105 protein-coding genes, 1 pseudogene and 1 riboswitch (1 of these 107 running past the window's edge) are annotated in these 113,095 nt (G+C 70.9%); of the genes and pseudogenes, 23 read left to right on the top strand and 83 right to left on the bottom strand.

The genetic code is table 11. The features are described 5' to 3' along the window. Positions 1-943: the 3' portion of a P-loop NTPase family protein gene (locus ACZ39I_RS28755; protein ID WP_467247549.1), read on the top strand. The gene continues 680 nt to the left of window position 1, outside the view; the window shows 943 of its 1,623 coding nt (coding positions 681-1,623); its start codon lies off the left edge, out of view; its stop codon occupies positions 941-943. A 55-nt stretch (positions 944-998) separates the two neighbouring features. Here the strand turns inward: ACZ39I_RS28755 and ACZ39I_RS28750 are convergent, their stop codons facing one another. Beyond that, on the bottom strand, positions 999-2,498 hold the full coding sequence (locus ACZ39I_RS28750) for an SCO1417 family PLP biosynthesis transcription factor (RefSeq protein WP_467247548.1): 1,500 nt from the start codon (positions 2,496-2,498) through the stop codon (positions 999-1,001). A gap of 99 nt (positions 2,499-2,597) precedes the next feature. Between ACZ39I_RS28750 and yczE the strand changes: the two genes are divergently transcribed. The 4 genes from yczE (at position 2,598) to ACZ39I_RS28730 (ending at position 6,069) form a co-directional block, all read left to right on the top strand. Further along, positions 2,598-3,251 carry a membrane protein YczE gene (yczE, locus tag ACZ39I_RS28745; protein ID WP_467247546.1) on the top strand — a complete coding sequence of 218 codons (654 nt, stop codon included), beginning with the start codon at positions 2,598-2,600 and terminating at the stop codon, positions 3,249-3,251. Then, on the top strand, positions 3,248-4,015 hold the full coding sequence (locus ACZ39I_RS28740) for a glycerophosphodiester phosphodiesterase (protein ID WP_467247544.1): 768 nt from the start codon (positions 3,248-3,250) through the stop codon (positions 4,013-4,015). The genes yczE and ACZ39I_RS28740 overlap by 4 nt, the downstream gene beginning before the upstream one ends. A gap of 66 nt (positions 4,016-4,081) precedes the next feature. After that, positions 4,082-5,428 carry an MFS transporter gene (locus tag ACZ39I_RS28735; protein WP_467247543.1) on the top strand — a complete coding sequence of 449 codons (1,347 nt, stop codon included), beginning with the start codon at positions 4,082-4,084 and terminating at the stop codon, positions 5,426-5,428. A 266-nt stretch (positions 5,429-5,694) separates the two neighbouring features. Further along, positions 5,695-6,069: an RNA polymerase-binding protein RbpA gene (locus ACZ39I_RS28730; RefSeq protein ID WP_009187548.1), complete on the top strand. Its 375-nt coding sequence runs from the start codon at positions 5,695-5,697 to the stop codon at positions 6,067-6,069. 86 nt (positions 6,070-6,155) lie between these two features. On the opposite strand, the gene fxsA is transcribed toward ACZ39I_RS28730, so the two are convergent. From fxsA to ACZ39I_RS28710, 4 genes are all read right to left on the bottom strand, one after another. Beyond that, entirely contained in the window at positions 6,156-6,722 is a 567-nt protein-coding gene (gene fxsA, locus ACZ39I_RS28725) for an FxsA family membrane protein (RefSeq protein ID WP_467247541.1), read from the bottom strand. Positions 6,723-6,794: 72 nt separating this feature from the next. After that, the gene (locus ACZ39I_RS28720; RefSeq protein ID WP_467247539.1) at positions 6,795-7,589 is read right to left on the bottom strand and encodes a polyprenol monophosphomannose synthase; all 795 of its coding nucleotides are present in this window, start codon (positions 7,587-7,589) and stop codon (positions 6,795-6,797) included. A 567-nt stretch (positions 7,590-8,156) separates the two neighbouring features. Further along, the gene (locus tag ACZ39I_RS28715; RefSeq protein ID WP_467247537.1) at positions 8,157-9,743 is read right to left on the bottom strand and encodes an amidohydrolase; all 1,587 of its coding nucleotides are present in this window, start codon (positions 9,741-9,743) and stop codon (positions 8,157-8,159) included. Positions 9,744-9,861: 118 nt separating this feature from the next. Then, a complete protein-coding gene (locus ACZ39I_RS28710) occupies positions 9,862-10,302 on the bottom strand; it encodes an Lrp/AsnC family transcriptional regulator (protein ID WP_451477928.1) in 441 nt (146 codons plus the stop codon). A 268-nt stretch (positions 10,303-10,570) separates the two neighbouring features. On the opposite strand from ACZ39I_RS28710, the gene ACZ39I_RS28705 reads away from it, so the two are divergent. Further along, positions 10,571-11,005, top strand: coding sequence for a hypothetical protein (locus ACZ39I_RS28705; protein WP_467247535.1), 435 nt, complete (start codon positions 10,571-10,573; stop codon positions 11,003-11,005). 410 nt (positions 11,006-11,415) lie between these two features. On the opposite strand, the gene ACZ39I_RS28700 is transcribed toward ACZ39I_RS28705, so the two are convergent. After that, positions 11,416-12,588 (bottom strand): acyl-CoA dehydrogenase, encoded by a 1,173-nt coding sequence (locus tag ACZ39I_RS28700; protein WP_467247534.1) that lies wholly within the window; start codon positions 12,586-12,588, stop codon positions 11,416-11,418. 343 nt (positions 12,589-12,931) lie between these two features. Here ACZ39I_RS28700 and ACZ39I_RS28695 point away from each other — a divergent pair, with 343 nt between their 5' ends. Then, on the top strand, positions 12,932-14,164 hold the full coding sequence (locus ACZ39I_RS28695; protein WP_467247533.1) for a glycoside hydrolase family 18 protein: 1,233 nt from the start codon (positions 12,932-12,934) through the stop codon (positions 14,162-14,164). A gap of 75 nt (positions 14,165-14,239) precedes the next feature. Here ACZ39I_RS28695 and ACZ39I_RS28690 read toward each other — a convergent pair whose 3' ends face one another. From ACZ39I_RS28690 to ACZ39I_RS28680, 3 genes are all read right to left on the bottom strand, one after another. Beyond that, a complete protein-coding gene (locus ACZ39I_RS28690) occupies positions 14,240-14,902 on the bottom strand; it encodes a TetR/AcrR family transcriptional regulator (protein ID WP_352389920.1) in 663 nt (220 codons plus the stop codon). A 65-nt stretch (positions 14,903-14,967) separates the two neighbouring features. Continuing rightward, positions 14,968-15,108 carry an SCO1431 family membrane protein gene (locus tag ACZ39I_RS28685; RefSeq protein WP_467247532.1) on the bottom strand — a complete coding sequence of 47 codons (141 nt, stop codon included), beginning with the start codon at positions 15,106-15,108 and terminating at the stop codon, positions 14,968-14,970. Between the two features lie 127 nt (positions 15,109-15,235). After that, the gene (locus tag ACZ39I_RS28680; protein WP_467247530.1) at positions 15,236-16,597 is read right to left on the bottom strand and encodes a peptidase C39 family protein; all 1,362 of its coding nucleotides are present in this window, start codon (positions 16,595-16,597) and stop codon (positions 15,236-15,238) included. A gap of 234 nt (positions 16,598-16,831) precedes the next feature. Here ACZ39I_RS28680 and ACZ39I_RS28675 point away from each other — a divergent pair, with 234 nt between their 5' ends. Further along, the gene (locus ACZ39I_RS28675) at positions 16,832-17,452 is read left to right on the top strand and encodes a uridine kinase family protein (RefSeq protein WP_467247608.1); all 621 of its coding nucleotides are present in this window, start codon (positions 16,832-16,834) and stop codon (positions 17,450-17,452) included. Positions 17,453-17,883: 431 nt separating this feature from the next. After that, positions 17,884-19,749 carry an AAA family ATPase gene (locus ACZ39I_RS28670; RefSeq protein ID WP_467247529.1) on the top strand — a complete coding sequence of 622 codons (1,866 nt, stop codon included), beginning with the start codon at positions 17,884-17,886 and terminating at the stop codon, positions 19,747-19,749. 70 nt (positions 19,750-19,819) lie between these two features. On the opposite strand, the gene ACZ39I_RS28665 is transcribed toward ACZ39I_RS28670, so the two are convergent. The 10 genes from ACZ39I_RS28665 to ACZ39I_RS28620 all read right to left on the bottom strand — a co-directional run bounded on the left by ACZ39I_RS28665 (position 19,820) and on the right by ACZ39I_RS28620 (position 28,845). Next, a complete protein-coding gene (locus tag ACZ39I_RS28665; RefSeq protein ID WP_467247527.1) occupies positions 19,820-20,896 on the bottom strand; it encodes a hemolysin family protein in 1,077 nt (358 codons plus the stop codon). Continuing rightward, positions 20,893-22,227, bottom strand: coding sequence for a hemolysin family protein (locus ACZ39I_RS28660; protein ID WP_467247525.1), 1,335 nt, complete (start codon positions 22,225-22,227; stop codon positions 20,893-20,895). The genes ACZ39I_RS28665 and ACZ39I_RS28660 overlap by 4 nt, the downstream gene beginning before the upstream one ends. Positions 22,228-22,418: 191 nt before the next feature. After that, complete coding sequence (locus tag ACZ39I_RS28655; RefSeq protein WP_467247523.1) at positions 22,419-22,877, bottom strand: PH domain-containing protein; 459 nt, start codon at positions 22,875-22,877, stop codon at positions 22,419-22,421. A gap of 14 nt (positions 22,878-22,891) precedes the next feature. Continuing rightward, positions 22,892-23,749, bottom strand: a complete 858-nt coding sequence (gene hisG, locus ACZ39I_RS28650; RefSeq protein ID WP_352389927.1) for an ATP phosphoribosyltransferase — start codon at positions 23,747-23,749, stop codon at positions 22,892-22,894. 44 nt (positions 23,750-23,793) lie between these two features. Then, positions 23,794-24,066: a phosphoribosyl-ATP diphosphatase gene (locus tag ACZ39I_RS28645; protein ID WP_020117406.1), complete on the bottom strand. Its 273-nt coding sequence runs from the start codon at positions 24,064-24,066 to the stop codon at positions 23,794-23,796. Between the two features lie 34 nt (positions 24,067-24,100). After that, positions 24,101-24,586 carry a 6,7-dimethyl-8-ribityllumazine synthase gene (gene ribH, locus ACZ39I_RS28640; RefSeq protein WP_389819867.1) on the bottom strand — a complete coding sequence of 162 codons (486 nt, stop codon included), beginning with the start codon at positions 24,584-24,586 and terminating at the stop codon, positions 24,101-24,103. A 23-nt stretch (positions 24,587-24,609) separates the two neighbouring features. Further along, the gene (locus ACZ39I_RS28635) at positions 24,610-25,899 is read right to left on the bottom strand and encodes a bifunctional 3,4-dihydroxy-2-butanone-4-phosphate synthase/GTP cyclohydrolase II (RefSeq protein ID WP_467247522.1); all 1,290 of its coding nucleotides are present in this window, start codon (positions 25,897-25,899) and stop codon (positions 24,610-24,612) included. Beyond that, positions 25,896-26,537 (bottom strand): nicotinamide mononucleotide transporter family protein, encoded by a 642-nt coding sequence (locus ACZ39I_RS28630; protein WP_352389930.1) that lies wholly within the window; start codon positions 26,535-26,537, stop codon positions 25,896-25,898. The genes ACZ39I_RS28635 and ACZ39I_RS28630 overlap by 4 nt, the downstream gene beginning before the upstream one ends. Next, positions 26,534-27,139, bottom strand: coding sequence for a riboflavin synthase (locus ACZ39I_RS28625; protein ID WP_467247521.1), 606 nt, complete (start codon positions 27,137-27,139; stop codon positions 26,534-26,536). The genes ACZ39I_RS28630 and ACZ39I_RS28625 overlap by 4 nt, the downstream gene beginning before the upstream one ends. Before the next feature lie 146 nt (positions 27,140-27,285). After that, positions 27,286-27,416, bottom strand: a riboswitch (FMN riboswitch). Positions 27,417-27,651: 235 nt separating this feature from the next. Beyond that, positions 27,652-28,845 carry an ROK family transcriptional regulator gene (locus ACZ39I_RS28620; protein ID WP_467247520.1) on the bottom strand — a complete coding sequence of 398 codons (1,194 nt, stop codon included), beginning with the start codon at positions 28,843-28,845 and terminating at the stop codon, positions 27,652-27,654. A gap of 112 nt (positions 28,846-28,957) precedes the next feature. On the opposite strand from ACZ39I_RS28620, the gene ACZ39I_RS28615 reads away from it, so the two are divergent. Next, positions 28,958-30,169, top strand: a complete 1,212-nt coding sequence (locus ACZ39I_RS28615; RefSeq protein WP_467247519.1) for an MFS transporter — start codon at positions 28,958-28,960, stop codon at positions 30,167-30,169. Here the strand turns inward: ACZ39I_RS28615 and ACZ39I_RS28610 are convergent. Together ACZ39I_RS28610 and ACZ39I_RS28605 are read right to left on the bottom strand one after the other, a co-directional pair. Beyond that, complete coding sequence (locus ACZ39I_RS28610) at positions 30,129-30,587, bottom strand: acyl-CoA thioesterase (protein WP_467247518.1); 459 nt, start codon at positions 30,585-30,587, stop codon at positions 30,129-30,131. The genes ACZ39I_RS28615 and ACZ39I_RS28610 overlap by 41 nt on opposite strands. Before the next feature lie 81 nt (positions 30,588-30,668). Next, positions 30,669-31,793: a glycoside hydrolase family 6 protein gene (locus tag ACZ39I_RS28605; RefSeq protein ID WP_467247607.1), complete on the bottom strand. Its 1,125-nt coding sequence runs from the start codon at positions 31,791-31,793 to the stop codon at positions 30,669-30,671. A gap of 176 nt (positions 31,794-31,969) precedes the next feature. Here ACZ39I_RS28605 and ACZ39I_RS28600 point away from each other — a divergent pair, with 176 nt between their 5' ends. Further along, the gene (locus ACZ39I_RS28600; RefSeq protein WP_467247517.1) at positions 31,970-32,656 is read left to right on the top strand and encodes a DUF5995 family protein; all 687 of its coding nucleotides are present in this window, start codon (positions 31,970-31,972) and stop codon (positions 32,654-32,656) included. A gap of 148 nt (positions 32,657-32,804) precedes the next feature. On the opposite strand, the gene ACZ39I_RS28595 is transcribed toward ACZ39I_RS28600, so the two are convergent. From ACZ39I_RS28595 to ACZ39I_RS28560, 8 genes are all read right to left on the bottom strand, one after another. Then, positions 32,805-34,517 (bottom strand): flavin monoamine oxidase family protein, encoded by a 1,713-nt coding sequence (locus ACZ39I_RS28595; protein WP_467247516.1) that lies wholly within the window; start codon positions 34,515-34,517, stop codon positions 32,805-32,807. A gap of 32 nt (positions 34,518-34,549) precedes the next feature. Next, positions 34,550-35,338, bottom strand: a complete 789-nt coding sequence (locus ACZ39I_RS28590) for a carbon-nitrogen hydrolase family protein (RefSeq protein WP_467247515.1) — start codon at positions 35,336-35,338, stop codon at positions 34,550-34,552. A 116-nt stretch (positions 35,339-35,454) separates the two neighbouring features. Continuing rightward, on the bottom strand, positions 35,455-36,678 hold the full coding sequence (locus ACZ39I_RS28585; RefSeq protein WP_467247514.1) for an MFS transporter: 1,224 nt from the start codon (positions 36,676-36,678) through the stop codon (positions 35,455-35,457). Positions 36,679-36,783: 105 nt separating this feature from the next. After that, the gene (locus ACZ39I_RS28580; protein ID WP_467247512.1) at positions 36,784-38,196 is read right to left on the bottom strand and encodes an HAD-IA family hydrolase; all 1,413 of its coding nucleotides are present in this window, start codon (positions 38,194-38,196) and stop codon (positions 36,784-36,786) included. A 20-nt stretch (positions 38,197-38,216) separates the two neighbouring features. Beyond that, positions 38,217-39,266 carry an ABC transporter ATP-binding protein gene (locus tag ACZ39I_RS28575; RefSeq protein ID WP_467247510.1) on the bottom strand — a complete coding sequence of 350 codons (1,050 nt, stop codon included), beginning with the start codon at positions 39,264-39,266 and terminating at the stop codon, positions 38,217-38,219. 3 nt (positions 39,267-39,269) lie between these two features. After that, positions 39,270-40,082, bottom strand: coding sequence for an ABC transporter permease (locus tag ACZ39I_RS28570; protein WP_451477156.1), 813 nt, complete (start codon positions 40,080-40,082; stop codon positions 39,270-39,272). Continuing rightward, entirely contained in the window at positions 40,070-40,966 is an 897-nt protein-coding gene (locus ACZ39I_RS28565) for an ABC transporter permease (RefSeq protein ID WP_467247508.1), read from the bottom strand. Before ACZ39I_RS28565 ends, ACZ39I_RS28570 begins: the two co-directional genes overlap by 13 nt. Continuing rightward, positions 40,963-42,117, bottom strand: a complete 1,155-nt coding sequence (locus ACZ39I_RS28560) for an ABC transporter substrate-binding protein (protein ID WP_467247507.1) — start codon at positions 42,115-42,117, stop codon at positions 40,963-40,965. The genes ACZ39I_RS28565 and ACZ39I_RS28560 overlap by 4 nt, the downstream gene beginning before the upstream one ends. Positions 42,118-42,328: 211 nt before the next feature. Here ACZ39I_RS28560 and ACZ39I_RS28555 point away from each other — a divergent pair, with 211 nt between their 5' ends. After that, the gene (locus tag ACZ39I_RS28555) at positions 42,329-43,069 is read left to right on the top strand and encodes a GntR family transcriptional regulator (RefSeq protein ID WP_467247505.1); all 741 of its coding nucleotides are present in this window, start codon (positions 42,329-42,331) and stop codon (positions 43,067-43,069) included. 11 nt (positions 43,070-43,080) lie between these two features. After that, positions 43,081-43,539, top strand: coding sequence for a hypothetical protein (locus tag ACZ39I_RS28550; protein ID WP_467247504.1), 459 nt, complete (start codon positions 43,081-43,083; stop codon positions 43,537-43,539). On the opposite strand, the gene ACZ39I_RS28545 is transcribed toward ACZ39I_RS28550, so the two are convergent. The 9 genes from ACZ39I_RS28545 to rpe form a co-directional block, all read right to left on the bottom strand. Continuing rightward, the gene (locus ACZ39I_RS28545) at positions 43,532-43,984 is read right to left on the bottom strand and encodes an Lrp/AsnC family transcriptional regulator (RefSeq protein ID WP_007380661.1); all 453 of its coding nucleotides are present in this window, start codon (positions 43,982-43,984) and stop codon (positions 43,532-43,534) included. The genes ACZ39I_RS28550 and ACZ39I_RS28545 overlap by 8 nt on opposite strands. Positions 43,985-43,994: 10 nt before the next feature. Further along, positions 43,995-45,452 carry an amino acid permease gene (locus ACZ39I_RS28540; protein ID WP_467247503.1) on the bottom strand — a complete coding sequence of 486 codons (1,458 nt, stop codon included), beginning with the start codon at positions 45,450-45,452 and terminating at the stop codon, positions 43,995-43,997. Positions 45,453-45,609: 157 nt separating this feature from the next. Further along, complete coding sequence (locus tag ACZ39I_RS28535) at positions 45,610-45,996, bottom strand: hypothetical protein (protein WP_467247502.1); 387 nt, start codon at positions 45,994-45,996, stop codon at positions 45,610-45,612. A 15-nt stretch (positions 45,997-46,011) separates the two neighbouring features. Continuing rightward, the gene (locus tag ACZ39I_RS28530) at positions 46,012-46,527 is read right to left on the bottom strand and encodes a GNAT family N-acetyltransferase (protein WP_467247501.1); all 516 of its coding nucleotides are present in this window, start codon (positions 46,525-46,527) and stop codon (positions 46,012-46,014) included. Between the two features lie 71 nt (positions 46,528-46,598). Then, positions 46,599-48,041, bottom strand: a complete 1,443-nt coding sequence (locus ACZ39I_RS28525) for a GuaB1 family IMP dehydrogenase-related protein (RefSeq protein WP_467247606.1) — start codon at positions 48,039-48,041, stop codon at positions 46,599-46,601. 132 nt (positions 48,042-48,173) lie between these two features. After that, positions 48,174-48,476, bottom strand: a complete 303-nt coding sequence (locus ACZ39I_RS28520; RefSeq protein WP_467247499.1) for a barstar family protein — start codon at positions 48,474-48,476, stop codon at positions 48,174-48,176. Further along, positions 48,473-48,841 (bottom strand): guanyl-specific ribonuclease, encoded by a 369-nt coding sequence (locus ACZ39I_RS28515; RefSeq protein ID WP_467247497.1) that lies wholly within the window; start codon positions 48,839-48,841, stop codon positions 48,473-48,475. The genes ACZ39I_RS28520 and ACZ39I_RS28515 overlap by 4 nt, the downstream gene beginning before the upstream one ends. A gap of 39 nt (positions 48,842-48,880) precedes the next feature. Beyond that, positions 48,881-49,924: a sugar-binding transcriptional regulator gene (locus ACZ39I_RS28510; protein WP_352389952.1), complete on the bottom strand. Its 1,044-nt coding sequence runs from the start codon at positions 49,922-49,924 to the stop codon at positions 48,881-48,883. Positions 49,925-50,002: 78 nt separating this feature from the next. After that, complete coding sequence (gene rpe, locus ACZ39I_RS28505; RefSeq protein WP_467247496.1) at positions 50,003-50,689, bottom strand: ribulose-phosphate 3-epimerase; 687 nt, start codon at positions 50,687-50,689, stop codon at positions 50,003-50,005. A gap of 134 nt (positions 50,690-50,823) precedes the next feature. Between rpe and ACZ39I_RS28500 the strand changes: the two genes are divergently transcribed. Next, entirely contained in the window at positions 50,824-52,980 is a 2,157-nt protein-coding gene (locus ACZ39I_RS28500; protein ID WP_467247494.1) for an MMPL family transporter, read from the top strand. Positions 52,981-53,000: 20 nt separating this feature from the next. Here the strand turns inward: ACZ39I_RS28500 and ACZ39I_RS28495 are convergent, their stop codons facing one another. Together ACZ39I_RS28495 and fmt are read right to left on the bottom strand one after the other, a co-directional pair. Beyond that, positions 53,001-54,419 carry an RsmB/NOP family class I SAM-dependent RNA methyltransferase gene (locus ACZ39I_RS28495; protein WP_467247492.1) on the bottom strand — a complete coding sequence of 473 codons (1,419 nt, stop codon included), beginning with the start codon at positions 54,417-54,419 and terminating at the stop codon, positions 53,001-53,003. 441 nt (positions 54,420-54,860) lie between these two features. Beyond that, positions 54,861-55,793, bottom strand: coding sequence for a methionyl-tRNA formyltransferase (fmt, locus tag ACZ39I_RS28490; protein WP_467247490.1), 933 nt, complete (start codon positions 55,791-55,793; stop codon positions 54,861-54,863). 268 nt (positions 55,794-56,061) lie between these two features. Between fmt and ACZ39I_RS28485 the strand changes: the two genes are divergently transcribed. Then, positions 56,062-56,613 (top strand): hypothetical protein, encoded by a 552-nt coding sequence (locus ACZ39I_RS28485; RefSeq protein WP_352389957.1) that lies wholly within the window; start codon positions 56,062-56,064, stop codon positions 56,611-56,613. 184 nt (positions 56,614-56,797) lie between these two features. Here ACZ39I_RS28485 and ACZ39I_RS28480 read toward each other — a convergent pair whose 3' ends face one another. The 14 genes from ACZ39I_RS28480 to pyrR form a co-directional block, all read right to left on the bottom strand. Continuing rightward, on the bottom strand, positions 56,798-58,960 hold the full coding sequence (locus ACZ39I_RS28480; RefSeq protein ID WP_467247488.1) for a primosomal protein N': 2,163 nt from the start codon (positions 58,958-58,960) through the stop codon (positions 56,798-56,800). Between the two features lie 141 nt (positions 58,961-59,101). Then, positions 59,102-60,310 (bottom strand): methionine adenosyltransferase, encoded by a 1,209-nt coding sequence (gene metK, locus ACZ39I_RS28475; RefSeq protein ID WP_352389959.1) that lies wholly within the window; start codon positions 60,308-60,310, stop codon positions 59,102-59,104. A gap of 240 nt (positions 60,311-60,550) precedes the next feature. Beyond that, complete coding sequence (coaBC, locus tag ACZ39I_RS28470; RefSeq protein WP_467247486.1) at positions 60,551-61,753, bottom strand: bifunctional phosphopantothenoylcysteine decarboxylase/phosphopantothenate--cysteine ligase CoaBC; 1,203 nt, start codon at positions 61,751-61,753, stop codon at positions 60,551-60,553. 126 nt (positions 61,754-61,879) lie between these two features. Then, complete coding sequence (rpoZ, locus tag ACZ39I_RS28465; protein WP_003988945.1) at positions 61,880-62,152, bottom strand: DNA-directed RNA polymerase subunit omega; 273 nt, start codon at positions 62,150-62,152, stop codon at positions 61,880-61,882. 65 nt (positions 62,153-62,217) lie between these two features. Continuing rightward, positions 62,218-62,811 (bottom strand): guanylate kinase, encoded by a 594-nt coding sequence (gmk, locus tag ACZ39I_RS28460; protein WP_467247484.1) that lies wholly within the window; start codon positions 62,809-62,811, stop codon positions 62,218-62,220. Positions 62,812-62,870: 59 nt separating this feature from the next. After that, positions 62,871-63,194 carry an integration host factor gene (locus ACZ39I_RS28455; RefSeq protein WP_003977346.1) on the bottom strand — a complete coding sequence of 108 codons (324 nt, stop codon included), beginning with the start codon at positions 63,192-63,194 and terminating at the stop codon, positions 62,871-62,873. A gap of 278 nt (positions 63,195-63,472) precedes the next feature. Beyond that, positions 63,473-64,312 (bottom strand): orotidine-5'-phosphate decarboxylase, encoded by an 840-nt coding sequence (gene pyrF, locus ACZ39I_RS28450; protein WP_451477789.1) that lies wholly within the window; start codon positions 64,310-64,312, stop codon positions 63,473-63,475. Beyond that, positions 64,309-65,418: a quinone-dependent dihydroorotate dehydrogenase gene (locus ACZ39I_RS28445; protein ID WP_467247481.1), complete on the bottom strand. Its 1,110-nt coding sequence runs from the start codon at positions 65,416-65,418 to the stop codon at positions 64,309-64,311. The genes pyrF and ACZ39I_RS28445 overlap by 4 nt, the downstream gene beginning before the upstream one ends. Before the next feature lie 51 nt (positions 65,419-65,469). After that, the gene (carB, locus tag ACZ39I_RS28440) at positions 65,470-68,778 is read right to left on the bottom strand and encodes a carbamoyl-phosphate synthase large subunit (RefSeq protein WP_467247479.1); all 3,309 of its coding nucleotides are present in this window, start codon (positions 68,776-68,778) and stop codon (positions 65,470-65,472) included. Then, entirely contained in the window at positions 68,771-69,913 is a 1,143-nt protein-coding gene (carA, locus tag ACZ39I_RS28435; protein ID WP_467247477.1) for a glutamine-hydrolyzing carbamoyl-phosphate synthase small subunit, read from the bottom strand. The genes carB and carA overlap by 8 nt, the downstream gene beginning before the upstream one ends. Then, positions 69,910-70,488 carry a PH-like domain-containing protein gene (locus ACZ39I_RS28430; RefSeq protein ID WP_467247476.1) on the bottom strand — a complete coding sequence of 193 codons (579 nt, stop codon included), beginning with the start codon at positions 70,486-70,488 and terminating at the stop codon, positions 69,910-69,912. Before ACZ39I_RS28430 ends, carA begins: the two co-directional genes overlap by 4 nt. After that, positions 70,485-71,771 (bottom strand): dihydroorotase, encoded by a 1,287-nt coding sequence (locus ACZ39I_RS28425; protein WP_451477785.1) that lies wholly within the window; start codon positions 71,769-71,771, stop codon positions 70,485-70,487. Before ACZ39I_RS28425 ends, ACZ39I_RS28430 begins: the two co-directional genes overlap by 4 nt. Positions 71,772-71,776: 5 nt before the next feature. Further along, complete coding sequence (locus tag ACZ39I_RS28420) at positions 71,777-72,754, bottom strand: aspartate carbamoyltransferase catalytic subunit (RefSeq protein ID WP_467247475.1); 978 nt, start codon at positions 72,752-72,754, stop codon at positions 71,777-71,779. Positions 72,755-72,839: 85 nt separating this feature from the next. Beyond that, a complete protein-coding gene (gene pyrR, locus ACZ39I_RS28415; protein ID WP_467247474.1) occupies positions 72,840-73,412 on the bottom strand; it encodes a bifunctional pyr operon transcriptional regulator/uracil phosphoribosyltransferase PyrR in 573 nt (190 codons plus the stop codon). A gap of 253 nt (positions 73,413-73,665) precedes the next feature. On the opposite strand from pyrR, the gene bldD reads away from it, so the two are divergent. Next, on the top strand, positions 73,666-74,166 hold the full coding sequence (bldD, locus tag ACZ39I_RS28410) for a transcriptional regulator BldD (RefSeq protein ID WP_003956405.1): 501 nt from the start codon (positions 73,666-73,668) through the stop codon (positions 74,164-74,166). 184 nt (positions 74,167-74,350) lie between these two features. Here bldD and nusB read toward each other — a convergent pair whose 3' ends face one another. The 13 genes from nusB to ACZ39I_RS28345 all read right to left on the bottom strand — a co-directional run bounded on the left by nusB (position 74,351) and on the right by ACZ39I_RS28345 (position 87,301). Next, positions 74,351-74,779: a transcription antitermination factor NusB gene (nusB, locus tag ACZ39I_RS28405; RefSeq protein ID WP_352389970.1), complete on the bottom strand. Its 429-nt coding sequence runs from the start codon at positions 74,777-74,779 to the stop codon at positions 74,351-74,353. 2 nt (positions 74,780-74,781) lie between these two features. Next, entirely contained in the window at positions 74,782-75,348 is a 567-nt protein-coding gene (efp, locus tag ACZ39I_RS28400; protein ID WP_352389971.1) for an elongation factor P, read from the bottom strand. Positions 75,349-75,400: 52 nt separating this feature from the next. Further along, the gene (locus ACZ39I_RS28395; RefSeq protein ID WP_467247472.1) at positions 75,401-76,504 is read right to left on the bottom strand and encodes an aminopeptidase P family protein; all 1,104 of its coding nucleotides are present in this window, start codon (positions 76,502-76,504) and stop codon (positions 75,401-75,403) included. A gap of 70 nt (positions 76,505-76,574) precedes the next feature. After that, complete coding sequence (locus ACZ39I_RS28390) at positions 76,575-77,483, bottom strand: Pro-rich N-terminal domain-containing protein (protein WP_467247471.1); 909 nt, start codon at positions 77,481-77,483, stop codon at positions 76,575-76,577. A 292-nt stretch (positions 77,484-77,775) separates the two neighbouring features. Continuing rightward, positions 77,776-78,867 carry a 3-dehydroquinate synthase gene (gene aroB / locus ACZ39I_RS28385; protein ID WP_467247470.1) on the bottom strand — a complete coding sequence of 364 codons (1,092 nt, stop codon included), beginning with the start codon at positions 78,865-78,867 and terminating at the stop codon, positions 77,776-77,778. Beyond that, entirely contained in the window at positions 78,864-79,346 is a 483-nt protein-coding gene (locus ACZ39I_RS28380) for a shikimate kinase (protein ID WP_467247604.1), read from the bottom strand. The genes aroB and ACZ39I_RS28380 overlap by 4 nt, the downstream gene beginning before the upstream one ends. Positions 79,347-79,372: 26 nt before the next feature. After that, positions 79,373-80,557, bottom strand: coding sequence for a chorismate synthase (gene aroC / locus ACZ39I_RS28375; protein ID WP_467247469.1), 1,185 nt, complete (start codon positions 80,555-80,557; stop codon positions 79,373-79,375). 163 nt (positions 80,558-80,720) lie between these two features. Beyond that, positions 80,721-81,560, bottom strand: coding sequence for a shikimate dehydrogenase (locus ACZ39I_RS28370; RefSeq protein WP_467247468.1), 840 nt, complete (start codon positions 81,558-81,560; stop codon positions 80,721-80,723). Next, entirely contained in the window at positions 81,541-83,268 is a 1,728-nt protein-coding gene (gene mltG / locus ACZ39I_RS28365) for an endolytic transglycosylase MltG (RefSeq protein WP_467247466.1), read from the bottom strand. Before mltG ends, ACZ39I_RS28370 begins: the two co-directional genes overlap by 20 nt. A 122-nt stretch (positions 83,269-83,390) precedes the next feature. Next, positions 83,391-83,855, bottom strand: a complete 465-nt coding sequence (ruvX, locus tag ACZ39I_RS28360) for a Holliday junction resolvase RuvX (protein ID WP_007380695.1) — start codon at positions 83,853-83,855, stop codon at positions 83,391-83,393. Continuing rightward, the gene (alaS, locus tag ACZ39I_RS28355; RefSeq protein WP_467247463.1) at positions 83,855-86,527 is read right to left on the bottom strand and encodes an alanine--tRNA ligase; all 2,673 of its coding nucleotides are present in this window, start codon (positions 86,525-86,527) and stop codon (positions 83,855-83,857) included. Before alaS ends, ruvX begins: the two co-directional genes overlap by 1 nt. Further along, positions 86,527-86,853 carry a hypothetical protein gene (locus tag ACZ39I_RS28350; RefSeq protein WP_352389980.1) on the bottom strand — a complete coding sequence of 109 codons (327 nt, stop codon included), beginning with the start codon at positions 86,851-86,853 and terminating at the stop codon, positions 86,527-86,529. The genes alaS and ACZ39I_RS28350 overlap by 1 nt, the downstream gene beginning before the upstream one ends. A 10-nt stretch (positions 86,854-86,863) precedes the next feature. Then, complete coding sequence (locus ACZ39I_RS28345) at positions 86,864-87,301, bottom strand: DUF948 domain-containing protein (protein WP_467247461.1); 438 nt, start codon at positions 87,299-87,301, stop codon at positions 86,864-86,866. 151 nt (positions 87,302-87,452) lie between these two features. On the opposite strand from ACZ39I_RS28345, the pseudogene ACZ39I_RS28340 reads away from it, so the two are divergent. Beyond that, positions 87,453-89,614 (top strand): annotated as a pseudogene (locus tag ACZ39I_RS28340) (ATP-binding protein). Between the two features lie 30 nt (positions 89,615-89,644). Here the strand turns inward: ACZ39I_RS28340 and rpsD are convergent. The 3 genes from rpsD to ACZ39I_RS28325 all read right to left on the bottom strand — a co-directional run bounded on the left by rpsD (position 89,645) and on the right by ACZ39I_RS28325 (position 92,603). Beyond that, positions 89,645-90,259 (bottom strand): 30S ribosomal protein S4, encoded by a 615-nt coding sequence (gene rpsD / locus ACZ39I_RS28335; RefSeq protein ID WP_037714931.1) that lies wholly within the window; start codon positions 90,257-90,259, stop codon positions 89,645-89,647. 280 nt (positions 90,260-90,539) lie between these two features. Next, positions 90,540-91,895 (bottom strand): replication-associated recombination protein A, encoded by a 1,356-nt coding sequence (locus tag ACZ39I_RS28330; protein ID WP_352389982.1) that lies wholly within the window; start codon positions 91,893-91,895, stop codon positions 90,540-90,542. 45 nt (positions 91,896-91,940) lie between these two features. Beyond that, positions 91,941-92,603, bottom strand: coding sequence for a vitamin K epoxide reductase family protein (locus ACZ39I_RS28325; RefSeq protein WP_467247459.1), 663 nt, complete (start codon positions 92,601-92,603; stop codon positions 91,941-91,943). A gap of 145 nt (positions 92,604-92,748) precedes the next feature. Here ACZ39I_RS28325 and ACZ39I_RS28320 point away from each other — a divergent pair, with 145 nt between their 5' ends. The 4 genes from ACZ39I_RS28320 to ACZ39I_RS28305 are packed head-to-tail and all read left to right on the top strand — an operon-like array spanning position 92,749 to position 96,276. Further along, positions 92,749-93,615 (top strand): ABC transporter ATP-binding protein, encoded by an 867-nt coding sequence (locus ACZ39I_RS28320; RefSeq protein ID WP_467247457.1) that lies wholly within the window; start codon positions 92,749-92,751, stop codon positions 93,613-93,615. Then, positions 93,612-94,457 (top strand): ABC transporter permease, encoded by an 846-nt coding sequence (locus ACZ39I_RS28315; protein ID WP_467247455.1) that lies wholly within the window; start codon positions 93,612-93,614, stop codon positions 94,455-94,457. Before ACZ39I_RS28320 ends, ACZ39I_RS28315 begins: the two co-directional genes overlap by 4 nt. Further along, positions 94,454-95,653: a sensor histidine kinase gene (locus ACZ39I_RS28310; RefSeq protein WP_467247453.1), complete on the top strand. Its 1,200-nt coding sequence runs from the start codon at positions 94,454-94,456 to the stop codon at positions 95,651-95,653. Before ACZ39I_RS28315 ends, ACZ39I_RS28310 begins: the two co-directional genes overlap by 4 nt. Beyond that, positions 95,650-96,276, top strand: coding sequence for a response regulator transcription factor (locus tag ACZ39I_RS28305; RefSeq protein WP_352389987.1), 627 nt, complete (start codon positions 95,650-95,652; stop codon positions 96,274-96,276). Before ACZ39I_RS28310 ends, ACZ39I_RS28305 begins: the two co-directional genes overlap by 4 nt. Before the next feature lie 233 nt (positions 96,277-96,509). On the opposite strand, the gene hisS is transcribed toward ACZ39I_RS28305, so the two are convergent. Both hisS and ACZ39I_RS28295 read right to left on the bottom strand, forming a co-directional pair. Beyond that, positions 96,510-97,772 (bottom strand): histidine--tRNA ligase, encoded by a 1,263-nt coding sequence (hisS, locus tag ACZ39I_RS28300; protein WP_467247451.1) that lies wholly within the window; start codon positions 97,770-97,772, stop codon positions 96,510-96,512. An 11-nt stretch (positions 97,773-97,783) separates the two neighbouring features. Then, positions 97,784-98,491, bottom strand: a complete 708-nt coding sequence (locus tag ACZ39I_RS28295; protein ID WP_351992377.1) for an MBL fold metallo-hydrolase — start codon at positions 98,489-98,491, stop codon at positions 97,784-97,786. 180 nt (positions 98,492-98,671) lie between these two features. Here ACZ39I_RS28295 and ACZ39I_RS28290 point away from each other — a divergent pair, with 180 nt between their 5' ends. After that, positions 98,672-99,490 (top strand): peptidylprolyl isomerase, encoded by an 819-nt coding sequence (locus ACZ39I_RS28290; protein ID WP_467247449.1) that lies wholly within the window; start codon positions 98,672-98,674, stop codon positions 99,488-99,490. A 135-nt stretch (positions 99,491-99,625) separates the two neighbouring features. Beyond that, positions 99,626-100,855, top strand: a complete 1,230-nt coding sequence (locus tag ACZ39I_RS28285; RefSeq protein WP_467247447.1) for a DUF349 domain-containing protein — start codon at positions 99,626-99,628, stop codon at positions 100,853-100,855. A 63-nt stretch (positions 100,856-100,918) separates the two neighbouring features. Here ACZ39I_RS28285 and ACZ39I_RS28280 read toward each other — a convergent pair whose 3' ends face one another. From ACZ39I_RS28280 to pdxS, 11 genes are all read right to left on the bottom strand, one after another. Then, positions 100,919-103,486, bottom strand: coding sequence for a RelA/SpoT family protein (locus tag ACZ39I_RS28280; RefSeq protein ID WP_467247445.1), 2,568 nt, complete (start codon positions 103,484-103,486; stop codon positions 100,919-100,921). A 238-nt stretch (positions 103,487-103,724) separates the two neighbouring features. Continuing rightward, complete coding sequence (locus tag ACZ39I_RS28275; RefSeq protein ID WP_467247443.1) at positions 103,725-104,264, bottom strand: adenine phosphoribosyltransferase; 540 nt, start codon at positions 104,262-104,264, stop codon at positions 103,725-103,727. Beyond that, positions 104,261-105,376 carry a protein translocase subunit SecF gene (gene secF / locus ACZ39I_RS28270; RefSeq protein ID WP_451475724.1) on the bottom strand — a complete coding sequence of 372 codons (1,116 nt, stop codon included), beginning with the start codon at positions 105,374-105,376 and terminating at the stop codon, positions 104,261-104,263. Before secF ends, ACZ39I_RS28275 begins: the two co-directional genes overlap by 4 nt. Positions 105,377-105,378: 2 nt before the next feature. After that, positions 105,379-107,142, bottom strand: coding sequence for a protein translocase subunit SecD (gene secD, locus ACZ39I_RS28265; RefSeq protein ID WP_467247441.1), 1,764 nt, complete (start codon positions 107,140-107,142; stop codon positions 105,379-105,381). Positions 107,143-107,273: 131 nt separating this feature from the next. Next, positions 107,274-107,807, bottom strand: coding sequence for a preprotein translocase subunit YajC (gene yajC / locus ACZ39I_RS28260; RefSeq protein ID WP_467247439.1), 534 nt, complete (start codon positions 107,805-107,807; stop codon positions 107,274-107,276). A 174-nt stretch (positions 107,808-107,981) separates the two neighbouring features. Further along, positions 107,982-109,052 (bottom strand): Holliday junction branch migration DNA helicase RuvB, encoded by a 1,071-nt coding sequence (gene ruvB, locus ACZ39I_RS28255; RefSeq protein WP_352389995.1) that lies wholly within the window; start codon positions 109,050-109,052, stop codon positions 107,982-107,984. A gap of 10 nt (positions 109,053-109,062) precedes the next feature. Continuing rightward, positions 109,063-109,668: a Holliday junction branch migration protein RuvA gene (gene ruvA, locus ACZ39I_RS28250; protein ID WP_467247437.1), complete on the bottom strand. Its 606-nt coding sequence runs from the start codon at positions 109,666-109,668 to the stop codon at positions 109,063-109,065. After that, a complete protein-coding gene (ruvC, locus tag ACZ39I_RS28245) occupies positions 109,665-110,204 on the bottom strand; it encodes a crossover junction endodeoxyribonuclease RuvC (protein WP_467247435.1) in 540 nt (179 codons plus the stop codon). The genes ruvA and ruvC overlap by 4 nt, the downstream gene beginning before the upstream one ends. Before the next feature lie 109 nt (positions 110,205-110,313). Then, the gene (locus ACZ39I_RS28240; protein WP_020117485.1) at positions 110,314-111,066 is read right to left on the bottom strand and encodes a YebC/PmpR family DNA-binding transcriptional regulator; all 753 of its coding nucleotides are present in this window, start codon (positions 111,064-111,066) and stop codon (positions 110,314-110,316) included. Positions 111,067-111,115: 49 nt separating this feature from the next. Continuing rightward, positions 111,116-111,721, bottom strand: coding sequence for a pyridoxal 5'-phosphate synthase glutaminase subunit PdxT (gene pdxT, locus ACZ39I_RS28235; protein ID WP_467247433.1), 606 nt, complete (start codon positions 111,719-111,721; stop codon positions 111,116-111,118). A gap of 6 nt (positions 111,722-111,727) precedes the next feature. Continuing rightward, positions 111,728-112,633: a pyridoxal 5'-phosphate synthase lyase subunit PdxS gene (gene pdxS, locus ACZ39I_RS28230; protein ID WP_057614185.1), complete on the bottom strand. Its 906-nt coding sequence runs from the start codon at positions 112,631-112,633 to the stop codon at positions 111,728-111,730. Positions 112,634-113,095: the final 462 nt, after the last annotated feature.

The following is a 113,095-nucleotide window of genomic DNA, read 5'->3' as shown; positions in this document are numbered from 1 at the left end:
CACCCCGGGCGAGACGGTCCTCGGCTTCACCGACCCCACCCAGGTCCAGCGCACGCTTCCGCTCGGCTACGGCGACGGGCAGCGCGACGTCCCGCCGGTGGTCTGGCGCACCGGGATCCGCTCCACCGAGCCGCACCTGCTGGTCATGGGCCAGCCGGGCAGCGGCACCTCCACCCTGCTGCGTTCCGTCGCGCTCCAGGCCCTCCAGTACGGCGATGTCGTCATCATCGAGGGTGGCGGCACCGGCGAGTACGCGTGCCTGACCGGGCGGGACGGCGTCCTCGCGGTCGAGTGCGGGCTCGCGGGGGCGCTGGCGAGCCTGGAGTGGGCGGCGACCGAGACGGAGCGCCGTCTGATCGCGGCCAACCGTGCCCGGCAGGCGGGCCACCCGCCGCCCGAGGACGCCAAGCGTCCCCTGTGGATCCTCCTCGACCGTCCGAGCGCCTTCACCCACCTGGCCGCCGCGGACGGCCGCAAGGATCCGCAGTCCCTGCTCCAGGTCCCCCTGCGGCACGGGCGCGCGGCGAACGTCACGGTGGTGGTGGCCGACCAGTTCGACAGCGCGGAGGCGCTGAGCGAGCCGGTACGGCAGCACACGCGCGCGCGTGTCGTGCTGGGCCCTGCGACGCCGGACCAGTTGGAGGCCTTCCTCGGAGCGCCTCCGCACACGACCCCGGTGACCGACGTTCCGCCCGGCCGCGGTTACGCCCGCCTCGGGTCGGGCCCGGTCCATCGCCTCCAGGTGCCGGCGACTCCGGATCCCTACGACGACGCGACGAGCGAGGCGGACCGGCAGGCGGTGCTGGCGTTGCTGCCGGCACGGACGACTCCGGCGGACGCGGAGACGGTTCCCTCGGAAACGGAAGCGGAGGCGGTCCCCTCGGGAACGGAGGCAGTCCCTTCGGGAGCGGAGCCGGAAGCGGTGGCCGCGGAAGCGCCGTAGCCCTCAGCGATGCTCGTGCGGCTGCGGGTGCGTGGCGGCTGGTCGCACAGCGCTGTCAGGCCACGAACGTACGCGGCGCCTCCCCGCCCCCGGACCCTCCGCTCTCCACCACCCGGGCCGCCGCGGCCAGCCGCGCCGCGGCCTCGTCGGCCACCGCTCCTCCGACGGTGAACGGCAGTCGCACATAGCCCTCGAAGGCCCCGTCGACCCCGAACCGCGGCCCGGACGGCACCCGTACGCCCACCCGCTCGCCGACCTCCGCCAGCCGGGAGCCGGACAACCCCCCGGCCTTCACCCACAGCGTCAGGCCGCCCTGCGGCACCTCGAACTCCCAGGACGGCAGTTCCCTGCGCATCGCGGCCACCAGCGCGTCCCGGTTCTCCCGGGCCTGACCTCGCCGCAGCTCGACCGCCTGCTCCCATCCCCCGGTGCTGAACAGCCAGTTCACGGCCAGCTGTTCGAGGACCGGCGTCCCGAGGTCGGCGTAGGCCCGCGCGGCGACCAGGCTGCGGATCACGTCCGGTGCCCCCCGGACCCACCCGATCCGCATTCCCGCCCAGAACGCCTTGCTGGCGGAGCCGACGGTGACCACGGTGGAGCCGGCCGGGTCGAAGGCGCACACCTGCCGTGGCATCGAGACGTCGTCGTCCAGCCAGAGCTCGGTCATCGTCTCGTCCGCCACCAGCACGGTCCCCGCGGACCGCGCCGCGTCCACCAGCTGCCGCCGCTGGTCCTCGTCGGCCAGCGCACCGGTCGGGTTGTGGAAGTCGGCGACGACATAGGCGATCCGGGGCGCCGCGTCCCGCAGGACCTGTCGCCAGCGGTCGATGTCCCAGCCGGTCAGCCCCTCCGCCATCGCGACGGGCACGAGCCGGGCGCCCGCCTCCCGCATCAGCTGAAGGATGTTCGCGTACGACGGCGACTCGACCGCGATCCGCTCCCCCCGGCCCCCGAACAGATGACAGATCGCGTCGATCGCGCCCATCGCGCCGGTCGTGACCATGATCTGCTCGGGCATCGTGGGGATCCCGCGCGCCGTGTACCGCTCGGCGATCATCGCGCGCAGAGCGGGCAGACCCGCCGGGTAGTCCCCGTGCGTGTGGGCGTACGGCGGCAGCTCCTCCAGGGCGCCCTGCACCGCACGGGTCAGCCACGGCTCGGGCGCCGGCAGTGCCGCGCAGCCCAGGTCGATCATCGAACCGAGGGCTTCGGGCGGGAGGGGTTCGAGCCCGCGGGCGGGGAGCGGGTTCCCGGCCGGTACGGCCGTCCAGCTGCCCGCGCCGCGCCGGGACTCCAGGAATCCCTCGGCCCGCAGCGCCTCGTAGGCCGCCGCCACGGTCGTACGGCTGACGGACAGGGAGAGGGCCAGCTCACGTTCCGCGGGCAGGCGTGCGGCCACCGGGACCCGGCCTTCCAGGACCAGCAGGCGGATGCCGTCGGCGAGTGCGCGGTAGGCCGGCGGGCGGCGCGTGCCGGGGCCCGCGGGACGGTCCTGCTGGGAGTTGAGCAGCCGGGCGAGCTGCGCCGCGCCCACCGCCGAGGTCCACTGCGCCACTGAAATCAGTCCACCTTCCCCGAATTGGCCATGGATGGCGTGTCATCCCAAGCCACAGGGTGTCATGCATCAGGCCACTACCACCACAGGGGGACCACCTTGTCCACGCAGAGCCGTCCGGTACGACGGTTGATCCAGCTGTACGTCGGACTCGCCCTCTACGGGGCCAGCTCCGCGCTGCTCGTCGAGGCGAGCCTGGGCCTGGAGCCCTGGGGCGTGCTGCACCAGGGCCTCGCCGAACTCACCGGGGTGTCGATCGGTGTCGTGTCGATCGTCGTGGGCGCGGCGGTGCTGCTCCTGTGGATCCCGCTGCGCCAGCGGCCGGGTCTCGGCACGGTCTCCAACGTCTTCGTGGTCGGCATCGCCATGGACGCGACCCTCACCGCGGTCCCCGACGTGCACGGTCTCGCCGTACGGATCCCGCTCATGCTGGCCGCGATCGTGCTCAACGGTGTGGCCACCGGTCTCTATATCGCCGCCAGCTTCGGCCCGGGCCCGAGGGACGGCCTGATGACCGGGCTGCACCGGCGGACCGGTCGCTCCATCCGGCTGATGCGGACCGCCGTCGAAGTGGCCGTCGTGGTCACGGGATTCGTGCTCGGCGGCACCATCGGCGTCGGGACCCTCCTCTACGCGGTGTCCATCGGCCCGCTCGCCCAGGTCTTCCTGCGCATGTTCGCCGTTCCCCGGGCATCCGACGGCAGCACGGTCGTTGCCACCGGGCAACCGCGGGGAGCGATACTGCGTCCGTGACCCCGCGGATACGCCACCCCTATCTGGACCATCCCGGCCCCATCCCCTTCGCCCACCGGGGCGGGGCGGCGGACGGCCTGGAGAACACCGCGTTCCAGTTCCGGCGGGCGGTCGAGGCGGGCTACCGGTACCTGGAGACCGACGTCCACGCGACCGCGGACGGCAAGCTGGTCGCCTTCCACGACGCGACGCTGGACCGGGTGACCGACGGGGCGGGCCGGATAGCGGACCTGCGCTGGGCCGAGGTGCGGCACGCGCGGGTGGCGGGCAAGGAACCGGTGCCGCTCCTCGAGGAGCTCCTGGAGACCTTCCCCGAGGCGCGCTGGAACGTCGACCTCAAGGACGAGCCGGCCCTGCGGCCCCTCCTGGACCTCATCGAGCGCACCGGCACCTGGGACCGGATCTGCGTCGGCTCCTTCTCCGAGGCGCGGGTGATGCGCGCCCAACGGCTCGCCGGACCCCGCCTGGCGACGTCCTACGGCACCCGGGGTGTGCTCAACCTGCGGCTGCGCTCGTGGGGCGTCCCGGCGGCCCTGCGCCGCTCCGCGGTCGCCGCCCAGGTGCCCGAGGCCCAGTCCGGCATCCAGGTGGTCGACCACCGCTTCGTGCGCGCCGCCCACGCGCGTGGGCTCCACGTGCACGTGTGGACCATCAACGAGCCCGAGCGCATGCACCGGCTCCTGGACCTGGGAGTCGATGGCATCATGACCGATCACATCGAAACACTGCGCAAGGTCATGGAGGACCGCGGCGTGTGGGTCTGACCCCTGTCCGACCCGCCCGTTCCCCGGCCCGCGCACGGCACCTTTCACGGGGAAGCGAGGGCACGGGTGGGCACCGACACCGTGCGGGCGGGCGCGGCGGACGAGGCCGCCGACCGGCGGCGTGAACAACGCGGCTGGTACTTCTACGACTGGGCGTGCTCCGTCTACTCGACGAGCGTGCTCACCGTGTTCCTGGGCCCCTATCTGACCTCGGTCGCCAAGCACGCGGCGGACGCGGACGGGTACGTCCACCCGCTGGGCATCCCGGTGCGTGCCGGTTCCTTCTTCGCGTACTCGGTGTCCCTGTCGGTGATCGTGGCCGTGCTGGTGATGCCCTTGGTGGGTGCCGCCGCCGACCGCGGCGGTCGTAAGAAGCCCTTCCTGGCGGCCGCCGCCTACACCGGTGCCGCCGCCACGACCGGCATGTTCTTCCTCGGCGGCGACCGCTATCTGCTCGGCGGTGTCCTGCTGGTCGTCGCGAACGCGGCGCAGGCCGTGGGGACGATGCTCTACAACTCCTACCTCCCGCAGATCGCCCCGCCCGAGGAGCGCGACGCCGTCTCCTCCAAGGGCTGGGCCTTCGGTTACGCGGCGGGCGCCCTGGTGCTGGTGGCGAACCTGGTTCTCTACACGGGCCACGACTCCTTCGGCCTCTCCGAGAGCGCCGCGGTCCGCATCTGTCTGGCCTCGGCCGGGCTGTGGTGGGGCGCCTTCGCGCTGATTCCGCTACGACGGCTGCGCGACCGGAGTTCCCCGGCGAAGGAGTCGACGGCCCCGGGCCTGCGGCAGCTGACCGCCACCGTCCGCGACATGCGCCGCCATCCGCTCACGCTCGCCTTCCTGCTGGCGTACCTGATCTACAACGACGGCATCCAGACCGTGATCTCCCAGGCGTCGGTCTACGGCTCCGAGGAACTGGGGCTCGGGCAGTCGACACTCATCACGGCCGTGCTCCTGGTCCAGGTACTCGCGGTGGCGGGGGCGCTGGCGCTCGGCCGGCTCGCCCGGGCCTACGGGGCCAAGCGCACGATCCTCGGCTCGCTGGTGGCCTGGGCGGTGGTCCTGGGGGCCGGCTTCTTCCTGCCCGCCGGCGCGCCCGGATGGTTCTTCGTCCTGGCCGCCTGCATCGGGCTCGTCCTCGGCGGCAGCCAGGCCCTGTCCCGCTCCCTGTTCTCCCACCTCGTCCCGCCCGGCAAGGAGGCCGAATACTTCTCGGCGTACGAGATGAGCGACCGCGGGATGAGCTGGCTGGGCCCGCTGCTGTTCGGGATCACCTACCAGCTGACGGGAAGTTATCGGGACGCGATCATCTCGCTGGTGGCCTTCTTCGTCATCGGATTCGCCCTGCTCGCACGGGTCCCGGTGCGGCAGGCGATCAGCGACGCGGGCAATCCCGTGCCCGAAAGGATTTAGCGTTCAACACGAAAGCGCTGTAGTGTACGCGTTTGGCCTGCCAGGCGTACCGTTACTGCGCGTCAAAGATGCCAAACGGTGTGTGACATCTGCCAGCAGATGTGACAAACCGGGCGCTGGTGGGTACAACAAGGGGCGGCTACGACGGCGACGCAATGCCCGGGACGGGACCCGGAACGGGAATCTTTACCGCCGACCGGACGTTGACCGGATGACGACGACAGCGACACCTGTCCTGTGGGCGACAAGCCCGGGAGGCACGATTCATGAGTGAGCGAGCTCTTCGCGGCACGCGCCTCGTGGTGACCAGCTACGAGACGGACCGCGGCATCGACCTGGCCCCGCGCCAGGCCGTGGAGTACGCATGCGAGAAGGGGCATCGCTTCGAGATGCCCTTCTCGGTCGAGGCGGAGATCCCGCCGGAGTGGGAGTGCAAGGTCTGCGGGGCCCCAGCACTCCTCGTGGACGGCGACGGCCCTGAAGAGAAGAAGGCCAAGCCCGCGCGTACACATTGGGACATGCTGATGGAGCGACGCACCCGAGAGGAACTCGAAGAGGTCCTCGAGGAGCGTCTGGCGGTTCTGCGTTCCGGCGCGATGAACATCGCTGTTCATCCCCGGGACAGCCGCAAGTCGGCCTGAGCGGGAACAAGAGCGCATACAAGTAACCGCGGGCGCGGTACGTGACTCACGTACCGCGCCCGCGGTTTGTGCTGTTCCGCTTCGGCTCAGCGAGTGAGCGGCGGGCGCGGTTCCTGCGGGGTGTCGCCGCCCGGCTCGTCCCGGACGATCACCTCGCCCTGGACCACCTTGCCGTCCGGGCGCTGCATACGGGCCTGCTGGAACGCGTCCCCGAGGGTGCCGGGGGCGGCGGCGCGGATCTTGCGGTCGAAGGTGCGCTCGGCGTACCGCCCGACGGCCTTCTGGACCGGTGGGATCAGCAGGAGCAGCCCCACCACGTCGGAGAGCAGGCCGGGGATCATCAGCAGCAGGCCGCCCAGCATCATCAGGCCGTTGCCACCGCTGCCGGAGCTCGACGGGGCACCGCCCCGCTGGATCGCCTCGTTCAGGTTCTGGAAGGCGCGGCGGCCGGCCCGCTTGATGACCACCGACCCCAGCACGAAGCCGGCGACCAGCAGCAGGAACACCGCGAACCCGCTCGCCGCGCCCGCGACCACGGTCAGCAGCCAGATCTCCAGCACCAGCCACGCCGCGACGCCCAGCGGCAGAACGGTGCGCATACGGGAGCGGCGGGGGCGGGCGGGGTACGCGGGGGTCGGAGCGCCTGTCGTCATACGTCCAGTGTGCCTGGGCGCGGCTCAGCACGGCATAAGGGGACGATCAGCCGAGCCTGTGGGGCCGTAGGGCTACGGCTGTGCGCGCTTTGCCCGGGCTGCGATCCTGCCGACCCGCTCCCCCACGCCCCAGGTGGTGACCCGCCACAGGGCCTCCACGAGGATGTCGCGGCTCATCTTGGAGTCGCCGAGTTCACGCTCGACGAAGGTGATCGGCACCTCCACGACGTGGTAACCGGCCTTGACGGCGCGGCGGGCGAGGTCGACCTGGAAGCAGTAGCCCTGGGAGGCGACGTCGTCGAGGCCGAGGCCTTCGAGGGTCTCGCGTCGGAAGGCGCGGTAGCCGCCCGTGATGTCACGCAGGGGAAGGTCGAGGGCGACGCGCGAGTAGAGGCTGCCGCCGCGGGAGATGATCTCGCGGGACCTGGGCCAGTTCACGACCCGGCCGCCGGGCACCCAGCGGGAGCCGAGGACCAGGTCGGCGCTCTTGAGGGCGGTGAGCAGGCGGGGCAGTTCCTCGGGCTGGTGGGAACCGTCGGCGTCCATCTCGACCAGGACGCCGTAGTCGTGCTCCAGGCCCCAGTGGAAGCCCGCGAGGTAGGCGGCGCCGAGGCCCTCCTTGCCCTTGCGGTGCAGGACGTGGACCTGGTCGTCCTCGACGGCCAGTTCGTCGGCGAGCTTGCCGGTGCCGTCGGGGCTGTTGTCGTCGGCCACGAGGACGTGCGCCTCCGGGACGGCCTTGCGCACCCGGCGGACAATGGCCTTGATGTTCTCCGCCTCGTTGTAGGTCGGAATGATCACCAACGCCGTGCCGAGCGGGCCGAATCGCCTCTCCTGGCCCGTGTGGGTCCCGTCACCGTCGTTCACCGCTGCCCCTTCGAGTCAATACGCAGGCGTCCACCATAGTGCGCACGGCCTGCGATGACGCGACAAGGCGTTCGTATGCTGGTGTCGTTTCCACAAGATCGGGGTAAGAATACAGTTTTCGGCCGACCCGGCCGAATGTCCCCCCTAGCCGAATGTCCGCCCTCGCTGCGGATGGGGGCCCGGCGCCCTTCGGGCCGACCTGGGGCCCGCTGGCTGCGGGTCGACCGAAAGCCGTTGTCTACTGAACGCCCGGGCCCCACCCGGGTCACACCTCCCCGGCCGGACGGAACGTTCCCTCGACGTGGCGCGAGCGCTGAGCCTGGCTCCCAGTGGCGGTGTTCCGGTGCGGCACACCGTCCCTGACCCAGCGGCGCTGCGACGACTGGGCGGAGGTTCCCCGGTCGGGCGTCCGGTGGTGGACCCGGCCGAACCTACCGGCCTCCTGCCGTCGGCTGTCAACAGCCGTGCGACCTGCGCATCTTCAGGCAACGCCCTGGTCAGGGCCGAGGATGCGCAGGTCGCACGACAGCGGGGCGGCGGGCGATCGGTACCGCGCCACCCCGGAGATCACTCGCCCGGCCGTACGAAGACCGTCCGTCCGCCGACCACGGTGCGCAGGCAGACGGGCAGGTCACGGCCCGGCGTCAGATCGGGCAGGCCGGGGGTGCCGGAGCGGGGGTCGGTGGACCAGCGGGCGACTCGGTCGTCGGGGGCCTGGACCACCAGTTCGCCGGTGCGCCACACGGCGTAGTCGGCGGGGGCGCCGGGCACCAGGACGCCCGCGTCGTCCCGGCCGACCGCCCGCCAGCCGCCGCGGGTGTGCGCGGTGAAGGCGGCGCGCACGGAGACGCGGTGCTCGGGTGTGCGGTGGAAGGCTGCCGCGCGGACCGTGCCCCACGGGTCGAGGGGGGTGACGGGGCTGTCGGAGCCGAAGGCGAGCGGGACGCCGGCGCGCAGGAGGGCCGCGAAGGGGTTCAGGCGGCCCGCCCGCTCCCGGCCCAGGCGCCGGGCGTACATCCCGTCCTCGCCGCCCCACAGGGCGTCGAAGGCGGGCTGGACGGACGCGGTGAGGCCGAGTTCGGCGAAGGCGGCGACTGCCTCGGGGGTGAGCATCTCGGCGTGCTCGACGCGGTGCCGGGCGGCGCGGACGCGGGCGAGGCCGAGTTTCTCCGCCACGGCGCGGACGCCTTCGACCACCGCGGTCACCGCCGCGTCGCCGATCGCGTGGAAGCCGGCCTGGAGGCCCGCCTCGGTGCAGGCCACGACATGGGCGGCCACGTCGGCGGCGTCCAGGTAGGTGAGACCGGTGTGGTCGGCGTCGGCGTACGGCTCGTGCAGGCACGCGGTGTGGGAGCCGAGGGCGCCGTCGACGAAGAGGTCTCCGGCGGCGCCGAGCGCGCCGAGTTCGCGTGCCTTGTCGACATCCTGCTCAGCCCAGTAGCCGACCACACTCGGGCCCGGCTCCTCGCTCGCGAGCCGCAGCAACCCGGTGAAGTCGTCCTCGGAGGAGATCTCGGGGCCTGCGCATTCGTGAAGGGTGCCGATGCCGAGCGAGGCGGCGTGGGCGAGGGCGGCGCGCTGCGCTTCCGTGCGCTGGGCCGAAGAGACGGAGCCGAGCGCCGTCGAGCGGACGGTGTGGTGGGCGTCGGCCGTGAGGGGGCCGTCCACCGCTCCCAGGGACGTCATGTCGAGGAGGGCGGTCGTCACCACCGCCGAATGGACGTCGATACGGCTCAGGTAGAGAGGGCGGCCACCTGCGGCCTCGTCGAGTTCCGCGCGGGTGGGAGGGCGGCCGTCGGGCCAGCGGGAGGCGTCCCAGCCGTGGCCGAGGAGGACGTGGTCGTCCGGGCGGGCGGCCGTGAACTCCCGTACGCGACGCAGGGCCGCGTCCAGGGAGGGGGCGTCGGAGAGGTCGAGGCCGGTGAGGGCCAGGCCGGTGGCCGTGGTGTGCACATGTGCGTCGGTGAACGCGGGGGTGACCAGAGCGCCGTCCAGGTCCACGACTTCGTCGACACCGTCCGCGAAGGCGTCGGCGGCGCCTTCGGAACCGACCCAGGCCACCTGTCCACGTTCGACGACCATCGCGGTGGCGAAAGGGTCGGCGGGGCTGTGGACCTCGCCGCGGCGGAGGAGGACGGTCTTCGGTTCACTCATGGGGAACAGTTTTGCAGGGGGTTCGGGCCGTAGGCGGTGCGGGTCGCCTTTCGGGGGTCGGTGCGTTGTGGCTGGTCGCGCAGTTCCCCGCACCCCCGAAAAGGGCGGCCCAGCCCCGTCAGATCCTCGGCGGCCTTGCCTCGTACGGGGTCGAAAGGACCACCGTGGTACGCGTGGAGACCCCTGCCAGTGACCTCACCCTCGCCAGCAGCTCCTCCAGCTCGTGCGGCGTCGCCACCCGCACCTTGAGGATGTAGTTCTCGTCGCCCGCCACGCTGTGGCACGCCTCGATCTCGGGGACGCCGGCCAGCCGGTCCGCGATGTCGTCGGGGGCGCTGGGGTCGAACGGTTTCACCGAGATGAACGCGGTCATGGGCAGGCCCACCGCCTCGGAGTCGACCACCGCGGCGTACCCGCGGATGACACCTCGCTGCTCCAGCCGCCGCACCCGCTGGTGCACGGCCGAGGTGGACAGGCCCGTGGCCTTGCCCAGGTCCGTGTAACTCATCCGCCCGTCCTTGACGAGCAGCTGCACGATTTGTCGGTCCAGCTCCTCCATGGCGCAAGAACCTACAGTGCGGCTGATCTCCTCGGATACCTGAGCGCCCCAGGTCATGCCCGGTTCGTGATGTGACCGAGGGGCGCCTGTGAGTCGCCTGAGGGACAAAGCGACCGCCTCGGGCATCTGCGAGCGGCATGTGACGAAGGCCACACCGCTGCGAGAGCCTCCGTGATGTCCGCGTGATTACCGCCATGGCGGGACGGGAAGTGCTTGCTGTGGTCGAGGCCGCAGCGCCTTCACGGCCCAGTCCGAGGGGGAGAACCCAATGCAGAGTCTTCAGCGTCCTGGTCGCACCGCGCCCAAGCGCCTCCAGGCGGTTGTCGAGTTCGAGCCGGAGGGCGTCGAACCGGACGCCCTCGACGAGGAGTTCGACGCGTACGACACCTTCGAGATGTACCGGGTGATCTGCCCGGACTGCGCGCAGCCCATCGCCCTGCTGGCGGACGAGGAGGTCCTGCCGGAGCACGCGCTGTGCGCCTCGCCGTGGAACCCGTTCGGCCTCACGGTCTGTGCCGGTACGGGCCGCAAGGCCGCCGAGGCCCGGTCCGCGGACGAGTCGGCGGAGCCCCAGGAACAGGACACCGCCCTGCTGTTGACGCTCCCTCAGGGGCTCGACTGGCGGACCCAGCCGTTCTCACACATCGCCGGCCCGGGTTCGCGCCCCATGCGCGTGCCGGTGCTGCGCCGCCAGGCCGCCTGAGCCGCCTCTTCCGATCCCCGTAGCTGCCCTGCACCACGGCCCGCAGGCTGCCGTGGTGCGGGTTCAGCGTGTCCCGAATCTCTCTGGATCGGCGGTTGCCTGACGGTACGTCAGGCCACTGTGACTGCCCTCGCGTTCGGCCGGACGTCCGTGAACTCACGCTCGATTGCGGACACCGTGACCCGACCGCCGACTTCCGCGTTGCCCCGGTATGACCCGTACGTATGCACCGGTCGCAGAATCGGCTCCGTCGGCACCGTCCGCCTTTCGCCCGGCCCCGCCGCCGCTCCAGGACCCGCCCATCTACCGTGACCTGCTGCGCACCTGGGCGAGCGGCGGCCGCACGCTGCCCGGGCGCCACGATCCGGAGTGGGTACGGCTCGCGGCGCCGCAGGTCAGGCCGGGGCAGTTCAGCGCGTCTCCGGACCCGCTAGGTGACGGGCGATGACCATCCGCTGGATCTGGTTGGTGCCCTCGACGATCTGCAGGACCTTGGCCTCGCGCATGTACCGCTCGGCCGGGAAGTCCGCGGTGTACCCATAGCCGCCGAGGACCTGGACGGCATCGGTGGTGACCTTCATCGCGGTGTCGGTGCAGTGCAGTTTCGCCATGGCCGCCTGCTTGGCGAAGGGCCGCCCGGCGTCACGCAGCCGCGCCGCCGCGAGGTAGAGGGCGCGGCCCGCCTCGATCTGGGTCGCCATGTCGGCGAGCATGAAGCGCAACCCCTGGAAGTCGGCGATCGGCCGCCCGAACTGCTGTCGCCCGGTCGCATAGCCGACCGCCTCGTCGAGGCCCGCCTGGGCCACTCCGATCGCGCAGGCCGCGATGCCGAGCCGTCCCGAGTCGAGCGCGGACAGTGCGATCGCGAAGCCCTGCCCCTCGTCGCCGATGCGCCGTCCGTCCGGGACGCGCACCCCGTCGAAGTGCACCTGGGCGGTGGGCGAGCCCTTCATGCCCATCTTCTTCTCCGGCACCGCGGCGCTCACGCCCTCCGCGTCGGCGGGCACCAGGAAGGCGGTGATCCCGCGCGGCCCTTCCTCGCCGGTGCGCGCCATGACGGTGTAGAAGTCGGCGACCCCGCCGTGGGTGATCCATGCCTTGGTGCCGGTGATCACCCACTCGTCGCCGTCCCGGACCGCTCGGGTGCGCAGCGAGGCCGCGTCCGAGCCGGACGAGGGCTCGGAGAGGCAGTAGGCGCCGAGCAGTCCGCCGCCGAGCATCGCGGGCAGGTGCTCGACCTGCTGCTCCTTGGTGCCGTAGGTGGCGAGCGCGTAGGAGGCGAGGGTGTGCACGCTGACACCGAGGCCGACGGTGAGGCGAGCGGCGGCGAGCTCTTCGAGGACCTGGAGGTAGACCTCGTACGGCTGGTCGGCGCCGCCGTGTTCCGAGGCGTAGGGCAGACCGAGCAGGCCGGTGCGGGAGAGCAGGGTGAAGACCTCGCGAGGGAAATGCCCGGCGTCCTCCTCCTCGGCCGCCTTGGGGGCGATCTCGTGCTGCGCGATGTCGCGGACGAGCGAGATCAGATCCCGGGCCTCGTCCGTGGGCAGTTGCCGGTCCACCGGCTGCGGGGCGCGGTCGGGCATGGCGACGCTCTCCTCCCTGTAGGGCGCTGGCGGGCGCACGCCGTGGGGTGGGGCGGCTCCGCCGGTCTCACTGGACGCCTGGTCGCTGCTCGCGTCTCCCGGGTCACGGAAGCTGCTGACCAGCGGCTGCGCCCTGTGAGTATGCCCGAAAGGAGACACCCGGTCACTGGTTAACGACCGCTTACTTCAAGATAGCCCAGCCCGCCGACAACCGACCTCGAATCGACCCGGGATTGGTCCGAACCATTGACGAGGTGGTCTAGTCCTCCTACTGTTCCGGCAGCGCTTCACCGCGTTCATGCCAATCGGCTGGCGTTCCCCTCTCCCCCACGAGGAGACACCGATGCACCTTCCCCACCGCGTCCGCTTCCGGGCGCTGATCTCCGCCGCGTGCTGCGCGGTCCTCGGCGCGGGCCTGCTCGCCGGCGCGAGCAGCGCGACAGCGACCCCCGAGGCTCCCCACACGAAGGCCGCCGGCTCCAAGGTCGTCGGCTACTTCACCGAATGGGGCACCTACGACCGCAAGTACTACGTCAAGAACATCGAGACCTCCGGCTCGGCGGCGAGGCTGACCCACATCAACTACGCCTTCGGCAACGTCACCGGCGGCAAGTGCGCGATGGGCGACGCCTACGCCGCGACCGACCGGACCTACACGGCGGCCGAGTCCGTGGACGGGGTCGCGGACACCTGGGACCAGCCGCTGCGGGGCAACTTCAACCAGCTGCGCGAGCTGAAGAAGAAGCACCCGGGCCTGAAGGTCATCTGGTCGTTCGGCGGCTGGACCTGGTCGAGCGGCTTCGGCGAGGCCGCCCGCAACCCCGCCGCGTTCGCGCAGTCCTGCTACGACCTGGTCGAGAACTCCAAGTGGGCCGATGTCTTCGACGGCATCGACATCGACTGGGAGTACCCGAACGCCTGCGGCAACACCTGTGACACCAGCGGCAGGGAGGCGTTCAAGAACCTGATGGCGGCGCTGCGTTCGAAGTTCGGCAGCGGCTCGCTGGTCACCGCCGCGATCACCGCGGACGCCACGGCCGGCGGCAAGATCGACGCGGCGAACTACGCGGGCGCCGCCCAGTACGTCGACTGGTACAACCCGATGACGTACGACTACTTCGGCGCCTGGGACGCCTCAGGACCGACGGCCCCGCACTCGCCGCTGAACTCCTACTCCGGCATCCCAAAGGCGGGGTACTACACCTCGGCGACCATCGCCAAGCTCAAGGGCCTTGGCATGCCGGCCTCCAAACTGCTGCTCGGCATCGGCTTCTACGGCCGCGGCTGGACCGGCGTGACCCAGTCGGCGCCTGGCGGCACCGCGACCGGCCCGGCGGCGGGCACCTACGAGCAGGGCATCGACGACTACAAGGTGCTCAAGGCCAAGTGCCCGGCGACGGGGACGGTCGGTGGCACCGCGTACGCCAAGTGCGGGAACAACTGGTGGAGTTACGACACCCCCGCGACCATCGGCACGAAGATGACGTACAAGAACCAGCAGGGCCTGGGCGGCACCTTCTTCTGGGAGCTGAGCGGGGACACCTCGGGCGGCGAACTGATCAAGGCGATCAGCTAGCCGGGACCAGGTCGTGAACCGACCGGTCCCACGGGGGACTTGGGGCAGGGGACCACGAGCCTCCGCCCCTTGCCGTCAGCCGTCCCGGCGAGCGGGCTCGGGCGCCGGGTGGGCGGGGTCCAGCTCCTCGATGGCGCGCATCGAGGCGCCGAGCGTCTTCACGAGGAGGGAGCACAGGGTGTCGCGGGAGAGCTGGGGCGGGCGGTCGATCCAGTCGAGTGTGGCGCCCTCCACACTGCACACCCAGGCGAGCAGACCCATGCGGGCCAGCGGGGAGATGTCGGTACGGCCGTATGCCCCTTCGGCGATGGTCGCGACGATCGCCTCGCGCACCCCGTCCCGGATGGCGTGCACCTCGGCGTCGAAACCGACACCGCCGCTGACGACGGTGCGGTAGGCCGCCTGGTTGTGTTCGGCGTAGCGCAGATAGCTGTCCAGGGTGCGCTGGACGCGGTCCACCTGCTCCATCTCCAGACCGCTCGCCGCGTAGGTGACCAGGTCGGCGACGGAGTCCTGGATGATCGCCAGGTAGTAGCCCCGCTTGGACTGGAAGTAGTAGTAGATCAGGCCCTTGGCGACATGCGCCTGCTTGGCGATGTCGTCCATGGAGAGCGCGTCGTAGGACGTGTCCGCGAACAACTTCCGCCCGATGGCGATGAGTTCGGCGCGGCGCGCGACCGAGCGCTCGGTGCCGCGAGCCCGCGGCCGGGCGGCTTCACGCTGCTCACTGATATTCACGTTTCGACCCTGGTCTCGGGCGGCGGCGGGACATCCGCAGTATGTCAGGTCACCTATGTGTCAGGTCACAGGAGACCGAGCTGCGTGACAAGCATCGCGATCACCGCGACCAGGGCCCAGCCCGCGATGTGTTCGACGATCTTCGGGCCGTCGTCCTGGGGGCCGCCGGTACGGGTGCGGGCGGCGGCGGCTGACTGTGCGGTCATGGAATCTCGCTGATCTCGGGCGACTGGGTGGATCCCCCCACCGATCCGTCCACTTTGCCACCGGCAGCGGCTTTTGCGGCAGAGACCTTGGTCACAGGGCCCCGGTCGCCCGGGGCCCTGATCGTTCTCAGCGGACGCCCACCGCCGCGAGGACCTTGCGCTGGCGCGGGGTCGGACAGGCGGGGAAGTACAGGTAGCAGACGCCTCCGGTGCCGGAGACGACCTTGCCACTGGCGTTGTACCGCTTGGTACGCAGCCAGATGTTCTCCCACTCGCGCCGCTTGTAGACGCGCCGCACCGCCTCGTCGCTCGGCGAGGCCGGGTCGTTGGCGATCACATCACCCTCGGCGGTGAAGCCGATGACGGTCATGAGGTGGCCGGAGGTGCCGTAGCCGGCCCCGGTGAGCTCCTCCTTCAGGAACGACTGGGACGTTATGGCCGGGATGCCGGCCGCGATCAGGGTCTCCAGGTCGGTGAGCGAGCCCAGCCGGGTCACCACCCCCTGGAGATCCTTGAAGGTGGCCGCGTAGGCGGCGTTGAACGGCCAGTTGCCGCAGCCCGCGTACTGGTAGTCGTAGGTGTACCGGGCCGCGTGGCAGACCTGCGGGTCGGCGTACGACGGGTCGACCCAGGCCAGCTGCTCCCTGGTGAGCCGGCCGCCCCAGTACTCGATGATCATCTGTGAGGAGGTGGGGCTGCACCAGGCCTCGCCGCCGTTGTCGTACTCCGGGTACTGGCCCTTGTGGATCTCCTGCGAGTAGCGCGGGACGATCAGTTCCTTGGCGAGACCGGGCGCGGAGGCCGGGACGGTGAAGCGGTCCGGGACGTCCGAGCCCATCGCGCCGAGCCGCCAGACGGTCGGCGTGTTCTTCGCGCCGGGCTTGCGGTACAGGGTCAGCCGCAGCCGGTACGAGGACAGCCGCAGCCCGGTCGACGGGTCGTCGATCGCGAAGGTGTCCGTCCAGATCGTGCTCCTGCCGTCGGTCTGGTCGTCGACCGAGGTGCGCTTGATGTCCCCGTCGCCGGCCGCCCAGCGGCCCATCACGTACCAGGGGGTGGCCGTGCCGTCGGAGTACGTCCCCTGGAGCTCGATCTGGATCCAGGTGCCGGCCGGGGTGTGGGCGTTCCAGGAGGCGATCACCTCGGTCGAGGGCACGGTGAGCCGGTGGACCGGGGCGGTCCAGGTCGCGTACTCCCAGGTGGCGGTGGTCCCGGTGTGCGGGTCGGTGTATTCGGTGGTGCCCGTGGGGGCGCCGATCACGAGGCCGGGGCGTTTGCCGGCGACGGCACGGGTGCCTTCGGCGGTGCCGCTGCGCCAGTCGCTGTAGGTGGTCCAGGCGTGGTTGTCGACCGGGCGGGCGGCGGTGTCGCCGGGCTCCACGACGGCCTCGGTCTCGGCGGCGGTCGCGGGGCCCGCGCCGCCTGCCACCGCGGCGGCGACCGCGACGGCCAGAACGGTTCTGCGGGACGGCTGTTCGGCTCTGCTCATGGGTGGGAAGACCCCCAGGTGTCCGCGTCGGGGCGGGTCCAATGCACGGTTGTGCGCCCACTATGGATGAGGCGGCATGCTCCTGCCAGCACTTCCGCCCATGCCACGCCCACAAATATTGGTCTCGTCCACTGGCATGACCTGGGAAGCTGCGGTTCCGGCGGCGATCACAGGCCCCTCACTAGACTGGACGGGCCCGACCGCCCATCCGTATGAGCACCTCAGGAACTTCTCATCCGCTTCCTCGCCTCCCGGCTCCGCCGGCTGCCCCCGTCCTGCGGCCCGGTCCGTCTGATCGGCGTCGACGGACACGCCGGTTCCGGAAAGTCCACGTTCGCCGGGCAGTTGGCCGAGGCGCTCGACGGCGCTCCGGTGCTGCACCTCGACGACATCGCGAGCCACGACGAACTGTTCGACTGGACCGGGCGGCTGCTGCGCGAGGTGATCGCTCCGCTCGGCCGAGGCGAGACCGCGCACTACGCGCCCTACGACTGGCACGCCCGCCGCTTCGGACCGTCCCGCGCCCTGCCGCCCGCGCCGGTGATCCTGGTGGAGGGGGTCGGCGCGGGACGGCGCGCGCTGCGGCCGCACCTGGCGCGACTGCTGTGGATGGAGCTGCCGAGCGAGGAGTCCTGGGCGCGCGGCCGCTCCCGGGACGGGACGGAGCTGCGGGAGTTCTGGGACCAGTGGGTCCTGGCGGAACAACGGCATTTCGCCGAAGACCCATCCCGCCCCTTCGCCGACCTCTTGGTACAGCAGTGCCAGAAGGGATACGAGATCACCGAAGGGCCCGGTGGGACCGTTGGACCGGACCGCAATGTCACGCAGAGTGACGGTCCAGCGGCGATGTGTTGAACCTGTGAAGACCCGCCGGTAGGAACTTGCCTGAGTCGCCCAACTCCGCTTGACCGAGGGGCCGTACAGGTCTTACGTTCTCAATGTGCGGCCGTTAAAACGCCGCCCGCAGACGCGAAGCCCCCGGTTGTTCCCCCGTGATCGGGGGCTTCGTTCTGCCCTCACACGGATTTCCGGACGCCGTGAGGCGCGAATCGCTCACCCTCGGTCACCACTCGTGGTGCGCCTCATCTGCTCCCACCTCGCCAAACGGCCTGTGCGGCACCCTACGGCGGGCGGCACCACCGCAGGTACGATGCCCTCGGTGCGACCTACGGACGACTGCTCTGCGCACCGTTGAACTCCGGTCCGCGGCACAGCGGTTGACGAAGGCGGCCACCGGGCGTCGGCCCGGTGGTGAAACCACGGGGGCACGGTTTGTGGGGGACGTGATGGATTTCGGCACGCAGGGCCCCGAGGCCCCGGCCGAGCTGGCCTGGCTGCGAGGTGTGGACGCCTACACGATGGGCGCCTATCCACAGGCGGAGGAGGAGTTCCGGACCGCGGTGCGGATCGATCCCGGGATGGCCGACGGCTGGCTCGGACTGCACGCGCTGCGCGTCGACACGACGACCGCGCTGCTCCGGATGTTCCGGCACCGCGAGCGTTTCGGCGAACAGCGCGCCCGGCACCGACGCACCCTCAACTCCTGGTACTGGCTGGGCTGGTGGGTGCAACCGGTCCTGGAGAGCCCGCGTGACCTGCTCCTGGCGCACGCCTCGCACTGGCTGGACGGCCGCCATGTTCCCGAGCTCGACCGGGCCCTCGCGGGCCTGCCCCCGGTGGACACCGACCACCAGGTCCGCTTCCTGCACGCCTGCCGTGCCTATCTCGTCAAGGACTGGGAGCAACTGGTCCGGCACACCGACCCGCTGATCGACGACGCCATGCTCGGCATCGAGGCGGGGTTGTTCGGCGGCATGGCCCGGGTCCGCCTGGAGATGTACGGCCAGGCCGAACCCCTGCTCTCGGCGGCCCTGATGCGCTGTCGCAGCGAACAGCCCCAGCGCAAGGAGCTGCGGTACTGGCTGGCCCGGGCGCACGAGGGGACGGGCCGGTCCGCCGCCGCGGTTCCCCTCTACCGGGCCGTGCACCGCGTCGACCCCGCCTTCATGGACACCTCGGCCCGGCTCGCCGCGATCGCCGAGGGCGACGGGTACGACGACTCCGCCGACCTCGCGGCGATCACGCTCACCGGGTTCGGCCAGGACGTGCTGGAGGGGCCCGACGGGATCGACCCACTGTTCGGCGGCGAGGGACGGGAGTTGAAGCTCTCCGGTCCGGAGCCGCCGCCCACGGGTCCGCTGCCCTCGATGTCCGACCCGGCCGGACGCGAGAGGTCCGGCGTGCCGTCGGGGCCGCTGCCCGCGGGGCCCACCGATCCGGTCTTACTGGAGGAGGCGCTCACCGAGCTGGAGCGCATGGTGGGACTGGAGCCCGTGAAGCGCCAGGTCAAGGCCCTGTCCGCGCAGTTGAACATGGCCCGCCTGCGCGCCGGGCAGGGCCTGCCGGTCCAGCCGCCCAAACGTCACTTCGTCTTCTCGGGCCCCTCCGGCACCGGCAAGACCACGGTGGCCCGCATCCTGGGCCGCGTCTTCTACGCCCTCGGCCTGCTCGGCGGCGACCACCTCGTGGAGGCGCAGCGGGCCGATCTGGTCGGGGAGTACCTCGGCCAGACGGCCGTCAAGGCGAACGAACTGATCGACTCGGCCCTCGGCGGGGTGCTCTTCGTCGACGAGGCGTACTCGCTCTCCAACTCCGGTTACGGCAAGGGGGACGCGTACGGCGACGAGGCGCTCCAGGTCCTGCTGAAGCGGGCCGAGGACAACCGGGACCACCTGGTCGTGATCCTGGCGGGTTACCCGGAGGGCATGGACCGTCTGCTGGCCGCGAACCCGGGCTTGTCGTCCCGTTTCACGACCCGGGTGGACTTCCCGTCGTACCGCCCCCTCGAACTCACCTCCATCGGCGAGGTGCTGGCGGCGGACAACGGCGACATCTGGGACGAGGAGGCGCTGGACGAGCTGCGCTCCATCGCCGGGCATGTGGTGGACCAGGGGTGGATCGACGAGCTGGGCAACGGGCGGTTCCTGCGGACGCTCTACGAAAAGAGCTGCGCGTATCGGGATCTGCGGTTGTCCGTGTACCCGGGGACGTTGACCCGGGACGACTTGTCGACCTTGCGGCTGCCGGACCTGATGCAGGCGTACGGAGAGGTCCTGTCGGGGCGGGGGCCGCAGGATCCGTCGCCGATGTAGTGCGTCGGCTGCAGGCCGGTGGGGGCTTGTCGCGCAGTTCCCGCGCCCCTGAAAGGCCGCAGCCGACGAATTACGACGCCAGCGCCTCCTCGCTGCTCCGAGGCTCGGTCACCCGGACCTCCGGCAGCTCCCGGTGCGCAGGATCCCGTACCTCGCCGACCAGCAGTTCCAGTACGTCCTCCAGCGCGACCAGCCCCAGCACCTTCCCGGAACCGTCCGCCACCTGGGCGAGGTGAGTCGCCGCCCTGCGCATCACCGTGAGGGCGTCGTCCAGCGGCAGGTCGGACCTGAGCTTCGTCATCGGCCGCCAGATCTGCTGGGGCACCGCCCGCTGCGAGTCCTCCAGGTCCAGTACGTCCTTCACGTGCAGGTACCCCATGAAGGCGCCGTTGTCCGCGGCGACCGGGAAGCGTGAGTACCCGGTGCGGCCGGTGAGCTCGATGATCTGGCCCGGAGTCACCGAGGGGCGCACTATCACCAGGGACTCCCGCTTCAGCAGGACGTCCGTCACCGGGCGCGAGCCCAGTTCCAGCGCGTCCTCCAGGCGTTCCTGTTCCTCGGGGTCCAGCAGGCCCGCCTGGCCGGAGTCCTCCACCAGCCGGTTCAGCTGTTCGCTGGTGAAGACGGCCTCGACCTCGTCCTTGGGCTCGACGTGGAAGAGCCGCAGGATGGCCCGGGCGCAGGCGCCGAGGGCGATGGTGATCGGCTGGCAGAAGCGGGCGAAGTAAACCAGCCCGGGGCTGAGCCACAGCGCGACCTTCTCCGGGGCCGCCATCGCGAGGTTCTTCGGGACCATCTCGCCGATGACGAGGTGGAAGAAGACGACCGCGGCCAGGGCGATCACATAGCCCAGCGGGTGGATCATGCCGTGCGGCATGTGGACCCACTCGAAGACCGGCTCGAGTAGCTGCGCGACCGTCGGTTCGGCGACCGCGCCGAGCGTCAGCGAGCACACCGTGATGCCGAACTGGGCCGCCGCCATCATCTGGGGCAGCCGCTCCAGGCCGTACAGGACCTGGCGGGCGCGTGCCGTGCCGAGCGGTTCGACCTGGCTGCGGCGCACGGAGACCAGCGCGAACTCTGCGCCGACGAAGAAGCCGTTGGCGAGCACGAGCAGGGCGGCGAAGAGGAGTTGGAGCACGCTCATCGGGCGGCCTCCATGACGTTGACCGCGGGGACCGTGCGGACCAGGCGGACCCGCTCGGCACGGTAGTGCCCGACCTGGCGGACGGTGAGCCGCCAGCCGGGCAGTTCGGCCCGGTCGCCGACGGCGGGGATACGGCCGAGCAGGTCGGCGACCAGCCCGGCGACGGTCTCGTACGGCCCCTCGGGCACGTCGAGGCCGATGCGTAGGAGGATGTCGACGCGGCAGCTGCCGTCGGCCTCCCAGGCGAGGCGGCCGTCCTCGGGCGGGGCCGCGGCGAGTTCGGGGACGTCCTGACCGTCGTGCTCGTCGCGGACCTCGCCGACGATCTCCTCGACGATGTCCTCCAGGGTGACCACGCCGGCCGTGCCGCCGTACTCGTCGACGACGACGGCGATGGGCTGCTCGTTGCGCAGCTGGGCGAGGAGGGGCTGGACGGGGAGGGTCTCGGGCACCAGCAGCGCCGGGCGGGCGATGCGGCCGACGGGGGTGCGCAGCCGGTCCTGCACCGGGACCGCCAGGGCGTCCTTGAGGTGGACCATGCCGACGATCTCGTCGATCTTCTCCCGGTAGACCGGGAAGCGGGACAGGCCGGTGGCGCGGGTGAGGTTGACGACGTCCTCGGCGGTGGCCGAGGCCTGGAGGGAGCTGACCTTCACGCGCGGGGTCATGACGTGCTGCGCGGTGAGCTCGGCGAGCGACAGGGTGCGGACGAAGAGGTCCGCGGTGTCCTGTTCCAGGGTGCCGGCCTGGGCCGAGTGGCGGGCCAGGGAGACCAGCTCGCCGGGGGTGCGGGCGGAGGCCAGTTCGTCGGCGGGCTCGATGCCGAGCGCGCGGACGAGACGGTTGGCGACCGCGTTGAGTGCGGCGATCACCGGCCGGAACAGGCGGGCGAAGGCGTGCTGCGGGCCGGCGACGAAGCGGGCGACCTGCATCGGCTTGGACACCGCCCAGTTCTTGGGCACGAGTTCGCCGATCACCATCTGCACGGCGGAGGCCAGCAGCATGCCGACGACGACGGCCACACCGGAGACCGCGCCCCCGGGGATGCCGATGGCCCTGAACGGGCCGTGCAGCAGTTCCGCGAGCGCCGGTTCGGCGAGCATGCCGACGACGAGGGAGGTGATGGTGATGCCGAGCTGGGTGCCGGAGAGCTGGAACGACAGCTCCTTGAGCGACTCGGCGACCCTGCGGGCACGACGGTCGCCTTCCGCGGCGGCCTTCTCGGCGTCCGTGGCCTCGACGGTGACGAGGCCGAACTCGGCCGCCACGAAGAAGCCGTTGGCGAGAATCAGCAGGAACGCCGCTCCGAGGAGCAGCAGGGGGATGGTCATGCCGCCGCCTCGATATCGCGCTCGATATCTCGGGAGGGGGCGGCGCAGGTACTACAGGACGATCCGTCCATCGCTGGAGGGAGTCACTCCTCGGGTAGCAGGAACAACGTGAGGCGGAGACGCAAGGAAAACGCCTCCGCCAACAGATTAATCAAGACAAGGCCCATTGCGGCAGGGTGGAATCCCCCGAGTCAGCCCTGATCTTCGTCGGAGCGGGCTGTGGAGCGGGCCTCGGCGAGCGCCCGCAGGGCCTTCGCGTCGGCGATGGCCTGCTGTTTCGCGATGCCCGGCTGGATGCCGAGCGCGGGCAGGCTGGTGCCGTCGCTGAGATTGAGGAACACCCACGGGTCGCCCGGGCGGAGGTTCACCTGGATGATCTCGGCCCATGCCAGATGCCGCCGGCCGGCGATGTTCTGGACGGTGACACCGGACTCGTCGGCGACGACCTTCACCCTCGCCAGCAGGAACAGCACACCGGCGAGCAGGGCCGCGGTGACGATGAAGCTCAGGCGCTCGCCCGGGCCGAGCTGTTCCAGCAGGAGCGCGATCACCGTGATGGTCACGAAGATCGCGACACCGGCGGTGATCAGCACGGCACGGGTGCGGCCCGGCCGGAAGGTGACGGGAAGTTCGGGAAGTTCGGAGGACATCTGTGATGCGCTCCTCAGAGACGGCAGGCGTGGATCGCCGTCGTCAGGATGGCCCGCGCACCGATGTCGTACAGGTCGTCCATGATCCGCTGCGCCTCCTTGGCGGGGACCATCGCGCGGACGGCGACCCAGCCCTCGTTGTGCAGCGGGGACACGGTCGGGGACTCCAGGCCCGGCGTGAGCGCGACGGCCTTCTCGAGCTGCTCGACACGGCAGTCGTAGTCCATCATCACGTACGTCCGGGCCACGAGGACGCCCTGGAGGCGGCGCAGGAACTGCTGCACCTTCGACTCGGCGGCGTCGTCGGCGTCTGCGCCGGTGCGGCGGATGACGACGGCCTCGGACTTCATGATCGGCTCGCCGAAGACCTCCAGGCCCGCGTTGCGCAGGCTGGTGCCGGTCTCGACGACGTCCGCGATGACCTCGGCGACCCCGAGCTCGATGGCGGTCTCGACGGCGCCGTCGAGGTGGACGACGGAGGCCTCGATGCCGTTGTCGGCGAGGTGCCCCGCGACGATCCCCTCGTACGAGGTGGCAACCGTCTTGCCCTTGAGGTCCTCGACGCCGCTCGCGGTGCCGGGCTTGGACGCGAAGCGGAAGGTGGAGCGGGCGAAGCCGAGCGGGAGGATCTCCTCGGCGTCGGCGCCGGAGTCGACGAGCAGGTCGCGGCCGGTGATGCCGATGTCGAGCTGGCCGGAGGACACGTAGATCGCGATGTCCCGGGGGCGGAGGTAGAAGAACTCCACGTCGTTGACCGGGTCGACGATCCGCAGCTCCTTGGACTCGCGGCGCTGCTGGTAGCCGGCCTCATGCAGCATCTCCCCCGCGGGGCCTGACAGGGAACCCTTGTTGGGGACGGCGATGCGCAGCATGAGGTCGGCTTCCTTTGCTCTGAGGGGTGGTTTCGGCGACTGGCTTACAGGTGGGCGTAGACGTCGTCGAGGGAGATCCCGCGCGCGACCATCATCACCTGGACGTGGTAGAGCAGCTGCGAGATCTCCTCGGCGGCCGCCTCCTTGCCCTCGTACTCGGCGGCCATCCAGACCTCGGCGGCCTCTTCGACGACCTTCTTGCCGATGGCATGGACGCCCTTGCCGACCAGCTCTGCGGTGCGGGACGTGGCGGGATCGCCGTTGGCGGCCTTGTGCTGGAGCTCGGTGAAGAGCTCCTCGAACGTCTTATTGGACATGGTGGCGCCCACTTTACGCGTAAGCCCGCACCACCTAACGCCACGGTTCAGATACTGAGCGGAGGGTGGCCGCCGTGGCCACCGCGGCGGTCACCGCCTCGTGCCCCTTGTCCTCGTGGGAGCCCTCGATGCCCGCGCGGTCCAGGGCCTGCTCCTCGGTGTCGCAGGTGAGGAGGCCGAAGCCGACGGGGACGCCGGTCTCGACCGAGACCTGGGTGAGGCCCTGGGTGACGCCCTGGCACACGTACTCGAAGTGCGGGGTGCCGCCGCGGATGACGACACCGAGGGCGACGATCGCGTCGTAGCCGCGGCCCGCGAGGACCTTGGCGACGACCGGGAGCTCCCAGCTGCCGGGGACCCGGAGCAGGGTCGGCTCGTCGATGCCCAGGTCGTGCAGGGCGCGCAGGGCGCCGTCGACCAGTCCGTCCATCACCTTCTCGTGCCACTGCGCCGCGATGACGGCGACCCGAAGGTCACCCACGTTGCGTACGGACAGCTCCGGTGCACCCTTGCCGCTCACGTTCTCAGGTCTCCTCGAAGTACTTACTGGTTGCTGCAGGTGGACACGGGGGTGGTGTCCAGCCAGGGCAGGTCGTGGCCCATCCGGTCCCGCTTGGTGCGCAGGTAGCGGAGGTTGTGCTCGCCCGCCTGTACGGGCATCGGCTCCCGGCCGGTGACCTTGAGGCCGTGGTGCAGGAGGGCGTCGGACTTGTCGGGGTTGTTGGTCATCAGACGCAGGCTGTGGACCCCGAGATCCTCGAGGATCTGCGCGCCGGCGCCGTAGTCCCGGGCGTCGGCGGGCAGGCCGAGTTCCAGGTTGGCGTCGAGCGTGTCGTGGCCCTGTTCCTGGAGTTCGTAGGCCCGCAGCTTGGACAGCAGGCCGATGCCTCGGCCCTCGTGGCCGCGCAGGTAGACCACCACTCCCCTGCCCTCGTCCTGGATGCGCTCCAGGGAGGCGTCGAGCTGGGGGCCGCAGTCGCAGCGCAGGGAGCCGAAGATGTCGCCGGTGAGGCACTCGGAGTGGACGCGGACCAGGACGTCCTCGCCGTCGCCGATCTCACCGTGGACGAGGGCGACGTGCTCGACGCCGTCGACGGTGGAGCGGTAGCCGTACGCCGTGAAGGTGCCGTGGGCGGTGGGCAGCCGGGTCTCGGCCTCGCGGCGGACCGTGGGCTCGCTGCTCCGGCGGTAGGCGATCAGGTCCTCGATGGAGATGATCGTCAGGCCGTGCTTGCGGGCGAAGGGGATCAGCTCGGGCAGCCGCAGCATCCGGCCGTCCTCACCGGCGATCTCGACGATCGCGCCGGCCGGGCGCAGTCCCGCGAGGCGGGCGAGGTCGACGGCGGCCTCGGTGTGGCCGTTGCGGGTCAGGACGCCTCCGTCCTTGGCGCGCAGCGGGAAGATGTGGCCGGGCCGGACGAAGTCGGTGGGCTCGGCGGCGCCGCTCGCCAGGAGCTGGAGCGTGGTCGCGCGGTCGGCTGCCGAGATCCCGGTGGTCACACCGTGCGCGCCGGACGCGTCCACGGAGACGGTGAACGCGGTCTTCATCGACTCGGTGTTGTCGTCGACCATCTGCGGCAGCTTGAGCCGGTCCAGTTCGTCGCCCTCCATGGGGGCGCAGATCAGGCCGCGGCACTCGCTCATCATGAAGGCGACGATCTCGGGGGTGATCTTCTCGGCGGCCACGACCAGGTCGCCCTCGTTCTCGCGGTCCTCGTCGTCGACGACCACGATCGGGCGGCCGGCCGCGATGTCCGCGATGGCCTGCTCGACCGGGTCCAGCGCGAAGTCCTCGAAACCGTCGGTGCTGTACAGAATGGGTGCGGCGGTCATGCCGGCGCTCCTTCCAGGGCGGGCTGCTCGGACTCGCGGGAGCGCAGCCACCAGTCGCGCATGCCCCACAGGACGAGCGCGCCGTAGATGACGTAGACGAAGCCGGAGAAGGCGTAGCCGTTGGCGAAGTTCAGTGGGACGCCGACGAGGTCGACGAGGAGCCAGGCGAACCAGAACTCGACCATGCCGCGGGCCTGGGCGTACATGGCGACGACGGTGCCGACGAAGATGTAGGCGTCCGGCCAGGGGTCCCAGGACAGGGTCGGGTAGGCCTTGAAGAGCAGGGCGACGGCGACGGTGCCGACGGCGGCGGCGCCGACGAGGGCGCCGCGTTCACGCCAGGTGGCGAACCGGGGGGCGATGTGTCCGTCGCCGGACTCGCCCTTGTTGCGGTTCCACTGCCACCAGCCGTACACGGCGACGACCATGACGACGGCCTGCTTGCCGGCGCTGCCGGTGAGGTGCCCGTAGAAGGCGCCGAAGAGGATGAGGCCGGAGGCGAACTGCACCGGCCAGCTCCACAGGTTGCGCCGCCAGCCGAGGGCGAGGGCGATCAGGCCGAGGACGTTGCCGATCATGTCAGACCAGAGGATGTGCTGGCCGAACAGGGTGAAGGCCTCGGTGTTGAGGGAGTTCACCGTCCCGCCCCCTGAGCGCTCGCGAGCAGGCGCTCGACGTACTTGGCGACGACGTCGACCTCGAGGTTGACCGGGGCGCCGGGCTGCTTGAGGCCGAGCGTGGTCAGGGCGAGGGTGGTGGGGATGAGGCTGACGGTGAAGTAGTCGGGGCCCGCGTCCACGACGGTGAGGCTGATGCCGTCGACCGTGATGGAGCCCTTCTCCACGACATAGCGCGAGAGGTCCGCGGGCAGCGAGATCTTGATGATCTCCCAGTTCTCGGAGGGCTTGCGCTCCAGGACCTCGCCGGTGCCGTCCACGTGGCCCTGCACGATGTGCCCGCCGAGGCGCGCGCCGACGGCGGTGGGGCGCTCCAGGTTGACGCGGGAGCCGACGCCCAGGGCGCCGAGGCTGGAGCGGTCGAGGGTCTCGGCCATGACGTCGGCGGTGAACTCGTCGCCCTCGTGGTCGACGACGGTGAGGCAGACGCCGTTGACGGCGATGGAGTCCCCGTGTTTGGCGCCCTCGGTGACGACGGGGCCGCGCAGTCGGAAGCGACAGGCGTCGCCGAGGTTCTCGACGGCGGTGATCTCGCCCAGCTCTTCGACGATTCCGGTGAACACTTCCCGGGTCCTCCCTGCCTCTTCGGGCACGGACTCCGGGGCTGTCGATGACGACAGAATGAACGAGCGGGGACATCGGGGGCGACGCCGGACACACTCGTCCCTCAGGACGAACGGATACGACGGCGCGCACGAATGCCCGCCCGCCGCGCACTGCCTCCCATCCGGACTTTAACCGTCGGTCCAGGAATTTCACCTGGTCAACCGGCCGCTGGAAGCGGACGGGTCGCGGACTGTAACCGCCGGTTCGGACTTTCACCGACCCCGGAGTGCGCTGCTTCTGGTACAGAGCCAGTCTGCCACGCCTGATCGACGTCCACACAAGCGAATGGTGTGGGGTGGCTCACAGACCGTATCGATGGACTTGTGCGGCCGGATTTATTCCCAACGGGCTGATGGCTCAGATCCATTGACGAAATGGTCTAGTCCTTTTTAGGGTCGCCCTGCGTGGACACCCGTAGAGACGGGCCCGGCGGCGGTGACGACGGCCCTTGCCCGCCGCCGGGTCTCCTTCACGGCAGGGCTCCGCGTACCGGAAAGGGTGCGAACAACTCGTCCTGGGCCTTTTCCCTCGCCGTGAGAAGGGCTCCTCGCAGGACCGCCCCTCCGCCCAGCGCGCTCGCCCGCACCTCGGTGGGCAGCGGTGACATACGGCGGACCCGTTGCTCCACTCTCGCCGCGAGGTCCGCCCCGCCCGCCCGGCCCACCTCGCCGGCCAGGACCAGACAGCCCGGGTCGAGGATGGCGACGACCGCGGCGACTCCCACGGCGAGGCGGTCGGCGAGGGCGTCGAGGAAGTCCGTCGCACCGCCCGCCACCGCCTCCCGGACCACGTGCGCGGCCAGGGGCTCGTGCCCTTGCGCCGCGACCGTCAGCCCGTGCCGCCTCGCCAGTTCCACGATCGCCGCCGACCCTGCCAGGGAGTGGAAGCCTCCTTCACAGTCCCTCGCCGACGGCAGCACCGCCGTACCCGGCACCGGCAGGAACCCGATCTCTCCCGTGCCGCCGGACGCGCCCCTGCGCAGGGTGCCGTCCAGGACGACGGCCGCGCCCGTGCCGTGGCCGAGCCACAGCAGGACGAAGGTGTCCCGGTCCTGGGCCACGCCGTCGCGCTGTTCGGCCAGCGCCGCGAGGTTGGTCTCGTTCTCGACGTGGACGCGGGTGTGCGGGAGCCGTTCCTGCAGCGCCAGCGCCAGTCGACGGTGCCAGGCGGGCAGGCCGCCGGTGTCACGCAGTTCGCCCGTGGCCGGGTCGATCAGACCGGGGGCGCCGATGCCGACGGTGTGCAGCTCGGGCACCCCCGCCTCCTTCGCCGTCCGCTCGACCAGCGCGACGGCCTGCTCGACCGCGGGCCCGGTCCCGGTGTCCCCGCCGATGGGTACCGAAGCCTCGGTCAGCACCCGTCCCAGCAGGTCGGAGACGACGACGGAGACGCCCTCGGTACGCACGTCGAGGGCCGCGAGATGGGCCTGATCGGCGACGATGCCGTACAGCTTCGCGTTCGGGCCGCGGCGCTGCTCCCCCGACTCCCCGACCACGTCGATCAGTCCGGCGACGGCGAGGCGCTCGACGAGGTCGGCGACGGTCGGCCGGGACAGTCCGGTGAGCTGCTTCAACTGCCCTGCCGTCAGCGGGCCTTCCTGCTGGAGCAGTCGCAGGGCGAGCCGGTCGTTGATGGCCCGGGCAGTGCTCGGGGATGCGGGCATGCCGGGAATCCTCTCAGATCCGCACTGCCGAATACGCGCTATCTATCAGGCAAGGTCCCTGATAGTTTACGGCGGCACCAGCGTGGTGACGAGGATCTGGAGGGGCCCGATCATGAGCGATGTGGGGTACGCGCCGGCAGAGGTGCGGCGGGCCCGGTACGCCGTGGCCGCCGTGTTTGCCGTGCACGGAGCCGTGACCGGCTCGTTCGCGACGCGCGTGCCGTGGATCCAGGACCACGCCTCGGTGAGCGCGGGTCAACTGGGCTTCGCCCTGGCCTTCACGGCGTTCGGCGCGTCCTGCGCGATGCCGCTCGCCGCCCGGATCAGCCACCGCTTCGGCAGCCGGGCGGCACTGCGCGGACTGCTCGTGCTGTGGACGCTGTCCCTGGTCCTGCCGGCGCTGGCGCCCAACCTCTACACCTTGTGCCCGGCGATGTTCGTGTACGGAGCGAGCGCCGGCATGGCCGACGTGGTCATGAACGCGCTCGGCGTGGAGGTCGAGAACCTGCTGGGCAGGTCGATCATGTCCGGGCTGCACGGCATGTGGAGCGCGGGCGCGCTCGTCGGGTCGGCGGGCGGCACGCTCGCAGCCCATCTGGGCGCGGACGCGCGGGCGCACTTCGCGCTGGCGGCGGCCTGCCTCACCGTCCTCGGCGTGGTGGCGTGCCAGTGGGTCCTCGACGTGCAGGCCGGTGCGGACGAGGAGGCTCCGCCCCGGTTCACGCTGCCCCCGAAGTCGGCCCTGCTGATCGGCACGGTCGGTTTCTGCGCGGTGTTCGCGGAGGGGGCGAGCCTGGACTGGTCGGCGGTGTACCTCAAGGACCGGCTGGACTCCTCGGCGGGACTCGCCGCCGCCTGCACGACCGGCTTCATGCTCACCATGGCGGTGGCCCGGATCGCGGGCGACGCCGTGGTCAACCGCTTCGGGTCGGTCCGCACGGTCCGCCTGGGCGGTGTCCTGGGCGCCGGCGGCGGGCTGCTCATCGTCCTGGCGAACCATCCGGCGGTGGCGATGACCGGCTTCGCCCTGATGGGTCTCGGCATCGCCGTGGTCGTGCCGCTGTGCTTCGCGGCGGCGGGGCGCAGCGGGCCCAACCCGAGCCAGGCGATCGCGGGCGTCGCGACCATCACCTACACCTCGGGGCTCATCGCGCCGAGCCTGCTGGGCGGGGTCGCCCAGGCCACCAACCTGACGGTCTCGTTCGTCCTGGTGACCGTCCTGGCCGGTGGCCTCGTCGCCTTCGCGGGCGTGCTGCGCGCGGGAGACCGGGACCGCCCGAAGCTCAGTCCCGCGCCCGCAGCAGTTCCCGACCGGCGGCCCTGAAGCCCTCACTCCAGGGCGCGGGGCGCAGGGTCCCGGGGTCCAGCCGGACCAGCACCCGGGTGCCGCGCGCGTACGTCGTGACCCCATCCGCGGAACAGAACCGGAAGCCGTAGGTCAGGCCGGTGGTGCCGAGTCGCTCCAGCCACAGGTGGACGGCGTAGGGGCCGCTCCGGGTGACGGGGACGTCGTAGCCGATCAGCAGCTCCTTGACGACGTTGCAGGCGTCCCCGGCACGCGCCCAGTCCCCCTCGAAGCGGATACCCCGCTCCTGCCAGAACTCTGTCCAGGCCCGCTCGACGAGCAGGGGGTAGCGGGCGTTGTGGAGCATGCCCAGGGCGTCCAGGTCGTCGAAGTGGACCGTGACCGGGATCAGCCGGCCGTAGGACAGGGCGGGGGCGAGGGTGGCGTCGGCGGTCACGGGCGGAACTCCTGGGTGTATAGGGCAACGACCCCATCCTAAGCGTTCGCTCATCCCAGGTCGGAGCGGCCGTCGGCCGTCCTACGGCGAGGCCAGGTCATAGGCGTACGACGGGCTGAACGTGCCCGGTGTGCCCTTGCAGCCGTCCGACTCCCCCGGCAGCTTCACCCACAGGTAGGCGTCGATCTCCGGCTCGCCGGTGTCCAGGGTCGGGGGCCGGCCGATCTTCCGGCCCGCCGGGTCGCACCACTCGCCGTCGGGCGGGGCGCCGTTGCCGTTGCGGCTGGTGTCGATGACGGCGCCGAGGCTCGGCGGTCCGGCGAGGGCGGCGAGGACCTGGCGGTCGTAGGCGATCTCGGCGGGTGTGGAGTGGAAGTTGGAGACGTTGCTGAAGATCCCGTCGGAGGAGGCGGCCGAGGCGGCGCCCGCCTGCTTCAGCAGGGCCGCCTGCCTGGCCGCCGGGTGCCAGCCGGAGTGACCGGCGTCGTAGTAGACGCGGACCCTGGGATCGGCGGCCTTCAGGACGCGGCCCGCGCGGGCCAGCGAGGCGAAGCGGTCGGCCCGTCCGGCGGCCGGGAGGCAGTCGGACTGGGCGATCGCGTCGGGCTCCAGGACGACGACGACCTCGCCGGAGCCGAGCCCCGCGGCGAACCGGTCGATCCAGGCGTCGTACGCGCCGAGATCCGGTGCCCCGCCCTGGGAGGCGCCGCCGCAGTCGCGGGCCGGGATCGCGTACGCCACGAGCACCGGGACCCGGCCCTGCGCGGCACCGCCCGAGGTGACCGCGCGGACCCGGGAGGTGATGGTGGCCGGGGTGTAGTCGGCGAACCAGACCGCGGCGGGCCGGTCGGCGATGCGGGCCGCTATGACGTCGGCGCGCCGGTCGCGCGGGTTGTCCCGCACCCAGTCGAGCACTTGGGAGGAGGGGTGGCGGTAGAGGAGCGCCTTCGGTGGACCGGGGCTCGCCTTCTTGGGGGACGGGGACGCGCTCGCCTTCGCGGCAGGCGAGGCGGTGGCGGAGGCGGGGGGAGAGGGAGAGGCCGGCTCGGAGGCCGACGGCACGGCGGACGGCGCATCCGGCTCCGGGCTCGGGGAGCCGCTGACGAGCCCTGGCCGCGCCTGGTCGGAGCCTGGGCGGCCGTCGAGCGCGGAGAGCATCCCGGTCGCGGTGCCGACGGCGACCACCAGGGTGCCCGCCGCGACCATCGCGGTGCGGCCCGCGGCACGCCTGCGTGCGGCGCGGCGCGCGGCCAGTCGCTGGGCGCGTAGGCCTGACACCCGGTCGCTCCCCCCCCCCTCGCGCGACGGGCGCGTTCCCCCGTTCTGGGGAAGCGTCGGGCCCGCCGGTACCCGGGTCAGCCTAGGACTGGGACCCTGCCGGTATGGCGCAATTGGAACAGTTCACCACTCCCCTCGACGCGGTCGTCTCCCGTATGCGCGCCCTGGACGAGGACCTGCCGGAGCGGGACGGTGTGGCGGTCTTCAACCGCGTCTACCTCGCCGTCACCGAGGCGTTCGACCGGTGCGTCGACAGGGGCAGGTTCGCGGACGCGCGGGCCGCGATCACGCTGGACGTGCGGTTCGCCGAGCGCTATCTCGCGGCGGTGGAGGCGGTCGCGGGCGAACACCGTCCGCCGGCCTGTTGGCGGCCCCTGTTCCAGTTTCGCCGTCATCCCGGCGTACGGCCACTGCAGTTCGCGCTCGCGGGCATCAACGCGCACATCGGGCACGACCTGGCGCTGGCCGTGGTGGACACCTGTCGTAGCCTCGGCTGCGAACCCGCCGACGTGGAGGACGAGTTCGACCGCGTGGGCGACCTCCTCGTCTCACTGGAGGAGCGCATCCGCGAAGATCTGATGCCGGGCCCCGACCTCCTCCAGATCGCCGACCCGCTCACCCATCTACTGGGCTCCTGGAGCCTGGACCGCGCCCGCGACGCCACCTGGACCGCGGCCCGGGCCCTGTGGGCGCTGCGCGGACTGCCCGACGTGGCCGGTGATTTCACCGAGCGCCTGGACACGGCGGTGGGCTTCGCGGGCCGCATGCTGCTCACGCCGTTGCCGGACTGAGCGGCTGGACGTGCCCGACATGGCACGTCCTGTTGCCGGATCCCCCGACCCAGGTACCGAGCTGTCCTGGAACCCCCGTCACCCGTGGTGTGCCCGAACCGGCCCGTCCGGCACCCTCCGGCAAGTGGCACCAGTTGAGTTCCGCGGTCTAGTCCTCCGGCAGCTCCACCGGTGCGATGTCCTCGTACACGTCCCCCGGCCCCGGGTTGCTCGCGTCCGTCTCGCCGCCGAAGTGGTGCATGACGCCCCAGACCGCGTTCAGGGCCGTCTGGATCGCGCCCTCGGCCCAGCCCGCCGTCCAGGAGATGTCGTCGCCGGCGAGGAAGATGCCCCGCTTGTCCTCGGGCAGCGCGTCCTGCATGAAGTGGGTGAACAGGCGCCGCTGGTAGCGGTAATGGCCGGGCAGGTTGGCCTTGAACGCGCCCATGAAGTAGGGCTCGTTCTCCCAGGAGACCGTCACCGGGCTGCCGATGATGTGCTTGCGGATGTCGACCTTGGGATAGATCTCGCCGAGCGACTTCAGCATGACCTCCATCCGCTCGTTCGCGGACAGCGGCAGCCACTTCAGACTGTCGTCGCACCAGGTGTAGGAGAGGCAGATGACGGCGGGCTTGTCCGGGCCGTCGTCGAGGAGGTAAGTGCCGCGCGTCATACGGTCGGTGAGGGTCATCGACATGACGTCCCGGCCGGTCGGATTTCCCCTGTCGTCGACGGCCTTGTCCAGCCAGAACGGCCGGTCGACCGGGACGAAGAGCTTCGACGACTCCATGTAGTGGGTGCGCTCGATCGCCGTCCAGTGGTCGATCGGGAAGAGCGAGTCGTCGCAGGCGATCTTGGACAGCAGCATCCAGGACTGCGCGGTGAAGATCGCCGCCGGATAGGTGCGGATGTCTCCCCGGGCGTCCGTCACGGTGATCCGGTTGCCGGCCGTGCGGTGCAGGCGGGTCACGGCCGGGCGGGGCTCACCATCGACGTGCAACGACTTCAGCGACGTCCCGTACGGCCAGTGCACGATCTTCTCCGGCTCGCGCTCCCACAGCCTGAGCGGCAGCTGCTGGGAACCACCGACGATCCCGCGGTGGTGGTCGTCGGCCTCGGTGTAGACGACGCGCAGGATCTCCAGGATGGAGTTGGGGAAGTCGGTGTCCCAGCCGCCGGTGCCGAAGCCGACCTGGCCGAAGATCTCGCGGTGCCGGAAGGACTTGAAGGCCTCGGAGTCGCAGAGGAAGCCGTAGAAGGTCTGGTTGTCGAGCTTCTCGACGAGCCGCGCCCAGATCTCGCGGATGCGCGGCACGTCCCGCTCACGCAGGGCGCGGTTCATGTCGGTGAAGTCGGCGCCCTCCTCGAGGCACCTGTTCCAGGCCTCGGCGACATCGCGGTAGACCTGCGGGAGGTCGGCGATGGTCTCGGCGTAGTGCGACTCGCCCTTGAGGTCGACGACCGTCGAAGGGGTGGTCTCCGCAAGGGGGTTGGGGAAAGGGCGGGTCTCCAGGCCGACGAGGTCGATGTAGTGCTGGAGGGCGGTGGAGGAGGGCGGGAAGCGCATCGCGCCCATCTCCGCGGTCAGCGAGGGGTCACAGCCCTCGAAGCCCACGGTCCGCAGCCGTCCGCCGATCCGGTCGGCCTCGTACACGACCGGCTTGAGGCCCATCTTCATCAGCTCGTACGCGGCCACGATCCCGGAGAGACCGCCGCCGATCACCGCGATCTCGGTGCCGTGCTCGGTCGCCGGTATCTGGCCGAGGCCCGCCGGGTGGGCGAGGAAGTCGTCGTAGGCGTACGGGAAGTCCGGTCCGAACATGGTGATCGGCGGCTGCTGCTCGTCTGCGTGCTCGACGGCGTTGGGCACGGTGGACGTCATGGGGTACGGACTCCTTGAAGCAGGGGGGTGGTTCAGACGAGGGACCCGTAGAGGCCGGGCCTGCGGTCCGCCAGGTACGGGTTCGCCTCGCGGGAGGCGGCGAGGAACTCGGGGTCGGCGTCGGCGAACACCAGCTCCTCGGCGCGGCCGGCGCGGGCGCGGGCCACCCCGTCGGGGCCGGCCAGCACGGAGAGCCCGACGAACTCGAACTCCCCTTCCGGGCCGACCCGGTTGACGTAGGCGACGTACAGCTGGTTCTCCCAGGCGCGCACCGGCACGAGGGACTCGGCGACGAACTGGAAGGGGTGCATCTGGGCCGTCGGCACGATGAGGAGGTCGGTGCCGGCGAGGGCGTGGGCGCGGACGTTCTCCGGGAACTCGACGTCGTAGCAGATCATGAGGCCGACGGTGAGACCGGCCAGCTCCGCTTGGACGACCGGCTGTTCGCCAGGCTCGAAGTGGTCGCGCTCGAAGCAGCCGAAGAGGTGGGTCTTGCGGTAGTTGGCGAGCCGGGTGCCGTCGGCGGAGATCAGCTGGGCGGAGTTGAAGACGGAGCCGCCGGCCAGTTCGGGGTAGCCGTAGGCGATCGCGACGCCGTGCTGGGAGGCGATCTCCGCGACCGCGTCCGCCGACTCCCCGTCGGCCGCCTCGGCGAGGCGGGCGACGTCATCGCCGATCGCGTACCCGGTGAGGAACATCTCGGGTGCGGCCAGCAGCGCGGCGCCCGCGGCGGCGGCCCGGCCCGCGGCCTCGTCGAGGACCTTGAGGTTCCCCTCGACGGAGCCGGGGCGGCCGGAGCTCTGGAGCAGGGCGGTGCGCATGCGTGATCCTCACCGGGCGGAAGGTGGATGTGGGGGCCACATGGAGGGGCCATGTAGACGGTACGGGCGGCTCACCAGGAGGGACAAGGAGAAGCCGTTGCGCGCCGGTAAGCGTTTCATTGCGTACGAGCGCGCTCCTGCGGCGATTCGTTGCGCGGACGCCTGCTGGCCCGGCCCAGTACCAGTGCCGTCACCAGATACGGCACCGACAGGACCACGAACACCGTGCTGTGCGCCATGGACGCCCCGAGCAGGGTGTACACGCCGAACACGGCGACCGTGACCAGTTCCGTGCCCAGGCTCGCCACCGAGGTGAGGGTGGCCCGGCGGGCGTCGTCGATGCGGTGCTGGAGGCGGACGTCGGCGAGCACCTCGGCCAGCTGGAAGCCGGCGAAGGCGAGGCCGACGAGGGCGATGCCGGCCGGGGTGCGGACCCCGGCGCCCACGGCCAGGGCGAGCGCGGCGCCCGCGATCAGGGCGGCGGGGCCCCGGGTGCCGAGGCGCTCGGCGGGCCCGGCGAACAGGCTGCCGGCGGTCACGGCCGCCCAGACCAGCAGGACCAGGTAGGGCACGGTCGCGTCGGCCACGCCGAGGTCGCGGATCAGCAGCGAGACGTACTCGTCGAGCGCACCCCAGACCGCGGCGACGGCCGGCACGAGCAGCAGGGCCCACTGGACGGACCGGTCTCCGCGGGCCTCGGCGAGTCCGGCCCGCAGGGTCGCCGACCAGCGGGTGCTCCCCTTCCCGGCCGGTACCCGGTGTTCCGGGAGCCGGGTCGCCGTCGCCGCGGCCAGCAGACAGGCCAGGACGCTCGCGGCGCCCACGGCCGGGTAGCCGCCCAGCGCGAGGACCGGTCCGGCGAGGCCCATCGCCACGACCGTGGCCAGCAGCCGTGCCGCCCGGGTCCGCCCCATCACGCGCGCGTACCGCTCGGCGGCCCCGAGCCGCTCCAGCTCGTCGTAGACCAGGGCCTCCAGCGAGCCGGAGCCGAGCGCGCCTCCGGCTCCCCACAGGACGAAGCCCAGCGCGAAGGCGCCGTACGACGGCACGGTCACCCACAGCGCGAAGCCGGCGGCCGTGAGCAGCGGTCCGATCCACAGCAGCCGGCGCCGCGAGACGGTGTCGGCCCAGGCGCCGGAGGGCACCTCGAGGACGACGGCCGTGAGGGACCACAGGGCGAACAGTGAGGAGATCTGCCAGAGGGGCAGACCGGTGTCGGCGAACAGCAGCGCGTACACCGGGTAGAGCAGCACGAGGTCGTCGAGGAACGCGTAGCCGTACAGCGTGGTCGTCAGCCGGCGGACGCCGGTCGCGGGCACACGTGCGCGTGAGAGTGTCATGGGGCCTTCCCTGAAGGGCGGTTCGGACGTCGTGGGTACGGCGTCCGAGGCGGCCCTCGGGAGGCACGGCTGGTGGATCAATGTCGCCAGGTCATGGCACCGATGCTAGACAGTCGCGGGCCCGCTGCCCAGCGAAAATGTGGTGATCACCGCGGCGTGGTCGGACGGCCAGTCGTTGTCCGCGACATCCGGCCAGGTCCGCGGGGTGCCGCTGACGTAGGTGCGCGAGTCGAGAACCCGCAGACCGCGGTGGAGGACGAAGTCGATCCGGTCCTGTGGCTCCGGCCCGGCGTGGACCGGGGACCAGGTGTGACCGGACTCCCGTACGGGATCGGGGTGCGCCTGCCGGTAGGAATCGGCGAAGCCCGCCTCCTCGGCCGCCTTCGTGACCGGCCAGTCGGCGTCCGGGCGGTCCAGGTGGGAGGGGCAGTTGAAGTCCCCGACGAGGACGGCGGGCGCGGCGTCGCCGACGCGGCGCAGGGTCTCCCGCAGCTGCGTGAGCCGCACCTCCTCGTGAGCGGCCGGATCCCCGGCGGTGGCGTAGGGCCCGTACGCCTCGGAGTCCAGGTGGACCGTCCACACGTCGATCTCCCGCTCCCCTACGGCGATCCGCGCGCCGGCCGCCCCGTAGAAACCGACGTCCGGGTCGCCCAGCTCGGCCGTGACCGGGAAGCGGCTGATGATGCCGAGGTTGGTCCCGGCACGGTGGTGGTGCCAGCCGAGCGCCTCGGCGAGTTCCTCAGCGGCGGTGCCGTACGTCTCCTGGAGTCCGACCACGTCCACGTCGGTCTCGGCGATGACCTTGAGCTGCTTGGCCCGGTGGTCGTGGACCTCGGTGCCGCCGTACCAGAGGTTCCAGGTCATCACGCGGAGCCGGAGCGGCAGCAGAGCGCGGAGTCTGTCGACGGTGGCGCCCGCCAGGCTGGCCAGTACGGTCCGGCCGGGCGCCGCCTCTATGGGGGCGAGCGAGGGAACCGCCAGCACCGCGCAGCCCGCCGCTTCCGCCGAGGCGACGCCGGTCTCCGTGTCCTCGACGGCCACGCAGACCGCCGGATCGACGCCGAGCGCCCGGCAGGCGGCGAGGTAGGGGTCGGGGGCCGGCTTGGTGTGCGGCGTGTCGTCGGCGGTGACGGAGACCGCGAAGCGATCGGCGCCGAGCGCGTCGAGCACGGTGTCGGCGACGGCCCGGGGGGACGCGGTCACCAGGGCCGTGGGGACGCCCTCGCGGGCCAGGGCGTCGAGCAGGTCGAGGGCGCCGGGGCGGGGCACGATGCCGGTGCGGACGCGGTCCGCGAACTCCCGGTGGAGGGTGTCGGCGAGGTCCGCGGCCGGGGCGCCCGTGGCCGCGGCCAGCCAGGCGGCCGTGTGCTCGACCGGGCGGCCGAGCACATCGGGCCGGTCTTCCTCGGTCAGGGCCCGTCCGGCGACCTGCTCCACCGCCTCCCACCACAGCCGCTCGGTGTCGACGAGCGTGCCGTCCATGTCGAACAGGACGGCTTGGAGGGGGAGTTGCTTCACGGGTGCCTCTTTCTGGAAGTTCAGGACGCGCGTTCGGCCACGAGCACCGGCCGCTCGGGCAGCGACACGCTCACCGCGGCGCCGGCGGTGAGCGCGGCGGCCTCGTGCGCGGGCAGGTCGGCCTTGACCTCGGTGCCGTCGGCGAGCCGGACGGTGACGCGGACGGCCGCGCCCAGGAAGGACGTGGCGATCACCCGGGACTTCCCGTCCGCCTCGGCCCTTACCCGCACGGCCTCGGGACGCACCAGCACATCCACCTCGGTCGCGGACGGCACCGGGCCGTCGACCGGCAGCCGCTGCCCGAGCACGTCGACCGTGTCCTGGACGAGCCGGCCCGGGATCCGGCTCATCGTGCCCACGAACTCGGCGACGAATGCGGTGGCGGGACGGCCGTACAACTCACTCGGTGGCGCGCACTGTTCGAGCCGGCCGGCGTGCATCACGGCGACCCGGTCCGCCATGGACAGGGCCTCCTCCTGGTCGTGGGTGACGAACAGGGTGGTGATGCCGAGCTCCTGCTGAAGCCGCCGGATCTCCTCGCGGAGGCTGAGCCGCACCTTGGCGTCCAGCGCAGACAGCGGCTCGTCGAGAAGCAGCACGCGCGGGCGCAGGGCGAGCGCGCGGGCCAGCGCGACCCGCTGCTGCTGGCCGCCGGAGAGCTGGTGGGGGAACCGCGCGCCCTTGTCGGCGAGCCCGACGAGGTCCAGCAACTCGGCGGCACGGGAGCGCCGTTCGGCGGTGCGGACCCCGCGCATCCGCAGCCCGAAGGCCACGTTGTCGAGGGCGTCGAGATGCGGGAAGAGGCTGTACGACTGGAAGACCATCCCGGCGTCGCGGCGGTGCGCCGGCACCCGGGTCACGTCCTCGCCGTCCACCAGCACCTCGCCGGAGTCGGGGTGTTCGAAGCCGGCGAGCATCCGCAGAGCGGTGGTCTTGCCGCAGCCGGACGGGCCGAGCAGGGCGAGCAGTTCACCCGGCCGGGCGGTCAGGTCGAGTCCGTCGAGGGCGACGGTCGGACCGAACTCCCGCCTGAGTCCCCGGAATTCGACAGTGGCAGCTGATTCAGGCATGGGTCATCCCCGGGAGGTAGGACGGGTACGGCCGCCGAAGCCGGCCAGGACGAGGAGCAGCACCCACGTCACGAGCAGGCTGAGCACGGACACGGCGACGGACAACTGGGCCTGCGAGCCGCTGACGTTGACGATCCACACGGCGAAGGGCTGGAAGCCCAGCAGCTGGGCCACGGTGAACTCGCCGAGCACCAGGGCCAGGGTGAGGAAGGAGGCGTTGAGCAGGGCGCCGCGCAGGTTGGGCAGGACGGCCCGGACCAGGGCCTGCGGCCAGCCGGCACCGCAGCTGCGGGCGGCCTCGACGAGAGTGCGGACGTCGATCGCGCGCAGCCCCGCGTCCAGGGCCCGGTAGACGAAGGGCAGCGCCATGACGACGTAGGCCAGGACCAGGACGAACGGGAAGTCGGGGTTCTGGATGGCCACGAAGGTCTCGAACAGTGGGGTGCGGGAGAGGTGGTCGGGGCCCCACTTGAGGACCGTGCCGATGCCGGCGACGAACGCGATCGGCGGGACGACCAGCGGCAGCGAGCACACCACCTCGACGAGGGGCCGCAGCCGGGGTGCGCCGAGCCGCAGCGCGACCATGGCGGGCACCATGAGCAGCAGGACGACGGCGATGGTGGCGAGGGCCAGCTCCAGCGAGAGCAGCAGGCTGGAGACGAAGCCGTCGGTGGAGAAGATCTGGGTGTAGGCGTCGAAGGTGATGCCCTGGCCGGGCACGTCGACGGTGAAGACGACGGAGGCGGCCAGCGGCACCAGGAAGTACAGGCCGGCGAGGCCGAGGACGCCCCACCGCCACAGGTTCAGGCGAGCCATCGCGCGCTCCTCCGCTGCAGGGGCAGGTACACGGCCATGACCAGGCCCGCGACCAGGACCATGTCGAGGCTGAGGGCCAGGGCCACGTTCTCCTGGCCGACCAGCACGTTGCCGGAGATGGCGTCGGCGATCTGGAGGGTGACGAGCGGGATGGAGCTGCCCACCATCGCGGCGGCGGTGGCGTAGGCGGCGAAGGCGCTGCCGAAGAGCAGTACGAACCCGCCGAGCAGCGTGGGCAGCAGGACGGGCAGGGCGACGAACCGCCAGTACTGCACGCCCGTCGCCCCGTTGTTCTGCGCGGCCTCGCGCCACTGGACGCGCAGCCCGTCGAGGGCGGGCGTGATGGTGAGGACCATGAGGGGGATCAGGAAGTACAGGTAGACGATGACCAGACCCCAGAAGCTGTAGAGGTCCCAGCCCTTGTCGGCGAGGCCGAACTGCCGGGTCAGGACACCGGCGTTGCCGAGCGTGGCGACGAAGGCGAAGGCCAGCGGCACACCGCCGAAGTTGGCGAGGACCCCGGACGCGGTGAGCACGGCCTCGCGCAGGGCGCGGAAGCGGGAGGTCACCACGGCCTGGGCGAGTGGCAGTCCGACCAGGGTGGCTAGGGCGGCGGACACGGCCGACAGCTTCACGCTGCCGAGCAGCGCGGTGAGGTACGCGCCCTTGAGGGAGGCCGTCAGGTTGTCGAGGGTGTACGAAGTCGCCCCGGTGGCCGGGTTCTTGGCGGTGAAGGCGCCGTCGAGCATGGCGACGGCGGGCAGCCCGAAGGCGACCGCGACGAACGCGAGCAGCGGGACGACCGCGACCCAGCCGAGGGACCGGCGCCGCCGCTTCGCGCGAGCGGCGGGCGCCGTGTCCACCCGTACGGCGGTGGCCGTCATCCGGAGACGGCCTTCGCCCAGCCCTGTCCGAGGACCGTCTTGGCCTTGTCCTGCTGGGCCTCGGTCGGGAACTTGGGCGTTCCGGAGACCGCGGGCAGCTTGGCCGCGGCGGCCTTGTCGAGAGTGCCGGCCTTCTCCATGGCGGTCATCAGGGCCGGGCGGGCGTACCCCTTGAGCCAGAGGTTCTGGCCCTCGGCGCTGTACAGGTACTCCTGCCACAGGCGGGCGGCCGCGGGGTGGGGGGCGTCCTTGTTGACGGCTTGGGAGTAGTACTGCGAGAACTGGCCGTCGCTCGGGACCGTGACCTTCCAGTCGACGCCCTTGGACTTGAACTCGTCGGCGTACCCGGCGTTCAGGTAGTCCCAGTCGATGCTGATCGGCGTCTCGCCCTTCTCGACGGTGGCCGGGGTCGACTCGACGGGCGTGTAGTTGCCGTTCTTCTTCAGCTTGGCGAAGAAGTCCAGGCCGGGCTGGATGTCGTCGAAGGAGCCGCCGTTCGCCAGCGCGGCCGCGTAGACGCCGCCGAAGGCCGAACCGGACTTGGTGGGGTTGCCGTTGAGGGCGACCTGGCCCTTGTACTGGGGCTTGAGCAGGTCGGCGAAGGTGGTGGGGCAGGTCTTGACCCGCTTGGCGTCGCAGCCGATGGAGATGTAGCCGCCGTAGTCGTTGTACCAGCGGGCCTGCGGGTCCTTCTGCCCGGTCGGGATGTCGCCGTACGACGCCACCTTGTAGGGCGCGAGCAGGCCCTGCTGGGCGGCGCTGATCGCGAAGGAGCTGCCGAGGTCGAGCACGTCGGGCGCCCGGGTCTGGCCCTTGCGCGAGGTCACGGCGTTGATCTCGTCCTGGCTGGAGCCGTCGGGGTTCTCGACGGCGACCTTGATGCCGTACTTCTTCCGGAAGCCGTCGATGAGGGCGCCGTAGTTGGCCCAGTCGCGGGGCAGCGCGATGGCGTTGAGCGTGCCCTCCTTCTTGGCCGCCTTCTCGAGTGCGGAGAGGCCCCCGAAGTCGGCGGCGGAGGTGGCGGTGGCGGCGTTCTTGCCGTCGGCGGTGGTCGACGCGGTGTCGGGGGCGGCGCCACAGGCGCTCAGGGCGAGGGCGGCGAGGGTGGCGAGAACGCCGACGGCGGCTGTTCTCGGCAGGGACACGGTCACGGCTTCTCCAGGGGACGCGCGAGGGTGGAGCCAAACGGAGAGAACTTGTCTGAACAAGTTGGCCTCAGTAAGGCCGCCGCTGGTGTCCTGTCGGTAAACACTGGCGAAACGATGGCCCCTGAATTCCCGCACAATCAGGACTTCTCCGAGCCGCCCGGGATGTCGACTACGCTGGTCACGCTGTGCACAGCGACCGACTCAGAGGGGAAGCATGGGGGCGCGACACGAGGAGATCGCCGACGAACTGCGCCGGGCGATCGACCGCGAGGAGTACACCGTCGGCAGTCTGCTGCCCGCCGAGACGGAGCTCGCGGCGCACTACGGCGTCTCGCGCGGCACGGTCCGCCAGGCGGTGGCGGCGCTCACGGCCGAGGGCCTCATCGGATCCCGCCAGGGTGCCCGCCGGGTGGTGCTGACCAGCCGCCGCAGCCAGAGCTTCGCCGAACTGCGGAGCTTCGCGGAGTGGGCGCGGGCGATGGGGCGCCGGGCGACGGGCCGTGTGGTGGCGCAGGAGTCCCGGCCGGCCTCCAAGGAGGATGCGGTACGCCTCCAACTGGCCGTCGGGACCCCGGTGTTGCACGTCCTCAGGGTGCGCGGCCTGGACGGCGAACCGGTGTTGCTGGAGCGGACGGTGTACGCCGACTGGATCTCCCCCACCGTCGAGGCCATCGAGCCCGAGTGCCCCTCGGTCACCCAACGTCTTTACGATGACACGGGGTTGGTGTTCGCCTACGGGGAGCACGTCATCGACGCGGTGGCGGCGGGGGCGCGGGACGCGGAGCTGCTGGGAGTCCGCCGTACGAGTCCGCTCCTGCGGGTCCGCCGGGTGACCACCACCCGGGAGGGCCGCCCGGTCGAGTGGTCGGACGACCGCTACCGTTCGGACGCGGTGAGTTTCAGCGTGCACAACTCGATAGGCAACAACGCGCTGGCCAGGAAGACGGCCGACTGAAGGAGACCCTCATGGAGATCACCGGCCTCCCGCACGTGGACGAGCACACGCAGATCGTGGCTGCGAACGCCCACGCCGTGTGGCAGAGCATCGGCGAGGTTCTGGACCGCTCCTTCTCCGAGGGACGCTTCGCCGGGTACGCCCGCCTGGTGGGCTGCCCGGACCGCACGGCGGCCGGACCGCGTCCCATGGCGGAGGGCTCGGTCTACCCCGGTTTCCATGTGCTGTCCGCCGCCCCGGACCGGGAGCTCGTCCTGGTCGGCCGCCACTACTTCTCGACGTACGCCCTGGTCTTCCGGCTCGACGAGACCGGTCCCGGTCTCACCCGGCTGCGGGCCGAGACCCGGGCACGGTTCCCCGGGCCGGTCGGCACCCTCTACCGGCTGCTCGTGATCGGTACGGGCGGGCACGCGCTCTCCGTACGGCGGCTCCTCGCGGCGGTCCGTCGCCGAGCCGAACACGTCAGGTAGGCGAGCCCGAGGAGAAGCGGCGCAGCAGCGGGGAGAGGACCAGGACCGACTTGGTGCGCTCCACGAACGGCTCGCCCGCGATCCGTTCCAGGACCCGTTCGAAGTGCCGCATGTCGGAGGCGAAGACCTGCACGACCGCGTCCGCCTCGCCGGTGACGGTGGAGGCGGCCACGACCTCCTGGTAGCGCTCCAGGCCCCGCTGGATGGTCTCGGGGGACGTGTTGCGCCGGCAGTAGATCTCGACGAACCCCTCGGTCTCCCAGCCGAGGGCCGCCGGGTCCACCCGTACGGTGAATCCGGTGATGGCCCCGGTGGCACGCAGCCGGTCCACGCGCCGTTTCACGGCGGGCGCGGACAGGCCGACGATCTGCCCGATGTCCGCGTAGGAACGGCGGGCGTCCTCGGCGAGGGCGTGCACGATGCGTTCGTCGAGATCGTTCAGCACGGTGGGTGGATCAGCCTTCGGGTGTTGCGAGTCGGGAACGGCGATGGCCGTATACGAAGTAGAACACGAGCCCGACGGCCATCCAGACCCCGAAGACCACCCAGGTGACGGTGGACAGGCTGCCCATCATCCACACGCAGAAGCCGAAGCCCAGCGCCGGGAACACCGGCGAGAGCGGGACGCGGAAGGTCCGGGGCATGTCCGGGCGGGTCCGGCGCAGCACCACGACGGCGATGTTGACCAGCGCGAAGGCGAAGAGCGTGCCGATGCTGGTGGCGTCGGCCAGCTGGCCGAGCGGGATGGCCGCCGCCAGCACCCCGCAGAACAGGGACACGATCACCGTGTTGGTGCGGGGCGCGCCGGTCTTCGGGTGGACCCGGGAGAACACCTTCGGCACCAGTCCGTCCCGGGACATCGCGAAGAGGATGCGGGTCTGGCCGTAGAGGACGGTCAGGACGACGCTCGCGATGGCGATGACCGCGCAGAACGCCAGCAGGGTGCCCCAGAAGCTCTGTCCGGTGACCTCGCGCATGATCTGGGCGAGCGCGGCCTCGGAGTCGTTGAAGTGCTGCCAGGGCTTCGCGCCGACCGCGACGGCCGCGACCAGGACGTACAGCGCGGTCACGATGACCAGCGACAGCATGATCGCGCGCGGCAGGTCGCGCTGGGCGTCCTTCGCCTCCTCACCGGCCGTGGAGGCGGCGTCGAAGCCGATGTAGGAGAAGAAGAGCGTGGCACCGGCCGCGCTGACCCCGGCCATCCCGAGCGGCATGAAGTGCTCGTAGTTGCCGGAGCGGAAGCCCTGGACGCCGATCGCGCAGAACAGCACCAGCGCGGCGATCTTCACGACCACCATGACGGTGTTGGCGCGGGCCGACTCGCGGGCGCCGCCCAGCAGGAAGGCCATGGCGAGCAGGACGACGATCAGCGCCGGGAGGTTGAAGACCCCGCCGTCGCCGGGCGGGGCGGACAGCGCGTCCGGGATGGTGACGCCGATGGTCCCGTCGAGCAGCTCGTTGAGGTACTCGCCCCAGCCGACGGCCACGGCGGCGACCGAGACGCCGTACTCCAGGACCAGACACCAGCCGCATATCCAGGCGATCAGTTCACCCATGGTTGCGTACGCGTACGAGTACGAGGACCCGGCGACCGGGATGGTGCCGGCGAGCTCGGCGTAGGACAGGGCCGAGAAGAGGGCCGTGAGGCCGGCGATCACGAAGGAGAGCGTGACGGCGGGACCTGCTTTCGGCACCGCCTCGCCCAGCACGACGAAAATGCCGGTGCCGAGGGTGGCGCCGATGCTGATCATCGTCAGCTGCCACAGTCCGAGGGAGCGCCTGAGGGCTCCTCCCTCGCCCTGGCCGCCCTCCGCCACCAGGCGTTCCACCGGCTTGCGCCGCATGAGGCGCGCACCGAGCCCCGTGGCCCGTGGTGTGCGCTGTTGTGGGGGTGCGCCTTGGTCGAGCACGCGCTGACTCCTTCGTCGCTGCAGGTGAGTACAGCGAAGCACCCTACGAGCCCGGACGTCACAGTCGTAATGCAGCAACCTTGCACGCACTCGCAAGATCGTTGCGTTCCCGGCCGATGAGCGGGCGTTCGTTGCGCGCGCCTGTGACCGGTGGCCGTCAGCGGTCCTCCGGCTCCCCCGCCACGGCCCGCGCCTCAGCCACATCCACCTCGTCGAACCCCATCCGGCCGGGCTTGCCGTACGCCTCCCGCTGGGCGTCGATCCACCGCGTGTGGGCCTCCCACGCGGCCTGTTTGCTGGTGCCCGTCGCGGCCCCGATCTGCGACCAGGAGGCGCCGGCCTCACGGGCCGCGCGCACGGTCAGCTGACGGCCGTAGGACGCCTTGCGGGCCACGACCTCGCTCAGGGCGAGGAGTTCGAGCAGTTCGGCCCGGTCTGGGGTGTCACTGGGCCCGCCTAGCGCCTCCCGCATGCGCAGCTCGTCGAGCCGGGAGACGGCGGTCAGCAAGGTGTACTGCGGCTCGATGCTCTCGGGTGTCGTCATAACCCCAGGCTTGCGTCAGGCGGGCTTGACGTCAAGGTTGCCTGACGCGAGTTCTCGGACGAGGAACACGCAGGCGTCGACGCACTCACGGGTCGTGCCGTCGTGCTCCTCGTACGCGTAGCGGTCCAGGTAGTCCGTCACCGGCCGGTAGCCGAGCCGTGCGTACAGGGCGGCCGCGCGCGGGTTGTCCTGCCCGGCACCGATGCCCACGGTCGTCAGACCCCGTTCCCGGACCAGTTCCTCGGCGGCCCGGATCAGCTGGGTGCCGATCCCCCGCGAGCGCAGCTCCTCGGGCCACACGGCGAGGCCGCCGATCTCGGGGCAGTCCCACGTGACCTCCGGCGCCGCACACCCGGTCCAGCGCAGCTCCGTGTGCCCCACGGGCCGCCCGTCCAGCCACGCCACGAGGTAGATGCACTCCCCCGCCTCCTGCCGCGCGAACCGCCTGGCGTGGAAGGACGTGGCGCCCGGCGAGCCCATGTACCGGTCCAGCAGCGCGACATCGCCGCTCCGGCAGACGCTGATGTCCATACGACGACCGTACGGACCGGGAAGGCGGACGGCCCCCGATTTTCAGCGGGGGCCCCGCACCACGGACGGACTCAGCTCCAGCTGGCGTGCAGCGGCTTGCCCTCCGCGTAGCCGGCCGCGCTCTGGATGCCCACGACCGACTTCTCGGCGAACTCCTCCAGGGAGCCCGCACCGGCGTAGGTGCAGGAGGAGCGGACACCCGCGATGATCGAGTCGATCAGGTCCTCGACGCCCGGGCGGGCCGGGTCGAGGAACATCCGGGAGGTCGAGATGCCCTCCTCGAACAGCGCCTTGCGGGCCCGGTCGTACGCCGACTCCTCCGACGTGCGGTTGCGCACCGCCCGCGCGGAGGCCATGCCGAAGGACTCCTTGTAGAGCCGTCCGCTCGCGTCCTGCTGGAGGTCGCCCGGCGACTCGTAGGTGCCCGCGAACCACGAGCCGATCATCACGTTGGACGCGCCGGCGGCCAGTGCCATGGCGACGTCGCGGGGGTGCCGGACACCGCCGTCGGCCCACACGTGCTTGCCGTACTTCTTCGCCTCGGCCGCGCACTCCAGGACCGCCGAGAACTGCGGCCGGCCGACACCGGTCATCATGCGGGTGGTGCACATGGCACCGGGGCCCACACCGACCTTGACGATGTCCGCGCCGGCCTCGATCAGGTCCCGCACACCCTCGGCGGCCACGATGTTGCCGGCCACGATCGGGACCTGCGGGTCGAGCGCCCGCACCGTCCTGATCGCGGTGATCATCGACTCCTGGTGGCCGTGCGCGGTGTCGATGACGAGCGTGTCGACGCCCGCGTCGAGCAGCTGCTTGGCCTTCTCCGCGAAGTCGCCGTTGATGCCGACGGCGGCGGCGATGCGCAGATTGCCGTTCGCGTCGACGGCCGGGGTGTACAGCGTGGCGCGCAGGGCGCCCTTGCGGGTGAGGATGCCGGCGAGGCGGCCGTCCTGGTCCACGGCGGGGGCGTAGCGCCGGTTGGCCGCGTCGAGGCGGTTGAAGGCCTCACGGGGGTCGATGTCCGCGTCGAGCAGTACCAGGTCGCGCGACATGACTTCGGAGAGCTGCGTGAAACGGTCGACCCCGGACAAGTCCCGGTCGGTGACGACACCGACGGGCCGGCCCGCCTCGTCGACGACCACACCGGCGTTGTGCGCGCGCTTGGGCAGCAGGGCGAGCGCGTCGGCGACGGTCTGGTGCGGGGCCAGCACGATCGGGGTGTCCAGGACGTGGTGGCGGCTCTTCACCCAGGAGACGACCTCGGTGACGACCTCGATCGGGATGTCCTGCGGGATGACCACGAGGCCACCACGGCGGGCCACGGTCTCGGCCATGCGGCGCCCGGCGATCGCGGTCATGTTGGCGACGACCAGCGGGATCGTGGTGCCCGTGCCGTCCGGCGAGCTGAGGTCCACACCCTGCCGCGAGCCGACGGCGCTGCGACTCGGGACCATGAAGACGTCGTCGTACGTCAGGTCGTACGGGGGCTGGATGTCGTTGAGGAAACGCACGTGCTGCACATCCCAGTCGATCAGAGGTGGCCCCCGGACAGGTCAGCCAGGGGGAAAGAGCACGTACTTCATTCTCCCACGCCGGGCGGAACGCCACCCACGGGCGGATCGTCCAGACCGGCCGCGGGGCCCCTAGGACGAACCTCCAAGGGCGAGCGCCACGGTGAGCGCCGACGCCTGGGAGAACACCTCGCGCGCGGTCGCCCACTCGTCCGGCTGCGCTGCGGCGTACCGGTGCCAGTGGCGTACGACCACGACGGTCTCCTCGTCGGCGCCGTCCCCGGACCACAGGCCCGGGTCGGAGAGGACGTCGGCCAGCGCGTCCCAGTTGCGGCCGAACCAGTCCGGCAGCCGCAGGTCCCGGGCGCAGCGGTCCATCAGGCCCGCCTTGTCCGCGACCCCGTCCAGGTCCAGCGTGACCACGCGTGCCGTCATCTCAGGACCGCCCTGAACGAGTCGTAGTGATCATCGGTGTAGTAGATCTCCCCACCCTGTCCGGTGACGATGCGCCGGGCCCCGCGATCGGGCGAGCCCGGCGTCGGGACGGTGTACTCGTGGTAGTAACCGCGCTGATGCGCCGGCAGCAGCCGCTCGAAGTTCCCGAAGACCGCGCCGTCCTTGGCGTACGGGAACGGCCCGCCCCTGTCGATGAGTTCGAGGGTCTGCCGGGCCTCGGCCGGGAGCTTCGACTCCTGGACGGAGGCCGGGCCGCCGCCCCGCGAGGGATCGTTGTCGGTGGCCGAACACCCCGTCAGGACCAGCAGGCACAGAAGCATTCGGGAGACGAACCGCAGCAGCATGAACACGATGCTGCCACGGCCGCCCCGCATGGCCTTCCGTCAGGGCCCGTCCGGGTCGGCCCTGTTGAGCGCCGGCTTCGGCGTCGTCCCCGCCGTCATCAGGTAGTCAGCGGCGGAGGTGTCCGTCACCAGGCTGGTGACGAGTCCGGACCGCAGCACGGCGTCGATCGCGGCCCCCTTCCGCTGGCCGCCCGCGATCGCGACGACCTCGGGGATACGGCGGAGCTGCTCGGTCTTGACGGTGATGCACCGCTCCCCCAGGTCCCGTCCGACCCGGCGGCCCTCGGCGTCGAAGAGGTGCGCGGACATCTCGGCGGCGACACCGAGGGAGGCGTAGTGCGCCCGCTCCTCGTCGCTGAGCATGTCGTGCACCGTCGAGATGCCCGGCTCCCAGGAGCCGATGGAGACACAGGCGACCGTGACCTTGTCGAAGTACTCGAAGGCCCGGGCGATGCCGGTCTGGTGGCGCAACGCCTGCGCGGTGGCCGCGTCCGGCAGCAGCATCGGCGCGTAGATGGGGTGGGCGTCCCCGCCGGACACCTGGGCGGCCCGCCGCACCGCCTCCACCGAACCGCGCTCGGCGGTCCCGGCGTCGTACACCCCCGTCAGCTGCACCACCGTGCACGGCGGGAGCCGGTCGAGGGCGGCCGCCATGTGGATGGTGGAACGGCCCCAGGCCAGGCCCAGGATGGCACCCTCGTCGACCAGCTCGCCGAGCAGGTCGGCGGCCACTTCTCCCAGGTTCTCGGGGTCGGGCGAGTCCTGGGCCTCGGCCGGGGACTCGACCACGACGGCGTGCCTGAGGCCGTAGCGGGCGCGGAGCGCGTCGGAGCGCTCGGCGTCCAGCTCGGCCGGCACGCGGATCTCGATCCGCACGAGATCCCGTTCGAGAGCGGTCTCCAGGACCCGGGCCACCTTGAAGCGGCTGACGCCGAACTCCTCCGCGATCTGGATCTTGGATTTGCCCTCGAGGTAGAAGCGGCGGGCCATGGCCGCCGCCTGCACCAGCTCAGCGGGTCCCATCCGCATGGCTGACCGGCCAGCCGACATACCCGACACGGCGATCTCCTCACTGCTGTTCACACTCTGGATTCGCCGTTCATCCTTGCAGATCCGGCGCACTTGATCAGCCCTGATGGGAGCCGTTCACGTTCCTGACGCTCAGTGGTCGCACGCCCACGAGGCCTTCGCGGTCGCCCCCTCTGCCTGGTTGCGCAGTGCACGTACCGCCTCGGCCGGGTCGGACGCCCCGTACACCGCCGACCCGGCGACGAAGACGTCGGCGCCGGCGTCCGCGCAGCGCTCGATGGTGGCGGCCGAGACGCCGCCGTCGATCTGGAGCCACAGCTCAAGACCGTGCTTGCTGATCAACTCGCGGGTCCGGCGAATCTTGGGGAGCATGATGTCGAGGAAGGCCTGACCCCCGAAACCGGGCTCGACCGTCATGATCAGCAGCATGTCGAGCTCGGGGAGCAGGTCCTCGTACGGCTCGATGGGCGTCGCGGGCTTCAGCGCCATGGAGGCGCGGGCGCCCTTGGCGCGGATCTCCCGGGCGAGCCGGACCGGAGCGGCTGCCGCCTCCACGTGGAAGGTGACGGAGGAGGCACCCGCCTCTACGTACTGGGGCGCCCAGCGATCGGGGGCCTCGATCATCAGATGGCAGTCCAGCGGGGTGTCCGTCGCACGGGCCAACGACTCTACGACCGGCACACCGAGCGTGAGGTTCGGGACGAAATGGTTGTCCATGACGTCGACGTGGAGCCAGTCGGCTCCCTCGACCGCCTTCGCCTCGTCCGCAAGGCGGGCGAAGTCGGCGGACAGGATGCTGGGGTTGATCTGCACGGCCATGCCCCAAGCCTCCCATGCCCGGGGGCGAACGGGCGCGCCGGTCCAGACCTCAGCCGTTCATCCGATGTTGTGAACGGGCCGCGCGTGTCATGCTGGGCGGCCGGTCGGCTCGACAGATGGCACCGGGGGTGGCCATGAGCGGAAATCGGGGAATCGCGCATCTCGTCTGCGGACGCCGTGCCAAGTGGGCGGTGCTGGCCCTGTGGCTGGTGGTGCTCTTCCTGACGGCGCCCCTCGCCTCCAAGCTCACCGATGCCCAGGACAACGACGCGGCCTCCTGGCTGCCCGGCTCCGCGGAGTCGACCCAGGTCCTGCAGATCTCCGAGGACTTCAGGCCGGAACAGATCCCCGCGGTCGTCGTCTACGCCCGCGACAGCGGTCTCACGCCCCAGGAGCGGGCCGCGATCGCTGAGGACGCGGCCGAGATCAAGCGGCTCACGGCACACGGCATCCGCGGCTCGGAGACCCGGGGCCCGGTCTACGACCGGCAGGGCGACCCGCGCGCGGCCCAGATCATCGTCCCGATCACCATGGACGAGAAGGGCTGGGAGGAGATCTCGCCCGCCGTCGACTCCATCCGTGACGTCGTGGGCAAGGGCGGCGACGGCCTCGCCGTGCACATCACCGGCCCGGGCGGCACCTCCGCGGACTTCTCCGAGGCCTTCGAGGGCATCGACTCCACTCTGCTGCTGTCGGCGATGGCCGTCGTCATCGTCATGCTGCTCATCACCTTCCGCAGCCCCACCCTGCTCCTGGTCCCCCTGCTCTCCGTGGTCGCCGCGCTGTTCACCGCGCAGGCCTTCATCTACCTGCTCGCCCAGCACGCGGGACTGACCGTCAACGGCCAGAGCGCGGGCATTCTGACCGTGCTCGTCTTCGGCGCGGGGACCGACTATGCCCTGCTGCTGGTCGCCCGGTACCGCGAGGAACTGCACCATCACGAGGACCGCCACGAGGCGATGGCCCGCGCCCTGCACCGGGCGGGCCCGGCCGTGGTCGCCTCCGGCGCGACCGTCGTCCTGAGCATGCTGGTCCTGCTGACCGCCGAGATGAACTCGACCCGGGGTCTCGGCCCGGTCGCCGCGATCGGTGTCGCGGTCGCCCTGCTGGCGATGACGACCCTGTTCCCGGCCCTACTGGTGATCTTCGGCCGCTGGCTGTTCTGGCCGGCCATCCCGCACTTCGGCGCCCCCGACCGCATCGAGTCCGGCCTCTGGGCCCGCGCGGGCCGCCGTATGGCCCTCCGCCCCCGGATGGTCTGGAGTGCCACGGCCGCGGCCCTCGTGATCTGCTCGCTCGGCCTGATCCAGCTGCGCGCCGAAGGCATCAGCAATGCCGACGCGTTCACCGGGAAACCGGACTCGATCACCGGCCAAGAGGTGTCCGCGAAGTACTTCCCGGCAGGCAGCGGCGATCCCCTGGTCGTCGTCAGCAACCAGGCCCAGGCACGCCAGGTCGGCGAGGCGGTGGCGGGGACGCGGGGAGTCGTGCCCGCGTCCCTGGGCCTGCCACCGGGCACGAAACCGTCGCACGAGGGCAAGGTCCTCTTCGAGGCGACGATGACCGCCCCGTCCGACAGCGAGGCCGCGAAACAGACGGTGGAGCGGGTCCGGGACGCCGTCCACGCCGTCCCGGACGCCGACGCCCAGGTCGGCGGCGGTACGGCCGCCCTGCTCGACATGGACCGGGCGACCACGCACGACAACAAGCTGATCATCCCGCTGGTGCTTGTCGTGGTGATGCTGATCCTGTGCGCCCTGGTGCGTGCCCTGATCGCCCCGCTGCTGCTGATCGGGACGGTGATCCTGTCCTTCGCGGCGGCCCTGGGCCTGAGCGCCCTGGCCTTCCGCCACGTGTTCGACTACGCGGGCGAGTCGACGGACTTCCCGCTGTTCGTCTTCGTCTTCCTGGTGGCCCTGGGCATCGACTACAACATCTTCCTGACCACCCGCATCCGTGAGGAGGCGGCCCACGGAGGCACCCGCGCGGGCGTCATCACGGGGCTCGCCGCGACCGGCGCGGTCATCACCTCCGCCGGTCTGGTCCTGGCCGGCACCTTCGCCGCTCTCGGCACCCTCCCGATGGTCGCCTTCGCGGAGATCGGCTTCACGGTGGCGCTGGGCGTCCTGCTGGACACGTTCATCGTGCGGTCGGTGCTGGTCACGTCCCTGTTCCTGGACGTGGGGCCGAAGGTGTGGTGGCCCCACAGCCTGTCCAAGGAGGAGGAGACCCACCCAGGGGCGCGTGGAACCGCGCGACCGACCACGACGGCGCCGCAGACGCGCGACTAGATCATCCTGTGTCCTCTGGATCATCCTGTCCTGCGGATGACCGCCATGTACATCGCATCGGTCCCGTGCACATGCGGCCACAACTGAACGTCCGGCCCCTCCCCCAGCTCCGGCACGCCGGGGAACAACGGTCGGGCATCGACAAGCTCGGCGGCCGGCCACTGCTTGAGCACGTCCTCGACGACGGCCCGCGTCTCCGCGAGATGAGGCGAACAGGTCGCGTACCCGACGACCCCGCCCACCCGGACGGAGTCCATCGCGGTGCTCAACAGCGCCCGCTGCAAGGGCCCGAAGCCCTCCAGGTCCTCGGGCCGACGCCGCCACCGGGCCTCCGGGCGCCGCCGCAGCGCGCCGAGCCCCGTGCACGGCACGTCCATCAGGACCCGGTCGAAACTCCCCGGCTGCCATGGCGGCCGGGTCCCGTCGGCGGCGATGACCTGGTACGGCCCGGGATTTCCGGCGAGCGCCCTGGCGACGAGCCCGGCCCGGTGCGGCTGCTTCTCGGAGGCGAGCAGCGCGGCCCCGCGCTCGGCGGCGAGCGCGGCGAGCAGCGCGGCCTTGCCGCCGGGTCCCGCACACCCGTCGAGCCACTTCTCGTCCCGCCCGTCGAGAGGCGCGTTCGCCAGCGCCACAGCGACGAGCTGACTGCCCTCGTCCTGCACGCCGGCCCGGCCCTCCCGTACGGCATCGACGGCCCCGGGCTCACCGCCCTCGGACAGCCGTACGGCATACGGGGACCAGCGCCCCGCCACGGCCGACTCCTCGCGCAGCAGTTCCTCGGCGGTGGACCGCCCCGGCCGGGCGACGAGGGTCACCTCGGGCCGCTCGTTGTCGGCCTCCAGCAGCCGCTCGATGTCGGCCCGCCCGCCGCCGAGGGAGTCCCACAGGGCGGAGACGACCCAGCGGGGGTGGGAGTGGACGACGGCGAGATGGTCCTCGGGATCGTCGTCGTAGGGCGGAGCGACTTTGGCGATCCACCCGTCGAGGTCGTCCTGCGCGATCTTCCGCAGCACGGCGTTGACGAACTTGGCCCGTCCGTCCCCGAGCACGACCCGCGCGAGTTCGACGGAGGCGGACACGGCGGCGTGCGTCGGGATGCGTGTCCCGAGCAGCTGATGCGCTCCGAGGCTCAGGACGTCGAGCACCGGCGGGTCGACCTCGCGCAGCGGCCGGTCGACGCACGCCGCGATGATCGCGTCGTACGTCCCCTGCCGGCGCAGCGTCCCGTACACGAGCTCGGTGGCGAGGGCCGCGTCCCGCGCCTCGAAGCCGCCCTTCTCCCGTGCCTTCCTGAGCAGCGGCGGCAGGACGAGGTTGGCGTACGCGTCCCGCTCGTCCACGGCCCGCAGCGCCTCGAAGGCGAGGAAGCGGACGGGGTCCTTCTGGGGCCGACGGTAGGGCTTGCCGGGCTTGTGGGGCCGACGGGGCTGGTCGCTCACGAAAAAGGTGCTCCGGGTTCAAGGTCTGGATACGCCCCAAGGGTACGTCCGCCGAGGACCAGGTGGCCCTTCGAGGGGGCCGGGTGATCCCGGGAGCGCGGCGTCACTCGCCGGAGACGCGGCACGGCCGATCCGACGCGCCGCACCGTCTCACCTCGTGCTCACACGGACGACCGGACCCGCGACCACCGCCCGCACGACGAGCCCGACCCTGCGGCCATCTGAGAACCGCCGCTACACCGACCGTTTCCGGCCCTGACTGGCGCCGCGGGAGCCCCGCCCGGCGGCGTACCCCGCACGCCGGAAGGCCGAGCCGGCAGCACCCGGCGACCACCACCACACCGACCGCGGCCGCCGCCTTCACGCACACCCCGCCGACCGCACAGGCCCCCCGGAAACCCCCGCACCGGCCGGCAGCGCCGCCGCCCGAACGGTCCCGCCTCACTCGCCGACGGTCTCCCCGTCGGAGATCCTCACGCCCCGTGCCCAGTCCGCGGCCTTCATCGGCTTCTTGCCCTGGGCCTGCACCCACAGCAGTTCCAGGCCGTGCGACCCGGTACCGACGTGGACGCTGTTCTTGCCGACCGAGAGCGCGCCGGGGGCGAGATCCGTACGGTCGGGAACCGGCTGGACCTGGATGAGCTTGAGCCGCTCGCCGCGGAAGGTCGTCCAGGCACCGGGCGACGGGTGGCACCCGCGCACGACACGGTCCACCCGCAGCGCGGGCGCGGCCCAGTCGACCCGCGCGTCCTCGACGGTGATCTTCGGCGCGACGGTGATGCCCTCGGACGGCTGCGGTACGGCCTTCAGCGTGCCGTCCGCGATGCCGTCCATGGTCGCGGCGAGCAGCCCCGAGCCGGCGAAGGCGAGCCGGGTCAGCAGGTCACCGCTGGTGTCGGTGTGCCGGATCTCCTCGGTGACGGTGCCGTAGACGGGCCCGGAGTCCAGCCCCTCTTCGATGAGAAAGGTCGAGGCGCCCGTGATCTCGTCCCCGGCCATGATGGCGTGCTGCACGGGAGCGGCCCCACGCCAGGCCGGCAGCAGCGAGAAGTGCAGGTTGACCCAGCCGTGCGCGGGGATGTCGAGGGCGACACGCGGCAGGAGGGCGCCGTAGGCGACGACGGGGCAGCAGTCCGGGGCGATCTCGCGAAGCCGCTCGAGGAACTCCGGATCCCGCGGCTTGACGGGCTTCAGCACCTCGATGCCCGCCTCCTCGGCCCGCTGCGCGACCGGGCTCGCGATCAGCCTGCGCCCCCGCCCGGCCGGCGCGTCCGGCCGCGTGACGACGGCGGCGACCTCATGCCGCCCGGAGGCGATGAGAGCGTCCAGAGCGGGAACGGCGACCTCGGGGGTACCGGCGAAGACGAGCTTCATGAGTGGGCAGGGCCTCTCGGACGGATGACGACGGGCAACGCACAAGTCTATGGCGGGGCTCGACCGCCGCACGGCCGCGGAGGGCCTGGCACGCACGGCCCGCGCTCCCCGGCCAAGGCGCGGGCCCCCGCCCCCGGCGCACGCATATGCCCGTACGCCCCCACTGCGTGACCAGCGGAGCGTAAACGCGTTGGTCAAGAAAGAGTTGACCACAACGGGCCGCGATCGCGGCCCCGTCCTTTTCAACGCCGGTTCGAGAGGCTTGTTCATGGCCGACCACGCAACCCACGACGCCCAGGCTCGGGCCAGCCTGCACTTGCTGGTGCGGGACATCGAGCGGGTCCGCCGGCAGGTGGACGCACTGCGCACCCTGACCGCTCAGCTGGGCAACGTCTACCGCCCGCGCCGCTCCGGTCCCTCCACGGGCTTCGTCGTCTACGGACGCGCCCCCGCTCCCACGGTCCGTCTCGCACAGGAACTGCGGGACAGCGTCGAGACCCTGGTGACGGCCGCGGTCGACTTCGACCGCTCTCTCGGCTTCTCGTGGGACGCGGTGGGCTCCGCCCTCGGCGTCACCAAGCAGGCGGTCCACCGTCGTTACGGCGCCCGCCGCGCCGCGGCCCAGGCGACAGCCGACGCCGAGCGCGCCACGGAGACGTCGGGGACCCGCACGGTCAGCGTCAACACCGGGATCCCCACGGTGCCGTCAGTCCCCACGGTCCCCGCGGCCCGTTCCATGCCCACCCAGCCCACCGCGGGCAGCCCCACCCTCCGCGAGGAGGCAAGGCCCACAGCCTTCCCCGGCCCCCGCAACGGCTGACCCGTCCCCTCTCTGCCCTCCCACCCCACGATCGGGAGGGCAGACGCATGTCCGCTCTCGCCGGCTGCGGCCGCCATGGTGGATACGGCCGTGTCCCGGCGGTGAGCCGACATCGCCCAGCCCCTGCGCCGACCGCGAAACAGTCCGTCCGCCCTTCCACACCCCGCGCCCCCACCCGCATCTGTCACCCGATGTCAGGCGGATCGATCCGGACCCAGACCGCCCCCTCGCCCCCGCTCCCCCCACCGCGAGCCATCCGCGAAGCCTGCGCGGCCTTGAGCGAGGCCGCCAACGCGCCCCCCTTCCCCGGCGGAACCCGGACGAGCACCCGCTCCCACCGCTCCCCGGCCGGCGGCGCCCCCACCCTCCGAGGTCCCCCCGCCACCGTCACCGGCAAGGGCACAGGTCCCAGCACCTCCGCCTCACCCGGAAGTTCCAGAGCCGCGAGAAACTCGGCGAGGGCCTCCCCGGTCCCCGACACCGCGGCCATCCGCGACACCGGCGGAAATCCCAACTCGGCCCGCTCCCCCAGCTCCCGCACCGCATGCCCCACCGGGTCCCAGCGCACCAAGGCCTGCACCGGCCGCAAGGTGGGCTCGGCGACCACCACCACCGTGCCCCCGGCCTCCTGCGGCCGCACCAGCGCCGACGCCGCGATCCAGCGCCGCAGCGCGTCCTCCCCGGCCCGCAGATCGGGCCGCCCGAGCATGGCCCAGCCGTCCAGCAACAGCGCCGCCGCATACCCGCCCTCGGCGACCGGCTCCGCCCCCGGTGTACTCACCACCAGCGCCGCGGCCCCGGGCACGGTGTCCAGCACATGCTCGCGGCCGGACGTCCGCACCGGAACAGCCGGAAACGCCCGGCCCAGCTCCTCCGCGGTACGCCGGGCCCCCACCACCTGCGCCCGCAGCCGGAACCCCCCGCACTCCGCACAGTGCCAGCCCCCCTCCTCACGGCCGCACCACCCGCACCGCAGTGCCGCCCCGGACTCCTGCCCCTCCAGCGGTCCGGCGCAGTGCCGACACCGCGCGGGTGCCCGGCAGTTGGCGCAGGCCATCCGCGGCACATACCCCCGCCGCGGCACCTGGACGAGCACCGGTCCGTGCCGCAAGCCCTCCCTGACGGCCTGCCAGGCGAGCGTCGGCAGCCGGGCCGCGCGCGCCGCCTCGTCCCGCGCGAGATCCTGGTCCCCGACCGTCCGCACCAGCGGGGCGACCGCCCGCACCTGTTCCCGCGAGGCCACCAGCGGCCGGGCCCACCCGCTCTCCACGAGCTGCGCGGCCTCCACGGTGCAGCTCCAACTGCCCAACAGAAAGCCGCACTTGTCCAGTGCTGCCCGCAGCAACAACACGTCGCGCGCGTGCGGCTGCGGGGCGTGCGGCTCACTGTGACTGTCGTCGCCGTCGTCCCAGAGAGCGACGAGCCCCAGGTCCCGCACCGGTGCGAACATGGCGGCCCGCGTCCCGACCACGGCCCGCACGGCCCCCCGCCGCACGGCCAGCCACTCCCGATACCGCTTCTCGGGCCCGGCATCGGCGGTCAGGACCGCGTGCCGCCCCTGCCCCAGCACCGAGGTCAGCGCGGCGTCGACGCGCGCGACGGCTCGGCCGTCCGGCACGACGACGAGCGCTCCCCGCCCCGAGGCCAGGGTCGCGGCGACGGCCCGGGCCAGTTCCTCACTCCACTCCGGGCCCGGCAGGGCGTTCCACACCGCGCGTGGCGCACCGCCCGAGGCCAGCGACTCCAGGAACGCCCCGCCGCGCTCGTACCGCCCCCAGGATCCCGCCTCCGGCGCCGCGGGCGGCGGCAGCGGCTCGGGCGAAGGCCGCTGCTCGGCCCGGGCGCTCCGAGGCGGCACGGCGAGCTGGAGCACATCGGCGAGACTGCCCGCGTACCGGTCGGCGACGGCCCGGGCGAGCCCCAGCAACTCCTCGCTGAGCACCGGCTCCGGCGAGACGACCTGGGCGAGCGCCGCCAGCGGCCCGGAGTAGTCCGACTCGGCGAGCCGCTCGACCAGGAACCCGTCGATCAGGCCCCCGCCCTCGCGCCGTCCTTCCCGGACCCGCCCGCGCCCGGCGCCGAACCGCACCCGCACCCGCACCCCCGGCTGCGCGTCCGCGTCGAGCTCCTCGGGCACGGCGTAGTCGAAGTACCGGTCGAGGTGCAGCACCCCCTTGTCGACCAGCACCCGCGCGACCGGCAACTCCCTGGCCAGCGCGGCCCCCCGCCATGTCCGCGGCTTGGCCCGGGGCACCTTGGCCTTGCGCACACTCTCCCGAATGAGCGCAAGCTGCTCGGGCTGCGCTCCCTCGGCGCCGCCGTCCACCGACCCGTTCTCGCTGCTCACGCTTGCATTCTTACCAAACCCCACTGACAACCGGCGCCGCCCCGAACCCGCTCGGCCGCACGATCGGGCCCGTGACACGCCGAGGCCCGGCGCCCCAGAGGGACACCGGGCCTCGCGGCACACCGCAGGGGGCTGACGGACCTACAGGCCCGCGGCCTTCCGCAGCGCCTCCACGCGGTCCGTCTTCTCCCACGTGAACTCCGGGAGCTCACGGCCGAAGTGGCCGTACGCCGCCGTCAGGGAGTAGATCGGGCGCAGCAGGTCGAGGTCGCGGATGATGGCGGCCGGACGGAGGTCGAAGACCTCGTCGATCGCCTTCTCGATCTTGTCCGCGTCGATCTTCGCGGTACCGAAGGTCTCGACGAACAGACCCACGGGCTCGGCCTTGCCGATGGCGTAGGCGACCTGGACCTCGCAGCGCGAGGCGAGACCCGCGGCGACGACGTTCTTGGCGACCCAGCGCATCGCGTACGCCGCCGAGCGGTCCACCTTGGAGGGGTCCTTGCCGGAGAAGGCGCCGCCGCCGTGGCGGGCCATGCCGCCGTACGTGTCGATGATGATCTTGCGGCCGGTCAGGCCGGCGTCGCCCATCGGGCCGCCGATCTCGAAGCGGCCGGTGGGGTTGACCAGGAGGCGGTAGCTGTCCGTGTCCAGCTTGATGCCCTCGTCCAGGAGCGCCTTGAGCTCCGGCTCCACGACGAACTCGCGGATGTCGGGGGCCAGCAGGGAGTCCAGGTCGATGTCGGACGCGTGCTGCGAGGAGACCACGACCGTGTCGAGCCGGACGGCCTTGTCGCCGTCGTACTCGATGGTGACCTGCGTCTTGCCGTCGGGGCGCAGGTAGGGGATGGTGCCGTTCTTGCGGACCTCGGACAGGCGCTTGGCCAGCCGGTGCGCCAGGAAGATCGGGAGCGGCATCAGCGTGGGAGTCTCGTCCGTCGCGTAGCCGAACATCAGACCCTGGTCGCCCGCGCCCTGGCGGTCGAGCTCGTCCTCGTCGCCCTCGACCCGGTTCTCGTAGGCGGTGTCGACGCCCTGGGCGATGTCCGGGGACTGCGCGCCGATCGACACCGAGACACCGCAGGAGGCGCCGTCGAAGCCCTTCTTGGAGGAGTCGTAACCGATCTCCAGAATCTTGTCGCGGACCAGCTGGGCGATCGGCGCGTAGGTCTTGGTGGTGACCTCACCGGCCACGTGCACCAGACCGGTGGTGATCAGGGTCTCGACCGCGACCCGGGAGGTCGGGTCCTCCTTGAGGAGCGCGTCGAGGATGGTGTCACTGATCTGGTCAGCGATCTTGTCGGGGTGGCCCTCGGTGACGGACTCCGAGGTGAACAGACGACGGGACACAACGCTCCCTGGGGTTGCAGCGGCTGCTGGCTGATCATTGGCGGACGGGCTCGGGGGCTGCGCCCGGCATCGTCCGAGAACAGTTTATCGGTCGTGCCCGGCCACCGGCCCCCCTGTCTCGCCTCTCGGGAGGGCTGTGACCTGCGGCACGGGCATTGTGCCCAATGCGGAGCGGACTTGGCCAGGGGCGCCACGCCTGTACGGCGGAGGTTCCTGGGGATCGAAAAGCGTATGAAACATTCAGCGCAGCCGTCGCGCCACCAGGTCCCAGACGGTTTCGGCCAAAAACTCCTTCGGGCCGTGCGGTATGGGAGTCTCGCTGCCGTCGGCGCCCAGAACCACCGCCTCGTTCTCCTCCGACCCGAAGGTCTTGCGCTCGCCCACCTCGTTGACGACGAGGAGGTCGCAGCCCTTGCGCTCCAGCTTCGTACGGCCGTTGGCCAGCACGTCGTCGGTCTCGGCGGCGAATCCGACGATCACCTGGCCGGGGCGGGCGCGCTCGGCCGAGATCTCGGCGAGGATGTCCGGATTCCGCACCAGGACGATGGGGTCGGGGTCCCGGCCGTCCTTCTTCTTGATCTTTCCGGCCGCGTACGTCTGCGGCCGGAAGTCCGCGACCGCCGCCGCCATGACGACCGCGTCGGCGTCGGCCGCCGCCTTCAGAACGGCCTCGCGCAGCTGCACGGCCGTCCCCACGGGGACGACGTCCACGCCGGCCGGGTCCGGGATGCCGGTGTTCGCCGCGATCAGCGTCACCCGGGCGCCCCGCGCGGCGGCGGTGCGGGCGAGGGCGTACCCCTGCTTGCCGGAGGAGCGGTTGCCGAGGAAGCGGACCGGGTCGAGGGGTTCACGGGTGCCGCCGGCGCTGACGACGACGTGCCGGCCCTTGAGGTCGGGCTCGGTGACACCACGGGCCAGCACACGACGGCAGACCTCGAAGATCTCGGCGGGGTCCGGCAGCCGGCCCTTGCCGGTGTCGACGCCGGTCAGCCGGCCGACGGCCGGTTCGATCACGAGGGCGCCGCGGCGGCGGAGGGTCGCCACGTTCTCCTGGGTGGCCGGGTGCTCCCACATCTCGGTGTGCATGGCGGGCGCGAAGACCACCGGGCAGCGGGCCGTCAGGAGCGTGTTGGTGAGCAGGTCGTCCGCCAGGCCGTGGGCCGCCTTGGCGAGCATGTCGGCGGTGGCCGGGGCCACGACCACGAGGTCGGCGTGCTGCCCGATGCGGACATGCGGGACCTCGTGGACGTCGTCCCAGACCTCGGTGGAGACCGGGTGGCCGGACAGGGCAGACCAGGTGGCGGCGCCCACGAAGTGCAGCGCGGAGGCGGTGGGGACGACGCGGACGTCGTCGCCGGACTCCGTGAGCCTTCTCAGCAGCTCGCATGCCTTGTACGCGGCGATGCCGCCGCTGACCCCCAGCACGACCTTCGGCTTGTCCACCGTCTCTCCCCGTCTCTGATCGGCTCGGCAACGTACGAGTGCGACGTACGGGTCCATCACACACCACAGGCCCGACAGTCGCGCTGCCGGGCCTGTGGATAAGTCAGCGAAAAGCTGAAAGCACTACTACTGCGCCGGACCTTCGACAGCCTCGGACGTCAGCAGACCCGCGTTGATCTCGCGGAGGGCGATCGAGAGCGGCTTCTCGTGGACGTGGGTGTCCACCAGCGGACCGACGTACTCAAGCAGGCCCTCGCCGAGCTGCGAGTAGTACGCGTTGATCTGGCGGGCCCGCTTGGCCGCGTAGATCACGAGGCTGTACTTCGAGTCGGTTGCCTCGAGGAGCTCGTCGATCGGCGGGTTGATGATGCCCTCGGGCGCGGAGATGGAAGAGGACACGCTCTACCTTCCGATGGATGGGAAAGAACCAGTGCGAATGATCAGGCCTCAGTGAGCAGGCACGATCACACAACATCCATCAAGGCTAGCAGCTCGCGCGCCACGTCCTCGACGGAGGTGTTGACCAAGGTCACATCGAACTCGGGTTCAGCCGCCAGTTCGATCTTCGCCGCGTCCAGGCGGCGCTCGATCACCTCGGGCGGCTCGGTGCCCCGCCCGGTGAGCCTGCGCACGAGCTCCTCCCAGGAGGGGGGAGCCAGGAACACCAGCTGGGCGTCCGCCATGGACTCACGGACCTGCCGGGCCCCCTGGAGATCGATCTCCAGGAGGACGGGCTCGCCCGCCTCCAGCCGCTCCAGCACGGCCGCACGCGGCGTGCCGTAGCGGTTGCCGGCGAACTCCGCCCACTCCAGCAGCTCGCCGTTGGCGATCAGCTTGTCCATCTCCTCGTCGGTGACGAAGAAGTACTGGACGCCGTGCTTCTCGCCGGGGCGGGGCCTGCGGGTCGTCGCCGACACCGAGAGCCAGACCTCGGGGTGTTCCTTGCGCATATGGGCGACGACCGTGCTCTTGCCGACCCCCGAGGGGCCGGAGAGCACGGTCAGCCGCGGACGTACGTCCGGGGGCTCGGGGGTCGTCCCCCGGAATGTTGCAGCCATGCAGCGATTATTCCAGCAATCCCGGAGTGCCCGGGACTCCCTTCCCGGAGTGACCCGGTTCAGGAACCGGTGCTGCCGAACTCACGCTCCAGAGAAGCGATCTGGTTGGAGCCGAGGCCGCGCACCCGGCGGCTCTCGGAGATGCCGAGCCGCTCCATGATCTGCTTGGCGCGGACCTTGCCCACGCCCGGCAGGGATTCGAGCAGGGCCGAGACCTTCATCTTCCCGATGACGTCGTTCTCCTGGCCCTGCTTGATGACCTCGTGGAGAGAGGCGCCGGAGTGCTTGAGTCGATTCTTGACCTCGGCCCGCTCCCGGCGAGCCGCGGCGGCCTTTTCGAGCGCGGCTGCGCGCTGTTCAGGGGTAAGGGGCGGAAGAGCCACGCCTACGTCACCTCGGATGTCGAACTGTCGGATACGGACCGGTGAGGAACCTAGTCGCCCCACACCTGGGGAGCCACGAGCAACACGCTCGCCCGTTGACTCTGCGTCGGAGACTAGCGGCCAAGTCCGCCAGAGTCAGCGAGAACAGCGGAAAAGTCCTGGTCAGCCTCCGTCAGGCCGGACATTTCAGACATACTGCCCCGGATTTGAGGATGTATTCAGACTCAAGCGGGCCACGAACCCCTCGTCGAGGACTCGAACGAGGGGTTCGAAAGTCGTCACGCGGTCGGCTGCGCGGCTCGGATCTCCTGCGCGAACCGGTCGGCGGACGCCCGCAGGGCGCCCGCGTCGGGGCCGTGCCGCAGCAATCCCCGGCTCACGTTCGGGACCACATTGCGGATCGCCGCCCCGAACACCCGGGGAAGATCGGCCGGTGTGGCCCCCTGGGCGCCGACGCCGGGCGCGAGGAGCGGGCCGTTGATGTCCAGGTCGTACGACGACAGATCGCCCAGTGTGGCCCCGACGACGGCGCCGAAGGACCCCAGGGGCTCCTCGCCGATGTTCTCGGCGGCCAGGTGGCCCAGCATGGTCGCGCCGACGTTACGGCCGTCCGCGCGGACGGCGTGCTGGACCTCGCCGCCCTCGGGGTTGGAGGTGAGGGCGAGCACGAACAGACCCGCGCCGCTCTCGCGGGCCAGCGCGATGGCCGGCGAGAGCGAGCCGTAGCCGAGGTACGGCGACACGGTCAGCGCGTCCGAGAACAGCGGGGAGTCCTTGCGCAGGAAGGCCTCGGCGTACGCGGCCATGGTCGAGCCGATGTCACCGCGCTTGGCGTCCATGAGGACGAGCGCACCGGCCGCACGGGCCTCCTGGACGGTCTTCTCCAGGACGGCGACGCCCCGCGAGCCGAAGCGCTCGAAGAACGCGCTCTGGGGCTTGAACACGGCGACCCGGTCGGACAGCGCCTCGACGACCGTGCGGCTGAACCGCTCCAGACCGGCCACGTCGTCGTCCAGGCCCCACTCGGAGAGCAGTGAGGCGTGCGGGTCGATCCCCACGCACAGAGGGCCGCGTTCGTCCATGGCGCGGCGCAGGCGCGCGCCGAAGGGCTCGGTCATGCCGTGACCTTTCTCACGTCGGCGCCGACCGCGTCGGCAAGGGTGGCGTACGGGCTGGTGCGCAGGCGCGCGGCGAGGCCCTTGTGGATGGCGCGGGCCCAGAAGGGGCCCTCGTAGATGAAGGCGCTGTAGCCCTGGACCAGCGTGGCGCCCGCCAGGATGCGCTGCCAGGCGTCCTCGGCGTTCTCCACGCCTCCGACGCCCACCAGGGTGATCCGGTCGCCCACGCGCGCGTACAGGCGCCTGAGGACCTCCAGGGAGCGCTGCTTCAGGGGTGCCCCGGAGAGGCCGCCCGTCTCGTTCACCAGGGCGGGTCCGGAGGTCAGACCGAGTCCCTCGCGCGCGATGGTGGTGTTGGTGGCGATGATGCCGTCCAGGCCGAGCTCGACGGCCAGGTCGGCGACCGCGTCGACGTCCTCGTCCGCCAGGTCGGGCGCGATCTTCACCAGGAGCGGGACATGCCGGTGCGCGACGATCCGGTCGGCGGCCTCGCGGACGGCGGTCAGGAGCGGGCGCAGCGCCTCGGTGGCCTGGAGATTGCGCAGGCCGGGTGTGTTGGGCGACGACACGTTCACGACGAGGTAGTCCGCGAAGGGCGCGAGGCATTCGGCCGACTTCACGTAGTCGCCGACCGCCTCGGCCTCGGGGACGACCTTGGTCTTGCCGATGTTGACGCCCACGACGGTCTTGAAGACCGGCTCACGGGACGCCAGACGGGCGGCCACGGCCAGCGAGCCCTCGTTGTTGAAGCCCATGCGGTTGATGAGCGCGCGGTCCGGCACCAGGCGGAACAGCCGCTTCTTGGGGTTGCCCGGCTGGGCCTCCCCCGTCACCGTGCCGATCTCGATGTGGTCGAAGCCCAGCATCGCCATGCCGTCGATCGCGACCGCGTTCTTGTCGAAGCCCGCGGCGAGACCGAAGGGGCCGTGCATGCGCAGCCCGAAGGCCTCGGTGCGCAGCTCCTTGTGGCGGGGCGCGAGGGCGGCCGCGAGGAAGGTGCGCAGCACGGGGATGCGGACGGCGAGGCGGATCCACCGGAAGGCCAGGTGATGGGCCTGCTCGGGGTCCAGGCGCTTGAAGACGAGATTGAAGAAGATCTTGTACATGGTGTCCTCACCAAGAGGGGGACACCGTTTCCGGTGTCCCCCTCAGGGCTGCTAGTCGCGGGCCGCGGTCAGGTGCTGCGCATGTTCCTGGAGCGAACGGACGCCCACGTCACCGTGGTTGAGGGCGTCGATGCCCTGGACGGCGGCGGCGAGCGCCTGGACCGTCGTCAGACACGGGACCGACCGCGCCACGGCCGCCGTACGGATCTCGTAGCCGTCGAGGCGGCCGCCGGTGCCGTACGGGGTGTTGACGATCAGGTCGACCTCGCCGTCGTGGATGAGCTGCACGATGGTCTTCTCGCCGTTGGGGCCGGTGCCCTCGGACTGCTTGCGCACGACGGTGGCGTTGATGCCGTTGCGCTTGAGGACCTCGGCCGTGCCGGAGGTGGCGAGCAGCTCGAAGCCGTGGGCGACGAGCTCACGCGCGGGGAAGATCATCGAGCGCTTGTCGCGGTTGGCCACCGAGATGAACGCGCGCCCCTTGGTGGGCAGCGGGCCGTAGGCACCCGCCTGCGACTTGGCGTACGCCGTGCCGAAGACGGAGTCGATGCCCATGACCTCGCCGGTGGAGCGCATCTCCGGACCGAGGACCGTGTCGACACCGCGGCCGTGGATGTCGCGGAACCGCGACCACGGCATGACGGCCTCCTTGACGGAGATCGGCGCGTCCAGCGGGAGTTCGCCGCCGTCGCCCTTGGCGGGCAGCAGGCCCTCGGCGCGCAGTTCGGCGACGGTCGCGCCCAGCGAGATCCGGGCGGCGGCCTTGGCGAGCGGCACCGCGGTCGCCTTCGAGGTGAAGGGGACGGTACGGGACGCGCGCGGATTGGCTTCGAGGACGTAGAGGATGTCCCCGGCCATCGCGAACTGGATGTTGATCAGGCCCCGGACGCCCACCCCGCGCGCGATGGCCTCCGTGGAGGCCCGCAGGCGCTTGATGTCGAAGCCGCCCAGCGTGATCGGCGGCAGCGCGCACGCCGAGTCGCCGGAGTGGATACCGGCCTCCTCGATGTGCTCCATCACGCCGCCCAGGTAGAGCTCCTGGCCGTCGTAGAGGGCGTCGACGTCGATCTCGATCGCGTCGTCCAGGAACCGGTCGACCAGGACCGGCCGCGAGGGGCTGATCTCGGTCGACTCGGCGATGTAGGACTCCAGGCGGGTCTCGTCGTAGACGATCTCCATGCCGCGGCCGCCGAGGACGTAGGAGGGCCGTACGAGGACCGGGTAGCCGATCTCGTCCGCGATGGCCTTGGCGCCGGCGAAGGTGGTGGCGGTGCCGTGCTTGGGGGCCGGGAGGCCCGCCTCGGCGAGGACACGGCCGAAGGCGCCGCGGTCCTCGGCGGCGTGGATCGCCTCGGGCGAGGTGCCCACGACCGGCACGCCGTTGTCCTTGAGCGCCTGCGCCAGGCCCAGCGGGGTCTGGCCGCCGAGCTGCACGATCACGCCCGCGACCGGGCCGGCCTGCTGCTCCGCGTGGACGATCTCCAGGACGTCCTCCAGGGTGAGCGGCTCGAAGTACAGCCGGTCGGAGGTGTCGTAGTCGGTGGAGACGGTCTCCGGGTTGCAGTTGACCATCACCGTCTCGTACCCGGCGTCCGACAGCGCGAAGGACGCGTGCACGCAGGAGTAGTCGAACTCGATGCCCTGGCCGATGCGGTTCGGACCCGAGCCCAGGATGATCACAGCAGGCTTGGTCCGGGGCGCGACCTCGCTCTCCTCGTCGTAGGAGGAGTAGAAGTACGGCGTCTTGGCGGCGAACTCGGCCGCGCAGGTGTCGACCGTCTTGTACACCGGGCGGACGCCCAGCGCGTGCCGCACCTCGCGCACCACGTCCTCGCGCAGGCCGCGGATCTCGCCGATCTGCTGGTCGGAGAAGCCGTGCCGCTTGGCCTCGGCGAGCAGGTCGGCGTCGAGGCGGGCGGCGGCGGCCAGCTCGTCCGCGATCTCCTTGATCAGGAAGAGCTGGTCGACGAACCAGGGGTCGATCTTCGTGTACTCGAAGACCTCCTCGGGCGTGGCACCCGCGCGGATGGCCTGCATGACGGTGTTGATACGGCCGTCGGTGGGCCGTACGGACTCCTCCAGGAGGGCGGCCTTGTCGCCGGGCTCGCCCACGAAGGTGAACTGCGAGCCCTTCTTCTCCAGCGAGCGCAGCGCCTTCTGGAAGGCCTCGGTGAAGTTCCGGCCGATCGCCATGGCCTCGCCGACCGACTTCATGGTGGTCGTGAGGGTGGAGTCGGCGGACGGGAACTTCTCGAACGCGAACCGAGGGGCCTTGACCACCACGTAGTCGAGCGTGGGCTCGAAGGAGGCCGGGGTCTGCTCGGTGATGTCGTTCGGGATCTCGTCCAGGGTGTAGCCGACGGCGAGCTTCGCGGCGATCTTGGCGATCGGGAAGCCGGTCGCCTTGGAGGCGAGCGCCGAGGAACGCGACACGCGCGGGTTCATCTCGATGACGATCACGCGGCCGTCCTCGGGGTTCACCGCGAACTGGATGTTGCAGCCGCCGGTGTCGACGCCGACCTCGCGGATGATCGCGATGCCGACGTCGCGCAGCACCTGGTACTCGCGGTCGGTGAGCGTCATGGCCGGCGCGACAGTGATCGAGTCGCCGGTGTGCACGCCCATCGGGTCGAAGTTCTCGATGGAGCAGACGACCACGACGTTGTCGTTCTTGTCGCGCATCAGCTCCAGTTCGTACTCCTTCCAGCCGAGGATGGACTCCTCCAGGAGCACCTCGGTGGTCGGCGAGAGTGTCAGGCCCTGTCCGGCGATGCGGCGCAGCTCCTCCTCGTCGTGCGCGAAGCCGGAGCCGGCGCCGCCCATGGTGAAGGACGGGCGGACGACGACCGGGTAGCCGCCGAGCTGCTCGACGCCCTTCAGTACGTCGTCCATGGAGTGGCAGATGTAGGACCGGGCGGACTCGCCGTGCCCGATCTTCTCGCGGACGGCCTCGACGACGCCCTTGAAGAGGTCGCGGTCCTCGCCCTTGTTGATCGCCTCGACGTTGGCGCCGATCAGCTCGACGCCGTACTTCTCCAGCACACCCTGCTCGTGCATGGAGATCGCCGTGTTGAGGGCCGTCTGGCCGCCCAGGGTGGGCAGCAGGGCGTCGGGGCGCTCCTTGGCGATGATCTTCTCGACGAACTCCGGGGTGATCGGCTCGACGTACGTGGCGTCGGCGATCTCCGGGTCGGTCATGATCGTCGCCGGGTTGGAGTTGACGAGGATGACGCGCAGGCCCTCGGCCTTGAGCACGCGGCATGCCTGGGTGCCGGAGTAGTCGAACTCGGCGGCCTGACCGATGACGATCGGGCCGGAGCCGATGACCAGGACGGACTGGATATCGGTGCGCTTAGGCACGCTGGCCCTCCATCAGGGATACGAAGCGGTCGAACAGATAGGCGGCATCGTGCGGGCCGGCTGCCGCTTCGGGGTGGTACTGGACGGAGAAGGCCGGCTGGTCCAGCAGTTGGAGCCCTTCCACGACGTCGTCGTTCAGGCACACGTGGGAGACCTCGGCGCGACCGAACTTCGTCTCGCTGACCTTGTCGAGCGGCGCGTCCACGGCGAATCCGTGGTTGTGGGCGGTGACCTCGACCTTGCCGGTGGTCCGGTCCTGCACGGGCTGGTTGATGCCCCGGTGGCCGTACTTCAGCTTGTAGGTGCCGAAGCCGAGCGCGCGGCCGAGGATCTGGTTGCCGAAGCAGATGCCGAACAACGGCGTCCGGCGCTCCAGAACGGCGGTCATGAGCGCGACCGGGCCGTCGGCGTTGGCCGGGTCGCCGGGGCCGTTGGAGAAGAAGACCCCGTCGGGAGCGACGGCGTAGACCTCCTCCGGGGTGGCCGTGGCCGGCAGCACGTGGACCTCGATGCCTCGCTGGGCCATGCGGTGCGGGGTCATGCCCTTGATGCCGAGGTCGATCGCGGCGACCGTGAACTTCTTCTCGCCGACCGCGGGGACGACGTACGCCTCCTTGGTGGCGACCTCCTCGTACAGCGAGGCGCCCTTCATGTGCGGCTGGGCCTGCACGCGCGCGACGAGCTCGGACTCGGCGGCGATCGCCTCGCCGGAGAAGACCCCGGCGCGCATGGAGCCGCGCTCGCGCAGGTGGCGGGTGAGCGCGCGGGTGTCGATGCCGCTGATGCCGACGACGCCCTGCGCGACCAGCTCGTCGTCCAGGGAGCGCTGGGAGCGCCAGTTGGACGGCACGCGCGCGGGGTCGCGCACGACATACCCGGAGACCCAGATGCGCCGCGACTCGTCGTCCTCGTCGTTCCAGCCGGTGTTGCCGATCTGCGGGGCGGTCGCGACGACGATCTGGCGGGCGTACGACGGGTCGGTCAGGGTCTCCTGGTAGCCCGTCATGCCGGTGGAGAACACGGCCTCGCCGAAGGTCTCCCCCACGGCCCCGTAGGCACGGCCGCGGAAGATCCGGCCGTCCTCCAGGACGAGTACCGCGGGAGCCTTCGAGGCTCCCCTAGTGGAGGTCGTCATCGTGCGCCTTCCGTTTCCGTCTTGTTGATCATGGAGTTAATGGCGTCGGCCCACTCGGTGTGCTCAGCTGCGTGGTCCGAGCGGAACCCCGAGTCGATCAGCCGCTCGCCGTGCGCCCAGGTCACCAGGAGCAGTCCGCCCTCGGTCAGGACCTTGCCGGCGATGCCTTTGCCGAGCACGGCCTCCCGCAGGGCCTCGCGCGGGACGAAGAAGTCGGTGGCTCCGGGGCGTACGACGTCCAGTCCCTTGTCGGTGAGCGTGAGCTCGACGCGGCTGCGGGTGCCCAGGCCGTGCGCCACGATCCGGTCGAGCCACTGCCCCGCGGTGGTGGAGCCGTGGTAGCGGCCGCTCATGCTCAGTCTCGCCGGGCCGGGGTCGTCCGGCACGGTGGGCAGCTCGGGCAGGTCGCCCTGGAGCGTGCCGCGCCACTTCCAGCCCTCGCGCATCAGCCAGTAGACGAGCGCGACGAAGAGGGCGAGGCCGACGAGCCAGCCGATGCGGGCGGCCCAGTCGGTGACCTCGGCCGACTTCTTCTCGGCTGCGAGACCGGCGGCCAGCAGGATTTCAGATGTCACGTGAGCTTCCCGTCGACGAGCGTGGCCTTGCCCCGGAGCCACGTGTGCGTGACACGGCCCGGCAGCTCACGCCCCGCGTACGGAGTGTTGCGGCTGCGCGAGGCGAAGCCCGCGGGGTCCACCGACCCACGGTATTCCGTGTCGACCAGCGTGAGGTTGGCGGGCTCACCAGCCGAGACGGGACGGCCGTGTCCCGTGGCCCGTCCGATGCGGGCGGGCGCGAAGGACATGCGCTCGGCGACCCCGGCCCAGTCGAGGAGCCCGGTGTCCACCATGGTCTCCTGCACCACTGACAACGCGGTCTCCAGGCCGACCATGCCCATGGCGGCGGCGGCCCACTCGCAGTCCTTGTCCTCGTGCGGGTGCGGGGCGTGGTCGGTGGCGACGATGTCGATCGTGCCGTCGGCGAGCGCCTCGCGCAGGGCGAGCACGTCCCGCTCGGTGCGCAGCGGCGGGTTCACCTTGTAGACCGGGTTGTACGACCGCACCAGTTCGTCGGTGAGGAGCAGGTGGTGCGGGGTGACCTCGGCGGTGACGTCGATGCCGCGGGACTTGGCCCAGCGCACGATCTCGACGGACCCGGCGGTCGACAGGTGGCAGATGTGGACGCGGGAGCCGACGTGCTCGGCGAGCAGGACGTCCCGGGCGATGATCGATTCCTCGGCCACCGCGGGCCAGCCCCCGAGCCCGAGCTGGGCGGAGACGACGCCCTCGTTCATCTGGGCGCCCTCGGTCAGCCGCGGCTCCTGCGCGTGCTGGGCGACGACCCCGCCGAAGGCCTTCACGTACTCCAGCGCCCGCCGCATCATCACGGCGTCGTCGACGCACTTGCCGTCGTCGGAGAAGACGGTGACACCGGCGGCCGACTCGTGCATGGCGCCCAGTTCGGCGAGCTTCTTGCCCTCCAGGCCGACGGTGACGGCTCCGATGGGCTGCACGTCGCAGTAGCCGTGCTCCTGACCGAGCCGGTACACCTGCTCGACCACACCGGCGGTGTCGGCGACCGGGAAGGTGTTGGCCATGGCGAACACGGCCGTGTAGCCGCCGGAAGCGGCCGCGCGGGTGCCGGTCAGGACGGTCTCGGAGTCCTCGCGGCCCGGCTCGCGCAGATGGGTGTGCAGGTCGACCAGGCCCGGCAGGAGCAGCTTGCCGGCCGCCTCGACGACCTCGGCGCCCTCGTCCGGGAGTCCGCTGCCGACCGCCTCGACGACCGGGCCGTCGATCAGCACGTCCTGCGGCTCGCCGCCGAGCACCTTCGCACCACGGATCAGGATCTTGCTCATGTGTCTTACTTCTCCTCGATACGGGTGTGGCTCACGGCGGGTTCGTTGCCGCCCAGGAGCAGGTACAGAACGGCCATCCGGATGGAGACTCCGTTTGCAACCTGCTCGACGACGGTGCAGCGGTCGGAGTCGGCGACCTCGGCGGTGATCTCCATGCCGCGGACCATCGGGCCGGGGTGCATGACGATGGCGTGCTCCGGCATCCGCGCCATGCGCTCGCCGTCCAGGCCGTAGCGCCGCGAGTACTCGCGCTCGGTCGGGAAGAACGCGGCGTTCATCCGCTCGCGCTGGACGCGCAGCATCATCACGGCGTCGGACTTGGCGAGCGTGCTGTCGAGGTCGTACGCCACCTGGCAGGGCCAGGTCTCGACGCCGACCGGCACCAGGGTGGGCGGGGCGACGAGGGTGACCTCGGCGCCGAGGGTGTGCAGCAGGTCGACGTTGGAGCGGGCGACGCGGCTGTGCAGGATGTCCCCGACGAGCGTGATGCGCTTGCCGGAGAGGTCCTGGCCGATCCCGGCGTCCCGCCCGACCAGCCGGCGGCGCATGGTGAACGCGTCCAGCAGGGCCTGGGTCGGGTGCTGGTGGGTGCCGTCACCGGCGTTGATGACGGCCGCGTCGATCCAGCCGGAGTTGGCGAGACGGTACGGCGCCCCCGAGGCGCCGTGGCGGATGACGACGGCGTCGACGCCCATGGCCTCCAGGGTCTGGGCGGTGTCCTTGAGGGACTCGCCCTTGGACACGCTGGAACCCTTGGCGGTGAAGTTGATGACGTCCGCCGAGAGACGCTTCTCGGCGGCCTCGAAGGAGATACGCGTACGCGTGGAGTCCTCGAAGAACAGGTTGACGATCGTGCGGCCGCGCAGGGTCGGCAGTTTCTTGATCGGCCGGTCGGCGACCCGGGCCATCTCCTCGGCGGTGTCGAGGATCAGGACGGCGTCGTCGCGGGTGAGGTCGGCGGCCGAGATGAGATGACGCTGCATCTGTCAGGCTCCGTAAGGCAGTTCAGGTATCGGGAGGATCCGGGCAGGCGAGGGCGCACCGACAAGTGCCCTCGTACACCTGCTGCTAGGTCTGCTTCACACCGAGCAGCACGGTGTCGCGACCGTCCTCCTCGACGAGCTGGACCTTGACCGTCTCCCGCAACGACGTGGGGAGGTTCTTGCCGACGTAGTCGGCGCGGATGGGCAGTTCGCGGTGGCCTCTGTCGACGAGGACCGCGAGCTGCACCGCGCGGGGGCGCCCGATGTCGTTCAGGGCGTCCAGGGCTGCGCGGATGGTGCGGCCGGAGAAGAGCACGTCGTCGACGAGGACGACCAGGCGGCCGTCGATGCCGTCACCGGGGATCTCGGTGCGGGCCAGCGCACGCGGCGGGTGCATGCGCAGATCGTCGCGGTACATGGTGATGTCGAGTGAACCGACCGGGATGCCGCGGCCGGTGATCTCCTCCAGCTTCGCGGCAAGCCGCTGGGCGAGGAAGACACCTCGGGTGGGGATGCCGAGGAGTACCACGTCGTCGGCGCCCTTGGCGCGTTCGACGATCTCGTGGGCGATGCGGGTCAGCACGCGCGCGATGTCGGGGCCTTCGAGAACGGGCCGGGCATCGGACGCCTGGATATCGGAAATGTCCTGCTTGTCCATACGAAACGGACCTCCTTCTCCGCCTCACGGGACGGACCTTAAAGGACGTCGGATTTGCGCCATCCACCGTACCAGGCCCGAAGGAGGCCCCGGATCACCCCCTTGGCCCAATCGGCCACCACTCTCACGGAAGCGTCGGTGTGGACCATTCGGCTTGACGCACAAGAGTCACGCTGCGTAACCTCACAGTGAGTTACCAGACGCGCGGCTCGAAACCACTGGGGCCGCGTCGATCCAGTGTCCGGGGAGCTATATGTCCAGCGAATACGCCAAACAGCTCGGGGCCAAGCTCCGGGCCATCCGCACCCAGCAGGGCCTTTCCCTCCACGGTGTCGAGGAGAAGTCCCAGGGACGCTGGAAGGCGGTCGTGGTCGGTTCGTACGAGCGCGGCGACCGCGCGGTGACCGTGCAGCGTCTTGCCGAGTTGGCGGATTTCTACGGCGTTCCGGTGCAGGAGCTGCTGCCCGGCACCACTCCGGGCGGGGCCGCCGAGCCCCCGCCGAAGCTGGTCCTGGACCTGGAGCGACTGGCCCACGTCCCGGCCGAGAAGGCGGGCCCGCTGCAGCGCTACGCCGCGACGATCCAGTCCCAGCGCGGTGACTACAACGGCAAGGTGCTCTCGATCCGCCAGGACGACCTGCGCACACTCGCCGTCATCTACGACCAGTCGCCCTCGGTCCTCACCGAGCAGCTGATCAGCTGGGGCGTGCTGGACGCGGACGCGCGTCGCGCGGTGTCCCACGAGGAGAGCTGAGCCGCTCCCAGCCTCAGCAGAAACGTGCCGCCGGGGTGGCCGGAACTTCATGGTTCCGGCCACCCCGGCGGCTTTCTGCGGGCCTGGACGAGCCCCGGGGCCCCCGGGGTTGCCTGAGGGCCCACAGCGGTTCGCTGTGGGCCCTCAGGCAAGTTCCTGCCCCGAAGGGCGCGGTGCGGTGGGGCTACTCCCGGCGCAGCGACGGCTTGAGGTCCTTGAGCCGGCCCAGCAGGCCGTTCACGAACGAGGGCGACTCGTCCGTGGAGAACTCCTTGGCCAGCTGCACCATCTCGTCGAGGACCACCGCGTCCGGGGTCTCGTCGGCCCAGATCAGCTCGTGGGCGCCCAGACGCAGGATGTTGCGGTCGACGACCGGCATCCGGTCCAGCGTCCAGCCGACCGAGTACTGCGCGATCAGCTCGTCGATGCGCTGCGCGTGCTCCGCGTAGCCCTCGACCAGCTGCATCGTGTACTCGCTCACCGGCGGCTGCCGGGTGTCTTCCCGGGAGAGCCGGATCCAGTCCGCCAGGACCGTCAGGACATCGACGCCGCGCTGGTCGCCCTCGAAGAGGATCTGGAAGGCGCGCTTGCGGGCCGTGTTGCGGGCAGCCACGGTTAGCTGTTCACCCGGCCGAGGTAGTCGCTCGTGCGGGTGTCGACCTTGATCTTCTCACCGGTGGTGATGAAGAGCGGGACCTGGATCTGGTGGCCGGTCTCCAGGATGGCGGGCTTGGTGCCACCGGTGGAGCGGTCGCCCTGGACACCCGGCTCGGTCTCCTGGATGGTCAGCTCGACGGCGGCCGGCAGCTCGACGAAGAGCACCTCGCCCTCGTGCTGCGCGACGGTGGCCGTGAAGCCCTCGATCAGGAAGTTGGCGGCGTCGCCGACAGCCTTGCGGTCGACCATGAGCTGGTCGTAGGTCTCCATGTCCATGAAGACGAAGTACTCGCCGTCCATGTACGAGAACTGCATGTCGCGCTTGTCGACAGTGGCCGTCTCGACCTTGACGCCGGCGTTGAAGGTCTTGTCGACGACCTTGCCGGACAGCACGTTCTTGAGCTTGGTGCGCACGAATGCGGGGCCCTTGCCGGGCTTGACGTGCTGGAACTCGACGACGGACCAGAGCTGGCCGCCTTCGAGCTTGAGCACCAGGCCGTTCTTGAGGTCGTTCGTGGAAGCCACGGTTGCGGAATCTCCTGGACTGACGTGGACGACCCCGGCGCACGCACGTTGCCTATAGTGCGAGCAGCTCCTTGGTCGTGATGGTGAGTAGCTCGGGTCCGCCGTCCGCCTCGGGGCGTACGACGAGCGTGTCATCGATCCGGACGCCGCCCCGTCCCGGGAGGTGGACCCCCGGTTCGACGGTGACCGGCACGCAAGCGTCCAGTTTACCCATGGCCGCGGGGGCCAACTGCGGGTCCTCGTCGATTTCGAGTCCCACACCGTGTCCGGTGAGGGTCGGGAGCCCCTCGTGGTGGCCCGCGGACTCCAGTACCTGGCGGGCCGCCCGGTCCACGTCACGGTAGGCGGCGCCGGGTGTCAGCGACTCCCGTCCGGCCCGCTGAGCGGCGAAGACGAGGTCGTAGAGATCGATCTGCCAGTCGGCGGGAGACGTACCGATGACGAAGGTACGGCCGATCTCACACCGGTAGCCGCGGTAGCTGGCGCCCAGGCAGACGGAGAGGAAGTCGCCCTCCTCGACGCGGCGGTCGGTGGGGCGGTGGGCGGGACGGCCGGAGTTCGGACCGGTGCCGACGGAGGTGGCGAAGGCCGGGCCGTCGGCGCCGTGGTCGACGAGGCGGCGCTCCAGTTCGAGGGCCAGGTGCCGCTCGGTGCGGCCGACCAGGATGGACTCCAGCAGCTCGCCCAGTGCCTGGTCGGCGATCTCGGCGCCGATGCGCAGGCAGGAGATCTCCTCCTCGTCCTTGATGACGCGGAGCTGCTCGACCGCGCCGCCGAGGTCGGCGAGGCGCAGCTGCGGGACGACCGAGCGGATGGCTCGGTGGCGGGCCATGGTGAGGTGGTGTTCCTCGACGGCGAGGGAGCCGCCGCCGTGCGCTGCCGCGAGACCGGCCGCGGCCACGGCGGGGTCGCCGCCGGGTCCGGGCAGGGTCCGGACGCGCAGCGCCTCGTCGGGACGGCCGTCGACGCGGTCGTCGGGCGGGCCGGGGCACAGCAGCAGGTCCTCGGCCCCGCCGAGCAGCAGTACGGCGCCCCTCGGGGCCGCGCCCGCGAGATAGCGGACGTTGGCGGGGCGGGAGATCAGCGCGGACTGGCTGCCGCCGGCTCGGCAGCGGTCGCGCAGGCGGGCTCTGCGGGTGGCGTACACCTCTGACATGTTTTGAGCGTAGGAGCGCTGCGGGCTCGGCGCCGTTCGAGAGAGCCGAGTGGGGCAGCGCCACGCTCGACTACCAGCTCGGCGGGCTCGCGATCGACCTCGCCAGCACGTCGTCCAGCAACCTCGCCGTCTGCGGGACGTCCAGCTGCGAGTTGTCGATGATCGGCAGGCCCGAGCCGTACCAGCCGGCCATCCGGCCGTGGATCCGCGCGACCTCCTCGTCGGTCAGGCGCCGGTTGCCCGAGCGTTCGGCGTTGCGCTCCAGGACGATCTCCAGGCCGGGCAGCAGGACCACCGGGAGCAGTCCCGGGCCCACGTGTCGCTTCCAGCCGCCGAGACCGACCACCGGCCGGTCCGGGAAGACCGCGTCGTCGAGGATGCAGGAGATGCCGTTGGCGAGGAAGTTGCGGGCGGCGAAGCCGCAGGTGCGGCGGGCGAGCCGGTACTGGGCCTCGGAGTGGTCGTTCCAGCCGGACTGCGGGTCGGCGAAGCCGGAGCGGACCCACTCGCGTACGTCGTCGAGGCTGATGTGGGCGGTGGGGACCCGGCGATGGTCGGCCCAGTACTTGGCGACGCTCGTCTTCCCGGCGCCCGCCGGACCGATGAGCAGCACTGCGAGGGTCGTGCCCGCGGGGTCGGGCGCGGCGACCGGCGGGGTGCTGTAGGCGCCCATAGGAGCGCCGGGCGGCAGCGGCACATGGCCGGTGGTGTCCGGTACCGGCCCCGGGGAGTGCTGGGGCGCGGGCGGGACCGGTGCATGCTGCGGCGCCGGCGGTACCTGGGAGTGCGGTGGCGTCGGCGGTACCGGAGCCGGGGAGAAGCCCGGTGCCGACGGCGGTGGGGGCGCCGGGGCGGGGCCCGGTTGCGCACCCGGGTGATGCGGCGGTCCCGGGTGGTGTGCGGCCGGCGACCAGCCGGCGGCCGGTCCGTGCCCCGGCTGATGGGGCGGCGGCAGCGGAGAACCCACTGCGTGCTGCATCCGGTGCCACTCCGTCTCGTCTTTTTCGGCTCGCTCGCCCACGGGGCGCTCGCATCGGTGCCGGGAGGGCGACCGTGCGCGGCCCGAAGGCCCCCCGCCCGCTCGTCCTCTCGTCTCCGACGCGCCCCTCCGGCTCACTCGCGTCAGGCTGATCGGCGCTGGTTACGGGGTGGTGCATACCCCGTTCGTCACCGAACGGTACCGCCCCCGGCCGTCATTTGGTGAAACGGCCGGGGGCGGCCCGAAGTGCCCCTGGGGCAAGGCGAATCGGCGGAACACACCGTCGCAGGACCTACTGGCCGACCTCGCCGTAGGCGGCGAGCAGGACGGCCGGGTCCGGGCCCTCAAGAACGGTGGGCTTGCCCAGTCCGTCGAGGACGATGAAGCGGAGCAGGTTGCCGCGGGACTTCTTGTCGACCTTCATGGTCTCGAGCAGCTTGGGCCACTGGTCGTAGCGGTAGTGCAGCGGCAGCCCCACCGATTCGAGGACGGTGCGGTGGCGGTCGGCCGTCGCGTCGTCCAACCGGCCCGCCAGGCGGCCCAGTTCGGCGGCGAAGTGCATGCCCACGGCGACGGCGGCGCCGTGCCGCCACTTGTACCGCTCGTTCTTCTCGATGGCATGGGCCAGCGTGTGACCGTAGTTGAGGATCTCCCTGAGGCCCGACTCCTTGAGGTCGGAGGAGACGACCTCGGCCTTGACCCGGATCGAGCGCTCGATGAGCTCGGCGGTGTGCGGCCCCGCCGGGGTGCGCGCGGCCTCGGGATCGGACTCGATGAGCTCCAGGATCACCGGGTCGGCGATGAAGCCGGCCTTGATGATCTCGGCGAGCCCGGAGACGTAGTCGTTGACGGGCAGGGAGTCCAGCGCGGCCAGGTCGCACAGGACACCGGCGGGCGGGTGGAAGGCGCCGACGAGGTTCTTGCCCTCGGCGGTGTTGATGCCGGTCTTGCCGCCGACCGCCGCGTCGACCATGGCGAGCACGGTGGTCGGGATGGCGATCCAGCGCACCCCGCGCAGCCAGGTCGCAGCCACGAACCCGGCGAGGTCGGTGGTGGCGCCACCGCCGACACCGACCACGACATCGGTGCGGGTGAAGCCGGACTGCCCGAGCGCCTTCCAGCAGTAGGCGGCGACCTCGGCGGTCTTGGCCTCCTCGGCGTTGGGGACCTGGATGGCGACGGCCTCGAACCCCTGCCCGGCGAGGTCGGCGCGCAGCGCGTCACCGGTGTCGGCGAGCGCCTCGGGGTGGATGATCGCGACCCGCTGGGCCTTCTCCCCGATCAACGCGCCGAGCTCACCCAGGAGTTGACGGCCCACCAGGACCTCGTACGGCTCGCTGCCCGCGGTGCCGCCGACCTGGATGCGCGTCACTGCCTCGCTCATGCTTCCTTCAACTCCAGTGCGTCCAGCGCGATTCGGGTGACTTCTTCGGGCGTACGGCCGTCGGTGGCGACGACCGCGGTGGCGATCGACTCGTACAGCGAGCGCCGGGCCTCCATCAGCTCGCGCCACTGCTTGCGCGGGTTGACCGCAAGCAGTGGCCGCGCGGCGTTCAGGCCGGTGCGCTTGACCGCCTCCTCGACGTCCATCGACAGGTACAGCACCCGCTGCCCGGCCAGCAGGGAGCGGGTGTCCTCGTCGAGGATGGAGCCGCCGCCCAGCGCGAGAACGCCGTCGTGCTCAGCGAGTGCCCGCGCCACCGCGGCCTTCTCGATCGCCCGGAAGGCCGGCTCACCGTCGTCGACGAAAATCTCCGCGATGGAGCGGCCCTGCTCGGTGACGATGTCCTCGTCGGTGTCCCGGTAGCTCGTGCCGAGCCGGTCGGCCAGCAGCCGCCCGACGGTGGACTTGCCCACGCCCATCGGACCGACGAGCACCACCAGAGGGCTCACCGGATGGCCAGGTTGTCGAGGTAGGACTGCACGTTGCGGCGGGTCTCGGGCACGCTGTCGCCGCCGAACTTCTCCGCCACCGCGTCCGCCAGCACCAGGGCCACCATCGCCTCGGCCACGATCCCGGCGGCCGGAACCGCGGACACGTCCGAGCGCTGGTGGTGCGCCTGCGCGGCCTCGCCGGTGGTCACGTCGACGGTCTGCAGGGCCCGCGGCACGGTCGCGATCGGCTTCATCGCCGCCCGCACCCGCAGCAGCTCACCCGTGGACAGCCCGCCCTCGGTCCCGCCGGAACGGCCCGAGACGCGCCGGATGCCCTCGGGGGTGTTCACGATCTCGTCGTGCGCCTTCGAACCCGGCACCCGCGCCAGCTCGAACCCGTCACCGAGTTCGACCCCCTTGATCGCCTGGATGCCCATCAGGGCACCGGCCAGCCGGGCGTCCAGCTTGCGGTCCCAGTGCACATGCGAGCCCAGGCCCACCGGCACGCCGTACGCCAGGATCTCCACCACGCCGCCCAGGGTGTCGCCGTCCTTGTGGGCCTGGTCGACCTCGGCCACCATCGCCTTCGACGTGTCCGCGTCCAGGCAGCGCAGCGGATCGGCGTCCAGCCTCTCCACGTCGCCCGGCGTCGGGTACACCCCGGCCGGGGCCTTCACCGAGCACAACTCCACGACATGGCTGACGATCTCGATGCCGGCCGTCTCCTTCAGGTACGACCGGGCCACCGCGCCCAGCGCCACCCGGGCCGCCGTCTCCCGCGCCGAGGCCCGCTCCAGGATCGGCCGGGCCTCGTCGAAGCCGTACTTCTGCATGCCCGCCAGGTCGGCGTGGCCGGGCCGCGGCCGGGTCAGCGGGGCGTTGCGCGCCAGGCCCGCCAGGATCTCCGGGTCGATGGGGTCGGCCGACATGACCTGCTCCCACTTCGGCCACTCGGTGTTGCCCACCATGATCGCGACCGGGGAACCCAGGGACAGCCCATGACGGACACCGCCGAGGAAGGTGACCTGGTCCTGCTCGAACTTCATCCGGGCACCGCGGCCATAGCCCAGCCGACGCCTCGCCAAGTGGTCCGCCACCAGCTCCGTGGTGATCGGCACACCGGCGGGAAGGCCCTCCAGCGTCGCCACGAGTGCGGGACCGTGGGACTCCCCCGCGGTCAGCCAGCGCAACCTGCTCAACGGTGCTCCTCAGTGCTCGCGCCCTGGTACTGCCCTGCTTACGCGCGTCCTCGCGTAAGCCAACGGCGCGACCAGGTGCGCGGCCCCGGCCCGCCACCTCCGATCCTCCCACGTCCGGCGCCGGGAGCCGGTCACAGGTCCAGCAGACGGACGTGGACGGGTCTCAGCGGGCCGCCAGCGCGTGCTCGCCCGCCTTGCGCATGGCCTCCACGGGCGCGGGCCGCAGGCCGGTCATCTGCTCCACCTGGAGCACCGCCTGGTGCACGAGCAGGTCGAGGCCGCCGACCACGGCTCCGCCGATCATCGACCAGCGGGCCGCCAACTCCGTCGGCCAGGGGTCGTAGAGCACGTCGAAGAGGGCCGCGGGGCGCTCCGGTACGGCGTGGGCGAGGGCGTCCGTCGCCCCGGCGGGGGTGGTCGCGATCACCAGGGGGGCGCGCAGGGCCTGGGCCGCGTCCGCCCAGTCCGCGGTGCGGACCTCGATGTCGAGTCGCTCGCCCCACTGCCGCATCTCGGCGGCCCGGGCCTCGCTGCGCACATAGGCGACGACCTCGCCGGTGCAGATCCGGGCCAGCGCGGCGAGCGCGGAGGAGGCGGTGGCACCGGCGCCGAGGATCGCCGCCGAGTCGACCTGCTCGATGCCCCGCTCCCTGAGGGCGGCGACCATTCCCGGGATGTCGGTGTTGTCGCCGAGGCGGCGGCCGTCCTTGGTGAACACCACCGTGTTGACGGCCTCCACCGAGGCGGCCGTGGCGCTGATCCCGTCGAGCAGCGGGATGACCGCCCGCTTGAGCGGCATGGTCACCGACAGCCCGGCCCACTCCGGCCCCAGTTCCTCGACAAACCCGGGCAGTGCGGCCTCGTCGAGCTCGAACCGGTCGTACGACCAGCCCGTGAGGCCCAGCTCCTCGTAAGCGGCCCGGTGCAGGACCGGCGAGAGGGAGTGGGCGATGGGCTTGCCGAGAACGGCGGCCCGGCGGGCGTCAGCTGCCCGTGCTTGCATCGAACTTGTCCTTGAGCCTCAGGAATTCGGCGTGGGTCTTGGCGAATTCGGTGGTCTTCACTCCATCGGTCGCGACGAAGTAGTACCAGCCCTGATCGGTCGGGTTCAGCGCCGCCTTCAGTGCGACATCACCCGGGTTGTCGATCGGGCCGGGCGGCAGACCCTTGTTCGTGTACGTGTTGTACGGATCCTTGTTGCTCTTGATCTCGGACTCGGAGATGCGGATGTTGCTCTCGTTCTTCAGGTAATTGAAGGTCGAGTCGAACTGGAGCAGGCCGTAGGTCTCGGGGTTCGCGAGGTTGAGGCGGTTGTAGACCACCTCCGCCATCCTGCGGTAGTCCTCCTCGGTCTTGCCCTCGGCCTGGACGAGGCTGGCGACCGTGATGACCTGCAGCGGGCTGTCCAGCTTGAGCGCCTTGGCCTTCGCCTCCAGGTCGTACTTGCGGTACGTCTCGGCGGCCTGGGTGACCATGTCCTTCAGCACCGTCTCGGGCTTCATGCCCTTCGCGGCCGGATAGTTACCCGGAGCGAGGAAACCCTCGAGCGGGTCCTTGATGTCCTCGTTGTCGTTCGCCCAGCTCGGCAGACCGAGGCTCTTGTATTCCTTCTCGGCGATCTTCTTCGTGGTGCCGGAAGCAAGATCGAGTTTCCCGTCGATCGCCTCGTAGACCTTGAGGTTTCTCGCTCCCGGAACAACCTGCACGTTGTTCTGGCTGTCCGGGTCGAGCATCATCACGACGGCGCTCTTGGCGGACATTTCCTTCTTCAGCAGATAGGCGCCGGCCTGGATCGACTTCCCCTTGGGGTTCTGCTCCTGAGCGGACACGAACGCGTCGACGCTCTTGACCACACCCGCGTCCTTGAGCAGCCGGCCGATCACGTACCCGCCCGCGCCCTTGGGGACCTGGACGGTGACCACTTCGCTCGTCCCGTCCCCGGCATAGTCCGGAGCCGCGCCGAAACGATTTTGGTAGAACTGGTAGCCGAAGTAGCCGACGCCCGCGGTGCCGCCGCCGAACACCAGCAGGACCACCAGACAGGCGCAACCGCTCTTGCGCTTCTTGCCGCCCTTGCCGCCGCGCCCGCGCCGGTCGCCGCGGCCGCCTTTCGGGTCGTCGGACTCGTCCTCGCTGTCGTCGTCGCCCGCGAAGAAGGCGTGTTCGCCCTGGTCGGGTCCCGGATCCCAGTCGATCTGCGGCTCCGGCTCGGCCTGCCGACGGCTCGGCGGCTCCGGCGGCGGGTAGGCGTCCGGGCTGCCGTAGTAGTCCTGCTGCTCGGCGCCGTACGCGGCGGCCTGCTGCTGACCGTAGGGATCCGACGGGTCGGCGGGGTACGGGATCTGCGCCTGGGTGCCGGCCGGCCAGCCGTTGTCGTCGTACGACTGCTGCGACTGCCCCTGGTACGCCTGCTGGTCGTACTGCTGCTGACCGTACTGTTGCTGCTGGTCGTACTGCTGCTGCTGGTCGTACTGGCCGTCGTGCTGCGGGTACTGCTGCTGCGCCTGACCATAGGCGGCCTGCTGGCCGTCGCCCCAGCCGCCGTTGTCGTACTGCGGCTGCTGCGGCTGCTCCGGATAGTGCTGCGGCTGGCCGCCGTAGGGGGACTGCTGGCCCGCCTGGGCCTGCTGTCCACCCCATCCGTCGTCCCCGTACAACGGGTCCTCCGGATGCCACGGTTCGGAGCTTTGGCCCCGGCCATACTCAGTCATCGATCCCCTAGAGCCGCGAGGCGGCGGTCTCCCTCGTCCACGATCCGGCTACCGATCCGCCTCTTTCTGTGCGGTGACTGTTCGAATGTCGCCGCATCGCGCGGAACGTTACCGTATCGCGATCAGATGACCACTTCGACGCCCTCGCCGGGTGCTTTACCTGACACCCGTTCGGATTCCAGGGCCTGCTGGAGAATGATCACGGCTGCTGCCTGGTCGATGACCGATCTGCCCTTTTTGGATTTCACTCCGGATGCGCGCAGTCCCTGACTGGCCGTCACGGTGGTCATCCGCTCGTCGACGAGCCTGACCGGAACGGGCGCGATCCCCCGGGCGAGCTCCTGGACGAAGCCGCGGACCTTCACGGCAGCCGGGCCCTCGCCCCCCTTGAGGGAGCGAGGGAGACCGACGACTACCTCGATCGGTTCGTACTCCTCGACCAGCTGCTTCAGCCGGCGGTGGGCCGCCGGGACGTCCCGGCCCGGGACCGTCTCCACCGGAGTGGCGAGGATCCCGTCGGGGTCGCACGAGGCGACCCCGATGCGGGCGTCCCCGACGTCGATCGCGAGTCTGCGGCCTCGGCGCATTACTTGGCCGTCTCCCCGACCATGCGCTCCACGGCGTCCACGGCCGCACCGATCGCGGCCGGGTTCTGGCCGCCGCCCTGGGCGACGTCCGGCTTGCCGCCACCGCCGCCGCCGAGGGTCTTGGCGGCCGTGCGGACCAGGTCACCGGCCTTGAGACCGCGCTCGCGGGCGGGCTCGTTGGTGGCGATGACCGTCAGCGGCTTGCCGTTGCTGACGGTGAAGAGGGCCACGACGGCGGCCCGGCCGCCCTGGATGCGGCCGCGTACGTCGAGGACCAGCTTGCGCAGGTCGTCGGGGGTCGTGCCGTCCGGGACCTGACCGGTGACGACGGCGATCCCGCGGACGTCCTTGGCGGACTCGGCGAGACCGGCGGCGGCCTGCAGGACCTTCTCGGCGCGGAACTTCTCGATCTCCTTCTCGGCGTCCTTCAGCTTGCCGAGCATGGCGGAGACCTTCTCCGGGAGCTCCTCCGGGCGGCCCTTGATCAGCTCCTGGAGCTGGGCGACGACGGTGTGCTCGCGGGCGAGGAAGTTGTAGGCGTCGACACCGACGAGCGCCTCGATGCGCCGGACCCCGGAGCCGATGGACGACTCGCCGAGCAGCTTGACCAGGCCGAGCTGCGAGGTGTTGTGCACGTGGGTGCCGCCGCACAGCTCCTTGGAGAAGTCGCCGATGGTCACCACGCGGACCCGCTCGCCGTACTTCTCGCCGAACTCGGCGATGGCGCCCTGCTTCTTGGCCTCGTCGATGCCCATGACGTCGGCGCGGACGTCGAGGTCACGGGCGAGCACCTCGTTGATCTTCTGCTCGACGTCGGTCATCACGGCCGTGGGCACCGCCGACGGGGAGCCGAAGTCGAAGCGGAAGCGGCCGGGCTGGTTCTCCGACCCGGCCTGGGCGGCCGTCGGGCCGAGCGCGTCCCGCAGCGCCTGGTGGGTGAGGTGGGTGGCCGAGTGGGCGCGGGCGATGGCCGTACGCCGGCGGTTGTCGATCGAGGCCTGGGCCTTGGCCCCGACGGTCACCTCTCCGAACTGGACGACGCCCTTGTGGACGTAGACGCCCGGGACCGGCTTCTGGCAGTCACGGATCTCGATGACGGCACCGGAGTCGACCCTGATCCGGCCGGTGTCGCCGATCTGGCCACCGCCCTCGGCGTAGAACGGGGTGCGGTCCAGGACGATCTCCACCTCGTCGCCCTCGGTGGCCGCCGGCGAGGAGGTGCCGTCGACGAGGATGCCGACGATCGTCGACTCGGCTTCGGTGTCCGTGTACCCGACGAAGTCGGTCTCGCCGGCCTGGTCGGCGATCTCACGGTAGGCGCCGGCGCTGGCGTGACCGGTCTTCTTGGCCTGGGCGTCGGCCTTGGCGCGCTCCCGCTGCTCCTTCATCAGGCGGCGGAAGCCGTCCTCGTCCACGGACAGCCCCTGCTCGGCGGCCATCTCGAGGGTGAGGTCGATCGGGAAGCCCCAGGTGTCGTGGAGCAGGAACGCCTTGTCGCCGGACAGGACCGTGCCACCGGCCTGCTTGGTCTCGGTGACGGCTGTGTCGAGGATGTTCGTGCCGCCCTTGAGGGCCTTGAGGAACGCGTTCTCCTCGGCAACGGCGACCTTCTCGATGCGCTCGCGGTCGGTGACGAGCTCCGGGTACTGCTGCCCCATCATGGCGATCACGGTGTCGATCAGGTCGAGCACGACCGGACCGGTGGCCCCGAGCAGGCGCATGTTGCGGATGGCGCGGCGCATGATGCGGCGCAGGACGTAGCCACGGCCCTCGTTGCCGGGGGTGACACCGTCACCGATGAGCATCACGGACGTGCGCATGTGGTCGGTGACCACACGCAGGGAGACGTCCGAGGCGTGGGCGTCGCCGTAGGCCACGCCGGTCAGCTCGGTGGCCTTCTTGATGACGGCCATGGAGGTGTCGATCTCGTACATGTTCTGCACGCCCTGCAGGATCATCGCCAGGCGCTCGAGTCCGAGGCCGGTGTCGATGTTCTTGCTGGGGAGCTCGCCGAGGATCTCGAAGTTGTCCTTGCCGATGCCCTCGCCGCGCTCGTACTGCATGAAGACGAGGTTCCAGATCTCCACGTACCGCTCGTCGTTGACGGCGGGGCCGCCCTCGACGCCGAACTCGGGGCCGCGGTCGTAGTTGATCTCGGAACAGGGGCCGCAGGGTCCGGGGACGCCCATGGACCAGTAGTTGTCCTTCATGCCGAGGCGCTGGATGCGCTCCCTGGGCACGCCGACGACCTCGTGCCAGATGCGCTCGGCCTCGTCGTCGTCCTTGTAGACGGTGATCCACAGACGATCGGCCTCAAGGCCGTAACCACCCTTGTCCTGGGGGCTGGTGAGCAGCTCCCAGGCGTACTTGATGGCGCCTTCCTTGAAGTAGTCGCCGAAGGAGAAGTTGCCGCACATCTGGAAGAACGTGCCGTGCCGGGTGGTCTTGCCGACCTCTTCGATGTCCGGCGTGCGCACGCACTTCTGGACGCTGGTGGCACGCGCGAAGGGCGGCTTGACCTCACCCAGGAAGTAGGGCTTGAAGGGCACCATGCCGGCGGGGACGAGGAGCAGAGTCGGGTCGTCCGCGATGAGCGACGCCGAAGGGACGACGGTGTGCCCGCGCTCCTCGAAGAAGCTCAGCCAGCGGCGGCGAATCTCGGCCGACTCCATCAGTGGTCCTCATTCCGGTTGTACGAATGCTTGGGGTACGTCGTGTTCTCGATGGCGGCGATGCGCCTGGGGGCGGGAAGTTCGGGATCCTCCCGGATGCCCAGGGCGTCCGTCAGCTCGGCCTCGCGCTGGGCCATGTTGTCGCGGACGTCGAGCGCGAAACCGACCGCGCGGTCCTTGAGCCGGGCGCCCGTCTCGATCGCCTTGTTGGCCGCCGTCACGGCGAGGTTCTCGGGGGTCAGCTGCTTCAGCTTGCGGTTCACCTTGGTGGTGGCCCAGACACCGGCGGCCACGCCCGAGGAGAACCAGAAAGTACGGCGGAACATCTCTTGAGCCTCAGTCCTTCTTGCCTCGGCCCCGGGAAACCGCCCGGCCCACGATCACGGTACGCCGGGAGGATTTCGCGGGCACGTCGTCGTCCTTGCGGCCGCTGATCGCGCGACGGACGCCGTAGCCGAAGGCCGCGACCTTGACCAGCGGGCCGCCGAAGGTGGAGGCGACGGTGGTGGACAGCGCGGAGGCGTTCGACGTGACCTCCTGGACGTCCGAGGCGATCGCGTCGACGCGCTCGATCTGGGTCTGCGCGGAGCGCACCGCGGTGGAGGCCTCGGCCAGCAGCGGAACGGCCTGGTCGGTCACGTCCGCCACGAGTTTGGTGGTCGCCTTGAGCGTCTGGGCCAGCCTCGCCAGCGCGACGGCGAGGAAGGAGACCAGGATCGCCCAGAAGACGGCCACCAGGATCCCGGCAACCTCTCCACCGGACACTGTGTGCACCCGCTCCCTGATACGTGCTGTCTATGGAAAAAGTCTCCGCCGAGCCTATCGCGCCGGGGACGGCGGTCCGCACCGGATCACCCCTCGCCCGCGGCCGGGTTGCCCGTGCCGATTGTACGGAGTGCATACGCTTCAGTACTCTCCGTGTTCCATGCGCAGTGATCAGCCCGACGACACCGAGGTGAACGGCAATCTCCCGCTGGAGCTCGACGGCTTCGTGGGCCGGCGCGCGGAACTCCCGGAGCTGGCACGGGCGCTCGACACCTCGCGGCTGGTGACGGTGACGGGCCCCGGCGGTATCGGCAAGTCACGGCTCGCGGCACGGGTGGCGGGCGGCCGGTGCGCGCCGGCCGACGGGGTGTGGCACGTCGAGCTGGCCGCCGTACGCGATCCGGAGTTCGTCGACTACGCCGTCGTGGAGTCGCTGGGGCTGATGGACCACACCGCGCGGCCTCCGCGCGAGGCGCTGCTGGAACATCTGACCGGGCGTCAACTCCTGCTGGTTCTGGACGGTTTCGAGCATCTGGTGGACGCGTGCGCGGCCTGGTCGTCGATCTGCTGGGGCAGCTGCCGACGCTGGCCGTCCTCGCCGTGGGCCGCCGACCGCTGGCCGTCGCCGGCGAACAGGTCTTCGCGCTCGGCCCGTTGGGCGAGGACGAGGCGGTGGAGCTGTTCGCGGAGCGGGCCGGACGGCTGGGGGTGACGGTCGGCGACGATCCGGAGGCACGGGAGCTGTGCCGGCGCCTGGACGGTATTCCGCTGGCGATCGAGCTGGCCGCGGGCCGGCTGGGGGCACTGTCTTCCGGGCAGCTGCTGGAGCGGCTCGACGACCGGTTCCGGCTCCTGACCGGTGGTGGCCGGGACGCTCTGCCCCGCCATCGGACACTGCGCACGGCGATCGGCTGGAGCCATGAACTGTGCACGGCCGAGGAGCGGTTGCTGTGGTCACGGCTCTCGGTGTTCGCGGGGCAGTTCGACCTGGAGGCCGCGGAGTACGTGTGCAGCGGCGGCGGTCTGCACTGCGACGACGTCCTCGACGTCCTGTCCGCGCTGCTCACCCAGTCGGTGGTGGCCCGTGAGGAGACCGCGACCGGAGTGCGCTACCGGATGCTCGACACGGTCCGGGCGTACGGCGCCGAGTGGCTGGAGGCGACGGGCGACGCGGTCCGGCTGCGCAGACGGCACCGCGACTGGTACGTGGGCCTGGCGACCTGGTGCGAGCTGGACTGGTTCTCCCCGCGCCAGAACGAGGTGGCCGCGCGGATCGAGGCCGAGCTGCCGAATCTGCGCTGTGCCCTGGAGTACTCCCTGACCGAGCCGGACGGGGCGGAGCTGGCCCGGCTTCTGGCGGGCTCCCTCTGGTTCTGCTGGGTCGGCTGCGGCCGGCTATCCGAGGGGCGGCACTGGCTGGAGCGCAGCGTCGATCTGGAGCCGGGCCATGAGCACACCCGGCTGAAGGCCCTGTGGGTCCTCGGCTATGTGGCGATCCTCCAGGGCGACACCGTGCCGGCGCTGGCGGCGCTCCAGGAGTGCCGCCAGGAGGCGGAGCGCTCCGCGAACGCGACGGCGGTGGCGTACGCCGAGCACCGCGCCGGCTGTCTGGCGCTCGTCTCGGACGACATGCCCCGCGCGGAGCGGCTGCTGCGCTCGGCACTGGAGCGGTACGAGGAGATCGGCGAACTCAACAGCAACGTGCTGATGGGGCAGGTCGAGCTGGCGATGGCCCGGGCCTTCCTGGGCGACCTGCCGGACGCGGTGCGGCTGTGCGAGGAGGTGCGCCGGGTGTGCGAGGACCACGGCGAGCGGTGGGCGCGGTCGTACGCGCTGTACGTCCTGGCGTACGCGGCCTGGATCGAGGGGAACACGGCACGCGCGCGTGAGTTGCTCACCGACTGTCTGACCTGCGCCCACACCTTCCACGACCTGCTGGGCTCGGTGCTGTCGATCGAACTCCTCGCCCTGGTCACGGTGGCCCAGGGCGACGCGGCCGAGGCCGCCGTCCTCCAGGGTGCGGCGGCCTCGCTGTGGCCTTCGGTGGGCCTGCCCCTGTTCGGCTCGGCCTACTACAACGCCCCGCACGAGCTGTGCGAGGCGATGGTCCGGGAGCGGCTGGGCGACGAGCGGTACCAGCGGTGCCTGGGCCAGGGCCGGGCGCTGGGGCGGGAGGCCGCGGTGTCCCGGGCGCTGGGCGGCGCACGTCCGCTCGACGGGCTGCCGGCACCACGGGGGCGCGTGCTGCAGACCGAAGTGAGCCTCGACATGCAGCAACCCGCCGCCTCGCCCACCCGGAAGGGCGGGGAGACGGCGGGCTGAAGTGGTGCGGGTGCTACGGCCTGCCGGTGATCAGCGGGCGTAGTACTCGACGACGAGCTGCTCGTCGCAGATCACCGGGATCTCCTTGCGGTTCGGCTCGCGGTCCAGGCGGAAGGCCAGGGCGCGGAGGTTCACCTGGAGGTAGCGCGGGGTCTCGCCGTCGGGGGCGAAGCCGCCCTCACGGGCGATCGAGAAGAGGGTCTTCTCGCGGCTGCGCTCGCGGACCATCACGACGTCGTCGGGACGGACGCGGAAGGACGGCTTGTCGACCTTCTGGCCGTTGACCTCGATGTGGCCGTGGACGACCATCTGGCGGGCCTGGTAGATGGTGCGGGCGATGCCCGAACGCAGGACCAGGGCGTCGAGACGGCGCTCGAGCTCGATGACCAGGGCCTCACCGGTCTTGCCCTGGGTCTTGGCGGCACGCTCGTAGGCGCGGACGAGCTGACGCTCGGACACGTCGTACTGCGCGCGCAGACGCTGCTTCTCGAGCAGACGGACCTTGTAGTCCGAGTTCTGCTTGCGACCACGGCCGTGCTCACCCGGGGGGTAGGGACGGGCCTCGAAGTACTTGACGGCCTTCGGGGTCAGCGCGATGCCGAGGGCACGCGACTTCTTGACCTTCGGGCGGGGCTGGTTCGCCACTGTCTCTCATTTCCTGGTTTCGGCTTGTCAGGGTTGAGGGAGGTCGCATCCGCAGCCGGGGAAACCCGCCGGGTCCTCGAAGGACCTGGAGGGCAGCCGCTCCCTGGTCTGGGCACATACGTGCAGCACGCGAGTGGCCCACCTACCGCTAGCGGTGGTGGGCTGCCCGCGACACCATTCGAACGGTGCGCGACGCTCCGGGAACCCCACTGGGGGTTCCGGCTGACCGTCCCGTTCTGACTGCACGGGACACAGCACTTCGAGGGATTCTACAGGGTTCTCAGGACCGCTTGCGACCGAGGTGTCTGCGGGTCCACTCCACCGCGTCCGCGTACCGGGCCTCGGCGCCGTGCCGGGTGGGTTCGTAGTACTCGCGGTCCTTGATGGCGTCCGGGGCGTACTGCTGCTCGGCGATCCCCTCGGGCAGGTCGTGCGGGTAGACGTAGCCCTGCGCGTGCCCGAGTTTGGCGGCGCCCTTGTAGTGCCCGTCGCGCAGATGCGGCGGCACCGGCCCGGCCAGACCCTTGCGTACGTCCTCCATGGCCGCGCCGATCGCCGTGGTCGCGGCGTTGGATTTCGGGGCGAGCGCGAGGGCGATGGTGGCGTGGCTCAACGTCAGCGCGGCTTCGGGAAAGCCGATCATGGCGACGGCCTGGGCGGCGGCGACCGCGATGGGCAGGGCGTTCGGATCGGCCAGGCCGATGTCCTCGCTGGCGGAGATCATCAGGCGGCGGGCGATGAAGCGGGGGTCCTCGCCGGCCTCGATCATGCGGGCCAGGTAGTGCAGGGCCGCGTCCACGTCGGAGCCCCTGATGGACTTGATGAGGGCGCTGGCCACGTCGTAGTGCTGGTCGCCGTCGCGGTCGTACTTCACGGCCGCCCGGTCGACCGTCTCCTCCAGCGTGGTGAGGGAGACCTCCGGCTCACCCTTGTCGAGGGCGGCCCCGGCGGCGGCCTCCAGCGCGGTCAGGGCGCGGCGGGCGTCGCCGCCGGCGATGCGCAGGAGGTGGTCCTCGGTGTCCTCGGGGAGGGTGACGGCGTCCTTCAGACCGCGCTCGTCGCTCAGCGCCCGCTTCAGGAGCCCTCTGAGGTCGTCGTCCGAGAGGGGTTCGAGGGTCAGCAGCAGAGACCGGGACAGCAGTGGGGAGATGATCGAGAAGTACGGGTTCTCGGTGGTCGCCGCGATCAGGGTCACCCAGCGGTTCTCGACCGCGGGGAGCAGGGAGTCCTGCTGGGCCTTGCTGAAGCGGTGGATCTCGTCGAGGAAGAGGACGGTCTCCTTGCCGAAGCCGCCGGTGGCGCGGCGGGCGCCGTCGATGACCGCGCGGACCTCCTTGACCCCGGCGGTGATCGCGGAGAGCTCCACGAAACGCTTGTTGGTGGCCTTGGAGACGACGTACGCCAGGGTCGTCTTGCCGGTGCCGGGCGGGCCCCAGAGGATCACCGAGGAGGGTCCCGCGGGACCGCCGCTGCCCTCACCGACCAGCCGGCGCAGCGGCGAGCCCGGCTTGAGCAGGTGCTGCTGGCCCACCACCTCGTCGAGGGTGCGCGGGCGCATCCGGACCGCCAGAGGACTGCCGGCCGGGTCCTTCTCCTGGCGCTCTTCCGCCGCGGCGGTGAACAGATCGGGCTCCACACGGAAACCCTAGTTCACGGCACTGACAACGCCGTCGGCCGTCGGTCAGGCCCAGAGCTTGTCGCCCCAGCGGGTCAGGATCAGCATGACGATGACGCCGCAGTGCGTGACCGGCAGGACCCAGGTGAACTCGGCGAGGAACCGCTTGAGCCAGCCCGGGGACGGCAGCAGGTCGTTGCGGATGTTGAACGAGGTCACGTACCAGAACATCGTGATCGTCGCGACCCAGGCCAGCGAGCACCACAGGCACAGCGCGTTGATGCGGTACAGCGACTGGAACTGCAGCCAGGTGCAGAAGGCCACGCCGAAGAGCGTGCCGAAGTTGAAGGTGAGCCAGTACCAGCGCGGGAACGTGGCGCGGGCCAGCAGGCTCATGCCGACGCAGATGACGATGCCATAGCAGACGAGCCCGAGCATCGGGTTGGGGAACCCGAAGGCGGCGGCCTGCTTGCTCTCCATCACGCTGCCGCAGGAGACGATCGGGTTGAGGGAGCAGCTCGGCGTGAACGTCTTGCCGCTGACCTTTCCCTCGAGGATCTTGAACTTGTCGATCGTGATGACCCACGCGGCGAGCAGTCCGGCGGCACCGGTGATCACCATCAGCAGCGCGAAGGCACGGCTGCCGCCCACCGTCCGGGGCGCGGCATCGGCGCTCGCCGACGAGGGCTCGGGATCCGTGGAGACGTCTTTCACTGTGGTCTTGCTCATCACGCCGATCCGTCTGCTTGAGAGTTGGACCTTCTTCGGGCAGGGGCCATTGTGCCGCACCTGGAGGCTTGTCCACCGTTCGGTGGACATAAGGAAGTACGCACAGTCGTCCCCGAGCGTTCGGTTCCGGCCGATGCTCACAGGCATGACCACACACGCGAACGAACTCGCGGTGGACGTTCGGGGGCTGCGCAAGCAGTACGGCGACGTGACCGCGCTCGACGGGATCGATCTCGGCATCCGCACGGGCGAGGTCTTCGGCCTGCTCGGACCCAATGGCGCGGGCAAGAGCACCACGGTGGAGATCCTCCAGGGCAACCGGGACCGGGACGCGGGTGAGGTGTCCGTGCTCGGCGCGGACCCGGCGCACGGCACACGCGCGTGGCGCTCAAAAGTCGGAATCGTCTGGCAGGACGAATCCGCGCCCGCCGAGTTGACGGTCGCGGAGACCGTCCGGCATTTCGCCCACTACTACCCGCGGCCGCGGGACCCCGAGGAGGTCATCGGGCTGGTGGGTCTGGAGGCCAAGGCGGGCAGCCGGATCAAGGCCCTGTCGGGCGGCCAGCGCCGGCGCCTCGACGTGGCGCTGGGCGTGATCGGGGGCCCCGAGCTGCTGCTCCTGGACGAGCCGACGACCGGCTTCGACCCGGCGGCCCGGCACCAGTTCTGGGACCTGATCCGCAAGCTGTCCGTCGAGGGCACCACGATCCTGCTCACCACGCACTACCTGGAGGAGGCCGAGGCGCTCGCCGACCGGCTGGCCGTGGTCTCCCGCGGCACGGTCGTCGCCGAGGGCGAGCCGGCCGCTCTGCGGGAGCGGTACGGCTCCGGCGCGACCGTCGAGTGGACCGAGCCGGACGGCACCCCGCGCGCCGAGCGCACGGACACCCCGACCGGAACGGTCGCCGCGCTGATGCGCCGCTTCGACGGCGAGATCCCGGGGCTCCAGGTCAGCCGCCCCACGCTGGAGGACGTCTACCTCCGGCTCACCGGACAGGAGGACGCGCGATGACCACGGCCGCCGTGCGGGAAACCCGCGGTCATGCCCGGGCAGGGCTGCCCGGCGTCTGGGGGCTCGGGCTGCGGCGGGGTTCCCTGGAGATCAAACAGTTCTTCCGCCAGCGCGACCAGGTGGTGTTCACCTTCGCCTTCCCGGTGGTCTTCCTGTTCCTGTTCGCGTCGATCTTCAGCGACGACGTGGAAGGGGCCGGCATCAAGGCCTCGCAGCTCTACGTTCCGGCGATGATGGCCGCCGGCATCATGTCGACGAGCTTCCAGTCGCTCGGTATCTCGATCGCCGTCGAGCGGGACGAGAAGGTGCTGCGCAGGCTGCGCGGGACGCCGATGCCGCCGGCGGCGTACTTCCTCGGCAAGATCTGGCTGGTTCTGGTCACCGGCATCCTGGAGACGGCGATCCTGCTCTTCGTCGGCACCACGCTGTACGACGTCGACCTGCCCTCGGACGCCGGCAAATGGTTCGCCTTCGCCTGGATCTTCGTGCTCGGCCTGACGGCGTGCACGCTGCTCGGCATCGCGATCGGTTCGGTGCCCAAGTCCGGCAAGAGCGCGAGTTCCGTGGTCGTCCTGCCCTTCCTGGTCCTCCAGTTCATCTCCGGGGTGTACATCGCGATCGACACGATCCCGGACTGGATGCTGAACATCGGCGCGCTGTTCCCGCTGAAGTGGATGTGCCAGGGGCTGCGCGGGGTGTTCCTGCCGGACTCGGCGCAGGTCCTGGAACAGGCCGGCGGCTGGGAGTTCGGGCGCACCGCCCTGGTGCTGGGGGCGTGGTGCGTCGGAGGATTGCTGCTGTGTCTGCTGACCTTCCGGTGGAAGAACCGGCGCGACGGATGAACGGTCCGGCGGACGCCGGGGGCGCGTACTCGTGGGACCGGTCGTTCCGGCTCTGGGACACCTACTTCGCGCTGATCTGGCTGGCCACCCTGGTGTTCGTGCTGGGAACGGCACAGCCCGGGTGGCCGGTCCGCGTCACCGCGGCGGCCCTGCTGGTGCCGCTGGTCCCCCTCTTCGTCCGGGTCGGGCGTCCGCTGCTCCGGCAGGATCCGCCCGACGCGCGCGAGGCGCTCACCTATCTCGGCGCGATGATGGCGCTGTTCCTGCCCTCGGCGATCCTGGTCGGCGAGACCCGGCTGATGACGTTCGCCCTCGTGCCCCAGTGCTTCATGACACTGCGGATGAAGTGGGCGCTGACCGCCGTGGCCGTGATCAACCTGGCGCCCGTGCTGGGCTGGGCCCTGCTCTGGTGGCCGAGCGACCAGGACGTCTTCTTCAACGGCCTGTTCGCCGTCGTCACCCTGGTCTTCTCGGTGGCCGTGGGCAGCTATGTCATCCGGATCATCGAGCAGAGCCAGGAACGGGCGGCGCTGATCGCCGAGTTGGACACCAGTCGGCACGAGGTCTCGCGGCTGTCGGCGGCGCACGGGGCGCTGGCCGAGCGGGAGCGGATGGCCCGGGAGATCCACGACACCCTCGCCCAGGGTTTCACCAGCCTGCTGATGCTGATCCAGGCCGTGGAGGCCGAGCTCGACCACGACGTGCCGCAGGCCCGCCGACATCTGGCCCTGATGGACGAGACGGCCCGGCTGAACCTCGCCGAGGCTCGGGCCCTGGTCGCCGACGGCACCCCCGCCGACCTGGACGGCGCGACGCTGCCGGACGCCCTGGACCGGCTGGCGGCCCGGCACTCCGCGAAACTCGCCGTGACCGGGCAGGTCCGTCCGCTGCCCACGGGACCCGAGGTCGTCGCCCTGCGCTCATGCCAGGAGGCGCTCACGAACTGCCGTAAGCACGCGGGGAGTTCGGCGACGGTAGGTGTCGACCTGGCCTACACCGACGACAGCCTCACCCTCTTCGTACGGGACGACGGTCACGGCTTCGACCCGGGGGCCGTCCGTGACGGCTACGGTCTCGCGGGGCTCCGCGCCCGTGCCGCCGAGGCCGGCGGGACGGTCCGGGTGCACAGCGCGCCCGGCGGCGGCACCACGGTCACCGTCCGTCTGCCCGTACCGCCCCCGAGGAGCTGTTTATGATCCGGATCATCCTGGCCGACGACCACCCCGTCGTGCGGGAGGGCCTGCGGGCCATGCTGACGGCGGAGCCGGACCTGGAGGTGATCGCCGACGCGTCCAGCGGGCCGCAGGCGGAGGCACTGGCCGCGGAACTGCGGCCCGACATCGTGCTGATGGACCTGCGGATGCCGGGCGGCTCGGGCGTGGAGTCGATCGTGCGGATGACCGAGGCCGGGCTGCCGTGCCGGGTGATCGTCCTGACGACGTACGAGACGGACCGGGACATCCTGCGGGCCGTGGAGGCCGGGGCGGCCGGCTATCTCCTCAAGGACCTGCCCCGGGGTGAACTGGCGCAGTCCATAAGGGCCGCCGCGCGCGGCGAGACAGTCCTGGCACCGACCGTGGCCGCCCGTCTGGTCGACCAACTGCGCACCAGGCCGGAACGGCCGCGGCTCTCGGAGCGCGAGACGGCGGTACTGCGCCTGGTGGCGGAGGGCTGCACGAACGCGGAGATCGGCCGCAGGCTGTTCATCGGCGAGTCGACGGTGAAGACCCATCTCCTGCGCGTCTTCGCCAAGTTGGGAGTGGACGACCGGACAGCCGCGGTCACCAGCGCGATGCGGCACGGGCTGCTGGACCAGTGAGGCGTCGTGTCGGACGCCGTCGACGCGGTCGGGTCACTCCCTGGGGGGCGGCCGTTGAGCCTGCGTGCCGGGCAGAGCCGCTGGGCACCGGCCTGCGCTGCCGGTCCGGCCCTGTGGCTGGGCCGGGGCCCGGGCGACGGCCCCGCACCCCTTCTCTCCCTCGGCGGGCCTGCCGAGCCGGCGGACGACAAGGGCGCCGGCCTCACGACCGGCGCCCCTCCCATGCGAATCCGTCAGCCGAGCCTGGACTCCAGCTCCGCCACGATCTCGTTGACCCCGATCGCCGACTGCTCCCCGGACTCCATGTCCTTCAGCTGTACGACGCCCTCGGCGAGGTCGCGTTCGCCGGCCACGATCGTGTAGCGGGCGCCGCTGCGGTTGGCGTTCTTCATGGCGCCCTTGAGGCCCTTGCCGCCGTAGGAGAAGTCCGCCGCGATGCCCACCTTGCGCAGTTCGGTGACCTTGGCGAACAGGATCCGGCGGGCCTCCTCCCCCAGCGGCACCGCGAACACGCTGGTCGCGGAGGGGAGTTCGAGCTCCACGCCCTCCGCCTCCAGGGCGAGGACCGTGCGGTCGACGCCGAGGGCCCAGCCGACGGACGGGAGCGCGGGGCCGCCGATCATCTCCGACAGACCGTCGTAACGGCCGCCGCCGCCCACCGCGGACTGGGAGCCCAGACCGTCGTGGACGAACTCGAAGGTCGTACGGGTGTAGTAGTCGAGGCCGCGCACCAGCTTCGGGTCGTCCTCGAAGGCCACGCCCGCCGCGGTGATCAGCTCGCGGACCTCCTCGTGGTACGCCTTGCAGGCGTCGCACAGGTAGTCCCGCAGCAGCGGGGCGTCCCCGAGCTGCTTCTGCACCGACTCGCGCTTGTCGTCGAGGACGCGCAGCGGGTTGATGTCCGCCCGGCGCAGGGTGTCCTCGTCGAGGTCCAGGCTCCGCAGGAAGTTCTGCAGTGCCTCCCGGTACACCGGCCGGCACTCCTTGTCGCCCAGGCTGTTGAGCAGGATGCGGAAGGTCCTGAGGCCCAGCGAGCGGTACGCCTGGTCGGCCAGGATGATCAGCTCGGCGTCGAGGGCCGGGTCCTCCGCGCCGATCGCCTCGGCACCGACCTGCGAGAAGTGCCGGTAGCGGCCCTTCTGCGGACGCTCGTAGCGGTAGTACGAGCCGGAGTACCAGAGCTTGACCGGCAGGTTGCCCGTCTTGTGCAGGTTGGCCTCCAGCGCCGCGCGCAGCACGGACGCCGTGCCCTCGGGGCGCAGGGCCAGCTTGTCGCCGCCCTTGGTCTCGAAGGCGTACATCTCCTTGGTCACGATGTCGGTGGACTCACCGACCCCGCGCGCGAACAGCTCGACGCTCTCGAAGCCGGGGGTCTCGATGTAGCCGTAGCCCGACGTGCGCAGCGGAGCGGCGATCGCCTCCCGGACGGCCAGGAACTTGGCGCTGTCCGGCGGGATCAGGTCGTACGTGCCCTTGGGGGCCTGAAAGGTGCTCACGAAGTCTCTTGTCACATTCCTCGTCGGGGAGCCTCGGTGGCTCCCTGGCCCGCGGCCACGTCCCGCAGATACGGGTTGGTGGCGCGCTCCTGGCCGATGGTCGTCTGGGGGCCGTGGCCAGACAGCACCACGGTCGAGTCGTCGAGCGGCAGGCACACGCGGGCCAGCGAGTCGAGCATCTCGGCCATGTCGCCGCCGGGCAGGTCGGTGCGTCCGATGGAGCCGGCGAACAGCAGATCCCCGGAGAAGAACACGGAGGGGATCTCCGCGGTCTCGGGCATCCGGAAGGTCACCGACCCCTTGGTATGGCCCGGCGCGTGCGCGACGGACAGCTCCAGGCCCGCGAGCTCCAGCTTCGCGCCGTCGGTCAGCTCCTTGACGTCGTCCGGCTCTCCCACGGTGATCTCGCCCATGAGCGGCATCCCGATGGAACGCCCGAGACCCATCGACGGGTCCTTCATCATGTAGCGGTCCTCGGGGTGGATCCACGCCGGTACGCCGTGCGCTCCGCACACCGGGACGACCGAGGCCACGTGGTCGATGTGGCCGTGCGTGAGGACGACCGCGACGGGCTTGAGCCGATGCTTTCTCAGCGCTTCCTCGACGCCTTCGGCGGCCTGGTGGCCGGGGTCGATGATCACGCACTCCTCACCGGCGGCGGGGGCGACGAGATAACAGTTCGTCCCCCAGGCCCCGGCGGGGAACCCGGCAATGAGCACGATCGTCCTCGTTTTGTGTGGGTACGGGCGGTCTTCCGGGCGGCTGCCCCAGTGGTCAGAGCCTACCGGCGCTGCCGATTCCTCAGCGAACCCATATACGGTACGGGGCACACGCAGGCGGTCGGTTCATAGGACGCATGCGTACCGGTCGGCGTACGAGACGCATGAGGAGAGAACCCCGTGGTCACCCAGGAACAGCGGAAGCGGCAGCTCGCGCGGGAGAAGTTCTTGCGGCAGCAGCAGCGGCGCACGGCCGCGCGCCGCAAGGCCCGTGTACGCAACTCTGTGATCGCGTCGGTGCTCGGCGTGATACTGGTGGGCAGCCTGGCGCTCTACACGTCCGGAGTCATGAAGGACGACGACAAGGCCAGCGCGAGCGCTCAGACCACTCCCAGCGCGGCGCCGACCAGCAAGGCGCCGGACCCGTGCGAGAAGCCGGCCGCCGGCAAGGTCGAGACCCAGACCTGGAAGAAGGAGCCGGCGCTGTCCATCGACAAGTCGGCGAAGTACACCCTTGACCTCGCGACGACCTGCGGGAAGATCGACATCGCGCTGAAGACGTCGGCGGCCCCGCACACCGTGAACTCGTTCGACTTCCTGGCGAACAAGGGCTTCTTCGACCACACCAAGTGCCACCGGCTCACCACCAACGGAATCTACGTCCTGCAGTGCGGCGACCCGACGGGTTCCGGCAGCGGCGGACCGGGCTACACCATCCCGGACGAGAACCTGAAGGACAAGAGCCTCAAGTCCAACGTCTACCCGGCGGGCACCGTCGCGATGGCGAACACCGGGCAGGCGCACACCGGCGGCAGCCAGTTCTTCCTCGTCTACCAGGACAGCCAGCTGCCGCCGAGCTACACGCCGTTCGGCACCATCTCGGCATCCGGTATGAAGGTGCTGAAGAAGATCGCCGCGGCCGGTGAGAGCACCGGCGCGGGCGACGGCGCACCGAACGCGACCGTCGTGATCAACAAGGCGACGGTCACCAAATCCTGACCGTCAAGTGCGGAATTTCGGTCGCGCGGGATGCGGACAGGCAACCCGCCGGTCGCCTATGTTGGCCGTGACGAAACTGTGGACGATGTCCGGGGGCGAGGAAGCCTCCCGCAGGCATCATGTGGAGGAGGCGCTGTGAGCAGCGACCCGTGGGGCCGCGTCGACGAGACGGGGACCGTGTACGTGCGAACGGCCGACGGCGAGCAGGTCGTCGGTTCCTGGCAGGCCGGCTCCCCCGAGGAAGCCCTGGCCTACTTCGAGCGCAAGTACGAGGGCCTGGTTGTCGAGATCGGCCTCCTCGAGAAGCGGGTGAAGACCACCGACCTGTCGGCGAAGGACGCTATGGCGGCCATCGACCACATCCGCGAGCAGGTCGACGCGCATCACGCGGTCGGCGACCTGGAAGCGCTCAAGGTGCGGCTGGACAAGCTCGTGGAGACCGTCGACAAGCGCCGTGAGGAGCGCAAGCAGCAGCGCGCGAAGCAGTCCGACGAGGCCCGGCACGCCAAGGAGGCGCTGGTCGTCGAGGCGGAGGAGCTGGCCCAGTCCGACCAGTGGCGGGCCGCCGGTGAGCGGCTGCGCGCGCTGGTGGACACCTGGAAGGGTCTGCCGCGCCTGGACCGCAAGTCCGACGACGAGCTGTGGCACCGCTTCTCGCACGCCCGCTCGGCGTTCTCCAAGCGTCGCAAGGCCCACTTCGCGTCGCTGGACGCCCAGCGCGAGGATGCCCGCAGGACCAAGGAGCGGCTGGTCGGCGAGGCCGAGGCGCTGTCCGGGTCGACGGACTGGGGTCCGACGGCCGCGCGCTACCGCGAGCTGATGACCGAGTGGAAGGCGGCGGGTCGCGCCCAGCGCGAGCACGAGGACGACCTGTGGAACCGCTTCCGCGGCGCCCAGGACGTGTTCTTCGCCGCCCGCAGCTCGGTGTTCGCCGAGCGGGACGCCGAACAGACCGAGAACCTCAAGCTGAAGGAGGAGCTGGCCGAGGAGGCCGAGAAGCTCCTGCCGATCGGCGACCTGAAGAGCGCCCGCGCCGCCTTCCGCGCGCTCAACGAGCGCTGGGAGGCCATCGGTCACGTTCCGCGGGACGCCCGGCCGAAGGTCGAGGGCCGGATGCACGCCGTCGAGCGCGCCCTGCAGGAGGCCGAGGAGACCGAGTGGCGCCGGACCAACCCGGAGGCACGCGCGCGTGCCGCGGGGCTGACCGGCCAGCTGCAGGCCGCCGTGGACAAGCTCAGGGGCCAGATCGACCAGGCGCGCGCCCAGGGCAACAACTCCAGGGCCGACAAGCTGGAGCGTGAGCTGGAGGGCCGCCAGGCGCTCCTGGACCAGGCCCTCAAGGGTCTTGAGGAGTTCGGCGGCTGAGGCCGCGTGTGACCGTATGCGAAAGGGCCCCGCACCTTGGTGCGGGGCCCTTTCGCATGTCTTCTACGACCTGTTCCGCGCCGACGTCACGCGGTACACGTCGTACACGCCCTCCACGCCCCTGACCGCCTTCAGGACGTGACCGAGGTGCTTCGGGTCGCCCATCTCGAAGGTGAAGCGGGAGGTGGCGACGCGGTCGCGGGAGGTCTGGACGGCCGCGGAGAGGATGTTGACGTGCTGGTCGGACAGGACGCGGGTGACGTCCGAGAGGAGCCGGGAGCGGTCCAGGGCCTCGACCTGGATGGCGACCAGGAAGACCGAGGACTGCGTGGGCGCCCACTCGACCTCGAGGATGCGCTCGGGCTCCCGGGACAGTGACTCCACGTTGACGCAGTCGCTGCGGTGAACCGATACGCCACTACCGCGGGTGACGAAGCCGATGATCGGATCGCCCGGGACGGGGGTGCAACAGCGGGCCAGCTTGACCCACACGTCGTCGACGCCCTTGACGACGACGCCCGGGTCCGTGCTGGTGCGGCGCTTGCGCCCGCGGCCGTGGGACGGCGGGACCGACTCGTCGATCTCCTCGGTGGCCGCCTCCTCGCCGCCGAGCGCGGAGACGAGTTTCTGCACGATGTTCTGCGCGGAGACATGCCCCTCGCCGATCGCCGCGTACAGCGCGGAGATGTCCGAGTACCGCATCTCGTGCGCGAGCGTGACGAGGGAGTCGCCGGTGAGGATGCGCTGGATCGGCAGGTTCTGTTTGCGCATCGCGCGGACGATGGCGTCCTTGCCCTGCTCGATCGCCTCGTCGCGGCGCTCCTTGGAGAACCAGGCGCGGATCTTGTTGCGGGCCCGCGGCGACTTCACGAAGTTCAGCCAGTCCCGGGACGGTCCGGCCCCGGCCGCCTTGGACGTGAAGACCTCGACGAGGTCGCCGTTGTCCAGGGTCGACTCCAGCGGTACGAGACGGCCGTTGACCCGGGCTCCTATGGTGCGGTGGCCCACCTCGGTGTGCACCGCGTACGAGAAGTCCACCGGGGTGGAACCGGCCGGCAGCGCTATCACGTCGCCCTTGGGCGTGAAGACGAAGACCTCGTTGCGCGAGAGGTCGAAGCGCAGGGACTCCAGGAACTCGCCGGGGTCCTCGGTCTCCTTCTGCCAGTCGAGGAGCTGACGCAGCCACGCCATGTCGTTGAGGTGGTCGTCCTTGCCGGTGGTCCTCGGCTGGTCCGAGCGGACCTTGGAGGTGCCGGCGACGGCCTCCTGCTTGTACTTCCAGTGCGCGGCGATGCCGTACTCGGCACGGCGGTGCATGTCGAAGGTGCGGATCTGCAGTTCGACCGGCTTGCCGTTCGGTCCGATGACCGTCGTGTGCAGCGACTGGTACATGTTGAACTTGGGCATCGCGATGTAGTCCTTGAACCGGCCGGGGACCGGGTTCCATCGCGCGTGCACGGTGCCGAGGGCGGCGTAGCAGTCGCGGACGGTGTCGACGAGGACTCGGATGCCGACCAGGTCGTAGATCTCCGCGAAGTCGCGGCCGCGGACGATCATCTTCTGGTAGACGCTGTAGTAGTGCTTCGGGCGGCCGGTGACGGTGGCCTTGATCCGGGCGGCGCGCAGGTCGGACTGCACCTCGTCGGTCACTATGGCCAGGTACTCGTCCCGCTTGGGCGCCCGCTCGGCCACCAGCCGCACGATCTCGTCGTACATCTTGGGGTAGAGGATCGCGAAGGCGAGGTCCTCCAGCTCCCACTTGATGGTGTTCATGCCGAGGCGGTGGGCGAGCGGAGCGTAGATCTCCAGCGTCTCGCGCGCCTTCTTCTCCTGCTTCTCGCGCTTCAGGTAGCGCATGGTGCGCATGTTGTGCAGCCGGTCGGCGAGCTTGATGACCAGGACGCGCGGGTCCTTGGCCATGGCGACGACCATCTTGCGCACGGTCTCCGCCTGCGCGGCCTCGCCGAACTTGACCTTGTCCAGCTTGGTGACGCCGTCGACGAGCAAGGCGACCGAGTCGCCGAAGTCGCGGCGGAGCTGGTCGAGGCCGTACTCGGTGTCCTCGACGGTGTCGTGCAGCAGCCCGGCCATCAGGGTCGCCGGGTCCATGCCGAGCTCGGCGAGGATGGTGGTCACCGCGAGGGGGTGCGTGATGTACGGGTCGCCGCTCTTGCGCTTCTGGCCCCGGTGCCAGCGCTCGGCGACCTGGTAGGCCTTCTCGATCTGACGCAGCGTCGCCGTCTCGATCTTCGGGTCGTTGCTGCGCACTATCCGCAGCAGGGGCTCCAGGACCGGGTTGTACGGGTTGGAGCGCTGGACGCCGAGACGGGCGAGACGGGCGCGGACGCGGTTGGAGGAGCCGGTGCGGGCGGACTGGCCGGTGTTCGGGCGGGCCGCCGGGGTGGCCGGTGTGGCGGGCTCGGCAGAGGCGGGCTTGGGCCGGGGCGGCTCGGCCGGCTTGTCGACGGGCGCGGACTGGGCGTGCTCGACCGGCCCGCGGGCGTCGCTCGTCGCGTTCTTCGCGTCCGGCGCGGGCTTCGCCGCGGGCGCCGAGGCGGGCTCGGGCTTGGCGGCTGGAGGTCCCCCCAGGCGTTCAGCACCGGGGGCGAGTGGCTGGGCCTCGTCTGGCAAGAGGACTCCTCGTGCGCGATCCGGGTCCCCAGGTCAGGCTCCGGAGAACCCATGGTAGCGATCCTGCGCCCCGGGATCGCCTTCGGACCGATGTGAGGGACGTCTACCTCTGGAACGCGACGGACTGGGGGCCGGCTTTGCGGGGTTCGGGAAGTGATCCGCGCGCCCTCACACGGAACGGCCGTCCCGGTCTCCCGGAACGGCCGTTGCGCAGTGCGTGCGTGCTGCTGTCGGCGGATCAGACCACCAGCAGTGCTTCCAGCGGGGCTCCGGCCAGGGCCGGCTCCAGGCGGGCCCGCCCGCCCAGGAAGCCCAGTTCCATCAGGACCGCGAGGCCGGCGACTTCGGCGCCCGCACGGCGGATCAGCTCGATGGACGCCTCGGCGGTGCCGCCCGTGGCCAGCACGTCGTCGACGATCAGGACACGGTCGTCGGCGGACAGGTCCTCCGCGTGCACCTCGATCTCCGCCGAGCCGTACTCCAGGTCGTACGCCTGGCTCAGGGTCGCCCCGGGGAGCTTGCCGGCCTTGCGCACGGGGATGAAGCCGAGTCCCGCGCGGATCGCGACCGGGGCGCCGAGGATGAAGCCCCGGGCCTCCAGACCGACGACCTTCGTGGCACCGGTGTCCGCGGCGACCGCGGCCAGCGCGTCGGTGAGGGCCGTGAACGCCGCCGGGTCCGCCAGGAGCGGGGTGATGTCCTTGAACATCACCCCCGGCTCCGGGTAGTCGGCGACATCGCGGATACGGCTGAGCAGCAACTCCTCGACGTCGGTCATCGGCGCTTCCCCGAGGGACGGCCACGGCCACGGCCCCGGGACGCGGGCTGGGTGCGCGGGCCGACGACCGCGTGGGCGGTGTCGTCGTCCGGCTCGTCGTCGCGGACGGAAGGCGCGTCGTCGGCCATCTCCTCCTCGACGGACGCCCCCTGGGCGCGCTTGGCCAGGACCCGCTTCTTGAGGGCCTTCATCGCCGGCTCGCGCTCCTTGAGGTCGGCGACGAGCGGGGTGGCGATGAAGATCGAGGAGTACGCACCGGCGGCGAGACCGACGAACAGCGACAGCGAGATGTCGTTGAGCGTGCCCGCGCCGAGGAAGCCGCCACCGATGAACAGCAGGCCCGCCACCGGCAGCAGCGCGACCACCGTGGTGTTGATCGAGCGGACCAGGGTGCCGTTGATCGAACGGTTGGCGATGTCGCTGTAGGTCCAGCGGTTCTGCTTGGTGATGTCCTTCGTCTGCTCCTTGAGGGAGTCGAAGACGACCACCGTGTCGTAGAGCGAGTAACCGAGGATGGTCAGCAGACCGATCACCGTGCCCGGCGTGACCTCGAAGCCGACGAGGGCGTAGATGCCGACGGTGATGGTGATGTCGTGGATCAGGGCGACGAGCGCCGCGATGGCCATGCGCCACTCGAAGGCGATCGCGAGATAGATCACGACGAGGACCATGAAGATCGCCAGACCCTGCCAGGCCTTGTTGGCGATCTGGTCGCCCCAGCTGGGGCCGACCAGGTCGGCGGCGATGGTCTCCGGGTCGACCTTGAAGTCCTTGGCCAGGTCCGTCTTGATCTGGTCGGACTGCTTGGTGTCCATGCCGGCGATCTGGATGCGCAGCGTGCCGTTGCCGAGCTTCTGCACGACGGCGTCGTGGCCGGAGGCCTCCTTCGCGAAGTCCTCGGCCTGGGACACCGAGACGCTGGTCTTCTCGGTGGTGAAGACCGCGCCGCCCTGGAAGTCGATGCCCATGTTGAGGCCGCGTACCGCGAGTCCCAGGATCGCCGTGATGGTGATCAGGATCGAGATGCCGTACCAGAGCTTGCGGTGACCGATGAAGTCGTAGCTGATCTCGCCACGGTGCAGTCGGGCGCCGAGGTTGCCGAGTTTCGACATGCTCACGCCTCCTTCGTGTGGGCGGGGGCGGGGCGGCGGGTGCGGCGCAGCGGTGGCTTGGCGCCCAGGCTCTTCGGGTCGAGGCCGGACCACTTGCTGCCGCTCGCGAAGAACTTCCGGCGGGCCAGCAGCGTCATCAGCGGCTTGGTGAAGAAGAAGACCACGACCACGTCGAGCACGGTGGTCAGGCCGAGCGTGAACGCGAAGCCCTGGACCTTGCCGACCGTCACGATGAACAGCACCGCGGCGGCGAGGAACGACACGAAGTCGGAGACCAGGATGGTGCGCCGGGCACGCGGCCAGGCCCGCTCGACGGCGGGGCGCAGCGAGCGGCCCTCCCGGATCTCGTCCCTTATGCGTTCGAAGTACACGATGAACGAGTCCGCGGTGATACCGATCGCGACGATGGCACCGCACACGGCCGGCAGGTTCAGCGCGAAGCCGATGGCCGGGCCGAGCAGCGCCATGAGCACGTAGGTGAGGATGCCGGAGACCAGCAGCGAGGCCATCGCGACGAGCGACAGGCCCCGGTAGTAGGCCACCAGGTAGATCACGACCAGCAGGAGGCCGATGGCACCGGCGAGGAGACCGGCGTGCAGCTGGTCACCGCCGAGCGCGGCGGTCACGGTGGTCACGCTCTGCTCCTGGAAGGAGAGCGGGAGAGCGCCGTACGACAGCATGTTGGCGAGGTTCTGGGCCTCGTCCTGCGTGAAGCTGCCGGAGATCTGGGCGCTGCCGCCGGTGATCGAGGAGCTGACGTAGGGGCTGGAGACGACCTCGCCGTCGAGGACGATGCCGAACTCGTTCTGCGGCTGGGTGTTCTTCGCCAGCTGGCCCGTGATGTCCGCGAACTTCTTGGCGCCCTTGCCGTTGAAGGCCATGGTGACCTGCCAGCCGGCAGCGGTCTGCGTGTCGAAGACCGCCTGGGCCTTCTTGACCTCGGTGCCGTCGACGGCGGCCGGGCCGAGCAGGTACTTGTACCAGACGCCTGAGCTCTCGCCGCAGCCCACGGTGGTCTCGCCCGGCTTGGCGCCGTCGCCCGCGGTGGTGCGCTGCGCCTTCTTCGAGCAGTCCAGGGCCGCGTACTGCGCCTGGAGCTTGGCGTCGGCAGAGGAGGTGCCGGTGCCGCCGCTCGCGGAGGCCGACGGGGACGGGGAGCTCGACGCCTTCGCGGACGCCGACGGCGTGGAGTCGGCCTTCAGCGCGTCGGTGACGGCGCGGCCCTGCGAGGTGGCGGAGGCCGACGGGGAGGACGACGAGGTCGCCTTCTCGCCGGTGGAGCCGGACTTGCTCGCGGAGGGGCTCGGCGAGGCGGTCGAGGAGCCGCTGGCGGACGGGCTCGGCGAGGTGGCCGCGGCGCTGCCGGTGGCCTCCTGGGCCAGGACTGGACGGAAGTACAGCTTGGCGGTGGTGCCGACCTGGTCGCGGGCCTCCTTGGAGTTGGTGCCCTTGGGGATGTTCACGATGATGTTGCGATCACCCTGGGTCTGCACCTCCGCCTCGGAGACGCCCAGGCCGTTGACACGGCGGTTCATGATGTCGACCGCGGTGTCCATGTTGGCCTTGTTGATCGCGGACCCCTGGTCGGCCTTGGCCTCCAGCGTGATGCTGGTGCCTCCGGCCAGGTCGATGCCGAGACGCGGGGTGGTGTGTCCGGAGAGGAACATTCCACCGGTGAGCGCCACGATGGCGATCAGGATCAGGGCCAGCGTGCGCCCTGGCTTGCTCTGGGCACTCGCGCTCCGGCCCCTTTTGGGTGCTGCCACCTTCTCGTACTCCCTCTCGGGCCGCTCTCGCGCCGGATCGGCGGGCGGGCGGCCATGACTGGTGTCGGGATTCCGTGCGAGCCGCGCAGGTCCGGGGCGCGCGGAGCTGGTCCGCGCGCCCCGGAGTGCGACTACTTCGCGTCGGACTCGCCGTCGGTCTTCTTCGGCTCGTCGTCCGACTTCGCCTCGGCGGCCTCGGTCCCGGCGTCGGCCTTGGCGGGCGCGTCGTCGGCGGGCTCCTCTGCCGTGTCCTTCTTACCGAGGTCGACGGACTTCTCGTCGGAGGCGGCGGCAGCTTCGTCGGCGGACTCGTCGGTCTCGGTGTCGGTGAGGGAGGAGGCGTCGTCGGGGACGACGTCGGAGTCGGACTTCAGGTCGTGCTCGATGCCGTGGACGATGCGGTTGTACTCGTCGTCGGTCAGGACGGCACCGATGGCGTTCTTCGCGAAGAGAAGATCGACGCCGGGAGCGGCGTCGAGGAGGACCGTGTCCTCGTTGACCTCCTTGACCGTGGCGTACATGCCCCCGATGGTGCGGACGCCGCTGCCGGGCTGCATGTCGTTCCGCATGCTCGCGGCCTGCTGCTGCTTCTTCTTGGCCGAGCGGGTCATCAGGAACATGGCCCCGATGAGCACGATGAACGGGAGGAGGGTCACGAGACTCACGGGTCGGTACTTCCTTCACGCGACCGCGAGGTGAGCGGCCTGATGGTTGGGGGTATGTCTGCCGCCGACAAGGGCGGCATCGGCGGAGTCTAAGCGAGTCCGCGCGCAGTGAACAACGCTCAGCATGGCACCAGGGTTCCTGACCCGGCCAATGCCCGCGCCGTCACGATCGCGTCACGTCCCGAACAGGTCCTGTTGTCCGTTTCCCGTGGCTGCCGAGCGGGGCGGGGTGAGGCCGAGATGCGCCCATGCGGCGGGAGTGGCGACTCGTCCGCGCGGGGTGCGGGCGAGCAGACCCTCCCGGACGAGGAAGGGCTCGGCCACTTCTTCGACGGTCTCGCGCTCCTCCCCCACCGCGACGGCGAGCGTGGACAGGCCGACCGGGCCGCCGCCGAAGAGCTTGAGCAGGGCCTCCAGGACTCCGCGGTCGAGGCGGTCGAGACCGCGGGCGTCGACCTCGTAGACCTTGAGCGCCGCCGCCGCGATGTCCCGCGTGATGACTCCGTCGGCCTTGACCTGGGCGTAGTCGCGGACCCGGCGCAGCAGACGGTTGGCGATACGGGGCGTGCCGCGGGAGCGGCCCGCGATCTCGGCGGCGCCGTCGGAGCCGATCTCGACGTCGAGCAGGTGGGCCGAGCGGTGGATGACGCGCTCCAGCTCGGCGGGTTCGTAGAACTCCATGTGCGCGGTGAAGCCGAAGCGGTCGCGCAGCGGGGGCGGCAGCAGACCCGCGCGGGTGGTGGCGCCGACCAGGGTGAAGGGGGGCAGCTCCAGCGGGATGGCGGTGGCGCCGGGGCCCTTGCCGACGATGACGTCGACGCGGAAGTCCTCCATCGCCATGTAGAGCATCTCCTCGGCGGGCCGCGACATGCGGTGGATCTCGTCGAGGAAGAGGACCTCTCCCTCCTGGAGGGAGGAGAGGATCGCCGCGAGGTCGCCGGCGTGCTGGATGGCGGGGCCGGAGGTGATCCGGATCGGGGCGTTCATCTCGGCCGCGATGATCATCGAGAGGGTGGTCTTGCCGAGGCCGGGGGCGCCGGAGAGCAGCACGTGGTCGGCGGTGGCACCCCGCGCGCGTGCGGCCCGCAGGACCAGGTCGAGCTGTTCGCGGACCTTCTCCTGGCCGATGAACTCGTCCAGGTCCTTGGGGCGCAGGGCGGCCTCGACGGCCTGGTCCTCACGGTCGGCGGACGCACCGACGAGCCGCTCGGCGGCGGTCTCGTCGGTGGTGTCGTCCCAGTTCACTGACGTTCTCCTAGCGGGCGCGGTTCAGGGTCTGCAGGGCGGCCTTCAGCAGTTGGCCGACCTGAGGCGTGCCCTCGGACGCCTCTGCCTGCGGGGTGACGGCGTTGACGGCCTCGTCGGCCTCGCGGGTGGCGTACCCGAGGCCGATCAGGGCGGCGTGCAGCTGGTCGCGCCAGCCCTGGCTGACGGGGGCGCCGATCGCGGGGGCGCCGAGCGGCTCGCCGAGCCGGTCCTTGAGCTCCAGGAGCAGCTTCTGGGCGCCCTTCTTGCCGATGCCGGGCACGGCGATGAGCGCCTTCTCGTCGCCCGTGGCCACTGCCCGGCGCAGGGCGTCCGGGGCGTGCACGGCCAGCATGGCCTGGGCCAGCCGCGGGCCGACTCCGCTGGCGGTCTGGAGCAGCTCGAAGACCTGGCGCTCGTCGTCGTCGACGAAGCCGTAGAGAGTGAGGGAGTCCTCGCGTACGACCAGGGAGGTGGCGAGCTTGGCCGGCTGACCGAGACGGAGGGTCGACAGCGTGTTCGGCGTGCAGTGCACCGCCATGCCGACACCGCCGACCTCGACCACCGCGGTGTCGGGAGCGAGTGCGGCGACCGTGCCGCTCACAAAGGCGATCATGCCGTACGGCCTTTCCGTGCTGTGGCTGCGTGCAGGGCGACGGCCTGCTGGAGTCGGTTCTGGGCGGGCGCGCGCCAGATGTGGCAGATGGCGAGTGCGAGGGCGTCGGCGGCGTCGGCCGGCTTGGGCGGCGCGTCGAGCCGCAGCAGGCGGGTGACCATGGCGCCGACCTGGGCCTTGTCGGCGCGGCCGCTGCCGGTGACGGCGGCCTTGACCTCGCTCGGGGTGTGCAGGGCGACGGGGATGCCGCGGCGGGCGGCGCACAGCATGGCGACGGCGCTGGCCTGGGCGGTGCCCATCACCGTACGGACGTTGTGCTGGCTGAACACCCGCTCCACGGCGACGCATTCGGGCCGGTACTCGTCCAGCCACTGCTCGATGCCCTGCTCGACGGCGACGAGCCGCTGCCCCAACTCTGCGTCCGCGGGCGTGCGGACGACCCCGACGCCGATCATCGTGAGCGGGCGGCCCGCGACCCCCTCGACCACGCCGACGCCGCATCGCGTGAGACCGGGGTCCACCCCGAGTACGCGCACGCGCCCCCCTCTCTTCGATTCGCCTGTTTGTGCAGGCTATCGGGTGCCACCGACAGAGCGACGGGCCGACGGGTGTGTCCCGTCGGCCCGTTGGCAGCTGAGCGTCGGCTCAGGCGTCGACCTTTTCCATGACCTCGTCGCTGACGTCGAAGTTGGCGAAGACGTTCTGGACGTCGTCGCTGTCCTCGAGGGCGTCGATCAGCCGGAAGATCTTCCTGGCGCCCTCCTCGTCCAGCTCGACCTGCATGGTCGGGACGAAGTTGGCGTCGGCGGAGTCGTAGTCGATCCCGGCGTCCTGGAGAGCGGTGCGGACGGCGACCAGGTCGGTGGCCTCGCTGAGGATCTCGAAGGACTCGCCCAGGTCGTTGACCTCCTCGGCGCCCGCGTCCAGGACCGCGCCGAGCACATCGTCCTCGGTGAGCTCGCCCTTGGGGACGATGACGACGCCCTTGCGGTTGAAGAGGTACGACACCGAACCGGGGTCGGCCATGTTGCCGCCGTTGCGGGTCATGGCGACACGCACGTCGGAGGCGGCGCGGTTGCGGTTGTCGGTCAGGCACTCGATGAGCACCGCGACACCGTTGGGGCCGTAGCCCTCGTACATGATCGTCTCGTAGTCGGCGCCGCCGGCCTCGAGACCGCCGCCACGCTTGATCGCGGAGTCGATGTTCTTGTTCGGAACCGACGACTTCTTCGCCTTCTGCACGGCGTCGTACAGCGTCGGATTGCCGTCCAGGTCCACGCCGCCCATGCGCGCCGCGACCTCGATGTTCTTGATCAGCTTCGCGAAGAGCTTGCCGCGCTTGGCGTCGATCACGGCCTTCTTGTGCTTCGTCGTGGCCCATTTAGAGTGGCCGGACATCTGCCTGTCTCCTTCGCGTAACCCATCTCTGCAACCAACGCCTGAGATCCTACAAGGACTCCCGCGTCCGGTACGCGCGCACCATGTCGACAAAGAGAGAGTGCACGCGGTGGTCGCCAGTCAGTTCCGGGTGGAACGACGTGGCGAGCGCGTTGCCCTGACGGACCGCGACGATGTGGCCGCCGTGCTCGGCGAGCACCTCGGCCTCGGCGCCGACGGACTCCACCCAGGGGGCGCGGATGAAGACGCCCTCCACGGGGGCGCCCGGCACACCCTTCACGTCGACCGCCGCCTCGAAGGACTCGTTCTGGCGTCCGAAGGCGTTGCGGCGCACGATCATGTCGATGCCGCCGATCGTCTCCTGGCCCGAACGCGGGTCGAGGATCTTGTCGGCCAGCATGATCAGTCCCGCACAGGTGCCGTAGACCGGCATGCCGTTGCGCACGCGCGCGCGAAGGGGCTCCATCACGTCGAACAGGACTGCCAGTTTGGAGATGGTGGTGGACTCGCCGCCGGGGATGACGAGGCCGTCCACCTCGGCGAGTTCGTCGGGGCGCCGCACCGGCCTGGCCACGGCGTCGGCCGCGGCCAGGGCGACGAGGTGCTCCCGGACGTCGCCCTGGAGGGCCAGGACGCCTATGACAGGAGTGCTCATGAGTGGTTACCAGCCGCGGTTGGCGTAGCGCTCGGTCTCGGGGAGGGTGTCGCAGTTGATGCCGACCATGGCCTCGCCGAGGTTGCGGGACGCGTCCGCGATGATCTTCGGGTCGTCGTAGAAGGTGGTCGCCTTCACGATGGCGGCGGCGCGCTTGGCGGGGTCGCCGGACTTGAAGATGCCGGAGCCGACGAAGACGCCCTCAGCGCCGAGCTGGCGCATCAGCGCGGCGTCGGCGGGGGTGGCGACGCCACCGGCGGAGAACAGCACCACGGGGAGCTTGCCGAGTTCGGCGACCTCCTTGACCAGCTCGTACGGGGCGCGCAGCTCCTTGGCGGCGGCGTACAGCTCGTGGTTGTCGTAGCCGCGCAGGCGGGCGATCTCGTTCTTGATCTGGCGCAGGTGGCGGACGGCCTCCACGACGTTTCCGGTGCCGGCCTCGCCCTTGGAGCGGATCATGGCCGCGCCCTCGGCGATGCGACGCAGGGCCTCGCCCAGGTTGGTGGCACCGCAGACGAAGGGGGTCGTGAAGGACCACTTGTCGGAGTGGTTGACCTCGTCGGCCGGGGTGAGGACCTCGGACTCGTCGATGTAGTCGACGCCGAGGGACTGCAGGACCTGGGCCTCGACGAAGTGGCCGATGCGGGACTTGGCCATGACCGGGATCGAGACGGCCTCGATGATGCCCTCGATCATGTCCGGGTCGGACATGCGCGCCACGCCGCCGTCCTTGCGGATGTCTGCCGGGACCCGCTCCAGCGCCATGACGGCGACGGCGCCCGCGTCCTCCGCGATCTTCGCCTGCTCCGGCGTGACGACGTCCATGATCACGCCGCCCTTGAGCTGCTCCGCCATACCGCGCTTCACGCGCGCGGTGCCGGTCTCGGGAGCCTGGTTCTCGATGCTGGACACGGGTTGACCTCGCTGAAGTGAAAGGGACTGCTGCAGCACCGAGGAAACGCCACCGGACCAGGCCACAGCAAGGGCCAATGGGGAGGCGGTGGATCGTTTTTGCCGCTGCGGGGTTCCGGGGGCGGGCCGCGCCGGTCGGCGAGACCGCGGATGGGCAGTGCGGGGGCGCTGCGCAATCGGTGGCCGGATCTGGTTGCCCTCCGGGTCACGGAGGAGGACGCGGCGGCCGATCCGCTGAGCCGTTGCGCCGCAGGACGCCGACGCTTCCCGGCCGGGGGCTGGTCTGATCGCCCTCCGGGCCGCGGAAGACTCGCCAGCTGACGCTGGTCACTGTCCTACCCGGGCCAGGGGCGACTCGTGCCCGTCCGCCGAACCATTGCCCCGCAGGGCACCAGCGCTTCCCGGCCGAAAGCCGGATCTGGTTGCCCTCCAGGCCACGCAAGGCCACTGGCGGCCGACGTC

The organism is Streptomyces sp. NPDC024687, assembly GCF_055559055.1.
Note: the sequence above shows the minus strand (reverse complement) of the source record. Positions and strands in the feature narration are given on the sequence as shown.

Bases quoted from the DNA above. Each gene is read 5' to 3' on its own strand.
- ACZ39I_RS28730 (WP_009187548.1), top strand. From the start codon at position 5,695: ATGAGTGAGCGAGCTCTTCGCGGCACGCGCCTCGTGGTGACCAGCTAC.
- fxsA (WP_467247541.1), bottom strand. From the start codon at position 6,722: ATGACGACAGGCGCTCCGACCCCCGCGTACCCCGCCCGCCCCCGCCGC.
- ACZ39I_RS28715 (WP_467247537.1), bottom strand. From the start codon at position 9,743: ATGAGTGAACCGAAGACCGTCCTCCTCCGCCGCGGCGAGGTCCACAGC.
- ACZ39I_RS28710 (WP_451477928.1), bottom strand. From the start codon at position 10,302: ATGGAGGAGCTGGACCGACAAATCGTGCAGCTGCTCGTCAAGGACGGG.
- ACZ39I_RS28705 (WP_467247535.1), top strand. From the start codon at position 10,571: ATGCAGAGTCTTCAGCGTCCTGGTCGCACCGCGCCCAAGCGCCTCCAG.
- ACZ39I_RS28700 (WP_467247534.1), bottom strand. From the start codon at position 12,588: ATGCCCGACCGCGCCCCGCAGCCGGTGGACCGGCAACTGCCCACGGAC.
- ACZ39I_RS28695 (WP_467247533.1), top strand. From the start codon at position 12,932: ATGCACCTTCCCCACCGCGTCCGCTTCCGGGCGCTGATCTCCGCCGCG.
- ACZ39I_RS28685 (WP_467247532.1), bottom strand. From the start codon at position 15,108: ATGACCGCACAGTCAGCCGCCGCCGCCCGCACCCGTACCGGCGGCCCC.
- ACZ39I_RS28680 (WP_467247530.1), bottom strand. From the start codon at position 16,597: ATGAGCAGAGCCGAACAGCCGTCCCGCAGAACCGTTCTGGCCGTCGCG.
- ACZ39I_RS28670 (WP_467247529.1), top strand. From the start codon at position 17,884: ATGGATTTCGGCACGCAGGGCCCCGAGGCCCCGGCCGAGCTGGCCTGG.
- ACZ39I_RS28665 (WP_467247527.1), bottom strand. From the start codon at position 20,896: ATGAGCGTGCTCCAACTCCTCTTCGCCGCCCTGCTCGTGCTCGCCAAC.
- ACZ39I_RS28660 (WP_467247525.1), bottom strand. From the start codon at position 22,227: ATGACCATCCCCCTGCTGCTCCTCGGAGCGGCGTTCCTGCTGATTCTC.
- ACZ39I_RS28655 (WP_467247523.1), bottom strand. From the start codon at position 22,877: ATGTCCTCCGAACTTCCCGAACTTCCCGTCACCTTCCGGCCGGGCCGC.
- hisG (WP_352389927.1), bottom strand. From the start codon at position 23,749: ATGCTGCGCATCGCCGTCCCCAACAAGGGTTCCCTGTCAGGCCCCGCG.
- ACZ39I_RS28645 (WP_020117406.1), bottom strand. From the start codon at position 24,066: ATGTCCAATAAGACGTTCGAGGAGCTCTTCACCGAGCTCCAGCACAAG.
- ACZ39I_RS28635 (WP_467247522.1), bottom strand. From the start codon at position 25,899: ATGACCGCCGCACCCATTCTGTACAGCACCGACGGTTTCGAGGACTTC.
- ACZ39I_RS28620 (WP_467247520.1), bottom strand. From the start codon at position 28,845: ATGCCCGCATCCCCGAGCACTGCCCGGGCCATCAACGACCGGCTCGCC.
- ACZ39I_RS28615 (WP_467247519.1), top strand. From the start codon at position 28,958: ATGAGCGATGTGGGGTACGCGCCGGCAGAGGTGCGGCGGGCCCGGTAC.
- ACZ39I_RS28605 (WP_467247607.1), bottom strand. From the start codon at position 31,793: ATGGTCGCGGCGGGCACCCTGGTGGTCGCCGTCGGCACCGCGACCGGG.
- ACZ39I_RS28600 (WP_467247517.1), top strand. From the start codon at position 31,970: ATGGCGCAATTGGAACAGTTCACCACTCCCCTCGACGCGGTCGTCTCC.
- ACZ39I_RS28595 (WP_467247516.1), bottom strand. From the start codon at position 34,517: ATGACGTCCACCGTGCCCAACGCCGTCGAGCACGCAGACGAGCAGCAG.
- ACZ39I_RS28590 (WP_467247515.1), bottom strand. From the start codon at position 35,338: ATGCGCACCGCCCTGCTCCAGAGCTCCGGCCGCCCCGGCTCCGTCGAG.
- ACZ39I_RS28585 (WP_467247514.1), bottom strand. From the start codon at position 36,678: ATGACACTCTCACGCGCACGTGTGCCCGCGACCGGCGTCCGCCGGCTG.
- ACZ39I_RS28575 (WP_467247510.1), bottom strand. From the start codon at position 39,266: ATGCCTGAATCAGCTGCCACTGTCGAATTCCGGGGACTCAGGCGGGAG.
- ACZ39I_RS28570 (WP_451477156.1), bottom strand. From the start codon at position 40,082: ATGGCTCGCCTGAACCTGTGGCGGTGGGGCGTCCTCGGCCTCGCCGGC.
- ACZ39I_RS28565 (WP_467247508.1), bottom strand. From the start codon at position 40,966: ATGACGGCCACCGCCGTACGGGTGGACACGGCGCCCGCCGCTCGCGCG.
- ACZ39I_RS28555 (WP_467247505.1), top strand. From the start codon at position 42,329: ATGGGGGCGCGACACGAGGAGATCGCCGACGAACTGCGCCGGGCGATC.
- ACZ39I_RS28550 (WP_467247504.1), top strand. From the start codon at position 43,081: ATGGAGATCACCGGCCTCCCGCACGTGGACGAGCACACGCAGATCGTG.
- ACZ39I_RS28535 (WP_467247502.1), bottom strand. From the start codon at position 45,996: ATGACGACACCCGAGAGCATCGAGCCGCAGTACACCTTGCTGACCGCC.
- ACZ39I_RS28530 (WP_467247501.1), bottom strand. From the start codon at position 46,527: ATGGACATCAGCGTCTGCCGGAGCGGCGATGTCGCGCTGCTGGACCGG.
- ACZ39I_RS28520 (WP_467247499.1), bottom strand. From the start codon at position 48,476: ATGACGGCACGCGTGGTCACGCTGGACCTGGACGGGGTCGCGGACAAG.
- ACZ39I_RS28515 (WP_467247497.1), bottom strand. From the start codon at position 48,841: ATGCTGCTGCGGTTCGTCTCCCGAATGCTTCTGTGCCTGCTGGTCCTG.
- rpe (WP_467247496.1), bottom strand. From the start codon at position 50,689: ATGGCCGTGCAGATCAACCCCAGCATCCTGTCCGCCGACTTCGCCCGC.
- ACZ39I_RS28500 (WP_467247494.1), top strand. From the start codon at position 50,824: ATGAGCGGAAATCGGGGAATCGCGCATCTCGTCTGCGGACGCCGTGCC.
- fmt (WP_467247490.1), bottom strand. From the start codon at position 55,793: ATGAAGCTCGTCTTCGCCGGTACCCCCGAGGTCGCCGTTCCCGCTCTG.
- ACZ39I_RS28485 (WP_352389957.1), top strand. From the start codon at position 56,062: ATGGCCGACCACGCAACCCACGACGCCCAGGCTCGGGCCAGCCTGCAC.
- gmk (WP_467247484.1), bottom strand. From the start codon at position 62,811: ATGGCTGCAACATTCCGGGGGACGACCCCCGAGCCCCCGGACGTACGT.
- pyrF (WP_451477789.1), bottom strand. From the start codon at position 64,312: ATGACCGAGCCCTTCGGCGCGCGCCTGCGCCGCGCCATGGACGAACGC.
- ACZ39I_RS28445 (WP_467247481.1), bottom strand. From the start codon at position 65,418: ATGTACAAGATCTTCTTCAATCTCGTCTTCAAGCGCCTGGACCCCGAG.
- carA (WP_467247477.1), bottom strand. From the start codon at position 69,913: ATGACGACCTCCACTAGGGGAGCCTCGAAGGCTCCCGCGGTACTCGTC.
- ACZ39I_RS28425 (WP_451477785.1), bottom strand. From the start codon at position 71,771: ATGAGCAAGATCCTGATCCGTGGTGCGAAGGTGCTCGGCGGCGAGCCG.
- ACZ39I_RS28420 (WP_467247475.1), bottom strand. From the start codon at position 72,754: ATGCAGCGTCATCTCATCTCGGCCGCCGACCTCACCCGCGACGACGCC.
- pyrR (WP_467247474.1), bottom strand. From the start codon at position 73,412: ATGGACAAGCAGGACATTTCCGATATCCAGGCGTCCGATGCCCGGCCC.
- bldD (WP_003956405.1), top strand. From the start codon at position 73,666: ATGTCCAGCGAATACGCCAAACAGCTCGGGGCCAAGCTCCGGGCCATC.
- ACZ39I_RS28395 (WP_467247472.1), bottom strand. From the start codon at position 76,504: ATGTCAGAGGTGTACGCCACCCGCAGAGCCCGCCTGCGCGACCGCTGC.
- ACZ39I_RS28390 (WP_467247471.1), bottom strand. From the start codon at position 77,483: ATGCAGCACGCAGTGGGTTCTCCGCTGCCGCCGCCCCATCAGCCGGGG.
- aroB (WP_467247470.1), bottom strand. From the start codon at position 78,867: ATGAGCGAGGCAGTGACGCGCATCCAGGTCGGCGGCACCGCGGGCAGC.
- ACZ39I_RS28380 (WP_467247604.1), bottom strand. From the start codon at position 79,346: ATGGGCGTGGGCAAGTCCACCGTCGGGCGGCTGCTGGCCGACCGGCTC.
- ACZ39I_RS28370 (WP_467247468.1), bottom strand. From the start codon at position 81,560: ATGCAAGCACGGGCAGCTGACGCCCGCCGGGCCGCCGTTCTCGGCAAG.
- mltG (WP_467247466.1), bottom strand. From the start codon at position 83,268: ATGACTGAGTATGGCCGGGGCCAAAGCTCCGAACCGTGGCATCCGGAG.
- ruvX (WP_007380695.1), bottom strand. From the start codon at position 83,855: ATGCGCCGAGGCCGCAGACTCGCGATCGACGTCGGGGACGCCCGCATC.
- alaS (WP_467247463.1), bottom strand. From the start codon at position 86,527: ATGGAGTCGGCCGAGATTCGCCGCCGCTGGCTGAGCTTCTTCGAGGAG.
- ACZ39I_RS28350 (WP_352389980.1), bottom strand. From the start codon at position 86,853: ATGTTCCGCCGTACTTTCTGGTTCTCCTCGGGCGTGGCCGCCGGTGTC.
- ACZ39I_RS28325 (WP_467247459.1), bottom strand. From the start codon at position 92,603: ATGAGCAAGACCACAGTGAAAGACGTCTCCACGGATCCCGAGCCCTCG.
- ACZ39I_RS28320 (WP_467247457.1), top strand. From the start codon at position 92,749: ATGACCACACACGCGAACGAACTCGCGGTGGACGTTCGGGGGCTGCGC.
- ACZ39I_RS28315 (WP_467247455.1), top strand. From the start codon at position 93,612: ATGACCACGGCCGCCGTGCGGGAAACCCGCGGTCATGCCCGGGCAGGG.
- ACZ39I_RS28310 (WP_467247453.1), top strand. From the start codon at position 94,454: ATGAACGGTCCGGCGGACGCCGGGGGCGCGTACTCGTGGGACCGGTCG.
- ACZ39I_RS28305 (WP_352389987.1), top strand. From the start codon at position 95,650: ATGATCCGGATCATCCTGGCCGACGACCACCCCGTCGTGCGGGAGGGC.
- ACZ39I_RS28275 (WP_467247443.1), bottom strand. From the start codon at position 104,264: ATGACCGACGTCGAGGAGTTGCTGCTCAGCCGTATCCGCGATGTCGCC.
- secF (WP_451475724.1), bottom strand. From the start codon at position 105,376: ATGTCGAAACTCGGCAACCTCGGCGCCCGACTGCACCGTGGCGAGATC.
- ruvA (WP_467247437.1), bottom strand. From the start codon at position 109,668: ATGATCGCCTTTGTGAGCGGCACGGTCGCCGCACTCGCTCCCGACACC.
- ACZ39I_RS28240 (WP_020117485.1), bottom strand. From the start codon at position 111,066: ATGTCCGGCCACTCTAAATGGGCCACGACGAAGCACAAGAAGGCCGTG.
- pdxT (WP_467247433.1), bottom strand. From the start codon at position 111,721: ATGAGCACTCCTGTCATAGGCGTCCTGGCCCTCCAGGGCGACGTCCGG.